Below are 115,343 nucleotides of genomic sequence, written 5' to 3'. Positions count from 1 at the left end.
GATACGTTAATTGTTTCGTATCGTAGCTATCATAGTGAAGAGAAAAATTTAGATTTAGAATCTGATTTCTATTAAAGGAGATAGGGGTGTGCCGAATGTCTAATTGACTTCTAGCACACCCCTTCTTCGTCATATTTTTTAAAGCGCTCTTCTGCGGGGGCGTTAGTAAAGAACAAATGCTAATAACAGAACGTCCTGGGACAACGCATTCATGAACAGCTTCGTGCTAGCCTCCATCCTCGGCGCAAAGGAAAAGTCCGAGACGATACACCTTTTAGGACAATTTGTTCCCCATGTATTATTATCCGCTTAAGGCGGTGCTTCTGCGGTGGTCGCAATATGAACGAATGCTAAAACCGTCACATCGTGTGACAACGCATTCATGACCAGCATCGTGCTGGCCTCCATCCTCGGCGCAAAGGAAAAGTCCGAGAAGTACTTCTCGGACTTTTCCTTGCCTTCTAACTTTTCATTTTTGGATCGAGCGCATCACGTAGTCCGTCACCCATTAAGTTAAAGCCAATTACTGTTAACATAATCGATAAACCTGGGAAAATCATTGCCCACGGCGCATTTAATAAAAACATTCGCGCATCTGCCAGCATTTTACCCCATTCCGGTTGGGGGGGCTCTGCTCCAAGTCCTAAAAATCCAAGTGCAGCCGCTTCGATAATTGCTGTGGCAATCGCTAAAGTTCCTTGTACAATTACTGGTGTCATTGAATTCGGTAAAATATGCTTCCATAAAATACGCGAATTTTTCATGCCTATTGCTCTCGCCGCATGAATATACTCCTCTTCTTTAATACTCAGCACACGTGAACGAATGAGGCGACCAAAGCTCGGAATATTGATAATGGCAATCGCAATAAGGGCATTTTGCAACGAGGGCCCCAAAATAGATACAACTGCAATCGCTAATAATATGCTTGGGAATGCCAACATAATATCAAAAATTCTTGAAATGATTGTATCAATCCAACGCCCATAATAACCTGCAATAATTCCCAAAAAGCTCCCCGCACCAGCCGAAATCAGCACAGCTGCTAAACCAACCGTTAATGAAATTCGAGCACCATGTATAATACGCGAAAAAATATCACGCCCTAACTCATCTGTACCAAACCAAAACTCTGCAGATGGAGGCTGCAAACGAAGACTTAAGTTTTGATCATTAATGCCTTGTGGTGCAAAAAACGGTCCTAAAATTGCAATTAGCACAAAGAACAGTACAATTGCACTTCCTACTAACGCCGATTTACTCTTTTTAAAGCTTAACCATGCTTCACGCCAAGGGCCAATTACTTTTTCTTGTTGCTCAATAGCTTGTAGCTGTTTTGAAACAATTTCAGTCATATGTTGCGCCTCCTTCCTAGTTGTATTTAATTCGCGAATCAATCACGGTATAAAGAATATCCACTATTAAATTAATCATGACGAACAAAAAGGCGACAATTAAAATGCCCGATTGAATAACTGGATAATCACGGAACCCAATCGCCTCATAAATATAACGTCCAATACCTGGCCAACTAAAAATCGTTTCTGTTAATATCGCACCACCTAACAGCAGACCGGTTTGTAAACCAACAACCGTCAGCACTGGGATCAATGCATTTTTCAATGCGTGCTTATAGATAACGATAAACATTTTTTGTCCTTTTGCACGTGCTGTACGTACAAAATCAGAACGCATGACTTCAAGCATCGAAGCACGTGTCATACGCGCAATAATCGCCGTCGGAATCGTCGCAAGTGCAATGCCCGGTAATAATAAATGCTTTAACACAACGATAAATTGATCAAAGCGACCTTGCAACAACGTATCTATTAAGTAAAAATGCGTAATCGCCGTAATTGGATCCCGTACATTTTCCCGTCCGGATGTTGGCAACCACCCTAAATTAATACTAAAAATCCATTGTTCCATTAAACCTAACCAAAAAATCGGCATTGAAACGCCAATTAACGCAATCACCATTGCTAAATAATCGAACCACGAATTCTGAAACCAAGCAGAAATAATTCCTGCATTTACACCTAAAATAACTGCAATTATAATCGCAAAAAATGCTAACTCAAATGTAGCAGCTAAATACGGCCACACTTCCGAAATAATAGGCTGACGTGTACGTAACGATTCGCCTAAATCTCCCGTAAATACCCCTTTTAAATAATCGAAGTACTGCACATACCAAGCATTGTCTAACCCTAGCTTTTGGCGAAGTGCTGCAATTGCTTCAGCAGTTGCTTGCTGCCCTAAAATTACTTGTGCTGGGTCTCCTGGAATTGCACGAATAATTAAGAACACAATAAAGGTCATCCCTAATAATACAGGAATTAAATGTAGTAGACGTTTGCCAGTGTAGTGAAGCATATTCTTCACCCCTTTTGTTGGAATCGTAAGTACTGTTATTAATTGTGTAAAAAGAGAAAAGGAGAGGCAAGTTACCTCCCCTTCACGTTTGACTATTCGATTGACACGTTATCTAATTTATCAGAGCCAGTTGGGTGAGGTAAGAAGCCTTTCACACCTGCTTTTGCTGCTAATAATGGTGTTGAGTGCGCTAGAGGTACCCATGGCGCATCTTCATGAATAATTGTTTGTGCTTGCTTGTATAAATCATTTCGTACATTTTCATCTGTTTCTGATTGTGCCTTGATTAATAAATCATGCACTTCATCATTTGAGTAGTACGCATAGTTGTTTGAACCAATATTATCTTTATCTAATAATGTGTAGATAAAGTTATCCGCATCCCCGTTATCACCTGTCCAACCAAGCATGAACGCATCTGCTTCACCGTTTTTCGCTTTTTCTAAATATGTTGCCCATTCAAAAGTAACGATTTTAGATTTGATGCCTACATCTTCTAAATTCTTTTGAATAACTTCAGCAACTTTCGCTCCGTCTGGCATGTATGGACGTGGAACTGGCATTGCCCATAACTCGATTTCCTTACCATCATAGCCTGCTTCCGCTAATAATGATTTTGCCTTTTCAGGATCGTACGGATACGGCTCGATTGCTTCGTTATACCCGCTAATTGATGATGGCATTGGGTTTGCTGCTACTTGTGCACGTCCTTCGAAGAACGCATCTACAATCGCTTGCTTATTAATTGCATAGTTTACTGCTTGACGCACTAATTTGTTGTCAAATGGCGGGCGTGTATTTGTTAAACCTAAATAACCAATGTTCATTGAAGGACGTTCGATTAATTGTAAATCTGCATTGCCTTCTACTGACTTACCATCAGATGGATTAATACCATCCGCTAAATCGATATCCCCTGCAGTTAATGCGTTTAAGCGAGCTGAGTTATCCGGAATTGAACGGAAAATAACTTTATCTAATTTCGGTAAACCTTCTTGCCAGTAGTCTGCATTTTTTTCGATTGTAATCGAGTCATTACGTTTCCACTCTGTAAATTTAAATGGACCTGTACCTACTGGATTGTCACCGAATTTGTCACCCGATGCTTCAAACGCTGTTGGAGAAGCGATACCAAATGGGCTCATTGCTAAGTTTTTTAGGAACGGTGCCTGTGGGCGAGATAGTGTGAAAACAACTGTATGATCGCCTTCTGCTTTTACGTCTTTGATAATATCTGCACCTTCTGCTTTAAACATTGAGTTGAAGTAGTAAAAGTCTTCTTCCGTTCCAGCTTTCCAACGGTTAATGTTCTTAACTACCGCTTCAGCATTGAAGTCTGTTCCGTCATGGAATTTAACACCCTCCTGTAATTGGAATGTATATGTTAAACCATCGTCCGAAACTTTCCACTCTTTTGCTAAACCAGGGTGGATTGTTGTGTCTTTCTCACCAAAGTTTAGTAATGTTTCAAATAAATTTTGTGTAACTTTAAATGATTCACCGTCTGTTACAATTGCCGGATCTAGTGATACTGAATCGGCACCGCGACCGAATACTAACACTTGAGGTGTTGAAGATGTCGAGTTATCAGTAGTGTTACTATCAGTTGATGGCGTACTAGAATCTGAATTTGAATCCGTTGACGTCGAATCTGAATCACTTGTGTTACAAGCTGCTAAAAACACTGTCATCGTTAAAAGCAAAATGAACGCAAGGATATACTTTTTCCCTTTCATCAATAAAATGACCCCCTATATATGCTTGTTAGTTTATATCATTGCTACGCGTCATATAAATGACAGGCAACAGAATGACCTGGCTTTACTTGCTGCAATTTAGGTACAACTGTTTTACAATGCTCCATCGCTTTTGGGCAGCGAGTATGGAATGTACAACCAGAAGGCGGATTGGATGGGCTTGGTATATCCCCTTTTAAAATCAATTGCTCTCGCTCATATTGTGGATCTGGAATCGGAACAGCCGATAACAGCGCTTGTGAATAGGGATGCAGCGGTTCGTTGTATAAGGATTCACTTTCCGCAAGCTCTACCATTTTCCCTAGATACATCACACCAACGCGGTCACTAATATGGCGCACTACCCCTAAATCATGGGCAATGAATATATACGTTAGCTGTAAATCATCTTGTAATTTTTGCATTAAATTTAATACTTGCGCTTGAATCGATACATCTAATGCTGATACCGGTTCATCAGCAATAATGAGCTTAGGATTAGTCATGAGTGCACGTGCAATGCCAATACGCTGACGCTGCCCACCACTAAATTGATGTGGATAACGTTTTGCATGGTAGGCGCTCAATCCAACAATCTCCAAATACTCATGGACTTTCTTTTTGCGTTCTTGTGCATTACCGATTCCATGCACGATAAGCGGTTCTTCTAATATTTTTTCAATTGTATGCCTCGGATTGAGTGAAGCATATGGATCTTGAAACACCATTTGTATATCTCGACGTGCTTTACGCATCGCCTCCTTGTTTAACGCCGTCAGTTCAACATCGTCAAATGTAATTGAACCAGCAGTTGGCTCATGCAGTCGCATAATGGCACGACCTGTCGTCGATTTACCACATCCAGACTCACCAACAATCCCCAATGTTTCACCTTCAAATAATTCAAATGACACATCATCGACTGCCTTTACATCACCAATATGACGTGCAAACATTCCATGACGAATCGGGAAATATTTTTTTAAGTTTTCAACTTTCAGCAGCACTTTCGCCATGCAATACGCCCCCTTTTTCGTCTAATAAAAAACATCTCGCCTTATGATAATCGGATGTTTCGTAGAGAATCGGATTTTCTTGCTCGCAACGATCAAAAGCGTATTCACAACGTGCCGCAAATCTGCATCCATTTGCAATCGAACCTGGCTTCGGCACATTTCCAGGAATTGAGTAAAGTGAATCTTTTTTATGGCGCATATCTGGTACAGACTGAATTAGGCCTTTTGTATATGGATGCTGCGGATTTTTGAAAATTTCATTAACTGGGGCTTCCTCAACAATTTGCCCTGCATACATAACAATAACGCGCTCACAAGTTTCTGCCACAACACCTAAGTCATGTGTAATTAGAAGTACCGCCGTATTTAAACGTTCATTTAAATCGCGCATTAGCTTTAATATTTGCGCTTGAATCGTCACATCCAGAGCCGTAGTAGGTTCATCGGCAATCAGTACCTTTGGATTACAGACAAGCGCCATCGCAATCATCACGCGCTGACGCATCCCGCCTGATAATTGGTGTGGGTATTCTTTAATTAATTGTTCTGCACGAGGTAATCCCACAAGCTTCATCATTTCAATTGCTCGAGCTGTCGCCTGCTTTTTCGACCATTTTGAATTATGTAATAAAATGGCCTCCACAAGTTGATTGCCAATCGTAAATAAAGGATTCAATGACGTCATTGGCTCTTGGAAAATCATTGCGATATCATTGCCTCGAATTTTACGCATCTGCCTATCTGTGTACTTTGAAATCTCCTGCCCATTCAATAAAATCTCACCATTTGTAATTTTTCCTGGTGGACTTGGAACGAGCCCCATAATCGATAACGACGTAACACTTTTACCGCAACCTGATTCGCCTACAATTGCAAGTACCTCACCCTCATGAATAGAAAAGCTAATAAAATCCACTGCCGCTACATTGCCGCTATCAGTAAAAAAGGTTGTTTCAAGCTCTCTCACTTCCAATATGGCCTTCCGATTCATATGACCACCTCAATTTTCAGAAAATTAAAAGTATTTTAACATATGATATTACAACAATTATTAATATTCAATATTATTCTAGAATATACTCATTTTTCATCAAATAGAACAAAACATCATTGTTTACTATATTTCCGGATACAAAAAAACCACCTTCTACCAAAAGACTATGGTAAAAAGTAGTTTTGTTACTCGTTAATCTAATTTTTGAACTTGGAATAAATTATAGTAAGCACCATTCTTGCCCATCAGTTCATCATGTGTTCCTGCTTCTGAAACCTCACCATGTTCAATAACAAATATTTTATCAGCATGCGTAATCGTTGATAAGCGGTGCGCGATAATAATTGTTGTACGGTCGTGTGCTAAACGGTCCAATGATTCTTGAATTAACGCTTCACTTTCTAAATCAAGCGCAGACGTTGCTTCGTCTAATACTAAAATTGGTGGATTTTTTAGGAATACACGTGCAATGGCAACACGCTGCTTTTGTCCGCCCGATAATTTTACACCGCGTTCGCCGACTTTAGTGTTATACCCTTCTGATAAACTCATTATAAAGTCATGTGCATTTGCTGCTTTTGCTGCGGCAATCACTTGATCATCAGTCGCATAAGGGTTACCCATTAAAATATTTTGCTTTACAGAATCGCTAAACAAAATATTGTCTTGCAATACAATTCCAATTTGCGAACGAAGCGAGTTAAGCGTTACATCTTTTACATTATAATCATCAATTTTTACCGCACCGGCTGTTGCATCATAAAAGCGTGGAATTAAGCTGACGATTGTTGACTTACCGCCACCACTCATTCCAACGAACGCTACGGTTTGTCCTGGTTCAATCATAAAGTCAACTTCATTTAAAATGGTTTTGCCTTCCACATCATATTGGAATGACACATTTTTAAATTGTAGCTTCCCTTTTGCCTGTGGTAGGTCGATTGCATTTTCTTTATTTTGCACATCATATTTTTCGTCCATTAGTTCGAACATACGATCCATCGAAGCAATTGATTGCGTTAATGTTGTCGATGAACTCACTAAACGACGTAACGGTCCATATAAACGTTCAATATACGCATAAAACGCGACCATTACCCCGATTGTTAACGCATCATTTAAATATTGATAGCCTGCATAACCAATTACAATCAGTGGAGCCATTTCAGTAATCGTGTTTACAACGGCAAATGATTTAGCATTCCAACGTGAATGGGCAAGCGCTTTGTTTAAAAACTCGCCATTTGTATCATCGAATATTTGCTGCTCGTGCTTTTCAAGTGTAAAGCTTTTAATAATGCTCATCCCTGCAACACGTTCATGTAAATAGCTTTGTACACCAGCAAGTGCCTGCGAGCGATCTTTTGTCAAACTACGCAGCTTACCAAAGAAATACTTCACACTAAATGCGTAAAATGGTAGCACAATAAGCGATACGAGTGTAAGCTTCACGTTCATTGAGAGCATAATACCGACCACAATAATAATGGTCACTAGGTCTAGCCACAAATTCATCAGTCCGGTCATGACGAAGTTTTTTGTTTGTTCTACGTCATTAATTACTCGCGAAATGACCTCTCCAGCACGGGTATTCGCGTAATATTTTAAGCTTAGTCTTTGTAAATGACCATACAGTTCTTTACGAATATCAAATAAAATATTGTTACTTAAATTTTGCGCAAAATATTGGCGGTAGTACTCGATGGGTGGTCGTACTACAAAAAATAGTACAAGAGCAATACCAATCCATGTAAATAATAGCTTCGTTTTTTCATCTGTAGAAAGCGTCCCATTTAGTAACACATCATCTAATATCACTTGCAATAGCCACGGTAAAAAAAGTGGAATTGCAAACTTTAAAATCCCAATTATAATTGTTAATACTAATAAAAATTTATATGGCTTTACGAAGCGCATATAACGTTTAATGCTGTCCAATGCAAGCACATCTCCCCTCAGAAATTTTGCAACAGCTAACATCATATCATAAATTTCCACCTTTTTATGAATGAGATGCGCTTTGTAATGATGAATTTTAAATTAATGGACATAACGTAATTTACTAAACGTAGAAAAGTGCAACATTTAGTAAATACACTTTTAACGTGAGTTTCTTTAAAAAAATTATACTTTCTAATAAAAAAAGCCTTCGTAAACAAGATTGTTTACTCAGACTCTTCAACACTTTTATTCGCTTGAATTTCGCTTAGTAGCTCATAACGGCTTGTCCATGATTGAATAAAATCCTGAGCAAATGGACCTCGACGTTGTTCGATCCAGCTAATCAACGTCTTTACATTACGCTTTAAAATTTTATCAATCACTTCAGGATAATTCATTTCCAATTTATGCTGCTCGTATTCGTCTTCGTCCAATAACGCATGACTCATATCTGGGAAAACCTTCACATCTAAATCATAATCAATATACTTTAAGCAATTATTGTCGAACACAAAGGGAGAACTGATGTTGCAGTAATAGTACACACCATCTTCCCGCAACATACAAATAATATTAAACCAATGCTCAGCATGGAAATAACAAATCGATGGTTCACGTGTTAGCCAAGTACGACCATCCGACTCGGTAACTAACGTCTTTTCGTTTGCACCAATAATTACATTTTTGGTTGCCTTTAATACCATCGTTTCTTGCCAGACACGGTGGATATTACCATTGTGCTTATAACTATGTATTTGGATTGTTTCTCCTTCAACCGGTAATGCCATTTTCAAGCCCACCTTTTCGTCTTAGCTAAAAATTTTAACAGTCTTTATTGTATTATAACAATGCTTTGACAAAACTTGTAGTTAGAATGCTATAATTTTCAATTATTTGCGAAATATTTGCGTATTGCAAGAAAACACACACAAATACTCGTTTTAAATAGAATTGTTATCTATTCAATTCAGTTATATAAAAAAAGAAGCCACCCATTTTTTGCGGATAGCCTCAATTTACCATTATTTTAATGTTAACTTAAGATCACCATGAGAGAGTAAAACTTCTAGTTGATTATCTCCTTCATATAGCTTAGAAATTTTGCCATTATATTCTTCGCCATCTACTGTAATGTCACCAAAGCTGGTATTCAGTTTAAATCCGAAATTTTCCTTGTTGTTTACTAAAATAAGTTCAACATCTCCAAAACTAGAAGTGACTGTCGTATTCCCGTTCAATTCACCATCGACTTCAATATCACCGTGCTCGCTTTCTACGATTAAACTAGCACTAGTAAATTGTTGTAATGTAATATCCCCAAAGGCGTTTATGATTTCTGTATGTCCTGCCTTAATGTTGTTGAATGAAATATCTCCATGGCGCACATCCAGATTGAGCTGTTCATAATTTAATTGCTGTAAATTTACATCCCCGAAGCTAGATTTTAATGTAATATTTGAAAGCAAGGCATCCTTTGGTACATAGATTTTAATTGAAGGCGTTTTAAATGGGCCAACTCCAAGGGTCATTGCATTATTTTTTTGGTTGTTGGACTCAACTGTTAATGTATCGCCTTTTACACTATACATCACATCTGTCATTTTATAGGTACTTAATTCTAAAGAGAAGCTATCTGACTGTATTATTTCGATATCAGCATGTTCATTTGTAACAATAATATTTTTAAAAGCCTCGAGTTCGTATGATTGGGAGATTAAAGATTGTTCGCTTGGTACGTGAAAGCCCGCACTGTCTACTAAAATGAACCATCTTCCGCCAGAGGCAAAACCAATAATGGTAAATACAATGCCGATTGCAATCATACTACCTGCAATCAGTTTAAGACGATTAATCATTGAAGGTCCCCCTTTCGTTTTCGTGTAATTTTTTGAAATAATTTAGCTAAATTTTCTACACAAACAACACCTATTTTTTTAATAAGACGTGCTGTTGCAGGGGTAAGCAATATGCCAATGCCCGTAGTAACAAGTCCGAAACCGGTAAATAGTAGTGCAGTCGGCCAATGTTCTGTAATAATGAAAAAACCTGAAATAAATGCGACAACGCCACCAAATAAAATACTACCAACAATGGCTATGACTGAAATAACAAAGCTGAAAACAATCGCACCAGCAGAAATGATGAGTGCCACTGCCACCGCGAGTAGCGGTAAAGAAAGTGGAGCCGATAGTATTGCAAGGATAATTAGCCAAATTGCCGACATATTCTTTTTTGTAGAAGGTGGCGTAGTATCTAAATCTTTTATCGCAAAGTTGGCTAAAATTTGCGTAGCCACTTGCGAGGGAGGACCTAACTTTTCAATAACATCTTGTTCATTTTCTTGTCCTGCTTCATCAAAATATTCTTCATAATAAATAAGTGCGGCATCAATTTCATGTGTTGGGAGTCGGTGTAATTTGCTCCTTAGGTTTTTTAAATAACCCGCTTTATCCATCTAATTTCCCTCCTATTAATACACTGTCTACTTTCCCTTCATAAATTTTCCATTCCGTTTGAAGTTCTAGTAAGCGCAAGCGTCCTAGTTCTGTAATCTTGTAGTAGCGTCTGTTCCTTCCTTGAAATGGCTGATCGTACGTAATTAAAAAATCAGCCTTTTGCAAGCGTCGCAATACAGGATAAAGCGTTGATTCCGAAATATCCATGACCGATTGGACCTCCTGTGTCAGAGAATATCCGTAAGCATCTTCCTTTTCTAAAATTGCAAGCACGCACGCATCCAGTAAAGAAGACCCCAGTTGAAACGTCACCGCATTCACCTCACAATCCTATACTTATATAAGGTTTCATATTATACGTTATATAGTATAAAGATATTATATAGCGTATAGTATTGCATTGCAAATATTTCCAGTAAATATTTTTACGAAACAAATTTTTGGTACATGGTATAGGGAATTTACGGCAGATTTCTGTAATGCTAATTAAATTCGTGGAAACGTCCTTCCAATAAACAAATTATTAATGGATGATGTTTTTTAACACAAGCAAATGAGTATGTTTAAATGAATGAACGTTTTACAAAATGTTTGGAGACGATTAAGCAGTATGTAACAGAGGAAGAAGCGTCGCGTATGGTGGAGCATGATGCTTTAGTACCTACATAGGCTTTTCAAAATGCACTAATAATTGCACAACAGATGTTTCAAGAAAAGCAGCTACCAGTGCCGTAATGATTTTGATACTGCTCCTACTGCATGTGCTCCACTAAAATTCTTTTTAAATTGACGAATAGATTCTTATATGCAGCTCATACTTATTTAGGTAACACTTATTAATCTAATTTGATGTGGAGGATGCATCATGAGTAATTCGAATCCAGTGGACCAAGAATCTCAGGACAATCCGCCCCAACTGAATAACAAGTAAGCTTCATATATAATACAAGCATGGTGAAACAGAGATTACTCTGACTAGTTATTGCTTGATATATGAAGCTGAAGCTAATCAGTTATTGTCAATTGTAGGCAATAAGTGTACTCGGACCCAGAATAATTCTGGGTCCATTTTTTTGTAAAGGAAGAGTAATCAATTGGAATTATTAAGAAACGTATAACAATCGCTGAAAAATCCATATTAATAATGATTTCACTTAAGAAATCTATTTTGATGAGGAGGATGCGACATGAGTAGGCCTGAAGAGTTAGACCCAAAATCTCGAAAAATCCGCCGTAACTGGACAAGGATTAAGCACGCGAAATCTCAAGTAAATGGGGAAACAGAGATTACTCTGCATAACCGTATTTTGAGAAGCGAAGCGAAAGCCCGACAGTTTTAGTCAGCTAGAGGCAGTAAGTGTAATCAAGCCCAGAATTTTTTCTGGGCTTTTTTTTTTGCTTACGCTAATTTATAATGCCTACAAATGCAGTTGATTGCATTACTGCACAACTCTACATAATGAAAAGCCATTTCGCGCCAAATGATTTCTTCTCTAATGTAGATTTAATTGGGAAATTACCTTTAACAATCCACGAACAAAAAGTGTACAGAAAGTTATTAGCTTTCCGTACACTCTTCCATTTAGAAGTTATTGTTCCGTTTTGCAAATTGCGTGTTGCGTTGCTCTTGCTTTTGTTTTTGGCGTTGCTGCTCTACTTTTCCGAAGTTTTCTTCACTCCCAAATTCTTCACGTTTTGCAGGCTCATTGTTTTTTGATGGATTGTTTACATTTGATTGACGATTGCGATTATTTTCATTACGCTTCATAGTTTGTCACCTCCACGCCCAATATTGTGGACGGATGGTACATAAATTATGCATAAAGCTATTTTATTTTACCCCAAATTTTTAACATTGGGACTGGCATTGGTATTTGCTCTATTTGGTCTTTTGTAAAAAATTTCATATTAATCGGTAATTGTTCTGGGGCTTGCAAGCAGTCGACTAAATAGCTGTCAATAAGCCACTTTAAATGAGAAAAAACATGCTTAAAGCTGTCAATTGGTACGGCAAGATTATCGTCTAACACAAGATTGTATCGTTGCTGTGCTTGCGCAAATGAGTTTGCATCTTTTACACGTTCAATCATGACAAATTGCCACATATTAGCGAGTAACCCTGTCTCTGCGCGTTTTTCCATTAGAAAACGCCCTTCCGAGTCTCGAATGACCAGTACATCAAAATCGATATTTTTCGTTTTTACTTTTTTAGATTTCACTGGTAGCGTTGTTGGATCTCCCTCTTGAAACGCTGTGCAGAAATCACGAACTGGACATAACAAGCATTTCGGTGAAGTTGGTGTACAAATGAGCGCTCCAAGTTCCATTAATCCTTGGTTGAATGCCGATGTATTTTCAGGGTCTATTAATTCCATCACCGCATCTTCAAAAATCTTTTTGGTTTTCGGAAGTGCGATATCGGCGTCTATGTTTAGCACCCGACTTAACACACGCATCACATTGCCATCGACCGCATGCTCTGGTTTGCCATAAGCAATACTTAAAATCGCCCCCGCTGTATACGGTCCCACTCCTTTTAATTTCGAAATATCATGGCGATTGTCTGGCACTTTACTTCCATATGTTTCAACAACTTCCCTTACACCCGCTTGTAAATTACGTACGCGTGAATAATAGCCAAGACCTTCCCACATTTTTAATAGCTCTTCTTCAGCTGCATATGCTAAACTTTCAGAAGTTGGATATTTGTCCATAAAGCGATTGTAATAGGGTATTACGGTATCCACCCGTGTTTGCTGTAACATCACCTCTGACACCCAAATTTTATAGGGATCCTTAGTATGACGCCATGGCAAATCACGATGTTCTTTTTTAAACCATTCGACTAATGCCTGCCGAAATTCTGACGTATATTGATAGTTCACATTATCCTCCAAAAATTCGATTTTATTTCGCGTAAAAAGGGTATATTATAATGATAAATACTATTGTTAATTTATTCCGTCTATAAACGTTTTTGTCTATGAGAGGATGATTCATTTTGGATTCAGGTACACATTTTGTTATGGGTATTGCTCTTGGTGGTCTTGCGCTTGCTGACCCTGTTGTAGCAAGCCATCCAATGACGTTTGCCGCAGTTATGGCAGGTACAATCATCGGGCAACAGGCACCTGATATTGATACGGTTTTAAAGTTACGTAATAACGCCGTTTATATTCGCCATCATCGTGGCATCACGCATTCTATTCCTGCCGTTCTTTTATGGCCGCTGCTAATTACAGGTGTTTTAGCGCTAGTATTACCTTCCTCTGATATTTTCCATGTTTGGCTTTGGACGCAACTTGCTGTGTTTCTACATGTATTTGTCGATATTTTTAATGCTTATGGTACACAAGCTTTACGCCCGTTCTCTAAAAAATGGGTAGCTCTTGCCGTCATCAATACATTCGATCCGTTTATTTTTGGGATTCACTGCCTGGGCATACTATTTTGGATATTTGGTGCAGACCCTGTCATTACATTTAGTATCATGTACATTATTATCGTACTGTACTATATTTTACGCTTTTCTCTACAAAAAGCGGTCAAATCGGCAGTCCACCGTGAAATTAAAGACGAAGAATTTGTTATCGTCGCTCCTACAATGAAATTTTTCCAATGGAAAGTCGCTGCAAAATCAAAAACACATTTCTATGTAGGACGTTCATATCGTCGTACAGTAAATATTTACGATAAATTTAAAATCGAGCCAATTCCTAAAACGGCACTTGTATCCGCTGCTTTAAAAGATCCCAATATCGATGCTTTTTTATCATTCTCTCCTATTCATCGTTGGGAAATCGCTGAGCTTGAAAATGGATTGTCGGAACTACGATTAATCGATTTACGTTATCGTAGTAATGACCACTATCCATTTGTAGCAGTTGCACACTTAGATCAAGATTTAAATATCGTCAACTCATATACTGGCTGGATTTTCACTGAAGAAAAGTTAATGAAAAAGCTACAAATTGGCGCCGGAAACGAATAGAAATGAGGGTATGTTAAAAGTTATGAGCTTTTAACACACCCTCTTTTTTTCGTGGATAGTTATGCATAAGTTCTTTAATGGTATCCACATAAAAAAAGACATCAACTCGCACTATTTTCATACCAGTTGTGTTTTTCTACTATTATTTAATTTAACGTGTCATCACTGTCATTTAGTAAATCAGCATATTTCGGATTTTTTGCAGCAAATAAATGTAATTTGTCGCCGTAGCTCTCGATTAATTGGCTTACTAATTTCGCTGTATATTCCATTCCACGATAGTCAACACCCGCTTTGGCAGATGTGGATTCGAAATCACTGCATAATAGTTCTACCCACGTACGGGCACGACCTGTTGGTAATTCGGGATTTTTCTCCAATAATTGCTCAGTTAACTTTTGATAGTACGCTTCCATCTTACTTCCCCTCTTTCATCGGACGTAAAAGTGAAACTGGTAATGCTTCTTCAAAGCGTTCTGAACCTAAACGGTGCCCCCATGCAAAGCGCCCTTTTAAACGATCTACTTGGAAAAACTCACCTGGCGCACCCGTAAGACGATACATTTCTCCTGGAACAATCGTAGAAAGATCCACTAAATACGCTTCCGCCATTAATGCTTTACGCTCATAAACCGCGTATTCATTGACGATTCCTAACTGCTCAGCTTTACGCGCTTGCTCACGTAAGTTCGCAACTTCTTGACGTAATTCTGCTTCTGACATTTGATTATATGTTAATTCATTCATTTTCTTGCTCCTTTTGTTCAATAAATGCTGTAATGATTTCTGATGGGAAACCTTTTTGATATAATGCCTGTTTCACCTTTTGATGCAGTTCAAAGCCTTCGAATTTATTCGCATATTTGCGCCAAATTTTTCCACCTTGATTTTCAATTAATGCGCTCCATTCGTCTTCTTTCCGCTCTAATGTTAGTCGCTCTAACACATCGTTTACTATGCCGTAAGAATAGCCTTTACGCAACAGAACATCTTGAATTTTTTGCTTTACTTGAGTGGGTGTTTTATTGTCGTTAGAACGAATCGCCTTTTCTGCTAGTTCCATCGCAAGCTGTAACTGTTCATCGTGACCATAAGAATTCAGTACTTCCTGCTGCAAATCTTTTGCAATCCCTTTTTTCATTAGATCTTGGCGAATCGCAGCTGGTCCTTTTTTGGCCGTACGTTTTCTCGTTTCGAGTAATGCCTTCGAATAGCTTTCATCATTCAAAAAGCCGAGGCGATTTAATTTGTGAATCGCTTCTTGTATTACTGCTTCCCCATGTCCTAATTGCAATAGCTTTTGCTTTACTTCATGCTCGCTACGCATTTGAAAACTTAAAAAACCGAGAGCTTTATTAAATGCTTTCGCAATTTCATCTTCATATTGTATTTCATCGATTTCGAATTGCTCAAGTACTTTGCCTTTTTGCAGACCAAATTTAATGAGTGTACCTTCATCGACTGCAAATACATACTCTTCATTCAAATAAATATTGTAACGGTCTTGATTACGCTTTTGGCGACTAATTTTCGTAATAGCTCGCAAAATGTACACCTCGCTTTACTTACACATACCTTTTCTTTTAGTATACATCTTTTTACTTTGAGTTTCATTGCACAGTATACTGAATATAAGACATTTAGAGGAGGGATACTATGAAAATTGCAATTGCTGGTGGAACGGGAATGGTTGGTCGAAAATTAACAGAGCTACTTCAAGACAAAGGACATGAAATTCTAATTTTAACGCGTGGAAATTCTCGCATGGAAAATAATATTCGCTATGTACAGTGGCTCACGCATAATGCAAAGCCCGAATTACAGCTTGAACATTTAGATGCCTTTATTAATTTGGCTGGTGTGTCATTAAATGAAGGTCGATGGACAGAGCAGCAAAAACAAAAAATTTATAATAGCCGCATGGATTCAACTACTGAAGCATTGCGTATAATGCAAACTGTTGTACATAAACCTTCTGTGTTCATCAATGCAAGTGCAGTCGGCATTTATCCAGTATCAGAAAATGCTGTTTATACAGAACATTCCTCTGAAAAAGCTGGCGATTTTTTAGGTACAGTTGTGAATCATTGGGAACAAAAAGCTACTCAGGCCGAAAATTTAGGAATCCGTACGTGCTTAACGCGTTTTGGGGTTATTTTAGCAAAAGGTGAAGGTGCATTACCGATGATGGTGTTGCCTTATCAGTTAGGTATTGGTGGAACGATTGGTTCTGGTAGGCAGTGGCTTAGCTGGATTCATGTTGATGATGTGGCACGTGCCTTGTTATTCGTTATCGAACATGACAAATTACGTGGGCCGATTAATTTTACGACACCAAATGTTAAACGCATGAAAGCTTTTGGACAAACAATTAGTAAAGCATTGCATCGCCCACATTGGTTTCCTGTTCCAAGCATTGCACTTAAATTAGCGCTTGGCGAAAAAAGTATCCTTGTATTAGAAGGTCAGCATGTTTTACCTGAAAAATTACTAAACGCAAATTTCACATTTAACTACGCTTCTGTAGAAGATGCGATTCGTGATTTGTATCAGTGAATAAAATTACCGTTTCCACGCAACCTACCTGTAACAAATCTGCCAAAGGAGGTTGCTTTTTTTCGTGAAAAAACATGTTATTGGAATGGCGTTCGTACTCGTCGTCACCTTAATTTCCTATATGACCGTTGCAAAGGCCGAGGAATTCCATTGGGGCTTTAAGCCAAGTCGTAATGCAGAGCCAGTTGAAATTGGCGAACCGTTAGAAAGTTTACTCGATAATTACGGGGCCGTTTACAAAGGGGATGCATCCAAAAAGGTTATTTATTTAACGTTTGATAACGGCTATGAAAACGGCTTTACCGAAAGTATTTTAGACACATTAAAAGCCGAGAAAGCACCGGCGACCTTTTTCTTAACGGGTCATTATTTAACGAGTGCGTCCGATTTAGTAAAAAGAATGATTGCGGACGGTCACACAATTGGGAATCACTCAGATCGTCACCCAAATATGGCCAAGTTATCCGCCCAGGAAATGAAAGAAGAATGGTTTCGCTTTGATGAAAAACTTTATGAATTAACCGGTGTGGATCGTACGTATTATGCCCGCCCACCTGAAGGAATATTTAACGAACAAGTATTAAAAGTAGGCAATGAAGTCGGTTATCGTCATATTTTTTGGTCAATTGCCTTTAAAGATTGGCTAAAAGATGAACGACGCGGCTATGAATATGCGTATAATGCCCTAATGAATCAGCTACATCCAGGAGCAATTATTTTAATGCATACGGTTGCTCAAGATAATGCCGAAGCACTGCCTAAATTTATAAAAGAGGCAAAAGCGCAAGGATATACATTTGGCTCGTTAGATGATTTAGTGCTCGAATATGAGCAAGTGATGCCATACTAGAACCAAGTGACGTTCCTTTTCTTTCAAGTCGTTGTCCGTTATAATGTAATGATGAAGAAAAACGATTCAACTCGCGCTATCCTTTAGTGCGAGTTGAAGTATTTAAAGGACGTGTAAACTTGAGTGAAGTAAAAATGGAAGTCGGGCAGAAGTTCCCGTTAACGATAAAACGCCTTGGCATTAATGGTGAAGGTGTTGGATTTTATAAACGTAACGTCGTATTCGTAAAAGGTGCGATTCCTGGAGAAGAAGTAACAGTCAAATTAACAAAAGTATCACCTAAATTCGCGGAAGCTGAAATGTTAAACATTCGTAAAGCTAGTGAATTTCGTCAAGAAGCACCATGCTCAGTGTATGCAGATTGCGGTGGCTGTCAATTACAGCATATGACATATGAAGCGCAGCTTGCCAATAAACGCGATATCGTCGTACAGGCATTTGAAAAGTACGCAAAAGAAATCGCAGAAACAACAGAAATTCGTCCAACACTTGGTATGGAAAATCCTTGGAACTACCGTAACAAATCACAATTCCAAGTACGAAAAGAAGGCAAACGTGTTTATGCTGGTCTGTTTTCAGAGGGCTCACATCAGCTACTAAACATTAACGACTGTCTCGTACAACATCCATTAACATCAAAAATTACGGTGGCAACACGTAAAATTTTACAAAAGTTAAATATTACAATTTATGACGGCAAAAATTTAAATGGATTAGTGCGTACAATTGTTGTTCGTACGGGCTTGAAGTCTGGCGAAACACAAGTTTGTTTAGTCACTACACGTAACGAATTACCGCATAAAGAAGAATTAATCGAGCGCATTAAAAAGATTGATCCATCGATCGTTTCAATTACGCAAAATATCAATCGCGAAAAAACATCATTAATTTTCGGTGAGGAAACAATTGTATTAGATGGGCATGAAGCAATTCTTGAAAAACTAGGTGAGTATGCATTTGAATTATCGACACGTGCGTTCTTCCAGCTTAACCCGGAGCAAACAGTTCACTTGTATGATGAAATCAAAAAAGCTGCCGCGCTTACTGGGAAAGAAAATGTTGTCGATGCCTATTGTGGTGTTGGGACAATTGGTATGTGGCTTGCTGATGGTGCTCGTGAAGTGCGCGGTATGGATAATGTCGACGAAGCCATTGCTGATGCAAAAATGAATGCACGTAATAATGCAAACTTACAACACGTACGCTTTTTCCCGGGTTCAGCGGACAAATGGTTATTCCGCTGGGCACGTGACGGTTACCGACCAGATGTTATTTCAGTCGACCCTCCCCGCACAGGTTTAGAGCCGGGCTTTATTAAAACCGTATTAAAAATTAAACCAAAGCGCGTTGTTTATACATCTTGCAACCCTTCTACATTAGCGCGTGATTTAAAAGAATTATCCAAAGCTTATAACGTAGAATATATCCAGCCAGTGGATATGTTCCCACAAACAGCACAAGTTGAATGTGTTGTGAAATTGACGTTAAAGAAATAAATTTATATTTTCTCATTAAGCATTCCCTTCAATCAGAGCATTTTACTGCTCTTTTGAAGCGAATGCTTTTATTTTTATTTAATTTAGAAAGTCGATAAAACTATTTTTTTAATTATTGATAGGATTTTAATGGTGGAGCCGTATTAATATTTAGGTACCTAAGTAACTCATAAAGGAGGGCTAAATTGAAGATATCAGATGAAAACGTTGTAAGACAAATACAGCTTAAAAACGAAGAAGCAATCGATTATCTCTTGATAACTTATGGTGGCTTACTCAACGGAATTATTCGGAAGTATCTTATTAGTCATAATCAAGACATTGAAGAATGTTTTGCAGATGTGCTAGTTTCTATATGGTTTAACATCAATTCATTTGATCCATCTAAAAATGAATTTAAACAATGGATAGCTGCAATCGCAAAATACCGTGCAATTGATTATTTCCGAAAGCTCAACCATGTAAAGAAACATATTAGTACTACTGAAATAAATGACCGTCTTCTAAATGAACCTATTAGTATTTACAACTCTGATTTAGCCATTTTGCTAAACGAATTGAACGATACTGAAAAAGCAATATTTAACAAATATTATGTAGAAGGAATCCCTACCGAAGAAATCGCAAATGAATTACAAGTAAAACCTTCATGGATTCACAATAAATTATCTAGAGGAAGAAAAAAATTAAAAAACATTTTATTAAAAGGTGAGGTGTAAGGAAGATGTCTTTTTTAAATGATTTGAATGATGTTAAATTAGATATAGAGGAGTACGAACAAATTCCCCTTTCAGCTGTTGAACAAAAGCGAATTATTCAGCGTACACAAAAAAGGCTAAAATCAAAAAAAGCATTATTCTTTAAAAGAAAAAAACATTTTGTTTCAGCTATTGCTAGTATTAGTGCCATTTCATTCATTACTTTAAATATTGCATTTCCAACCTTTGCAGAAAAACTACCAACTTTCACAAATATCTTTGAGTTTTTCACTGATAATGAACGCAATATTTTTGAAGATTACAGCGAACATACAACCTATATCGGACAAACTCAAGAAAGTAACGGCATTAGTATTACAGTTACAGATGCAGTTTATGATAAAGAAAATATTACAATTGCCTATACTATTAAGAGTGAGAAGGATTTAGGCGAACGTCCTGTATTATTAGAAGATATCATTGTTGACGAATTTGTGGATCAATATAAGCATTCTGGTTATTCCAAAAATTATCTTGTAAAAAAAATTGATGAACATGAATATGCCGTATTATACGTTTATGAATTAATTACAGGTTCAAAGCCTGAAACAATTAACATTTCTTGGCAAGGTGATAATGTAACGAATTTAAATAATGGAAACCAATTAGTATCTGGACATTGGAATTTCGAATTTTCCCTACAAGCACTTGAAAATAGCGTTACGAGTTTTAAATCTCCTAAGATAAAGTCGTCCGATACAGGTGTTGAAATAACGCTAGTTAAAATGACACAATCACCAATTTCAACAACGATTAAACTCGCCGAAAAAGTTGATGAACGCATCGTCTCTCAAGAACAAGAGGAGCTAAGAACCGTATCAATAGAATATTTAGTATCAGATGATTTGGGAAATGAATATAACATTATTCATTATCGTGATACAGGGCATAGTACAGATTTCAACATAAATCATATTAGCACTCCACGAATTACAATGAATATACCGAATAACAATGCATCTTATATTACTATTACACCTATAGTAACTGCTTATAAGGTAGTAAATAGTGATGGTCTTCTTGAGCAGGTAATCGAACCATATAAAATTGAACCAATTCACGTACCTCTAAATAAATAATGTCTATTTTAAGCTGTCTATAAGTATTGATACAATATTGCTTAGCAGACAGCTTTTTATATGGGACGTTCAAAGTTGAAGAAATTATAAATCCAGCCGAATTTACCCTATATACTTCATTATTGCAAAATGATTTTAATATGCCTAAAACGCCTTGTATTTCAAGCAATCCATAATCAAATCTATAAATTATTCACACAAAACTTAACAGTATCTCCATAAAATGTACCAGGGAATTTCGTTATACTATAGCTAGTACTACTAGTGTAGTAACTATTTTAAATGGAGTGATTATCATGAAAGCAGCACGTTGGTATAAAGCAAAAGATATTCGCGTTGAACAAATTGAAGAACCTCAAGTAATAGCAGGTCGCGTAAAAATTCAAGTTGCATGGACAGGAATTTGCGGTAGTGACCTTCATGAATATATAGCAGGTCCAATTTTCGTTCCAGTAGACGCACCACATGCCGTAAGTAAAGAAGTTGCACCAGTTGTAATGGGTCATGAATTTTCTGGTACAGTCGTTGAAATTGGCGAAGGTGTAACAAATGTCAGTGTCGGCGATCAAGTTGTCGTAGAACCGATTTTAGCATGTGGTAAATGTCCTGCATGTTTAAAAGGGAAATATAATATTTGTAAACATTTAGGCTTCCATGGATTATCAGGTGGAGGCGGTGGTTTCTCTGAATTCACAGTTGTAGATGAACGTTGGGTACACAAAATGCCTGAAGGATTATCATTAGAGCAAGGTGCTTTAGTTGAACCTGCAGCAGTAGCTCTACACTCCGTTCGTATGAGTAAATTAAAAGCTGGTGACAAAGCCGTTGTTTTCGGTGTAGGTCCAATCGGTTTATTGGTGATCGAAGCACTAAAAGTAGCAGGTGCTGCTGAAATTTATGCCGTGGAATTATCGAAAGAGCGCGGTGCAAAAGCATTAGAACTAGGCGCAACTGCAGTAATTAATCCTGAAGAAGAAGCGGATGTAGTAGCAAAAATTCATGAATTAACAAATGGTGGTGCAGATGTTGCCTATGAAGTAACAGGCGTTCCAGTTGTCTTAAAACAAGCAATCGATTCTACTTCGTTTGAGGGAGAAACAATTATTGTTTCAATATGGGAAAAAGAAGCATCCATTCAACCAAACAATATTGTATTATCCGAACGAAGCGTAAAAGGAATTATTGCATATCGTGATATTTTCCCTTCAGTAATGCACTTAATGACGCAAGGCTACTTCCCTGCGGATAAATTAGTTACAAAACGCATCACACTTGATGAAGTTGTTACAGAAGGCTTCGAAACATTAGTAAACGACAAAGATCAAATTAAAATTTTAGTTGCTTCGAAATAATTTTTCTAGTTTTCATTACTTCATCACTTTTGTTTAAAGTGGAACATTATTGGGAATGTAGATAATTATGAAATATGAAATTGGAGGTTTTCTAATGGGAAGAATGATTCATTTTGAAATTCATGTTGATGATATGGAAAGAGCAAAGAATTTCTATAAAAACGTGTTTGATTGGCAATTCGAAGATTATAGTAAATATGCTGGTATGCCCTATTTTGGTGCTATTACTGGTGATGATCAATATCATGGAATTAACGGTGCACTTATGCAACGTCAATCACCTTCACCAGTTCCCGGTCAAAGTGTAAACTCTGCGGTATGCACTATGGGGATCGCAAATTATGATGAAACAGAATCCAAAATACTGGAAAATGGCGGACAAATCGCCGTAAAAAAATACGCATTACCAGGTATGGCATGGCAAGGCTATTACTTAGATACAGAAGGCAATATTTTTGGTATTCACCAACCTGACCAAGGAGCAAAATAATGATTTTAGCGCAAAATCCTTCATTTGATTTTGCGCTTCTTGTTCGTTAATCCTCTATTTTTAAATGCTGTTCTTGCTCTTCACTTGCTTTTGGGAGCGCCATGCCTTCTTTCCATATCAACTGAGCATTCTCAGGAGAGCCGTAAAAGAGCGCATTAATTTTTCCGTCGCGGTCTATCTGTCGACTAGGCAAATCAAACGTCTGATAACCTTCACTTACGACAAAATGAGGTAATGAGCTTTTACCGATAATTGTTCGTAATGGAATCATATAAAAGTTTCCATCCTCATGAAGCTCATATTTCACACGATAAACATCGATATCATCAAGATAGTCAATATGAAATGCAATGCGGCCATCTGCGAGCTGTGCAATCTCTGTAATGACGATATTATCTTGTTTAACCGGCTTGATATCCCACTCAGTTAACGTGAAATAACTACCAATTAATAGCAGCGACACAAGTGAAGCTATTCCTATTCCTTTAAAGAATGCTTTTTTCCGAAAACCCTTCCATGAATTAGCCAAAGACATCATCATTTTTTTATCCTGTGCATTTTGCTTTGTTTCCGATTGCTGCACCGGAACGATTGCAGAAAGATTTTCCAATTCTTTTTGGCATTCTTTACAACTTTGAAGATGCTCCTCCACTAACTTTTTCGTATCCTGACTGCACACTTCATCATAGTAAAGTGGCAATACATCTTGGACAATATCACATGTAATTTTAGTCATCACTGTTCCTCCTTAGCCATTTGCTGTATTTTCTTTTTTGATCGATAAAATGTAACCCGTGCCCAGCTTTCCGTTTTTTCAAAGAGCTGGCTAATTTGTAAAAACGAAAGCTCTCCAAAAACTCGGAGCGAAAAAACTTCCTTATAAGGTTCATCCAATCGATGGACTAATTGATGAAGGTAGAAGGCTTGCTCTTTTTTTAATAGCTGTTGCTCGATTTTCAGATCGTCTTCTCGGTCTACTTGTTCATCTACAAAACGCTTTTGCTTTTCGGCATGTGTAAAATAAGTATTTTTTGCAATTTGGCAGAGCCAAACCTTCATTTGGCAATTCCCTTTATATTGATCAATATTTTGTAGGGCCTTAAAAAAGGTTTGTTGTGTAATTTCCTCTGCAAGTGTCTCACTGCGACACAATGCGAGCATAAAATGGTAGACGTCTTGAAAATAAAGACGATAGATTTGTTCAAAATTCATCTCCCCCTTCCCTCCTTCCTACATAAGACTAGCGAAAATGAAATTCGTTACAAAATTGATTTATTATTGTTCAACTTTCACTTATTTTTTAATTTTCATGTAAAATAGAACTTGCTAGGAGGTATTAATATGAAAAACTTTCTTTTTGTAGCAATTACTTTTGCTATTTCTTATTTTGGGATTTCATGGCTTGGCGGTGTTATTTTCCAAAGCAATGATGAAAACTCCGCTACATCTGCAAGCTCTTTACAAGCTGCTGTTACATTTGGTGGCGTTAATTACTTAAATGTCTTTATGTACATAATAGTAGCGTGTATTATTACCGCAATCGTATTTTTCACAGTAAAAAGCAGACGTTCGCAATAGGACGCCTGCTTTTTGCTTAAACGATTACTTTATTTGTTTTCCCAAACTTCATGACAACAAAGGCAACAACGAACAAAATTGTAGCTACTAATAATAAAAATCCATTGCTCGGGAACAATTCTAAATACACCCCACCTAAAAATGGGCCACTTAAGCTTCCTAAACTAAAGAAAATACCACATAATAAATTGCCAGTTGGTAACAGCTCTTTTGGCGTTAAATCTGTCATATATGTAATGCCTAATGAAAACATGGAACCTACACACATACCTGCAATTAAAAAGATTGCTGCAACAAATAACTGCGAATCCTCTAATAAATTACCAATCAAGAAAAATCCTCCACCAAATAATAGCCCAGAAATAATCACTTTGCGACGACCAATGCGATCTCCAAGTGCACCAAGTGGAAACTGCATCGTAACCGCACCAATTGAAAAGCAAGCTAATATAATAGATACAAATGACAAATCAAATTCTTTGCGCAGTGCATAAACAGGAAATAAGGCATTTAGTGAAGACTCTAAAAATCCATAGACAAATGGTGGTAAAAATGCCACCCACCCATATTTTATTGCTAGCTTATATCGGGTAAAGCCTGCATGATTGGCATCCCCTATTAATGTTTCTGGCTTTTCATTTTTCACAAAGAAAATAAGCGACCAAGCAAATAAGCATAAAATAGATGAAACGATAAATGGTAGGCTTTGCGAAATTTTAACAAGTGGTACGAATAATGGACCTGCAGCAAAACCGAGCCCAAATGACATCCCATAAATCGACATATACTTCCCTAGCTTATGTGAAGGTGTAGTAGAAGTTGTCCACGTTTGTGTAGCAAAATGAAGTGCATGATCTCCGATGCCAATAATCATGCGTAATACAAACCAAAATAAAGCACTTTTCCAAAAAGGAAATAACATTAACGATGTAAAGACAAGTGCCCCACCAATAATAATAATTGGCTTATATCCATATTTACGAAGCGGTTGCTCAATAAATGGGGATATTAAGAGCGTACCAATATAAAGACCTGTTGCATTCAACCCATTTAATGTAGAAGAAACCCCATCACTTTCAAAAATAACCGAAATCAATGGCAGTAGCATACCTTGTGAGAAGCCTGAAATGGATACGATAATAACTAATATGGCAAATCTACGTTGATTGTAACTCATACTCTATCTCCTTTTACTCATACCTATCATCGTATCATAGCTTTTTAACGCATGGGGAAATTTTTGCAACCATAAAAAACCCTAGCTAACTTTATCTCTAAAAGTTAACTAGGGTTTCAAATTTCACATAATTCCATTTATACTTTGCGTAAACAATCTTTGTCGGCAAATACGCCGAAAAACGTTTAAACTTCCTCCTTTTCATTGAGTTTATTTATACATGTTTTTTCCGACCATCCCCCTCATCTTTAAGTATATATTTACATTATCATAACAATTCAATTATAGCAATATTCTGAATACACATAACTTTAAAATAATTAATAAGTTCTATACAATTGACTATATTTTAAAAGATTCTTAATAAAATCCAATTATCTTTGCTATAAGTTGTCCATTAACTTTTATGAAAAAACGTAGTATACTTAACGTAAGCAAACACAAAGGAGAATCTCTCATATGAATCCAATTACAAACAAAGAGCAGCAAGTAACGTATTTAAAAGAACGTTTAGAAATCTTCCTTGAGGTGTTAGATGCTATCGATCCGGAAACAACAGAATTAGAAGATATCGATCGCTTAATTCAAATGATGGACGATTTAGAACAAAAGATGGAACAATTTCAATCACGCGAAGACTAATTTCGAAAAGCAATGCTCTAAATAGGCATTGCTTTTTTCATTGTTTTATTTCATTTTTCTAGCTAAATAACTGATTTTCATAATTTTCATTTACATCGGATGTAAGCGCTCTTTTTTTTCTAGATTAAAAAGGTTATAATGTAAGATGGATTTTAAAACAATACTATTTTTCTGGGGGGAAAAATAAGATGGCATACTTAGAAACTTTAGAAAAAAGTCTTTATTCTTTAGTAACTGAAACATCTACTAACTTACCAAAAGACGTTCGTCGCGCGATTAAAGCTGCCAAAGAAGCTGAAAACGCTGGTACTCGTGCAGCAATGACATTAGACACGATTACAACAAATATCGCAATGGCTGAAGACAATGTATCTCCAATCTGTCAAGATACTGGTCTACCAACATTTAAAGTATATACTCCGGTTGGCGTAAACCAAATTGAAATTAAAAAAGCAATCCAAACTGCAATCGCTGCAGCAACTGGCGATGCAAAATTACGTCCAAACTCAGTTGACTCTTTAACTGGGAAAAACTCAGGTACAAACATTGGCGCTGGTCTTCCAGTTGTGAAGTTTGAACAATGGGAAAACGACTACATCACAGTGAAGTTAATCTTAAAAGGTGGCGGCTGTGAAAACAAAAATATTCAATACTCTTTACCTACAGAATTAGAAGGTTTAGGCCGCGCTGGTCGTGACTTAGACGGTATCCGTAAATGTATTTTACACTCTGTATGGCAAGCACAAGGTCAAGGCTGTTCAGCTGGTTTCATCGGTGTTGGTATAGGTGGTGACCGCTCTTCTGGTTACGATCTTGCAAAAGAGCAATTATTCCGTCACGTTGAAGACGTAAATCCAATCGAAGACTTAGCTAAATTAGAAGACTATATCGTAGAAACTTCTAACACATTTGGCGTTGGTACAATGGGCTTCGGTGGTGAAGCAACATTACTGGGCTGTAAAATTGGCGTAATGGACCGCTTACCAGCATCATTCTTCGTATCAGTAGCGTACAACTGTTGGGCTTACCGTCGTATGGCAATTGATATCGATCCAGCGACTGGTGAAATTACAAACTGGCACTACCAAGAAGGCGAAAAAATCACGTTCAAAGACGAAGAAAAATCAGAAGCTAATGCTAGCAACAAAGTTGTTGAATTAGTTGCTCCAATTTCTGAAGAGCAAATTCGTTCACTAAACGTTGGTGACGTTGTTAAAATCTCTGGTCGTATGTACACTGGCCGTGACGCAATTCACCACCACTTAATCGGTGAAGGCGTTGAAGCTCCAGTAGACTTAGATGGTCAAATCATCTATCACTGTGGTCCAGTAATGGCAAAAGACGAAGCTGACAACTGGGTTGTGAAAGCAGCTGGTCCTACAACTTCTATTCGTGAGGAGCCATACCAAGGCGACATCATGAAAAAATTCGGTATCCGCGCTGTTATGGGTAAAGGCGGCATGGGCCCAAAAACATTAAAAGCTCTTGGCGAACACGGCGGCGTTTACTTAAACGCAATCGGTGGTGCTGCACAGTACTACGCAGACTGCATCAAATCAGTTGATGGCGTTGACTTAATTGAATTCGGTATTCCTGAAGCAATGTGGCACTTATCAGTTCAAGACTTTACAGCAGTAGTAACGATGGACTCTCATGGGAACTCTTTACACGCTGATGTAGAAAAATCTTCATTAGACAAATTAGCAATGCACGGTGAGCGTGTATTCTAATTTAAATAGACAACAGACTCGCTTGCAATTTGCGGCGAGTCTGTTTTTTTATAATGATTTAACACTCCCCTGTCTGCTATACTGAAAAAAATAGTAGTAGACAGGGGGATGTACGTGTTCATATTAAAATTACTAAACCTATTATTTATTGGTACGCAAATTTACTTTAGTTCAAAATACAAGTGGAAACATAGCCTTGCTATTGCACTGTTATTTACGCTTTATGTAATCTTCATTTTCCCTCACGTAACATTTCAATATATTTACCTCTATTTATGCTTATTTTTATGGTTATTGTTTGTTGCTGCGTTTTATCAGCGCGACAAGCTCTATCAATCACCAAAAAGTCGCACAGAACTTAAATGATTCTGTGCGACTTTTAATTTTCTATTATTGAACTAGTGGCGCTTTATCAGCCGATTCATTATAAATCGTTGTATCTAACTCGTTTGTTGCACGGCTTGATACGATACCAGAAACCATTGAACCACTAACGTTAAGCGCTGTACGCCCCATATCGATTAATGGTTCAACCGAAATTAAAATACCTGCTAATGCGATTGGTAAATCCATTGCTGATAAGACGATAATTGCCGCAAATGTCGCACCACCACCAACACCTGCTACACCAAATGAGCTAATGGCAACGATTAAAATTAATGTCGTGATAAAGCCTGGTGTTAAAGGATTAATTCCAACTGTTGGTGCAATCATCACCGCTAACATTGCTGGATATACTCCAGCACACCCGTTTTGTCCGATTGATAAACCGAACGAACCTGCAAAGTTAGCAATACCATCCGGAACACCAAACCGTTTTGTTTGTGTTTGGATATTAAGCGGTAACGCACCTGCACTTGAACGAGAAGTGAAAGCAAATAATAGTACTTCCGCAGATTTTTTTACATACTGTAATGGGCTTAAACCCGTTAATGCGACAATAATTAAGTGAATAATGAACATTGTAATTAACGCTACATATGAAGCTAATACGAACTTCCCTAAGTCCATAATTGCACCTAAGTCACTTGTTGCAACTGTACGTGCCATAATGGCTGCTACCCCGTAAGGAGTTAAACGTAAAATGATTCGAACAACACCCATAATTAAACCGTATAATGCGTCGATTCCTTTTTTTACGTTATCAGCCGTTTCTTGCTCTTTACGAAGAAGTGTTAAATAACTAAATCCTAGGAACGCTGCGAAAATTACAACACCGATTGTTGATGTCGCACGCGCACCAGTTAAATCAGAAAATGGGTTTGCCGGGAACATTGATAAAATTTGATCTGGTAAAGTTGTTACTTCCGCAGATTTTTCTACCATCGCTTCACCACGTGCTACTTCTGCATCCCCACTCATAATTTGGTTTGCATCTAAATCAAAGATTACTGTTGAAGCGATACCAATACTGGCTGCCAATGCTGTTGTACCGATTAATACAGATAAAATAATTGCTGCTGATTTACCAAAGTTTTTCCCAATTGTTACTTTCGTAAATGCCGCTAAAATCGAAATAAAAACTAAAGGCATTGAAATCATTTGTAGTAATTTCACATAACCAGAACCAACAATATTGTACCAAGGTATTGTTTCTGTTAGTGCCTCCGATTCAATTCCGTAAGCAAATTGTAAGCCTACACCAAGTAAAACCCCTAAACCTAAAGCGATAAATACACGATTTGAAAACTTAACATGCTTTGATTTAAGGAAATATAAAAATGCAATGACAATAAGTAACACTGCAACATTAAGTAAAACGAATAAATTCAATTTTTATCCCTCCAAAAAATTTTTATGTACTCCCTATATTAATCTATAATTCCTATAAGTCAAGTATGATTAATTTTAATCTTTTCTTTTTTTATTTACAAATGATCCCCATTAAATTATAATAATTCTAAATAAAAAATAATTATAAACTAAATGAAATTAATTATCAGTTGTTTTAACAATGATATTCATTATCAAGGAGGTACTTATGGGTAATTTTAATCGAGAAAATTTATCGTTAAATGAGAAAATAAATGAACATAAAGAATTGATTGCTGCGCTTGTTGCTGGGCTTATCATTTTAATTGCGTGGCGGATGGAATCTACTGGGCAAATGACCGCTGCCATTATGGCGTATTTATCTGCATTTGTCATTGGTGGCTATGCCAAAGCAAAAGAAGGTATTGAAGATACAATTGAAAATAAATCATTGAATGTCGAAATGTTGATGATTTTAGCTGCAATTGGTTCGGCCATTATCGGTTATTGGACAGAAGGAGCTATTTTAATTTTTATTTTTGCCCTTAGTGGTGCACTTGAAACCTATGCCATGAACAAAAGCCATAAAGAAATTTCTTCATTAATGGAATTACAACCTGAAGAGGCTTGGTTAGTACGTGGTGGATTTGAACCAATTAAAGTGTCAGTAAAAGAATTAAAAGTAAATGACCATATTTTAGTTAAACCAGGTGAACGTATCCCAGCAGATGGGACGATTTTCAAAGGTGTATCTACAGTCGATGAAGCAGCAATTACAGGTGAATCGATGCCCGTTTCAAAAAATATCGGTGATGATGCATTTGCCGGAACAGTAAATTTAAACGGGGTATTAACAATTACTGTAACAAAACCAAATTCAGAAACACTATTCCAAAAAATTATTACGCTTGTGCAATCAGCGCAAAGTGAAAAATCCCCTTCACAGCAATTTATCGAGCGCTTTGAAGGGCTATATGTTAAAGGCGTATTAATCACTGTAGCTTTAATGATGGTACTACCTCACTATTTACTAGATTGGGACTGGACGACAACATTTTACCGTGCCATGGTGTTATTAGTCGTAGCATCTCCTTGTGCACTCGTTGCCTCAATTATGCCAGCAACATTATCCGCTATATCTAATGGGGCAAAAAACGGGATTTTAGTAAAAGGTGGCGTGCATTTAGAACATTTAAGTTTACTACGTGTTTTAGCAGTTGATAAAACTGGTACGCTTACACAAGGTACTCCCGCTGTAACGGATTTTATCGTACGTGAAGGGTTACATGAATTAGACACATTAGCAGTGTTGGCAGGTATTGAAGCACAATCAAACCATCCACTAGCACGGGCCATTACAAAATATGCAAAAAAACAACAGATCGTTATTCCACACAATATCGAAATTGAGGATATTCCTGGTTTTGGATTAGAGGCTGTTTTTGAAGGTAATGCGTATTCAATTGGTAAACCTGAATTTGTTGGGAAAGAGCTAGCGAATAGCTTTCACAATGGGGCATTGCAACAATTAGCTCAAGATGGGAAAACAGTTGTCTTTTTAAAAGATGAACAAGGTATTGCTGCACTAGTCGCACTAAAAGATGTAGTTCGTGAAGAAGCAAAAAAAGCCGTTGCAGCTTTAAAAGAACTTGGCATCGATGTCTTAATGCTAACAGGTGACAATGAAACAACTGCAAAAGCAATCGCACAAGAAGCTACTGTCACAAGCTATGTAGCCGAATGCCTACCTGAAACAAAAGTAGAGCATATCAAAAAATATAAAGCAGATTTCGAACATGTTGGCATGGTTGGCGACGGAATTAACGACGCTCCTGCTCTAGCAACAGCATCAGTAGGTATTGCAATGGGTGGCGGTACAGACGTTGCCCTTGAAACAGCAGATGTAGTATTAATGAAAAATGACTTATCCAAAATTGCTTATGCGGTAAAGCTTTCACGTAAAATGCAGCGTATCGTTAAGCAAAATATTATTTTCTCACTAGCCGTCATTACCCTACTAATCATCTCAAATTTCTTCCAAGCGATTAGCTTACCATTTGGGGTTATCGGTCATGAAGGAAGTACAATTTTAGTTATTTTAAACGGATTACGCTTATTAAGTAAAAAAGTATAAAGAGCAAAAAGAGTGAATTCGATTGAAAATTTCAACCGAATCCACTCTTTTAAAATACTGGAGACTTTACGTCTTCTTTATTTTTGGCAAGTTGTCGTTTTTGAAACGTTGCATTTAGCAGGCCACCAAAAATTAACATCATCCCTGTAAAGTACAGCCACAACATTAAAATAATGACCCCTCCAATACTGCCATAGGTCGCGCTATAGTTACCAAAATTATTAATGTAAAACGAGAATCCGTAAGTGAGTACGAGCCATCCTAATGTAGCAAAAAAAACACCTGGAAATACACTCACAATTGTCAAACGAGGAACCGTATTTGGAACAATCCAGTACATTGCCATTAATAACAAAAAGATTAACGCAGGTGGTGTAATCCATCGAATAAATGTCCAAATTGTTTCAAATGATTCCGCAACACCAAAATAACTGAAAATAAGTTTACCAATTTGCAGACCGAATACAGGTAAAACAAGCGCCATTAAAATAACTGCTACTAATGAAATCGTAAAAAATAAAGACCAAATTCGATTCATAAAACCGGCTTTACCTTCTACGCCATAAGCACGGTTCAATGCCTTCATGAGCGCATCTACACCTTTAGAAGCAGACCATACTGTACCAATAACCCCGATTGAAAGTAACCCACTATTTTGACTGCTCAGTACCTCTATTAATGTCCCTTCAATAAGGCTATACACCTCATCTGGCATAATATTACTTAAAAAATCAAAAACTTGTCCCCGCTCTAAATTTAAATATGGTAAAAGCGTTACCATAATAATAAACATTGGAAAAAATGATAATAAGAAAAAGAAAGCTAACTGTGCACCCATTCCCGACATATCAGCGTTTTTTGTACGGTGTATTAAATCTTGAAAAAAGCCCTTTGTTGTTAATATATCGATTTGAGTTGGATCAGTTACTACGAATGATTTTATGAGCGCCAACGTTTCATTTTGTTGTCTTTTGTTTGTCATCTAGCCACCACCCTAATGGTTATTAGCTTAGTTGATCGTCCTTTTTTGAGAACGCATTCATCGTCTCAGAAACCATACTTAGAATTGTTGTCGGCATTTGTTGAATATCACTTTGTATTAGTGCTTGTACATTGCTATTCACTGCGCCATAAAGCGATTGCATCTGTTCTGCTTTTGACTCAACTAATACCTTAAGTTCTTCATGATTTTCAGCATAATAAGCAACAGTATCTTTCGCTTTTTTCGCTGTTTCTACAGTATGTTCTCGCGTTTGCCTATCTAACATGCTGATTGCTGCTCCAACAACTGCTCCAATCGCGATGAATGGTAACAATTTACTTTTCATTTAAAACCTCTCCTTTGTACATGCTTGCATAATCCATTTCAAATTTCCTGTAAAACTAATTAATTTCATTTTAACGAATGTTACCCAATTTTTAAAGTATTCATCCCACTTTAACTTGATTCAGCGAGGTTTTCAACCTAGCTGAATAGGGGAACACAGGCTAAGAACGCCGCGTCGTACGGCAACGCCTGAGTGACCAACATCGTGTTGGCCCAAGCCCCCGGCGGATGTCACAGATTTTTTAGATGAAATTTAAAGAGGAAGTCAGCCTAAAGACGTCACATCGTGTGACAACGGCTGACTGACCCACGTCCTGTGGCCCCGAAAAAATCTGGACGCAATTACGCCAAGGCGTAATTGAATAGGTTGACAAGTTGCTCCGTGCATGAAATGATGGTTTCGTATACTTTGAAAGGCAGGGCAACTAATTATGGACTTATCCAATCCAACACAAGAAAATGTCGCTTATATGATCGAACAAATTAAAGACAAACTTCGTATGGCGAATGGCGATGCAATGCAATCAGAAGCATTCGACGAAAACAAATACGAAGATCTACAATATTTATATGAAATGGTGATGAAACGCGATTCCTTTAGCCCAAGCGAAATGAACGCAATTGTCGCTGAATTAGGTTCACTACGTAAATAATCATCGAAAAAGCTCGTCGATAATTCGACGAGCTTTTATATTATTCCCTAGGAAATAGTAGTTATTTATTTAATTCTACAGCAATTTTCGCGCCAATAACTGCATTATTTTTCACTAATGCGATATTTGCGTCTAATGATTTACCTTCTGTTAACTCTTTTACCTTACCTAATAAGAAAGGCGTTACATTTTTACCTGCAATACCGTTAGCCTCAGCTTCTTTTAATGCATTTTCGATAATGTTAGTAATAAAGCTTGCTTCTATTGAATCTTCAACTGGAATTGGGTTAGCAATTAATGCACCCCCACGTAAGCCTAAATCCCATTTCGTACGTAAAATTGACGCTGTTTCTTCTGGTGAATCAGAACGGAAGTTTACATCGAAGTCGCTTTCACGTGTGTAGAATGCTGGTAACTTATCAGTGCCATAACCGATTACTGGTACGCCTTTTGTTTCTAAATATTCTAATGTAAGCCCGATATCTAAAATTGATTTTGCCCCAGCACATACAACAGCTACGTTAGTCATTGCTAATTCTTCTAAGTCAGCAGAAATGTCCATTGTTGTTTCTGCACCGCGGTGAACTCCACCAATACCGCCCGTTACGAACAACTCAATCCCTGCTAATTCAGCGCAAATCATTGTAGCTGCTACTGTTGTTGCGCCCATTTTTTTCGTTGCAAGTAAGTAACCGATATCACGACGAGATGCTTTTGCAACACCTTGAGCGTTACCAAACATTTCTAATTCTTCGTCTGATAAACCAATTTTAATTTGGCCATCGATTAATGCGATTGTAGCTGGCACTGCACCGCCATCACGAATAATTTGCTCTACTTCACGAGCTGTTTTTACGTTTTGTGGGTACGGCATACCATGTGAGATGATTGTTGATTCTAAAGCTACGATTGGTAAGCCTTTCTCTTTTGCTTCTAATACCTCTTGAGAATATGATAAGTATTGTTTCATTATAAATTCCTCCAATTAGTTAAGTTATTTTTAGTTAAATCTGGGCGAACAGTTTTGTCCGATTGTAATGTTTTTGATGCATTAATTAATCCTAGCTGAACTGATTCTTCTAATGTTTCATTGTTTAACATGCCATGTAAATATGCACTTACAAATGCATCACCTGCACCAGTTACATCCACAATATCTTCAGTAACAACTGCTTTGAAATGCGTGATGTTATTTGCATGCCCTGCCATTACACCTTGGCCCCCTAATGTAAGCAGCACATACTCTACTCCTTTTTCGAGTAATCCTTGCACTGCTTGCTCATATTGCTCAAACGTCTCTACTTTTTGTTGCAAGTAGGCTTCAGCTTCATCTCGATTACAAATTAGATAATTCACACCTTGCAAATCTTTTGGCATACGTGACATTTTGGGTGATGATACCGGAACAATCGCTAAAATAATATTGTGCTGAGTAGCAAAATCTTTTACATATTGCACCGTTTCAAGTGGGCAATTCAAATCAATAATGATGCAGCTTGCATTTTGCAAAGTCGCTTCACATTGCTTGAGTACACTTGGAGTTAACTTATCGTAAATAGCCATGTTAGCCATTGCGATAACAAGCTCACCAGTGTGATCTAAAACTGCTGTATATGAACCAGTAGATTCATCTTTTACCTTTTCCACCAAATCAAAATTAATATAAGTATTGCTTGACTGCTCAATTAATAATCCGTCATGGTCTTCACCAAGTGTCGTTAATAGTGACACAAAGTTACCCAGTCGCCCTAAATTTTCTGCAATGTTTCGTGCTACGCCGCCAACACTTTCAGATACAGATGCTGGATTAGAAGTTCCTAACTGTGTGTCGCCCTCAATCGAAAATTTTCGGTCGACATTTGCACCACCAATTGCAATAATTTGATTCTTTTCAGGTAAAACATAAGCACGACCAATTATTTCTCCTCGTTTAATTAACGATGAAATCGTATTTGCTAGAGCTGGCCTTGACATACCTAATTGCTCTGCCATTTCTTGTTGTGATAAATAAGGATTTTTTTTAATTAGCTGAAACACTAATTTTCCTTTTTCATTCAATAGCCTCACCTCACAAATAAACATTTGTTTGTAATTATAAACTTTTGTTTAATAGATGTCAAAAAAAAAATTGCTCAGATATCCGTTTCCGAGCAATTTTTTGCGCCGAGTATTGAAGCTACTGATTATAGATGCATTGGCACACATTATTACAGCTCATTCATCTATCTTCTGACCACTGCCGTAAGCCGATAATTCACACTTAAAACAGAAGGGGCTGCGCGAACAGTATTTACTTTTAGCGCAGTGCTTCGTTCGTGTATTAATTATCCGCTGCAGGCGGTGCTTCTGCGGTGGTCGAAATAAAAGAACGAATGCTAAAACCGTCACTTCCTGTGACAACGCATTCATGACTAGCTTCGTGCTAGCCTCCATCCTCGGCGCAAAGTAGGGGGTGTCCCAGAATCACTTCTCGGACACCCCCTACTTTACTATTCAACGATTACTTCTCCTGCTTCGGTTACACGTGGTTGTACGAGTACTTCAACTCGGCGGTTCTTTGCACGCCCTTCTTCTGTGTCATTTGAAGCAATTGGGCTATATTCCCCAAAGCCTTTTACACTGAAGTATTTTGGGTCTAATTCTTTGTTTCCAGCGACAACTTCCTTCATGAAATTAACCGCACGCATAACAGATAAATCCCAGTTAGAATCAAATTCGTTTGTATTGATTGGTACATTGTCTGTATGCCCTGTAATAACAATATTACGTGGCGGATTGAACATTAATAACTTTGATAATTCATCTGCAATAGAATCGTATTCAGCTTTTACATCTGCTCGACCTGTATCGAACAATACGCTATCACGAATCGTAATCAATAAACCTTCTTCAGTTAATTTTGTTTCGAATTGTTTTTCTAATTCATTAACTGCAATAAACTCATCCACTCGGTTTTGCGATTCTTTTAAACGTTCTTGGTCCTCCATATATTTAGAGGCACCTGATTGAATATTAGAAGATGAGCCATTTGGTGTTTGTATAACTGCTGGATTGTCCATTACACCTGTGCCACTCGTAAAAATGTCATTGAACACGGCAGACAATTGATTTAACTTATTTTGGTCAACCGTACTTGATGCAAACAGTACGATAAAAAGCGCTAATAGCAGCGTTAAAATATCCGCATAAGGCACTAGCCAGGATTCATCCATGTGCTCCTCATGCTTCTTATGTTTTTTATGCTTCTTTGCCAAGGCCACCCGCCCCGCTTTCCGTAATTTGCTTACGTTCTTCCATTGTTAAGTACGAAGCTAATTTTTGTTCAATTACACGAGGTGCTTCACCTTCTAATACTGATAAAATTCCTTCAACCATCATATACTTTTGCTTTACTTCTATAGATGATTTACGCTTTAATTTGTTCGCAAATGGATGCCATAAAACGTACCCTGTGAAAATACCAAGTAATGTTGCCACGAACGCAGCTGAGATGGCATGTCCTAGTTTATCAATATCGGACATATCTTTTAAGGCAGCAATAAGACCAATTACCGCACCTAATACCCCTAGCGTTGGAGCGTATGTACCAGCTTGCGAGAAAATCCCCGCCCCTGAAGCATGGCGGTCTTCCATTGCTTCTACTTCTTCTGTTAACACATCGCGAATGTAGTCAGCGTTTTGACCATCGATCGCTAATGTTAAACCATTTTTTAAGAATGGATCTTCAATTTCAGCCGCTTTACTTTCAAGCGCTAATAATCCTTCACGGCGAGCTAAATCTGCCCATTGTGAAAACATTTTAATTAAATCAATATCACTCGCTAATTTTGTTTCTGTAAATAAAATTTTGAAAAGCTTTGGAACTCTTTTTAATTCCTTCATTGGGAATGCGATTGTTACAGCGGCAATTGTACCAAAAATGATAATTAAAATTGCAGCAGGGTTGATTAATACTTCAGGACCTACGCCTTTTAAAAACATCCCTACTAATAGGGCTACAAAGGCAATAATTATCCCAACAAGTGATGAAATATCCATTATGTAGTACCTCCAAATTACTATGTCTTTTCTTATTTCGGTCTATTTAACTTTTTGTTAACTTCCTATACACTAGTATAAAGGCAAAAAATATTTTTTTCGACGCATTATTGGATTTTTCTGTTCTTTTCAGTAATTTTGATTATAATGTATCAAAAAAAACCAATTTTATTATTCAATTATCGGAGGAATGATTCAAATGAACTCAAATTTTGAAAGAAATTTAGCAAATTATGCTGAATTAGCAGTAAAAATAGGCGTTAATATCCAGCCAAATCAATATTTATACATTGCTGCTTCAATCGAGGCTGCACCATTTGTTCAAAAAGTTACTAAAATTGCCTATGAAAATGGCGCAAAACAAGTATTTGTCGACTATACAGATGATATTATTGCACGCACTCGTTATGAACTAGCTCAAGAAGATAGTTTTGATTTCTTCCCTCCCTGGAAAGTTCAGGAACGTGAATGGTTAGCAGAACAAGGTGCAGCATTTATGAGCATTGTTTCTCAAAGCCCTGATTTACTTTCAGGAATTGATTCTAATAAAATTGCAAGCGCTCAAAAAGCAGCTGGTATGGCTTTAAATAAATACCGACAATATGTACAAGCCGATAAAATTAGCTGGACTGTTATCGCAGCACCTTCAGAACAATGGGCTAGCAAGGTATTCCCAGATTTGCCCAAAGAAAAACAAGTCGATGCACTATGGGATGCGATTTTCAAAGCGACTCGTTCTGACTTAGAAAACCCTGTAAAAGCATGGGCAATTCACAACGATAACTTACACGAAAAAGTAGATTACTTAAACGAAAAAAACTATGCAAAATTACATTACACAGCACCAGGCACAGATTTAACAATTGAGCTTCCTAAAGGTCATTTATGGTGTGGAGCTGGCAGCGTGAATGAAAAAGGCGACGAATTCATGGCAAATATGCCAACAGAAGAAGTGTTCACAGTACCTCATAAAGACGGTGTAAACGGGTATGTATCAAGCACAAAACCACTTAGCTACGGTGGTAACATTATCGACAATTTCAAAATCACATTCGAAAATGGACGCATTGTAAACGTTGAAGCAGAGCAAGGAGAAGAAGTTCTTAAAAACTTAGTGGCTACTGATGAAGGCTCTCACTACTTAGGCGAAGTTGCATTAGTTCCATTCCAATCACCAATTTCGCAATCGAATATTTTATTCTACAACACATTATTCGATGAAAATGCATCAAACCACTTAGCAATCGGTAGTGCTTATGCATTCTGTTTAGAAGGTGGCAAAACGATGTCACGTGAAGATTTATTAGCAAATGGCTTAAATCAAAGTATTACACATGTTGACTTTATGATTGGCTCTGACAAAATGAATATTGATGGTATTACAGCAGCAGGTACGGCTGAACCTGTATTCCGTAACGGGAACTGGGCATTTTAATTGAATCCGAAATTTCAAGATGTCGCCATATTTACAATTTATTCTACATTAAAACCATAAAATCCCCTACAATGTTCCAATTCGTTAGGTTATAATTGGATAATGATTCTTATTATATTGCAGAGAGGAGTTTTATGATGTTTGATCACCGTCATCCATTTTTATCTGATTACTACACGTTAGTATTTGGATTCTCTATCGTTCTTATTGTTTTCCTAGTTATGTTCATTCAATATTTACGTATGGGGTTACAATCTCACGAATCTGTCGTAGTAGATTCAAAAGCTGGTACGTTCGCTTCAAACGAAAAATCAAACGATGGACACCACCATCATTAAAATTTTTCACAACCGCTCATATATAAAAGGGCGGTTGTTTTTTTTTTTGCTTTTTTCGACATAAGTTCGCTTTATTTTTATTAAAATTCTCATTAAATATGTCAATTAATTTGAATTATCTAAATTATATTTTAAAATAAGTAGAAATCGAAAGGGGATTAAAAATTATGTCAGCTTTACAATCAATTTTAGAATATAACCAACAATTTGTTGAAGAGAAACAATATGAAGTGTATGCAACGACAAAATACCCTGATAAGAGAATTGTTATTTTATCGTGTATGGATACGCGTTTAGTAGAATTATTACCAAAAGCAATGAATTTACGTAATGGTGATGTGAAGGTTGTCAAAAGTGCTGGAGCCATCGTCAATCACCCATTCGGTGGGATTATGCGTAGCTTACTTGTTGCGGTATACGAATTAAAAGCAGACGAAGTATATATTATCGGGCACTACGATTGCGGAATGAGTGCCGTTGATCCAGACGTAATGGTTGGCCACATGTTAGAACGAGGGGTAAAGCAAGAAACAATCGATATTTTAAATTATGCTGGTGTTAATTTAGACCAGTGGCTACGTGGTTTTGGCGATGTCAAAACAAGTGTACTAAAAAGTGTGGATTTAGTAAGAAGTCACCCTCTAATGCCAGCTGGTGTACCAGTGCACGGCTTAGTTATTGATCCAGAGACAGGCAAGTTAGACTTAGTAACTGACGGCAATAAAGCATAAAAAACCTTTAACTGCTCTAATCATTAAATAACACAAACGCGGCTGAACTATTTTCAGCCGCGTTTTTTTAATTCATTTTTTTATATTCATCCTGCAAAATAGCATACATATAATGATCAACCCACACCCCGTTAATAAATAGCAATTGTCTAAGTAGACCCTCGCGAGTAAAGCCTGATTTTTCTAATACCTTAATCGATGCTATATTTTGCGGCGCTACATACGCTTCAATCCGATGAATATTTAACCTATTAAAGCCAAATTCCAACAATAAACGAACAGCCTCAGTCGTAATTCCACGACCGATATAACGTTCATCCATCGAGTAGCCTACAAAGCAACTTGAGTATGGTAAACGCTTAATCGAGTACAAAGAAATATGCCCAATGAGTCGCTGGCTACCATGATCAAAAATGCCAAATGAAAATTCCCGATTCGCCTGAAGAAGTTGAAGACTTTCTAAAATCTTTTGATATTGAGCCCCTTCTGTATAAAACTCTTCTCGATGCAATGGTTCATAAGTAGACCAAAAAAATTTATTGTCTGCTAACAGTTGAGCTAATGCTCTTGCATCAGATGGTGTAAACGTACGTAACGAACAGTTTTGACCTGTAAGTTGTACCATTGGACCCTCCTTCTTTTTTAAAAAGTTAAATAGGCTTCCCACATTGATTCACCTTCAATATTACATAAACTTTTTTCCGAGATCATCATTTTGACTTTTTCTTTTTGACCTTGTTCTTTTTCGCTTGAGCTACCACAGCTTCCCCTGTTGTTGCTACTTCTTCATGCTCTGCTGCTTCTATTTCTTCTTGCTGCTTTTCTAATACATTTGTAATGTGTAAACCACGACGTGCCACTTCTTTTTCGATATGTGCCATTACTTCTTTTAATACTTGTACGCGTGCATACAGTTTATTATTCCCAGGAATTAAACACCACGGTGCATTTTCTGTATCCGTTTTTGCAAACATTTCGTCTGCGGCTTCACAATATAAGCCAAATTTTTCACGGTTACGCCAGTCTTCATCTGTTAGTTTCCAAGCTTTGTACGGATCATGTGCACGTTCATTGAAACGTTTTAATTGCTCATCTTCATCAATATGAATCCAGAATTTAATCATGATGTAATCTTCATCTGTTAATTGCTTTTCAAAGTCATTAATTTCACCGTAAGCACGTTTCCAATCTTTCTCTGTAGCAAAACCTTCTATACGTTCTACTAAGACACGCCCATACCAAGAGCGGTCAAAAATTGCGATTTGCCCGTGCTGGGGGAGCTTTCTCCAGAAACGGTGCATATAGTGGTGACGTTTCTCATGAGGCTGTGGTGCAGAAATGGGTGTTACAAGTAATCCTCGTGGGTCAACACGCTCTGTTAAACGCTTAATGGCGCCCCCTTTCCCTGCTGCATCCATTCCTTCAAATACAATGATTAAACCGATTTTGTTATTAAATAAAAACTGCTGTGCATTTAGTATTTCATATTGCAACATTTTAATTTTCTTTTTATACATTTTTTTGTCTAATTCTAATGATAAATCCAATTCTTTTAATTTCTTCATTTATTATACCCTCCTAAATATTGCTACTTCCATTTTACTTGAAAGCGTATAGAATTGGTAATCGATTATGTAATGAATTAAAGTGGCTATAAAGATACCTACTTCGGTTCCTTTCTATTACAAATAAAAAAACGTGAAAAGCTTGTAAAATAAGCCTTCACGTTTTTCTATATATACTAGTCTTCCAAAGAAGTTAAAATAATTGGCTCACCTTGAGTAACGATAATTGAGTGTTCAATTTGAGCTACTAATGATTTATCGGGCGTTACAAATGTCCAGCCATCCCCTGATTCAACGATATGTTCAGCCTTTGCAGAAATGAAAGGTTCTACTGCTAATACCATACCTTCTTTCATTAATTGGCTATCAGATGGGTCATAATAGTTTAATACGTGGTTTGGTGCTTCGTGTAAAGATTTCCCTAAACCATGCCCAGTTAAGTTCATAATCACAGTTAAACCGTTTGCATATGCCTCACGCTCAACCGCTTTACCAATTTGGTTTAACTTTGAACCTGCCTTTACTTTTGTCATTGCACGATCAAAAGCAGATTTGGCTACTGCACAAAGTCTTTCTTTTTCTTCATAACCTTCACCTACTACAAAAGAAATCCCTGTATCTGCAAAATAACCATCTAAAGAGCCTGATACGTCGATGTTTACGATATCACCTTCTTGTATCACTTTGCTACCTGGAATACCGTGTGCAACTTCGTGGTTTACTGAAATACATGTATATCCAGGGAAATCATATTCGCCTTTTGGACCTGAAATAGCCCCTACCTCTGCAAACATACGACCTGCAATTTCATCTAACTCTTTTGTTGTAACACCAGGTACTGTCGCAGCTTTCATCGCTTCACGAATTTCAGCACAAATGCGTCCGATTTTTTTAAACGCTTGAATTTCTTCTTGAGTTGTAACAATCATGTGTAACTTCCTTCCTCTTAAAACTCTACCCCTAACTATAACATACTTAAAAATCATTATACGAATAAACGCTTCAATAAAACAACTGTTTACGCAGGTTAATCTAAAGAATAAAAAAGGAGATAATTCATGATTAAAGTGGATGCCATGCAACCGATTTCTATTTATTTAATAACAGACCTCTGCCCCTTTTTCGTAATCATTTCTTTAGCAATTTATGCCCTCGCACACAACAATAGAGCTATCGAAAACCGATGAATTTTTCTACCGCTTATTGGCAACTTAATAATGTTCATTCATGCCATTCTTGCAACGTTTATCATGACGTTATCAGCATCCGATTTCCATCAAACGGTCATATTGTTCAATCGTCAAAGTTTTCTTTATATTACTAACATTGTGCAATTAACTAACAAAAAATGGAATAAGTGCATTCTACTTATTTTCGGCGGGCTACGACATGACCGCATGTAAGGCCCGCCAAATTAAAATGTTACTATCCTCTATATAGTAAAAAGAGTCCGATGTTACCGCTTGCGTTATCGCGAGGCGGCGGGGATGAATAAAATATGTCGCTGTTTACGATATAGTAGCTTTAATTAAAAGTTAGCTCTGTAAATAAAAATTAGCTATCTTGCTTTGCGACGAAAGCGTAGCGACAGGAGCACATTTCTTAGGGCTGACTCCTTGGGGATAAAACGGACGCGGAAAATCCACTATATGCTTGCCGCCGTAGTGGCAAGCATATAGTTAGTTGAAGCGCCCCCAGGAAAGCATGCCCCGTAGCGTAGCAGAACGAACTATATTATCTGCATGTACTTCACTCTAAATTTTGTATTAGAAAATGCTCATTATGAGTATTATATGAATTTACGGCGTGTTTGATCCTATGGCTTAATTTGCATTTTTTGTCTTCTTGTATAGCTCGTCAAGTCGGATAATGATGCATGGTACGAAATTATTCCTTTATTTAATATTACAGATATGAAAATGTAAGGCGATAGACTCAAAAATAAAGTATTAAATGAAAAAAGGTGTAGTTCGCTATTTGAACTACACCTTTTGTACTTATTTAAATGTTTGTAATAACCTTGGTGCTGTTGTAAATAACAACACAGCAATTAACGCAGTCAAAATTGTTGCCGGTAGCATGTATGAACCATTATAGATAATTGAATAAATCCAAACATTATCATCACCAGCATATTCTTTAAAGAACACCACACCCGCAAGTAAATGCGAAATAAAACGTAATGATCCTCCTAATAGTGCACCAAGTACAATATAAATTGTCATTTTCTTTTTATCTACGCTTTTTGCTGCCTGTAATAATGGTTTACGGATCACTGCAACCAATCCTACTACTGTAAAAGCAAGACCATAATCTAAAATTGCCTGGAACCAGTGTACAATATAACCGCCAAACATTATTTGTAATACGCCAATAATAAGACCTGTCGCAAGCCCAGCAGTTAATCCCCAACGAATCGCCATCAGCATAATTGGTAACATCACAAAGCTAATCGAACCACCTTGTGCCCACAATTTAAATGAAAATTGATCTAACACAATTCCGATACCTGCAAATATGGCAATTTCAACCAGCATTAATAATTTCTTTTTGTCCATAACAAAGCTCCTTTCTTTTTCCGATGTAACAGAAGTTAAAGAAGGAATAGAAAAGCAAAAAAAAAGCAATAATTAGGATAAAATCCTAACCATTGCTTGAACAGTCGGTTTCTATCCACATCCCTACGCAAGTGCTAACTTACAGGTTCAAAGAGTCAGCGCAATATCCGTGCGCAATCTCAGCCGACTTAATCGGCCCCCCTTGTGGTACATCTCGATACTATTGTTTGAACACACTCATTGTAGCCAATAATGTGACAATTTTCAACCTCTTTCTTTGAAACTATTTTTCACCTTTTCCGTATGATGAATTAAAAGGAGTGGATTTTTATGAATCAATCAAAGGGATTAAGTGCACTTGGCTATTTAAGCTTTTATTTTGCGCCGTTTATTTTACCACTTATCGTTTTTTTCGTGACAAAGGATGATTTTGTCAAACATCATAACAAACGGGCCTTTATTTCACAGCTATTTCCGATTGTTTTAGGTATTATTTACTTTATTTCATTTATCGTATTTGTAGTTACAGATAATAATATTTACGGACCGGATAACTTATTTGAAGGTTGGATTTTTATTGGTTTCATCATTTTGGCAGTCATTTCATTTGCGATTGCAATTTGGAATCTTGTGCAAGCCATTAAAGTATTACGCTAATGTTTAACATGGCCCAATTATTGGGTATATTTTTAATACAATTTCCGTTTCATTAAGGAGTGTCATTCATGAAGTTAAATAAAGTTATTAAAACAGCCATCAAATACGGACCGATCGTTTACCCAATTATAAAAAAAGTTCTCGATAATCGTTCAGCACCAAAACAACCAACCATACCACGAACTCCTAAAAAATAAAGAAACTAAGGAACTGTCCTAAAAGTGTTAACTTTTTGGACAGTGCTCCACTCATGTGTTAATTATCCGCTGTAGGCTGCTTTTCGTGGTGTTCGCAAGTAAAGAACGAATGCTAAAAACTTCAGGTCCTGTGACAACGCATTCGTGACTAGCTTCGTGCTAGTCTCAATCCTCGACGCAAAGGGCTTGTCCAGAAATTACTTTCCGGACAAGCCCTTCGTTTCTTTTACTTCACAATAATTTCAGTTGTACTATGACCTTCTTTTAACTTTTTCACTTGTAAAATCGCTGGCATTGCTGCTTTTAATTCGGCGACATGCGAAATAATACCGATAAGTCGTCCTGTTTGCTGAAGGTCGATTAAAATATCAATCGCACGGCGTAACGCCTCCTCATCGAGCGTACCAAAACCTTCATCGATAAACATCGTATCAATATGCACACTTCCTTGTACACTTTGAATAACATCCGCCATCCCAAGTGCCAATGATAATGAAGCATTGAATTTTTCGCCGCCAGATAACGTTTTCACATCACGTGTTTGCCCTGTATTGCTATCATACACATCAATGCTTAAACCACTTTGCGCATTACCCTCTTTACGTCCAGTAGATTTCAGGAAATATTGACCATTGGATAAAATCCGTAAGCGTTCATTTGCGGCATGCGTTACTTTTTCTAAATAGCCAATTTGTGCAAAGCGTTCAAAACTGATTTTCGCATCATTTTGACCACGCACAAGATCGTATACCTGCTCCATTTGCTGTAATTTTACTTTATAGCTTTCAATTTGGTCAGCGGATTGCTCAAGCTTTTGTAATGTTGTTATGCATTGTGTTACATAAGATTCCGTTTGTTTCATCGTTGCATATCGCTCGTCTTGTTCGTTATTTAAAGTTGTAATTTGTTGTTGGAGCTCTGTTAAATCCGCCAGCTGCTTTCCTTCAAGCTGCTCCTGGTCTTCAGTAATTTGCGCCGTTAATGTATGCAGCTGTTGCTTGTACGCTTCAAGCATCTGACGAATTTCATGCTGTGCTTGCTCTGCTAATAATGCTTGTTGATAGCTTTCTAGTGAGAAGTGTTCGTTTTGCAGAGCTGTTGCAAATGCAATATGTGCTAATTCATGCTCATGCTGCTTATCCGATAAATGATTCACCGCATGTAGCTGATTGACCTCACTTGAATTTTGCTGTAATTGAGCCTGTTGTAATGCATCGAAAGCTCGCTTTAACTCATTCTTTAATGATTGATGCTGCTGAAGTTGATTGGATAAAGCAATTTGAACTTCAGCAACTGTAGTAAATTGTGGTAACAATGATAGCTCACTTTGCTCAAGTTTGCCCTTTTCCTGTGCTAGCTGCGTCTGAATTTCTTGAACGTATGCCTGTCCTTTTTCAAGACGCCCTTGGATTACTTCACGCTTTTCGTTGAATTGTTCTAGCTGTGTGCGTTCAGTTGTTAATTGCTGTTGCTTTACTCGCAAATCTGCTAGATGTGTAGCTAATGTTTGTAGCTGTTCCTCATACTGTGCTAATGCCTCTAGCTGTAATTGCTGGCGTTGTATTTGATTATGCTTTTCAGTATTTGTTTGTTGCTCAATTTCAAGTTTTGATTGTACTTGATAATAGCTTTGGCGAGCTGCATCTGAATGTTGTCGCAATTGCTCTATTTGCGTGTCATCCACATGAAGCATTTCACTATTATGAATAGCTGGATGTTCTGTGCTACCACATACCGGGCAAGCATCCCCATTGTGCAATGAGGCAGCTAAAAAGGCGGCCTGATTGCTACGAATTTGTTGCTCTACCTCATGTAAGGCTTGCTCAGCTTTTGTTGCTTGCTGCTCCTTAGACAACGCATCAGCCTTTAATAGCTCTATGTTCATTTGCAGTTTTGCTGTCTCTTTTACAAGCTCAACATTGCGAGCTGCTGTGGCATGGGCTTCAAATGTTTGTTCATACTGTGCTACAGCCTGTTCAAGCTCTGTTACAACATTTTGTTGGTTTTGTTGCTGTAGCTTTAATTCAACCAATTCCCCCTGTAAATTATCATATAAGGTTTGTGCTTTACACTGCTGTGCCTTTAGCTGCTCGACATGATTGCGCTGAATATCAATTGTTTCATAAATAGGAATTATTTGTTCAAGCTGCGAAATATTTTTTGTATACGTTTCTAATAATACTTCATCCTTCTGCACGTTTTCATAGGCTTGTGTTGCCGTAATGAGTTGCTGCTTGGCTTGTTCGGATTCTAGTTTAGCCTTTTCTACTGCCGTCGTCGCTGACTGAAGCTGTGATTTTAGCTTAGATAATTCGCGCTCCAGTGGCTCAATTTGATGCGCTTTTTGTGCAAGCAGTAATCGTTCTTCCTGTATAGCCATTTCATTTTGTTGTTGCTGTAAACATGAAAGTTCGGTTTGACGTTGCATAAAGCGTTCAATACGTTCATTAATGAGCTTTTGCTCACTAAACTGTATATTTAACTTTGTTGCAAGTCCTTTTACTTGTTCATATTGTTGTGAAAGCTCGGTTGATTGTTGCTCATAAAAGCCTTGTTCTTCTATAAGCCCCTGTTTTATTTGATACATATTAATCGCATCATAGTTGATTGCGGCAAATAACGCCGATTCACGTTCTGGTAAACGCGATTTTATTTCTTGAATGGTATGGTCTTGCTGCATTTGTGCATGCTCGTACAATTTTTCTGCCTGTTTCTTTTTATCACGCAGTAGCTCTACCATTTTTGTAAAGCGCTCTGTTTTGAAAATTTTACGGAAAATCTCTTCCTTATGCTTAGACTCTGATGTTAAGAGCTTTTGGAATTCACCTTGTGGTAGCATCACAATTTGGTTAAATTGTGATTGCGTTAGACCAATTAATTCCTCAACCTTTGCTTGTACTAGCTTTACTTGGAATTTTTCAACAGCAGGTATTATCTGTCCGCCTGTTATATCATAAAACTCACGCTTTGCACGGTCTCCGTCATGACCAAACTTACGCCAAATACGGTATATACGGCCGCGCACCTCAAACTCTAGTTCTACCTCTGTATCTACTGTGATATCAGCAAAATCACTTCGTAAAAATAAGGATTTATCGCGGTCTTCACCGCTCCCTGCATCATATAGGGCAAATGTAATCGCATCAAAAATCGTCGTTTTTCCCGCACCTGTTGAACCCGAAACGACGAAAATGCCATGTTCATGCAACTGTGTAAAATCAATTACTTCCTTGTCTTTATAAGGACCAAATGCCGTCATGGATAATTTTAATGGCTTCATTTATTTACACCTCCTGCTTTTCGCGTTCGTTATCAAGTAATTGTTGGAGTACATTTGTATAAATTGATTTGATATCAGCTGTAAGTTCTTTACCTGTCATTTCACTATAAAATAACTCAAATAGCTCTGAATCGTCCATTTGTACACGATTCATCGTTGCTGATTGCTGCTCCATTTGTGCAAAAACGGCTAAGCGCTCGATGTGCAATGCATTTGGGTACACAGTACGAACAAGTTCTGCTGCACCTTTAACATAGCCTTCATCTTCTAGCTTCACAAATACATAATCGTCACTTTTCTTATGTTGTAAAATATCGTCTAAAAAGCCCGTTACAATCCGCATTTCACGTTTCGGTACTAGCAGTTTTTTCTCTACAGAAACCGTACCATCCAACGCTAAATCTAACATTAAAAAACCTTTTTTATGTGTCACTTCTGATTCTGAATATTTAAGTGGGGACCCTGAATATTGAATCGTTTCATTTGCAACAAAATGGGCTTGGTGTAAATGACCAAGTGCTGTATAGCAAAATGGCTCAAATAGCGCTGCATTTATGCATTCGGTACCACCAATCGTTAACTTGCGCTCCGAATCACTCGTGTTTAGTTCAGGCATACCATCCTTTGTAATAAAGGCATGTCCCATAATAATATTGCGCTTCGTCGAATCAAGCTTCCCTTTAATGTGTTCAATAATTTTTGCCATCGCCGCTTCATGTGTTGTAATCGAATCATCGTCAAAAAGAATGCGCACTGTTGATGGCTCTGCAAATGGTACTAAATAAAAATGCACCTCACCAAATTCATCATGCAAAATAACTGGCTCTATGTCATTTTCTAAATGACCAACTAAATGTAAGCCACTTGCCTTCATTAAATCACTACCAAAATTTAAACGTGTTGCGCTATCATGATTTCCTGCAATCGCAACTATAGGCGTTTTTTCGTCGATTAATATTTGCTTAAATATTTTATTTAAGAGTTGAATTGCCTCTGTTGGCGGAACAGAGCGATCATATAAATCACCAGCAATCATCACAACATCGGGCTTTTCAATTTTTATTTCCTCAATAAATTGTTGTAGAATGTACGCCTGATCTTCTGTCATCGCTACACCTTGTACAAGTTTTCCTAAATGCCAATCTGCTGTATGAAAGATTTTCATGAGTGACGCCTCCTAGTCAAAAGATCTTATTTTTAGTGTACATGAGTGCCATCAAAAACACCACAATATACGAATGCTCGTTCGTATATTGTGGTGTTTTGTTTATATAATTGATCAATTACGCCTCGGCGTAATTGCGTCCAGATTTTTTCAAGCTTGCTTGAAAAATTCACCTGAAAAATCTGTGACATCCGCCGGGGCTTGGGCCAACACGCTGTTGGTCACTCAGGTGTTGCCGCACGACGCGGCGTCCTTAGCCTGAGTTCCTCTATTCAGCCCCCACTTAGTAGGGGATTTCTATACCTGTCGCTTCGCTTTTGGTACAAAAAGAATTTGCTGAATCAAGTTAAACGTATATTGCTAATGGTGCTTTGACATTATGAATGGTTACCGTCTTACTTTGAATTTGTTCACGTAACTGTAGTATTTGTTCAAAGCTTTTTGGGTTAGGTGCTGGTAAATCGCTAGCCTGCAATTGTAACGAATCACCTTCGCTATAGCTTCGCAGTATCGCATTCGCCATTATTAAATAACCGAGTTGATTTGGATGTACATCATTATTATTCGTTAAATACTTCCCTCGATTTTCTTCGAAGCTATCATATACATCAACAAAGGTCATGCTTGCTCGCTTTGCCTCTTGCGCCAAAATATCATTCAATAATTTTAGCGCTGTGGCTGCTCCCCCTACTTGCTCTTGATGTACACTGACATACGGGAAATAGTAACCTACTACATATACATCTGCTTTTGGCGCAAGTTCACGTACAAGCAGCAGCAATTGAGCCATTTCTTCACGCACATTATTTAACGCCAAGTTTGCATTGAGTTGTGAAAAATTCAGTGTCCCTTGATTCGGATTATGCGCGATTAACGGTAATAAATCATTAGCACCTGCCGAAATGGTAATGACCGTGGCATCTTGAAGTAACAACTCGGCTTGCTCAGACTTAACAGTATCAATTACATCACTTACACGATATCCAGGGAAAGTAAGCTCTTTTGTAAAATGGGCTAGCTTCCCTTTCTTTTGAAGTTGCAATGCAATAAAATCCGTGTAACCCGCATCGATTTGTGAATACGGTGTTTGCCCTGCTGCTAAAGAATCGCCGAGCGCGATATATACTTCACGTTCATTTGCCATAGCTTGTGCTGGTAACAATAAACAAATTAGTAGCGCGAACAAACACTTGCGCATCACTTCACCTCGCCCATAAAAAATCATTTACATTTCTGCATACATTCCGTCTTAAGCGTTATTATTTTCAATTTGTTTCACATAGAAACCATTAGAAGTTAAAATGCCCAATTTCCTTTATGGAAGATTGGTTCGACTCTGCCATCTGCTAAAATTCCGTCGATATTCATTTCCGCACTACCAATCATGAAATCTTCATGCGTAATTGACGTGTTAATACCTAATGTCTCTAATTGTCCTTTTTCTAGCTCCTTACCACCTTCATAGCAAGTTGGGTAAGCTTCACCAATTGCCAAGTGGTTCGAGGCGTTTTCATCAAATAAGGTATTGTAATATAAAATATTCGACGCTGAAATAGGTGATTCGTGTGGTACTAATGCTACCTCACCTAAATATCGAGAGCCTTCATCTGAATCGATTAATTGTTGCAGTAAATCTTGACCAACCTTAGCTTCTGCACCAATGATTTTCCCTTTTTCAAATGTGAGCTTAAAGTCGTCAATAATATTGCCTTTATAAACAAGTGGTTTTGTATTAGAAACATAGCCATTCACGCCAAATTTCGCCGGTAATGTAAATACCTCTTCAGTCGGCATATTGGCAATAAATGTTGTATTAGCAGGTGTCTTGCTGCTACCGCTTTTCCATAAATGCTTTTCAGGTAATTCAATAGTTAAATCTGTGCCTGGAGCAGTGTAATGTAGTTTTGCATATTTCTTCGCATTTAACTGATCTGCACGCGCATGTAGATTCGTGATATGACCTTCCCAGTTTTCTACGGCATTGCCTTCTCCGATACGAACTGTTTTGAAAATTGCTTCCCATAAAGCTTCTACTTGCTCGTTTTCAGGTAACTCTGGGAATACTTTAGCTGCCCATTTTGGTGATGGCACAGCGATGATTGACCATGCAATATCGTCGTTCATAACTGCTTTACGATAGTTTACTAATGCTGTACCCGCCGCTTTTTGTTGTGCACCGATTTTATTAACATCAATCCCTGCTAATAAATCCGGATTTTCCGCGTCGATCCACAGTAATGCACCTTTACGCTCGATTAATTCTTCACGCTGTGCAACAGTCCATTTCGGGAAATTCGCAGTTTCTTCAACTGTAACATTTTCATAATAGGCACGCTCGAAGCTTGCATCTGTTAAGTTGACATGCACACGCCCAGCGCCTGCCTCATAAGCTTTCTTTACAACGATACGTGTGAAATCTAACGTATCAGTAGAAGTGTTGATTAATAAATATTGACCCTTTTGAACATTGACACCAATTTTAACGGCTAACTCAGCAAATTGCTCTAATTTTTCTTCAAATGTCATCTGCTATTTCCCCTTCTTCTTACTGAATGTCATACCTTTTTTACCTGTTTTTGATTGATACGTTTTTTTATCTGCTTTTGTCGCTGGAGCTGTTGATGCTTTTGAAGCAGTTACCGTTTTTGCATTGCCTTCAATGAATTCACCACGGCTCCATACTTTTTGCACACCTTTTAATGATAATTCGCGCAACCATTTTTTATACGTTTTTTCATCTTTATAAGAAAGTAATGTTAATACTTCACCATCTGCACCTGCACGACCTGTACGACCCGAGCGATGTGTATATTGTTCAATCGTGCGTGGTACATCGACATGAACAACATGTGTTAAACCAGAAATATCTAAGCCACGTGCCGCAATATCCGTTGCGATTAAAATTCGCGCCTCGCCATTACGGAATGCATCCAGTGCTTTTTTACGCTCATCTTTTTTCATATCTGAATGCAATGCTACAATTGGTGCATCCCTATATTCAAGCTTACTTTGCTTCATTAATACTTGGTCGATATTATTGACGAATGCTAACCCGCGCACGCCTTCAATATTCGCTAAGCGGCGTAGCATATCCGTTTTGTCTCGCTCTTCCACTTTAACGAATGAATGTACGACTTTACCGAATTTTACCATGTCTTCTGGATTGATTTTGATTGCGACTGGCTCAAACATTAAGCGTTCTGCTACAAGTTTTATTTCCTCTGTAATCGTTGCTGAAACAACTACCACTTGACGCCCGAAAGCCGCACCCTCGATGAATGATTTAACAACAACGCGGTACTCACGGCTCAATAGTTGATCGCACTCATCTAAAACAATAGTTTCGATTTCTTTTAATTTTAATTTTCCTTGGCGCACTAATTCATTTAAGCGTCCTGGTGTACCAACAACAATTGTTGGCTTTTTCTTTAGTTTTTCAATTTGTCGGGCTGAGTTCGCACCACCGATTAATTGTTGAACTGTAATATCTGTGCCTTCTGTCCACTGACGGATTACCTCAACAATTTGCATCGCTAATTCTTGTGAGGGTGCTACGATTAATGCTTGTGTTTGCTTTTTTGAACCGTCTACTTTATTTAAAATAGGTAGTGTAAAAGCTAATGTTTTCCCCGAGCCTGTTGGAGATTCTGCCACAATGTCTTTTCCGTCAAGCATTGCTGGAATCATTTCTTCTTGAATTTTCATTGTCGTGTCAAACGACCATTTATTTTGAAGTGTTTCATTTAGTAAATTGATAACTGACATATTGTTTTACCACCTTTTATTCATTGTTTTCAGTGTACCATATTCCATGAACGTTGGTGTAATTTGCATATAGCCTAACATACTAAAAACAGAAGAAAAACCTGAACATACAAACGTTCAGGTTCACCAATTTACACATGTTCAATTATTAATGCAATTCCTTGCCCACCGCCAATGCAAAGACTGGCAATGGCATATTGACCATCTCGACGTTGCAGTTCGTAAGCCGCCGCTAAAATAATGCGTGTCCGGGAAAATCAACCCCATGTTTCGTAGTTGAATCATTAAAATAGATTTCATTACATATTCGTTCTATTTTATTTCTAATTGGCTCCATGTGCGTTGAATATTTTGCTTTCGCTCATCATCTAAAAATACATCACTTTCCATTAATGCTAATATATAAGCCCCGACAGCTCCACTAACATTTGGTTTCTTCACTATTAGTTTTGGATAATTATTGGAGATAATTTGAACAAAATCTCGGTAAAACGACTCATCCGAAAACAGCCCTCCATGTAATACTAGCGGTTTCATAATATCCATTCGTTCATAACCCGATTTGACTAATGCAAGCAGTGCCTCAAGAACAGTTGAAATAATAGTCTTTGCGACATCATCTTCCTCATATGCATTGATGACAATTTTACTTACGGAAGAAATGACCGTCACAGGATTTGAACTACTGTAAATGGTTGTGATTAATTCTTCAGTATGCTTCACTTTAATGAAATCTAAAATTGCTTTTTGAAAGGGCCTTAACGTTACATTTTGGTCCTGTGCTTGTAGAATTGAACGAATTGCGAGCTTTCCTAAATGATAGCCACTGCCCTCATCACCTAATAAATAGCCCCAGCCCCCTATGCGAAAACTTTTCTTTTGATACCATCCAAATAAAATAGCACCCGTACCTGCAATCATAAGTGTTCCTTCGCGACCCCAAGTACCAGATGCTAGAGCGGCATGAACATCACTTTGTACCTGTAATTTCTTTTGAATAGGGGAATGTTGAAATGCCTCATAAATTTTTTGTTGCTCACCTTGTCGATCAGCACCTGCTAAAGCGGCAAAAATCACTTTAACTGAACTCAATTCAATATTCGATTTTACTAATAAATGCTCAATAATATGATGGATTCGTTCGACTAGTTGCTCTATTGTAATAGCTGTTAAATTTCCTGACTGTCCGTAATATACTGCCAGTAATTGACCATTGTTATCGCCAATTACAGCCGATGTTTTCGTTCCTCCTCCATCAATCCCTATCCAGTATGCATCCAACATATTATCACCTTATTTATTGACATGATCGAGCGCAATGAGATTATGCACAATTCTACGCAACCGCTGAATTTGACAAACCCGTCCAAAATGAACACGATTCGTTAATAAGACAATCGCTAACTCCTGCCCATCAGAAACCCAAATGGATGTGCCCGTAAATCCTGTATGCCCAAAGCCATCTTGTAAATACTGCCCCGAAAATGAGGGTTGACTATATAATTGCCAGCCCAATCCCCTTTGTTCATCATGCTTCTTTGAAAAACTTTGTTTACTTAACCGCTTTGTTTTCTCAGTAAAAATCGATGTTTTCCCTTTCATAAATGCCTGTGCAAATCGTATTAAATCGGGAGCAGTTGAAAACAAGCCTGCATGACCGCTTACTCCACCAAAGTGAAGGGCATTTTCATCATGCACCTCTCCCCATTGATAGTCTTGTAAATAATCACGATATTCTGTAGCTGCTACGCTTTCTTTTGCAATATTCTTTGGATTAAAAAGGGTCTGGACCATTTTAAGAGGCTTAAAAATGTTAATATTTGCAAATCGATCTAATGATTCATTCGTAATTTTTTCGATAATAATTCCTAACAAAATATAGTTTACATCACTATAAATAACCGCCGAATCAATCGGTTTCCTAGTAGAGATGCTCGCAATTCGTTCAACAACCTCATTATAAGAAACAGGCTCTCTATAAAACTTAATCTCTGATTGAAAGCCACTTGTATGGGTCAATAAATGTCGAACCGTAACACCAGCATGAAAAAAGGCTAATTCAGGAAAATAATACGAAATCGCATCGTCTAAATCTAGTTGACCTGCTTCAAGTAATTTGAAGATGGATGCTGCTGTTGCAACTACCTTCGTTAACGAGGCACAATCAAAAAGGGTGTCTTCCGTCATAGCAATTTGCTTTTCACTATGCGCCGTGCCGAAAGCCTTGCAATAGATCATTTCCTCACGATTCGCGATTGCTAAAACGGCTCCAGGGATGTACCGTTTCTTTACTGCATTCTCTATAAATCCCTCAACTCGTGTATATACCACCTTGTAGACCTCCTACTTGATTGCACCTTCCGTCATTCCTTTTACAATATGACGTTGGAATATCGTATAGAAAATAATGACCGGAATAACAGCAATACATAAACCTGCAAATAATACACCCCATGCACTATCATATTGGGCGTCTACCTTTAATAAGTTCATAGCTACCCCTAACGTATTTTTACTTTCCGTCTGTAATAAAATGAGGGCCATGAAAAATTCATTCCAATAGGATATAGCATTTAATATCGTAACCGTTATAATTCCTGATTTAATAAGTGGAGTCACAATTTTAAATAAAATCCCATACGGACTCATACCATCTACTATTGCTGCTTCTTCTAATTCTTTAGGCACATTTCCTATAAAACCAATCAAAATGAAGATGGTAAATGGTACATGAGAGATTGCATAAACAAGAGATAACGCCCACAAATTATCTAACAAATTAAATTTCATTAACAAAAAGAATAATGGAATCCATCCTAAAACGGCTGGAATCATCATCGAAGCTAGATAAACATTGATAAGTACCTCGCCTAATTTCGAACGAATTCGCTCAAGTGCATATGCTGTAGGAATGGATAAAAGTAATGTTAAAAGCGAGCCAAGCACTGTAACAAAAAAACTATTTAAAAATGCACGCCCGATATTATAATCATTCCACGCACTTTCAAAATTAGAAAAATTAAACGTTTGAGGCAATGCCCATGGCGATGTAAAAATTTCTGCATTGGATTTAAATGCGCCCATAAACATCCAAACTAATGGAAAAACAACGACAAATGCCCATAAAATTAAAGGGATACGCACTAATATTTGTGATATCATTTTCATTGCAATCCCTCCATTAATATTCGACTTTTTCTTTTTTCAAAATAAATTGCGAAATTAATACCGTAATAAGTGATACAACTAGAATAAGTACTCCTATTGCAGCTCCATACCCAAACTGAAAATCTTCAAAAGCACGCTGGTATAAATACGAACCCATTACTTCTGACGAGCTTCCTGGTCCTCCACCTGTCATTACTTGAACAAGCACAAATGAACCATTTAATGAAGTAATGATAATGTAAAGAATTGACGTCTTAATTTGTGGCCAAATAAGGGGGACCGTAATATGCCAAAATTGTTGCCACTCCGATGCCCCGTCAATTTCCGCTGCTTCATATAAGCTTTTAGGAACACTTGAAATACCACCCATCAGTAAAAGCATAAATAAGCCAATCCCTGCCCAAATAGCAGGAATTGCAATACTCGGTAATACCCATGTTTTATCCCCAAGCCAAGGACGTACCCATTCTGTTAGACCAACTTGATTTAAAAAACTGTTTACAATCCCAATATTCGGATCATAAATAAATTGCCAAAGAATACCAATTACAACGACAGACATAATATTCGGAAAGAAAAACACAATTCTGTAAAACGGTGCTTCTTTAATTCGCAATTGTGTTAATGCCACTGCAAAAAATAATGACAGCATCATAATCCCTAGCACTTTTACAAATACAAAGAAAAAATCATTAAAGATTGCTTTTTTAATAATCGAATCATTCCATAAGCGTATATAGTTCTCTAATCCGATAAAGGTTTTATTAGCACTTGTACCTGACCATTCAAAAAACGAATAATATAACCCACCTAGCATCGGATAAACTGTAAAAATCAAAAAGAGAATAAATGTTGGTAATAAACAAAAGGCTAAAAATAAATATTTTTGCTTTGCAGAAAAGGCCACCATGTGTTCCCCCTTCCATTTTTTGAAAAAATAAGGGCTGTCCAGAAAGTAGTACTTTCTAGCAACCCTATTCCATTGTATATAACTGAAATTGTCTACTTATTTAGCACTTTATTTTCTTAGTTCCTCCGCTTTTTTCGTTAATTTTTCTACGAATTGCTCTGCAGTAATTTCGCCAAGTAAAATATCTGTAATTTGTAATTTAATTTCGTTTGTAATTTCTACAGCAATTTTTTGTTCTTCTGCATTTGGTGTTTGACGTTTGAAGATTTGAACAGAACCAGGGTTGTTAATCATATCATTAACACCTTTTAAGAAATCTGGTACATTTGAGCTTGCTGATAGATCAACGTTTTTCATGTTCATAATTGCACCTGTAGCTTCAGCAAATGCTTGTGCATACTGCTCAGTGAATACAAACTCTAAAAATGCTTTTGCCGCTTCTGGATTTTTCGCTTTTTCAGCAATGGCAATCGTACGAATATCTGGTACGAGTGCTAGAGGCTCACCTGGATCATTCATCGGTGTTGGTGTAAAGCCAAATTCAAAATCCGCTGGAGTGTCTTTTTTCATTTCGTTCGGTAACCAGAATCCAACAGGAATATAAGCATTTTTATGCATTAAGAAATTCATTTGTGATTGTGTATGATTGTACGCAGCAAAACCTGAATCAAGCACTTTTGCCTGCACAATTTTTTCAACTTTTTTCAACACTTCAAGTGTTTCCGGTTTTTTCCAAGCCTCTACTACACCATTATTTAAATCATTTAATAATTCTGTTCCGCCTGCTGCTGCAAACGCTGGGTTTAGCACTCCTCGTTGGAAGTATTGTGTATACTGGCCTGTTGTTACAAGAGGCGTAATATTTTCATCTGCTTTAATTTTTTCCATTGAACTTAACCAGCTATCAAAGTCAGTTGGTACTTCCCAGCCCTTATCTTTAAACCAATTATTGTCATACCAAATTCCCCATGTATCAAACACTAATGGTAAGCTATAAATTTTTCCGCCATCTAATTCTTCAGCCGGTACGATAAAGCTATCTAATAGAGGACTATCCTCAAATTTCCAATCTTTCACGATGGAGCTAATGTCCATTAATTGTCCTTCCACAATCATTTGCGTTTCATCTGCACCATTGCCATCAATATAAACAACGTCTGGCGGCGTATTTGAAATCCAACGTGTGTTCATTTCCGTATTAATATTCGGACCTGCATGTTCAATAATTTCAAGGTTAGGATGTTGTTTTTGGAAATCACCAATTACACGTTTCCACCATTCATCTCCATAACCACCTACGAAATATTGAATTTCAAATTTTCCAGTAAGTCCATCTTCTGTATTTTCAGAAGTATCAGTCTCCGTTTCCGTATCTGTTTGTTCGTTGTCTGTAGTTGTGTTATCATCTGTTACACTATCCCCTGAACAAGCGACTAATAGCACCATCAAGCTCATTAAAGCGATTAAAAACCAAATCCGTTTCATCTTTTCTTTAAGAATAATGTGAAACACTCCTTAGCTTTATTTATGTTAACTATATGAATATAGTTACCACCAATATTAATGGGCAAAAACTTATAGTTATTCCTAATATTATTTTTTAACTGCCGTTTATGAATTGCATCTATTGAATAAACTGTATGTTATAGGCTAATTTACCTTTGCACCTAATTTCTAAATTCCAATTTAAATATTCAGCGTGAAACACTCAATTACGCCTCGGCGTAATTGCGTCCAGATTTTTTTCGAGTTAGCTCGAAAAACTCCTCTAAAAAATCTGTGACATCCTCCGGGAGCAATAATTTGATTCAGCTGGGATTTGAACACCTGTTGAATGAAGTACATTCTCGGGCATTCATACTCCACTTCTATAAGTGAGAGATGATTGCTGAAGCAAGTTAAATCTTACGAAGCAAAAGTTCTTCCCGTTTCAGACTATTCGAAATCCAACTCCAAAATACCCTTTGCACCTATTTGCAAATCGTTTATTCATTGAAATGATTTTATCAATTACGCCTCTGCGTAATAGCGTCCAGATTTTTTCAAGCTCGGGGCCACAGGACGTGGGTCAGTCAGCCGTTGTCACACGATGTGACGTCTTTAGGCTGACTTCCTCTTTAAAAATCCCCTAAAAATCTGTGACATCCGCCGGGGCTTGGGCCTACACGATGTTGGTCACTCAGGTGTTGCCGCACGATGCGGCGTCCTTAACCTGAGTTCCTCCATTCAGCTGGGATTTTAACCCCCACTTAATAGAAGTAGGGGACTTTTCGTACCTGTCGCTTCACTTTCGGTACAAAAAGGATTTGCTGAATCAAGTTAAATATTTATTTTCTTGTTTTATGTCTCTTGGTATAATACAAAATGATTCTTTTATTGGTGGTGATCAAAATTTGCAATACGCATTCGTTAGCGACTTACATTCGCATTATAAAAACACAAAAAAAGTGTTAAATCACATTGAGCAAATTGCGCCGCAAGCTGAAATTATTGGTTTAGGTGATTTGTTTGAGTGTACAATCGGTAAGAAAAAAGCAAAAACCATTCGTAATGCTAAACTGAAAGATGCAGCCATTATTGAAGAAAAATTTATGAGTCTATTAACATTTCCCTCTATTATTGGAAATCAAGAAGAACGAATCGCACTCGTAACAGGTGATCATCGTTTTTTACAATACGAAGAAGTCCGTGAAATTGAACACGCTACATTAATTCATGGCCATCAAATCGAGTGGGATGAAACATATAAACCAACATTCCCACAAATTAAAACACCGCTATTATTTTTTGGTCATAGCCATGAAGCAGCTATTTATATTAATGGGCAACGTCAACCGGTGCCTTATAATATTCCACTTGCAATCGGACAAAAGCCGTATCAAATCAATGTTGGCGCAGTAGTGGACAATAAGGAATGGTGTCTATATGACAGTGAATCCATGACTGTAACCTTTTTACAGGCACAATAAAGAAAAGCGAGTAGCTCAGTCAATTCAGACTAAGTTACTCGCTTTTATTGTTGTTATTTTAAAAATTGTGCTTTTGAATCAATTAAAATTTCTTGTAATCGTTGTAGCTTCGTAATTACAACTGTTGATGTATCGGTCAATTCTTCTAAATACTTTTCTGCTAAAGCTTTTTCGCCAGCTGTATGAGCGTTTACTGCCTTTTTTGCAATTTCATACACTTTTAAGAATGGCGTTTCTAACTCGCGATATTCCTTTTCATCACCAAGTAATTCACGACCTTTACCGTAATACCATTGACCTAAGTTTGAGTCACGTGGAGAATCTAAATTTAAACTCGTCATTTCCTCAAAGCCTAGTAATAAGTTGTAGATTCTCCAGCGCCATAATAGGTGATCAGTAATTGCTACCTCGATAATATCTTCTTGAGAAATAATGAAATTTTTCGAGATTGTTTGTGAACGGTATTCATCAATCATTTTACTTAATGTATAAATAGCCGCACCTGTATCAAACGCGATTTCTTGGCTACGAATTGTGCTTTCTGTCATGCTGCGGTTGCGCTCAGCAATTTCAGAAGCAGATTCTGCTTGGTGACGAGTTGTCGAAGCGATTTCTTCAAAGCGTGCACCTTGTGTTTGTAATGTATCATTCAATTCAGATAATGTGTTCGTAATTTGAATTACATCCGATACACCTACGTGTAGCTCTTCTGTTGAACGTCTTGTTAAATCATCGATGTTTTCAGTAATATGTAATAATGCTTTAATATCTGAATCAATCGATTGAACAGAGCGTTTAGTATCATCTGCTAATTTACGCACTTCTTCTGCTACTACTGCGAAACCTTTACCAGCCTCACCTGCACGTGCTGCCTCGATCGAAGCGTTTAATGCAAGTAAGTTTGTTTGGTCTGCGATACCTTGGATTAGCTCCATTACTTTTGATACACTATGTACACGGTCTACTAGGTTCGCTACATTTTGGCGCACTGCTTGTTGACCTTCGTCTGTATTTTGTAAAATCGTCGATACTTGTTGTAATGATGTAAGGTCATTATTCAATTCTGTTAATGACGCTTGCGTATGTGTCGATATATCCCCTACCGATGCAGCAATTTCCTCGATACTTGAATCAAGTTCAAGCATTAAATCGCTCGCTAATTTAACATCATTATGTTGCACTTCTTGGAACTGAATAAGCTCTTTCATTTGATCAAGTTGCGTATTGTATTTAATGATTTCTCCAAGACCATTAACTACCGAGCCACCTTGAATTTCAATGTATGTTTCAACAATAATTTGCAAATCTAAAGTTACTAAACTATCGTATGCAAGTAATGTATCCAGTAATTTTTTATAATCGCGGCCACAATGTTTTGCAATTAAAGGAATAATTAATTGGTTGATTAATGTGTAGGCCGAAATCATCCAGTTTGGTAATACGCCAATCCGAGCATGTGTATATGCAATACGACGACGCTTAAATACATATTCAATGTTTAATTCATCTTGGAAAAGACTAGAAAAATGACGGTCAAACGTTACTTTTAAACGCTCAACACTTGAATTCTCTACTATAATTTGTTTAAATTCCGGAATTGATAATAAACGCGTATAGAAATTATCTAAAATGTCATTACGATTTTCTGTATAAATTTGATTTAATAATGAAACACTTTGACGACGAACCTTACTTAAGGCTAAAAAATCTAATTTTTCTTTAAAACGCTCATTTGTTTGAATATCTGACGCTGAGGCTTCGCCGAAATACTCATAGTTATCAATTTTACTTTTCCCAAACATAGCCTAATCTCCCTACTACCATATAAATTTTCAAGTGACTCTCTATAGAAAAATAACTAGGTTAAAAAAATACGATTAATTATATAATACTACATCCTACTACTCAAAAGTAAAATGTAATTACATTTTTTCTATTTATTACAAATCAGGTAATTCAGAATCCATTCCAAATTTCTGACGGAAGCCACATTTTTTACATAATTCCTCAACCGCCTCACGTCGAGAAAACCCGTCTACTAAATTTTGTGCGCGCTCACTACCAATTATGTCTCCAAATTTTTGTTCATGGACATTCCCTAAATTGATTACCCCTTCTCCATCCAAACAGCAAGGAACTACAGAGCCATCTACTAAAATCGCAGCATGTGTACGAAGCGCATGGCAAAAACCTTTACCTTCATCTGCTTTTTCCAGCAGGCTTGGCCAGCGGAATTCGTGATCTTGGTTTAAGTAAATATTTTTAGTGATTTTGACGCCCTTACCCATTTCAACTCGTTCTTGAATTTCATAATCTAAATCATATTCTTTTTCAAGAATCTCTAACGTTTCGCGGTTGCGACGATTGGCGATTTCCGAAATGTTGTTGCGCTGTAAATTCCATAGACGATACGAGATAATTACATTATGCTCACGTACATCACGTACAAATTCTAAAATATCACCCAAATATTTTTCACGATTTTCTGAACCCTCATGCCCATCAAAGCTATGCAACGAAAAATTGATTTGGCGTAATGCAGGCTTTCCTAACAGCTTGTCACGGTTCTTTTTAATTAAAGTACCATTTGTTGTAATATTTACTTTGAATCCTTTTTCATGAGCGATGTCTAACAATTGCCCAATGCGCGGATGTAATAGCGGCTCTCCCTTTACATGTAAATAAATATATTTCGTATATCCACTAATTTCATCTAATATATTGGCAAATTGTTCGACCTTTATTAAGCCTTTTGCACGCTCTGTTGGCGGACAAAAGCTACATGCTAAATTGCAAACGCTCGTAATTTCAATATAAACTTTTTTAAATGTTTTCAACGTTCGTTCACCATTCCTTTTTAATAAACAATACTTTTCATTGTAACAAATATCAGATCGAAATAGGAAGCAACGACATTGATATTAACAATTTAAATAGCTGTTATTAACTTTAACTTCAATATCCACAAAAAATTACGCTTTCTAATCTAAAAAAAGATGCACGAAAATTTTACTTTTCGTACATCTCATTTTTATCCACGATAACGAATTGATAAGCCTTTTAAAAACTTACGAGTGAAGTTATCGCCACATTCTTTATAGTTACGGTGGCCTGGCTTACGCATAATCGCACCTAACTCACCTTTTGATACCGCGATTCCTCCATCATCTAAAACGTCTAACATTTCTTCAGTCGTTAGCTGACAAGCGACCTTTAATTTTTTTAATACCATATTGTTTACATGATCCGGTTTTTCTTGCACTGGCGCAGTTTGCCCTTCTTTTTTAGGCATAGGCCCACGTTTAAATGTAATCAGTCCGTTAAAGAATGCTTCAAGTTTTTTATCATTTAATTTAATTTGATCGTAATCAGCCGGTACTTCTTCATCTTTCGCTAAAGACTTTGTTAATATTTTTGGCATTTCTTCTGCTGCCACTTTTTCGCCGGCTAGCTTAAAAATTTCTACCATCTCTCTATTCTTTAAATCAAGTGCATATCGCACACGGATTAAAATATCGTTATTTTCCATTGTAGCCTCCATCAATGTTTTGCTAAAGGCTATTATAACAGAGGTTCACGCTTCAATGTTAGTTCGATTGCTCGTATTTGCTTTTCATTATAGGTGATCTGTTTCTTTACTTTCATTAATAGCTTGTTCTACAGCCTCGTCATTTTGTGCATTACCAAGTGGACCTGTACTATCAGTATTTTGTAAATTTTCTCGTAAACGACGCCCATAATCCGCATCTGCCTCTTCTGCGTAACGAATCATCGTTTCTTGAATTACCGACTCACATTTTGCTAAATCAGTCGTTAAATTTAAAATAAGATCATCTTGCTCCCACTTTTCAAATTTACGATACGTTTCGCCTGCTTGCTTCGTGTCATTTGTTCGGTCTATTGGTGCCCGTACTAAATTTCCTTCTATATAAGGAGTATATTCTGTTCCAGATTGTCGAGCTTCCTTTAATCTACCTAATAATGATGGCTCGTAATTAATATGTGGATTTTCATGGTGGTCGACTTTTATTTGCATTTGTCCCCCACGCTGATTTGTTGCGACATGTTTTTTCGGCGCATTGATCGGTAACTGTAAATAATTCGCGCCTACTCGGTAACGTTGTGTATCAGAATAACTAAATGTACGCTCTTGCAGCATTTTATCATCAGAAAAATCAAGTCCATCTACTAACACACCCGTGCCAAATGCGACTTGTTCTACCTCAGTAAAATAATCATCAGGATTTTTGTTCAATGTCATTTTGCCAACTGCCAGCCATGGGAATTTTTCTTCTGGCCAAAGTTTCGTATCATCAAGTGGATCAAAATCAAGCTCTGGATGTTCACCATCCTCCATCATTTGTACAAACAGCTCCCATTCAGGATAATCGCCCTTTTCAATCGCATCAAATAAATCTTGCGTTGCATGGTTAAAGTTTTTTCCTTGAATATCCTGTGCCTGCTGCTGTGTTAAATTGCGAATCCCCTGCTTTGGCTCCCAATGGTATTTGATAAGCATTGCTTTTCCTTGTTCATTGACCCATTTATACGTGTTGACTCCAGAGCCTTGCATCATACGATAGTTTGCTGGAATTCCCCATGGCGAATAAACGAGTGTTACCATATGAAAGCTTTCAGGTGAGGCTGCACAAAAATCAAAAAAACGTTCGGCATCTTGACGATTTGTTACGGGATCTGGCTTAAAAGCATGAATCATATCTGGGAACTTCATTGCATCACGAATAAAGAAGATTTTTAAATTGTTGCCTACTAAATCCCAATTTCCATCCTCAGTATAAAATTTAACCGCAAAGCCACGTGGGTCACGCAATGTTTCAGGTGAATGTCCTCCATGAATTACCGTTGAAAATCGGACGAATACTGGTGTCTTTTTACCTTTTGTTTGAAATAGCTTTGCTCTTGTGTACTTAGCAATCGGCTCATTGCCAACCGTACCATATGCTTCAAAATAACCGTGAGCCCCAGCTCCCCTTGCATGTACAACACGCTCTGGTACTCGTTCGCGATCAAAATGACTAATTTTTTCAATAAAATCATAGTTTTCTAATGTCGCCGGACCACGTTTGCCAACAGAACGGATTTGCTGATTGTTCGTAACAGGATGTCCTTGACGATTTGTCAATATATTTTCTTCCATTTCACCACTCCTTTTTTGATAAGGATGGTAAAAATAGAAAAATTTATACATTCTCAGTCCTTAATTATTGAATAAGTATTCATTTTTTCTGTATCTCGCCTTTTTCTTTGTTATTCTTTATTATTGTATTTTTTTGATATAGGTAATTTCACCTTTCTTCAACTCACATAACGATGTTACATTATACCATTGATATTTATTCATCAATTTTGGCCAAGAATTACTTTTAAAATAAATAAAAATACTATTTAAAACATATATTTCATTTTAAGAACATTAAATAAAAAACGCGCCAATATTACTATATTAAACAATCATAAAAATTTTTTTCTAAAAAATTGAAAAAATGTTTATTATTTTATTTGTTTTTGATATAGTTATATTGCGTTACAAGTTGTCAGAATATTACGCAAAATGGGAGGTTAACAAATGAAATTCAACAAATTTCTAACACTGATGATGGTACTTGTACTGTCGATCGTACTTGCTGCATGTGGTTCAGATGACAGTAAGGAAGAGGTTGACACATCATCCGAAGGCACGACAGACACAGGTACCGAAAGTACTACAGAACCAGCTTCAGAACCAAAAGAACTTAACTTAGTATTTGGATCTGAGCCACCATCAATACACCCTGGTTTGGCAACAGATACGACTTCAAGTACTATGATTCAAAACATTTTCGAAGGGTTAATGACTATGGAAAACGGCGAAGCTAAAGAAGCTGCTGCTGAAAGCTATGAAATTTCTGATGACCTTTTAACATACACGTTCAAATTACGTGATGCTAAATGGACAAATGGTGACCCAGTTACTGCAGAAGATTTTGCTTATTCTTGGAAATGGGTTTTAGATCCAGCGAATGCATCTGAATACGCTTCAATTTTATATCCAATCAAAGGCGCTGAAGCATTTAATACTGGTTCAGGTTCAGGTGATGATTTAGGTATTAAAGTAGTTGATGAAAAAACAATCGAAGTTACTTTAGAAGTGCCAACACCGTACTTCCTAGAGTTAACAGCTTTCAAAACAATGTATCCATTCCATAAAGGTACACAAGAAGCTAATGCAAACTGGTTTGCTGAAGCAGATTCAATTGTTTCAAACGGACCATATACTTTAACTGAGTGGGTTCACAACGGTAACCTAGTATTAACTAAATCAGACTCTTACTGGGATGCTGCAAATGTCAAAATTGACACTGTAAACATTTCTATTGTAGAGTCTGAAAGCTCTCAAATGGCTATGTATGATGCAGATGAAATTGATTTCTTAGGTACAAACTTTGGTTCAATCTCTTTAGAGGCACTGGATCGCTTAAAAGCAGATGGTACTTTAAATGTGGAACCTTACTCTGGTATCTATAATTACAAATTTAACACAACTGACAAAGTTATGAGTAACGCCAACATTCGTAAAGCATTAGCTTTATCGATTGACCGTGCAGGCCTAATCAAAAACATTACTAAAGGTGAGCAAGAGCCAGCTTTAGGTATGGTTCCGAACGCTGTTGGAGGTTTCGGCGATGATTCTGGTTACTTCAAAGACGCTGATTATGAAGGCGCTAAAAAATTCTTAGAAGCTGGTTTAAAAGAGTTAGGTTTAGCTAGCCCAGCAGATTTAGAAATTACGGTTTCTTACAATACTTCTGAGGCACACGCTGCAATTGCTCAATTCATCCAACAAGGTTGGGCTTCACAATTAGGCATTAACGTAAAGCTTGATAACGCTGAATGGCAAGTGTATTTAGATAAATTATCAAACTTAGACTACCAAGTTGGGCGTTTAGGCTGGATTGCTGACTACAACGATGCTTATACATTCTTAGAAATGTATAACACAGCTTCAAATGGTAACAACGATACAGGTTGGGAAAATGCTGATTACACAGCATTATTAAAACAGTCTGTTATTGAAGCAGATCCTGCAAAACGTACTGCAATATTATTAGAAGCAGAAGCTATCATGATGGATGAAATGCCAGTAGCTCCAATCTACTTCTACACAAACCTTTACATTAATAAAGACTTTGTAACAGGCATGGTTCCAGATGCTTTAGGTAACATTTCACTTAAAAACGTTGATATCAATAAATAATTTCAACGATTCATCAGTATTTTTTGTGTAGTTGTACACGAAAGGCTGCTCAAAAATCCTCGTGATTTGGAGCAGCCTTTCATAATATTACAGAATTTTCAAAAATTTAAAGGGGGTCTGTCAAATGCTTAACTACATTTTAAAGAGAATTCTTTACATCTTCGTTGCTCTTTTTGTTATTATTTCAGCTACATTCTTCTTAATGAAGTTGGCTCCAGGTAGTCCATTCGCTAGTGAACGTCAACTTCCGCCAGCAATTGAACAGCAACTAAACGAAAAATATGGCCTCAATAATCCTTGGTACATTCAATATAAGGACTACTTAGTTTCGTCATTTACATTTGATTTCGGTGAATCGATGAAATATAAAGGTCGTTCTGTAAACGATATGATTTCAGAAGGATTCCCTGTGTCTTTAGTTTTAGGAATTGAGGCGATGATATTAGCCATTGGTTTTGGAATATTGTTAGGTGTTATATCCGCGCTCTACCATAATAAGTTTCCTGACTATGTGTCGACTGTAATCGCCGTCTTGGGGATTTCAGTACCATCATTTATTTTAGCGGGTCTTTTACAATTATTTTTTTCTTTGAAACTCGGATGGTTCCCGGTAACTGGATGGAAAGGCTTTATCTACACAGTATTGCCTGCAACTGCAATTGCCCTAACACACGCCGGCTTCATTGCAAAACTAACACGATCAAGTATGTTAGAACAAAATAATAGTGAGTATGTTAAATTAGCACGTGCAAAAGGGATTGGAAAATGGTCAGTCGTCTTCAAGCACTCACTACGCAATGCATTGTTGCCAGTTGTCACATATTTAGGACCCTTAACTGCTGGTGTTGTAACTGGTAGTTTCATTATCGAACAAATATTTGCGGTTCCTGGTATTGGACGCCACTTCGTTCAATCTATTACAAATCGTGATTATACAACAATTATGGGTGTAACCGTTTTCTACTCCATTATTTTATTGCTCGCTGTATTAATTGTAGATATTCTATATCAATTTATCGATCCACGAATTAAGTTAAAAGGAGCGAAAAAATCATGACAACTAATAACAACAACTTCGACCATATCGCTCCTGAACGTTTTAAAATTGTTGGGGCTCGTACAAGTGACGCAGATACATTAAACAAAAAGCAAATATCTTTTTGGCAAGAAGTAATGTATCGATTTTCTCATAATAAATTAGCTATTATCGGACTAATCATTTTAGCATTTGTTACTATTATGGCTATTTTTGCACCCATGCTCTCTACGTGGTCTTACGAAGAAAACACGGGACTTTACAATACCGCGCCATCTGCTGCCCATTGGTTCGGTACAGATGACCTTGCTCGCGATCTATTTGTTCGTGTTTGGCAAGGGGCTCGTATATCTTTATTTATTGGACTTGCGGCTGCTGTAATCGATTTAATTATTGGGGTTCTTTGGGGGAGTATTTCTGGATTAATAGGTGGTCGTATCGATAATATTATGATGCGTATTGTAGACGTTCTAACAGCAATTCCATATATTTTAGTTGTAATTATTTTATTAGTAGTAATGGAAAAAGGCTTAGTTCCAATGATTATTGCACTTTCGATTACTGGTTGGGTTAACATGGCCCGTATTGTTCGTGCGGAAGTGCTTTCGATAAAAAATCGTGAATATGTATTGGCAGCTCAAACATTAGGTGCAAACACATGGCATTTAATTAAACGCCACCTTATACCAAATGCAATGGGTGTGATTTTGGTAACAATGACTTTAACCATTCCAAGTGCGATTTTTACTGAATCATTTTTAAGCTATATCGGCTTAGGCGTTCAACAACCGATGTCAAGTTGGGGAACGATGGCTTCAGAAGGTAATAAGGCCATTCAATCCGCGCCGTGGCGTCTAATATTCCCTGCCGTTTTCATATCGTTAACCATTTTTGCATTTAACGCTGTTGGAGACGGACTTCGCGACGCACTAGATCCTAAATTACGTAAATAGAAAGGGTGTACGATATGAAAAAGAAACTTTTAGATGTTAATGACTTGCATGTTCATTTCAAAACGTACGCCGGCATTGTGCAAGCGGTACGTGGTGTAAATTTCGAATTATATGAAGGTGAAACACTAGCCATCGTTGGCGAATCTGGTTCAGGAAAAAGTGTTACAAGTAACGCACTGATGAAGTTAATTCCACAACCACCTGGAATTTACGCTGGCGGTGAAATTCTTTTTGGTGGCAAAGATTTAATTCAGCTTAGTGAAAAAGAAATGCTTGCTATTCGAGGAAATGAGATGGCGATGATTTTCCAAGATCCTATGACGGCATTAAATCCAACGATGCGAATTGGAAAACAAATAACAGAGGTGCTCTTAAAGCATAAAAAAGTCACTTCAAAAGAAGCTGCAAAAAGTCGCGCGATTGAACTGCTTGACCAGGTAGGAATTCCATTCCCTGAAAAACGGTACAAAGCCTATCCGCATGAACTATCTGGTGGAATGCGCCAACGTGTTGTTATTGCGGTTGCGCTTGCCGCAGATCCAAAGCTCTTAATTGCAGATGAGCCAACAACAGCACTTGATGTAACGATTCAAGCACAAATTTTAGAGTTAATGAAAGAGATTCAGAAATCGTCCAATACATCGATTATTTTCATTACCCATGATCTTGGTGTAGTCGCTAACGTAGCGGACCGAGTAGCTGTTATGTATGCTGGACAAATTGTTGAATATGGAACTGTTGAAGATATTTTCTATGACCCGAAACATCCCTATACTTGGGGATTACTCGGTTCTATGCCGGACTTGAATAATTCATCCGACGAGCTTTTACGTGCGATTCCTGGCTCTCCACCAAACTTAATCAATCCGCCTATTGGCTGTGCATTTGCACCACGAAATGAGCTAGCCCTAGCGATTGATTTTGAAGAAGAGCCACCGATGTTCCAAGTTTCTGGAACGCACTTCGCAAAAACTTGGTTACAGCATCCAGATGCTCCGGAAATTCCACTTCCCGAAGTTGTTGCTCGCCGTATTGCATCATCAAGAGGAGGCGAAGCATAATGAGAAAAAAAATATTGGAAGTCAAAAATTTAAAGCAGCATTTCGGTACTGTAAAAGAGCCGATTAAAGCAGTAGATGGCATTAGCTTTGAAATATTTGAAGGCGAAACATTAGGGCTTGTAGGTGAATCTGGCTGTGGTAAATCCACGACTGGACGATCAATTATACGCCTTTATGATATTACAGATGGCGAGATATTGTTTAATGGTAAAAACGTAAATTCCTATTCTTCTCGTAAGGAATCCATGCAATTCAATCGTGAAATGCAGATGATTTTCCAAGATCCTTATGCGTCATTAAATCCACGTATGACGGCTGGGGAAATTATTGCAGAAGGATTTGATATTCACGGACTATATAAAAGTAAAAAGGAACGACAACAAAAAATTGGCGAGCTCCTTGAATCAGTTGGGCTCAACCGTGAACACGCCAATCGCTATGCACATGAATTTTCAGGTGGTCAGCGTCAACGTATTGGCATTGCACGTGCACTAAGCTTAAATCCTAGCTTCATTATTGCAGATGAACCCATTTCCGCTCTAGATGTATCGATTCAAGCGCAAGTTGTGAACTTATTAAAACAGCTACAAAAAGAGCGTGGTTTGACGTATTTATTCATCGCTCACGACCTTTCGATGGTAAAATACATTTCTGATCGAATTGCTGTAATGTACCGGGGTAAAATTTTAGAGCTTGGCTTAGCTGATGAAATTTATAATAATCCGATTCATCCATATACAAAATCATTGCTATCAGCTGTGCCTCAGCCAAACCCTGAATACGAACGTAAACGTGTCCGTATTCCATACAAGCATGAAGAAGCACCAACAAATGCAGAATTACTAGAAGCTCGTCCAGGTCACTTCGTCTTTGCAACAAAAGAACAACTCAGAAAATGGTTATAATGTGAAACTTTGCTCGGTGGGGCTTTCCTCATCCCCACCGAGCAATAGCTTTCACCAATCGTGCTTTTACATAAAGTGGATAGCCCAATGGCGTACGTAATACCAGTAAAATTATCCCCAGAATCCATAAAGTTTTGCTTTCATTAATATTTTTTAATTTAAAATTAATCGCATTAAAATGAGCACTTTTTGGACACACTAAGTATCAAGAATGATTCGAAGGTGGGGATTTAAATGCCAATCGTTGAAGTAAAATGTACAGTAGAAAACTGTTATTTCCATGAACCCAGGAATATTTGTGGCGCGGAAAAAATTGAAATTCATGCAGATGTTAGAGGAAAACAGCATCAGCAAACTGAGTTTTCGACTGATTTTGATGCACATACAAAAAGTGTAGCCGCGCATTCAAAGGACACATGCTGTAAAACATTCATTTCGAAAAATGACAAAAGAACGAACGCATAATCTGCGTTCGTTTTTTTGTCATTGAGTTAGCGTGGTCCGTCACGGTCTAAGTGAATCATATTCGGAATCTGATTGAGTACAAAATCGTTACTGTCTATTTTTGCATTAGCCTTTAAAAGTTCGAGTGGAATTTCATCAACCGTGTGCACTTCTCGTGCCTTTTCAATTAAAGCCTCTGCATCATTATGAGAAAAGCCTAATGTCTCATGAATAATCTTCACTTTTTTTTGGTGTTCCATCAAGCACACCTCCTCTTCAGTAGCTTGTGCGAGAGCAGAACTTTTATGTAAATAAATCTAAAACCCATCCTTATATTCAAAATTTATAAAAAAACTACACACTTCTAATACAAATATCCATACTTTTTTAATTTCCTTACATATTCTGAACTAATCCTATACAAAGGAGTGATACATTATGGGTTCAGCAGGATATTCATGTGGTGGTAATAGTGGCTATGGTAGTGGGTCAGGTTTCGTTTTAATTGTGGTACTATTCATCCTATTAATTATCGTTGGTGCTTCTTTCTACAGTGGGGGCTATTAATACCACTTGGTAGATAAAGCTTTCTATGTATATTGAAAGTAACTTTTTAATGAAATCTTCCCTTCACTCTTGAGCTTCTCTAGGAGTGAAGGGATATTTCAAGTTTTTTCAAAGCGTTATAAGCTACTTCAATTCTCACATAAATTAGTAATTATTTTTTTCTAGTGCTGTCTTTCACTACATTTACGTCTAGTGGTTCTGCCGCAATTTCTTCTTTTGCCTTTGCCCTTGGTCCTTGGGCAAGTGCTGCCAACATTTCATTATAAGAAGGGCCAGATGAGGCATTTAATCGCTTAACTTCTTCAATATTTGTTCCTGCTTTTGTGTACTTTTTTCCTTCCATTCATACACCTCCCTTTTAACTAGCATGTGCGGGAGTGGATCAATTATGTTAGAAAACACAAATTGCGCAAAAATTATGCGAGTTGCTTTCTATTTTATATGGATCCCATCGGTAGTTACATTTAGGCGACTACCTATTCGTTCTTAGTTTTATGTGACTTTCCTTATAGAAGATAATCCCTATTATACCCATCATAGAAAAAACAACGGGCGTGATGAAGCCATAATAGTAACCGTCCGTTATATTTCCTGTAGTTCCATGAAAATATTCCAATATAAAGCCGAAAAAGATCGGCAGCAGTACAGCACTTAAAAAGCCACCTGTATTTACAAACCCCGAAACAATGCCATTTTCTTTAACTGAAAAAGATTGACGAACCGCTGCAAAAGATAATGCACTTGCCCCATATCCAAAGCCAATAATAAAAAATAGGATACTAAGCAATACCAGTGACGGATGCCCGTTAAATAATAAGAATGTACACCAACTCAATAAAACCGTACTTTGAACAACAATGTATGGTTTTTTAATTGCTTCTAACCAGCTTGAAAGCCAACTTATTAATGGTGCTCCAATAAGTGCACCGATAAGACCAAGCATTATTAACTGGCTTGCCTCTGAACTTGTCATTTCATACAAATCCGTCATATACGGTACTGCCCATGAGCTAATGAACCCCACATACCCGCCGACAACCCCGAAATGACAAAAAAATAATGCCCATGATTGACGATTTGAAAACACATTTCTGACGATAACAAGTGTTTTATCTCGTTGTACCATTTCTTTTTCAATAATCGGTTCTTCCTCAAATCGGTGTTTTGTATTTTTTATAAGTACAAAATAAAGAAAGACACCACAAAAGCATAATAATAACCCTAGTGAAAAAAATGTAGCTCTCCATCCATATAAACTAATCCATGTGGAGTAAGGCACTGTCGCTAATAAAAAGCCAAGACTCCCTGTCATCCCCGCAAAGCCTACTAATCGAACGAATTCTTTTTTGTGAAACCACGTAGCTAAAATTAACATCATATTAACCCATATCGTTGCATCCCCTACCCCTGTGAGGATCCTTGCAAAAAACAGGATCAATTCATGGGTACCCAAACTATAAATAATTGTCCCAAATCCTGTGAGTGTAGCCCCAATAATCAGAAAGAAATTCGGTCCAAAACGATCCGCTAAAATCCCCATTGGAATTTGCAAACTTGTATATACAAAAAATTGTATACTCATCAATAAGCCAATTTCAGAAGTAGTTAAATCAAAATCTTCCATTAAGTTATTCGTTATTATTCCCGGAGCCGTTCGTTGACTTGCCATTAATAAGTATGTGAGCAGCACCGAAACAAATACAATCCATCGGTATCGACTTTTTTGTTTTTCCACTTGTTTCTTACTCCTATTTATTTTTAATTTCCATGTGTTATTTAATATTTTTTTTCCAATCCATTTATACCTGATTACCACTACTTTTTAAATTCATTTCATATTCGGTTTACTATTACATATACATATCTATATCCATGGAAAAAATTATTCACGTTTTTCCAGTATTTAATCCAACAAATTTAAAGAGATGGGGAGCATTATTCAAATAAATCCAGTCCATATCAACACATGTTGTTTAAACAATGGGACGAGACAGATTGTGTATTATCCACAAGTGACTTTCCTTGAGAATTATTTATGGGAACATCGCATGAATCATGCTATTTATGAGCAAGTGAAGGCTCTTATTTCACTACAGACGGGGAATATGCCAACTACAGTTGATGAAATGTTAGGATTTTATGAAATAAAAAATAACCAACGGCAATTGCTTAGTTTATCTCTTACCAATTACACATATCATAAGCAGGCTGCACATGGGATGACATATATCAAATCGCTTACTTTTGATTTTAATAATGAAAAAATTTGTCAATTAAACGATTTATTTACACCTGGTGCTGATTATGTCCAACGAATTTCTGAACTTGTTGAAATTCAAATTATTCAGCGTGATATTCCTTTACTAGGTGAATTTACGGGAATTCGACCAGATCAAGATTTTTATATTGCAGATAAATCGCTCGTAATTTATTTTCAATTATATGAAATCACGCCTTATGTGGTGGGGCTGCCTATGTTCCCTATTTCTGTTTTTGATTTAGTAGATATTATTGATGAACAGAGTCCTCTAAGTAGAATGGCTGTTAACAACTAACACATAAAAGGCCCATGCTTAAAGAAAATTACACTCTTGCATGGGCTTATCTTTTTTTTCTTGTATTAATGTTCATCAATATGCGGTGGTTGAACTAGGTGTTCATCTTTGATAAGCTGCTAAATAATAAATACAGCTACAATAGTCGTTACAATTAAGCCAACGACAACAGGTACAAGATTTCTCCGTGCAAGCTCGAATGGACTTACATTACAAATCGCTGCTGCTGGGATAAGTGCCCAAGGAATTAATGTACCGCCACCCACCCAAATCGCAGCAACTTGGCCAAGTGCCGTTAATGTTGCTGTCCCTTCACCAATTGCTGTACCGAACAAGCTTCCAATAGAACCAACTAATGAAATTCCTGAAAACCCAGACCCATCAAGACCTGTAATTGCTCCAACTCCCGTTAATGTGACAACTGCTACTTCTGTTGTTAGTGGCACAATACCAGCTAGCGCAACACCGAGGTCATTCACAATACCATGCGAGCTTGATGGTAAATAATCGCCGATAATTGTAAGGAAGCCCGAATCACCTAAATAGAAGAATGCCGCAATTGGAATGACTGGCCCAAATACTTTAAAGCCAAACTGAAAACCATTGATAAAGTAACTCGTCGTTTGTTCTAGCCCTTTCTTTTTATAGGCAATGATACAAAGTAAAAGTAAAATGAATACGGAAGTGCCCCCTACTAATGCAGTTGCATCTCCACCTTGCAAATTAAATAACGCCATCGCAACAACATCTAAAATGAAGGCAGCCGGAATTAAAATGGCAAAGAATTTTTTTTGCTTCATTGTTAGTAAATCCTCAGTCGTTTCTTGCTCCGTTCCATTATCATACGTACCTACTAATTCTAGTTTGCCTTTTTTCATATCACGTTTTAATAAATAAAAAGCAACAATTGTCGTTACAACCCCCATTGTAATAACAAGCGGGATACTTGCTGTAACAACATCCCCGACAGGAATTCCAGCTGCATCTGCTGTTAATTTTGGTGCGCCCTGGATAACAAAATCAGAAGACAAAGCTATGCCATGACCAAATAAGTTCATTGCCATTGCGACGCCAAGTGCGGGAAGTCCAGCACGAATCGCAACAGGCAATAACACCGCCCCTAGTAATGCTACGGCAGGTGAGGGCCAGAAAAACCAAGAAATAATCATCATTAATAGTCCGATTGTCCAAAAGCCGAGCGTCGGATTTTTAATGATTTTTGTAAAGGGGGCAACCATCACTTCATTAATACCGGTTTTAGTTAATACACGGCTCATCGCAACTATTATGGAAATGATTAAAATAGTAGATAATAACTCTGTAATGGCATAAATAAAGCTATTAAATATACTACTAATAGAGGAAGTAAAATTTCCTGTCGCCACAATTGCGATAACGAAAATACCTAATATGCTAATCAATGTTGTATCAAGACGCCTTACCATGAAAAAAATGATGAGCAATATAAATAAGACATAGATCCAATGCAAGACTGTTAATTCAATCCCCATACACTGCCTCACTCCCTTTTTGTTTAGCATATGGAGGGCATAGATAGATGGTGAACGCCTATTAGCAATTAATATTTTTTTAGAATTTAATGAATTCGCCTATTTTAATATTAATTTCGTATTGATTGGTTACTAAGGGATATTCATAATATTTTTGTTCTAAACAGGCGAATTTTATCTTACAGTATAAAAAAGCATTTAAGGAGAGAACAGATGATTGTAGATGGCGTGTTCTCTGGTGGTGGTATTAAAGGATTTGCTTATGTAGGAGCATTACAAGTGCTTGAGGAACGTGGAATACAATTTAGCCGTGTGGCCGGTACTAGTGCTGGTGCCATTTTAGCCGCATTCATTGCTGCAGGTTATAATGCTCAAGAACTAGAGGAAGTTTTTGATGAATTAAACTTGAATGTATTGCTCGACCCACCGAAAATCTGTATCGGTATGCCCTTTTTAAAATGGGTTAATTTATACGTACGTTTTGGAATGTATCGCGGAAAGACTCTAGAAAAATGGTTTTATCAAAAATTAGCTTCAAAAGGAATTTATTCATTTGGAGATTTGCCTGAAGGGTCATTAAAACTCCTTGCTTCAGATTTAACAAACGGGAGAATAGTGGTGTTGCCAGATGATTTAAAGAATTATGGCATTAATGCACGAACATTTCCTATTTCTCATGCATTACGTATGAGCTGTGGTCTTCCCTTTTTCTATGAGCCAGTTTATTTAAAAAATGGAACAAGCGAAAGTGTTATTGTGGATGGTGGCGTATTGAGCAATTTTCCTCTTTGGATTTTTGATAATGGAAATCAAAAAAGACCTATTCTCGGATTAAAGCTAAGTAGCGCAAATGAAGAAATGGCGCCACGAGAAATCGATAATGGTATTCAGCTATTTGAAGCTTTGTTTGCTACAATGCAAAATGCACATGATAATCGCTATATTGCCCGGAGACATGAAAAAGATATTATTTTTATCCCGGTAGAAAAATTTAGCGCCACTCAATTTGATATTGATGAGGAGACAAAACACAAATTAATGAGTATTGGTAAAGAACGCACCATTCAATTCTTAAAAACATGGTCACCCATATGGTAGCGTATTTTGCCCTTTATAGAAATACAAGTAGCCTTCATAAAAGTGGAATCCCTTGTATGAAGGCTTTCTTACGCTATTCCTAACTTTACAACTGTTTAGACTTCGCAACGTTTCTCAGTAGTTTGTTATGGAAACTAACCTCCGATTGACCATATACTTGAGATTTTTGGTGCTTATTCTTTGACCAGTTCTTATGCTTTTCCTTTCTTACCTTTTCCAATTTCCTCTTTTATTTCTTCTTTTAGTTCCTCAATTGATTGTTTACGTCGCTCATTTTGCTCATTTATTATTTCTCGCTGGATACCATCTGTAAACTCCTTGCCAATTTCCGCTTCCATAAGATTTCTTTCGGTATTTTGCACAATTTCACGTATTCGATTTACATTACTCGTTTTATCATCTTGTTTCGGGTACTTTGAATTAGCCATATTCTCCTCCTAAGTTATTGTAGATTCAAACTTAGTGTGGTTTTTTTATTTGTTCCTATGTGCTCCACTAATAAATTTTAAAAATTGGCTATTCATTATTCAGTAGCTAAAGCTGTAATAATAGCCCCAATAGCTTGGATCCATGCTCCGACTGCATTCATGACAGCGCCCTCTTCGGTATCAGTATTAGCAAAAACTTGAATGACATTCCCTATTAATTGAATGATATTCCCTGTATTTTCAATTGTCTCTAATAACGTTAACCGTCCCGATGTTTGAATGGTCATACCCATTCCTACTATTTGGAGAAGATCCCCTTGTTTTTGTAGGAGCTCACCTGATTGCTCATTGTTATTTAGTATCCCTGCAATAACCGCGATATTGCCAATTGCTTGAATCTGGTCTCCAACAATATTTAATAATCCTTCCTCACCTTTTGCTGCAATAGCCGTTCCACCAGCTTCTAAAACATTGCCTATTAAATTAAAATCTGTGAGGGTTTGTTCTGAAAAAACTTTTGATGGCGTACTTCCTATTGCACTAACAATAACTCCAACCGCTATAATCCAGTTCCCTGCAATGCTAGCAATATTTGCATTGTTAGCTTCTTTTTGAATATGGGACTGTTTCTGTTTTTCACGTTTCCTTAAAGGAAACATGTTATTTTTATTTACAGTTTCATCTTTTCTTTTTCGATTAATTCGGTTATTTGAATTATAAATGCTCATCTTATTTTCACCCACTACTCTATACATCATGCACCAGTATATGTTGTATAGAATAGTAGCTTTAGACTAATGAAATACTAAATATTAATTTGTCATTTACACAAAAAAACAGACTGCTAAAGGCATCAAACCTTTGGCAATCTGGTTTCATTTTTATTCTATTACTTGTTGTGCTTTAAAGTTGTCTAATAATGCACGTACTTCATTTGTAGATTTCGTATGCATTAATTGGTTACGCAATTCTCCAGCACCGCGGAAGCCTTTTACGTAAATTTTGAAGAAGCGGTGTAAGCCTGACATTGAGCGTGGCAATTGATCTGCATATTTATCTTGCAAGTCTAATTGTAAACGTAACAAATCCAGTAGTTCTTCACTTGTATGCTCTCTTGGCTCTTTTTCGAAAGCGAATGGATTTTTGAAAATACCGCGCCCAATCATGACACCGTCTACACCATATTTTTCTACTAGTTCTAAGCCCATTTGGCGATCTAAAATGTCACCGTTAATTGTTAATAACGTATTCGGTGCAATTTCGTCACGTAGTGCTTTGATTTCAGGAATAAGGTCCCAGTGTGCATCAACTGCACTCATTTCTTTGCGCGTACGTAAGTGAATCGAAAGGTTGGCGATATCCTGCTTTAAAATATGCGTTAGCCATTCCTTCCACTCATCTACCTCTTTGTAGCCTAATCGTGTTTTCACACTTACCGGAATTCCACCTGCTTTTGCCGCTTCAATCAGCTCTGCCGCTACATCTGGTCGTAAAATTAAACCTGAGCCCTTTCCACGTCCTGCAACATTTGGCACAGGACAGCCCATGTTTAAATCAATTCCTTTAAAGCCCATTTCCGCTAAATCGATACTCATCTTGCGGAAGTTATCCGGATTGTCTCCCCAAATATGTGCCACAATAGGTTGCTCATCTTCTGTGAACATTAAACGACCGCGCACACTTTCAATACCATTCGGGTGGCAATAGCTCTCTGAGTTTGTGAACTCTGTAAAATACACATCCGGTGCACCTGCCTCAGCAACAACATGGCGGAACACACAGTCCGTTACATCTTCCATTGGTGCTAATACAAAAAACGGCTTCGGTAGCTCCGTCCAAAAATTTTCTTTCATTTGTATAATCTATCCTCTCATACCAGGACGAATTTCATCCTAAAATTAATCAGTTATATGTGTTGAAATCATTTATTGTAAGCAAAAATACAATCATTATTATAGTATAACCTAGCTTGAAAAATATTTCTTGTATTAGATTTTGATCGAAAAAAGGACAGGTTTACACCTATCCTCCAATAATTAACTTATCGTTAATTCGTTGTAATGTCCCTAAAATACTCATCGCCGCTAAATAGCTCGTTTTCGCATTTTGTGGCAGCGGATTGTTTTTAATAATGAAGGTTGCTTCGCCAAAATTCCCGATAATGTCTACTTGGTGAATATTTTGATCAATATGGGGATCGGCAACTAAGCGTACCTTTGTTTTATCAAAACCAATACTTGCTAAAGCTAGGACAATGGAGACATTCATATTTTTAGGGAATTTGCGAATCGCATCACGTGCGGTTCCTTCAAAAATAACTTGTGCTTCGTTAATTTCTTGGTCAATTAATGAATGCGCTGGCTTGCGCGTAGTCAATGAAACCTCCTTTACCGTGCCGAGTGCGTTGGCGTTTTGCAATAAATCCAAACCTCCGATAGCACCTGATGGTAAATACAGCTCATGATTATACTGGATAGCCAGCTCGTTTAATTGCTGCAATAACGGCTCATCTGCAAGTGCTCCAATGCTAATTAGTACAACTGGTTTTTGTTTGAGAATCGTAGGCACTAATTTTTGCACCGCTTCAATTGTTGCAGCTTCAACGACAAGATCAATATCTGACGCGAGAAATGCATCAAGCTCTGTGAATAATGTAATGCCGAATTGTTGTTCAAGTCCCTCATATTTTTCTTTATTGCGAACATAGACGCTGTTTATGCAAAGGCCGTTTTGCTCGTTTTCACCTAGCTGTTGTAATAAGAAATTGGCGATAGCTCCTGCGCCGATTAGACCGATGTTCATTGTAACTTTCCTCACGATCATTTTTAATTAGTTAAAACTCACTGTAAATTACGAACGAATACTAGCTTTCTTATAACCGTCATACACAGCCATAACAGTACTAAGTATAGAGATCATAATCGCCCCGCCAATTATCCACATGTTAAATCGATCGCTCGTTACACTGAATATATCCGCCATATAGACAATAAAGGTTGGATTCAGTAAATCGGGATTTACTAAAATAATGATGAATCCAATGGTTGAAATGATTTGAACAACCGCATTACTAAATGCAATTCTGATTGTCCATTGTTGCTTAAATAACTTATAAAGAGCTAATGCGATTTCAGCCCCGACTATAATGACAACAAATGGCCAATAGTTTAATAAAACTTCCTGATTTAAAGCTGGCATTACAAATTCTAGTCGATCCCCATTATATTCATAGATTCCTACTAGCTGATTGGCATAAAAATATAGCGTTGCCCAAATCGACGTCCACATTAAGCCCCAAAAAACTTCGAACTTCGATATTGCTTTTTTCTTAGGTATATAAGCCACCTTTTTCAAATCATCTGCCGTCCATTTCTCTAGGCTTGAAGTTAATGGTTGTTGCTCTTTGTCTTGATCAAATCTCTCGATCATTGCAAAGGTTAACGTTATCCAGAAAAAGACTTGGATTCCTACCTCAAGTATCGTCCCAATTCCTTTACCTATAATCGATAGAACAACAGTTAAAATTGCTTCTTCCCCGCTGTAGTCAGTAAAATACTGGGTAATTATCGTGATTAATGCAATTACAGTGGCAATCGGTAAAATCATTTTCAATAACGAAGTATATACATCAAAATAGCGTGGACCTATTAGGTGCATTGGTTGGTCCTTGTAACCATTCGCCAATACTACCGGGTTTCCTAATCGATTGAGTACCGCTTTAACATCTTCCTCACGATAATTATCAGGCAACATATCCTCAATTGTTGAACGTAACTCGAGTGCAATATCCGCACGAAGTTTTTCAGGTAGCCTACGCGTGACCTCTTGAATATAAATTTCAATTAACTTCATCTTCCTCATCCCCTCTTAATAGAGCATAAAGTTCCTTTGAATTGTTCATCCATTCCGTTTTTAATTGTAGGAAAATTTCCAAACCATATTCGCTCAATACATAGTACTTACGTGGCCTACTCTCAGATGTATCCCAGCTGCTTGAAACCAACTCTTGTTTTTCTAGTCGACGGAGCAATGGATATAGCGTACTTTGATCAATGGAAATTCCTGATTCCTCTAACGACTGAACGAGTGAATACCCATACTGTGGCGTTCTTAATTGACTTAAAACCGCCAACGTCAATGTTCCTCTCCTAAGCTCTGTCGTTAACGAATTTAATAAATTGTTCATTTATACACCTCCAGCTTCAATATTGTATGTCGTACAGTATTTACTTTATACTATGCATCATACAGTATTGTTGATACAAAATCAATTTACATTTTTTTAAGCACGAAAAAATCACAGATTAGACAGATCTAAACTGTGATTTTTCATTTAACGTTACTACTTTTAATCAAAACGAAAATTCATATCCTACATAATTAAATGTGTTATGAAATCCTATTTTCTCAGCGACTGCTACGGACGGTTTATTCCCCTCCATACAATCCCAATAAACTGTCATGCCATTTTCAAAGCAATCCTGCACAAAATAATGTGCAAGTATTTGTGCCAACTTCTTCCCTTGATGTTCTGCTAATGTTTCAATCCCTACACAATGAATATTGTTAACGACGAAACCAGAGTAACAAATACTAACGATTTCATTGCCCCAAAAAGCGCCATAAGCGATTCCATTATTGAAAAATTGCTCAGGAGATGACCAAAACTCCTCAATCGTTTCATGTAAAAATGTGATATTTTGAATAGTACTTTCCCCATATAGCTGCTCGTTAATTTTATGTATCGTATAGCCTTGTGGTAGTGAAAGCTCCCCTTTTCGCTGATAGCTTTGTTCATTTAATGTATAAACCTTTTGATTCCAGCTACCTAATGTACGATGCTTAAATAATGTTTCAATCGTTGCATTCCATTTTTCATGATTGCCTACAACTTCAAACCATTTTAAGCCTACCTTTTTCGCATCTGGTGTAATGACCTCATCAATAAATGCATTTAACGCTCCATTAAATTGTTGGTTTGAGTCATCCCCAAATAATATAAATCCATCATTATTGCCGAGCCAAATCATACCCGTTGTCGGTGCGCTCGGCTTATCTACAAAAATACGTCCCGGATTCACACTCATTGCAATTGCTTTTGCCTCAAGCTGTCCTTGCTCATTTAATACATTCAAACATTTATGAAAATCTTGTTTCTGTAATTCTGTAATCATATTAGTCCTCCGTAATTGTTCATTGTCTATACAAATGGCTATGAAACTTCCTTTATACCATTTTTACGGTATTTCAGGAACGTGTGGTATTGGATACTTCACCTCTGAAAAGTTTTTGATTAGCAATTCCTCTTGTATCATTTGTCCCGTTCCTTTATCAATCGTCTTTCTCCAAATTTCATTTTGACGATAGTTTTTCCCACCACTTTTTAAAAATCGATGATTTCTTTCATCGATATGATAAGAGCAAGGGATTTCTTCATTAGCAAAAATAGCACCTTTTAAATGTTTATCTGTTACCCAAACTTTTATTTGAAATGATTTAGATGTTGGATTATAAAATCGGAAATCGACATAATTGTAAAAAACACTGGCCCCACTGCCAAATGGAAGTGTTCGTCCCGAATCAGGAAATGGGTCGAAACTATGGTGATGCCTTTCTGTAACAATTAGCGGTGTGTGTAGTGTCATCCAATATAGTAGATTGGCAAGCTGACAAATTCCCCCACCAATGCCCGTCTTTACTTCCCCCATTGAGAGCTGCATACCTTCAATATAGCCCTTTTTCACATTCGTTTTCCCTACTAGTTGCCAAAATGAAAATGTTTGGCCAGGCTTAATGATTACGCCATCGATTTCACTCGTAGCAATATTTAAATTGGTTATTTTATTTTCTTGTAATTGAGGATCACTGTTTCCAAGCGTTCTTCTAAGGAGTGATTGATGTTTTTTGCAAGTATAAGGAAATGTAGTAGCTAACTCTTTATGAACAGCAAATCGTTTTCTTTCTTTTAAATTTGCTAAAAACCGAAATAGTATTTTCTGTTGAATACGTGCATGATAAAAAATCGGATGAAGTTCAGAAAGTCTCACGATAATTCCCTCCGTAACTTTATTTCGAATTGCATCACACGACAACAACTCACTTTTATCATTATTTTATTAATATATTCAATAAAAAAGAACGAATCCCTTTTCAAGAATTCATCCTTTTCTATGTTTTTAAACTAACTCCAGCCATGTCACCGCTTCAAAATGTGTAACGTGTAAGTGGCAACTTAAGAGGTTCTGATTTGTTTACGTAATTAACTAGGCCCTACCTAAATAGAACCTAGTCCAAGTAAAACCCAATAAAAATCGAGTTTTTGACACAGCTATCTTTAAATATTTTGGCTAACGCCTAAAAGTCTATTTTTAACTTAGTCGCATTCGGTAACTCTTGTACTATTATTTTATTCATTTTACAAAAATGTTTTAAAAATTGTTGTGCCAGCGCACGTTCCTTTGGGTCACTTTTAAGGGAAACGATATCAAGCAAAATTTGAGCCATCCATGAATTATTAAAATAACGGTATTTACCAGTATTCCACGAGGTTTTTTTAGAGGATTTTTCATTTACATAATTATCCCATGAAGGCAGCGCATAGGATTCCTGTTCTGTAAGTTGAAGTTTATACTTTGAATGAGCCGGAATATATCCATCTTCACAAAGCTTACCGATAAAGTCTTCATTCACCATATAGACACCTAAAATACGTCTTTCTTCTCCAGGCACACTTGAATTTTTTTCTGTTAATAGGACAGCGCTATTTTGGTGCAAGCGAATTGGCTTGTTTGGTTTCCCTTTATCATTTCCACTTTTTACTACTCCCGAAAAAACTCTCCCCTCTGAAAAGGAACTATTCTTTTCTACAGTGTCACACCAATAAACCATTTGTGATTCAGGATGAAGTTTATAATGTTTCATTAGTTTTTCATGTTCCAAACGAAGTTCCTGTTTTCTTCGTTGTAGTTGTCTTTCTTCTTCTTTTTGTAATTCTTCTACTTTTCGTTCATTTTCTTTTTTTTGTATAATTCCCTCAAGTATTATAGCCGTACTTTGATCATGTAACTTTAAGTGCTTACCAAATACATCTGGAAAAACAAATAATTTATTTTCAGACGCAAAATTTATTTCAATGCTTGATTCAGTATGTTTAACTATGCTCCCCATACCAAAACGCTTGTGTGTAACTTTCTTATTGATTAAATTCAATATTCTAATCCTCCTTGTGTAATAAAAGCTGGTTTACCACTAAAAAGTCTATAGATAATTTTATTCAACTAACTTACGTAAAAACTCACACAACTGGAACTTTGTACTTCGGTGTTAGAAAAATACATTTCGTTTCACTAGCACTAAATGACGTCTTTTCTCATGTGGATTTCATTAAATAATTTATCCACAAAAAAAAAAGAAAACCGCAAATTTAATTTTCCCCTTTCCATAAATTTGAAACAAAGTCATCGAAATTAAAAACAATTTCGGAAGTTGCTTCATAAATAAATACTTGTTTTTTTCCCAATAAATATATAGTGCCCTCATAACCTATAATCAATACTAAAAATTACTTTCTTAGAAAAGAAACGGATAAAATACTTTGTACGTTAATCATACATTCTGCTTGTGAGATATTATCATTTTTGATTCATTAGACAATGCATTCCGCGCAAAATGATGACTTTTCTCATTTAGATTTCATTGAAAAATCTATTATTTCCTATCCATAAAAAAATACCCTTTTCGCAATGGTTATTTGCGCAAACATTAGGATCGATATTGATAGTATTTACTTTTTCAAGTAATACATTACTGTTTGAAATTTTTTTAATTAATTAACGGATGGAATGTCTTATTAAAGAGGGAAATCATCTTGTAAAAAAAGCAATTAGGCCTCAGCCTAACTGCTTCAAGATTTTCGTTTTTTTCATTCATCTATGCTGATCAATAAGAATGGGATTGCCATCAGGATCTTCAATGGTAAAACTTGCAGGGCCTTCACTTGATTCATCTGCTTCCGTCAGTAATGGAATGCCTTTTGCCTTAAGCTGTTTCTGGAGATCACGAATATCCGTAAACGAACTCAGATTTTCTGCATTTTCATTCCACCCGGGATTAAACGTCAAAATATTTTTGTCGAACATATTTTGGAATAACCCAATAATGGTACTTTCATTTTTCATAATGAGCCAATTTTGCGAAATATCCCCGCCTAAATCTTTAAATCCTAAACTTTCGTAAAAAGCTTTTGATTTGTGAATATCTTTTACATTTAAACTTACCGAGAATGCACCTAGTTTCATATATCCTCCTAAAAAATTGTTAATAAGAATGTATACAGTATTATTATATATAACATAATTCAGTTTGCCCAATTTATGTAAAATCAATCCAATGTTTTTATACGCCTTGTTTTGGAAATTTTAATAGCAATAACATAGAAGCTCAATCCAAAAAGCCTTATTGACCTTAGTGTTCAGTAAGACTTTTTGCTGTATCAAGAAATGGTTTTGTATAGATTCTACATCGGGTGAAAGGGCTATTATTTTCAAAATTACTTTAAGGACAATATTTTATTAGGAATAATAAAATATTATTATCCTTAAATCTCATATGTTAAATAAAAAAGACTTCGAATTTTTGTGTTTCCTCCGATAAAGAGAAAGGGCATCATTTATCGATTGAAAGGGCTGTTGTAAAAAGTTCTTCGAAATAATGCATCGTAAGAAAGAGCTTAAAAAGCTTATACAGAAAAAGGAGAACCGTTACATGAAAAATTTATTTAGAAGCCTTAGAAACAAGCTGTATATTGCGTTTGCACTTGTATTAGTAATCCCAGTTGTTTTAGTAGGGAGCCTCTCCTATCTAGCAGCAAAAGAATCAATTGAAAAAGAAATTCTTTATAGTGCTAACGAGAGTATTAATGTATTAAACTCACTCATTGACAAAACTATGAGTGAAAAAAAGCAGGAAATAAGTGTTTTTAGTGAGGTAATCAATTCTTCAATTTATGGTCAGGGGGAAGCGTCTTTAAGAGCATCTCTTTCACAATATATTAAGCAAAACTCTGAAGCAATAAGTGTATATGTAGGTACGACAGAAGGGGCATTCATTCAAGAACCGAAATTGATTACGGATTCAAATTATAACCCTGTGGACAGAGATTGGTATAAAAAAGCTGTCGAATTTCAAGGAGAGCCAATTATTACAGAGCCTTATGTTGGTAAGGGAACTGGAGAAATGATTGTTACAGTTGCTCAGCAGTTAAAAGACCGTTCGGGGGTTGTAGCAGTAGATCTTAAATTAAATAACTTACAAAAAGTGTCAGAGTCTATTCGTATTGGGAAACATGGATACTCTTCCATTTTTGATGTCAACAAAAAAGTTATTTCACACCCTACATTAGAAGGGGGTGGAGAAGTAAAAGAAAGCTTCATGGATCAGATGTACGAGAAAGAATCTGGTACGTATGATTATGTGTATGAAGGAGATAACCGAATATTATTTTTTACAACAAATAAATTGACGGGTTGGAAAATTTCAGGAACAATTTTCTCGAAAGAAATAGATGAATCTGCTTCCTTTATATTGTATACAACGTTACTTGTATTAATCATTGCCATTGTAGTTAGCACGATTGCCGTTCATTTCGTCGTAAAAGGAATTATTAGACCGATTGACAATTTAAAAGAAAGTGCAGTGACAATCAGTAAAGGGGATTTAACTGAAAAAGTGACGATCACTTCGAATGATGAAATTGGACAATTAGGTCAAGCTTTCAATGATATGCAGGAAAGTCTACGAACACTAATAAAAAAAGTAGAAGTCAATGCAGAAGAAGTCGCATCTTCAGCGGAAGAGTTAACAGCTAATGCCGATCAAACAAGCTCGGCAACCGAGCAAGTGGCAATTGCGATACAAGAAGTTGCTTCTAGTGCAGATACGCAAACAATCAGTGCAAGCAAAAATGCGGATTCTTTAAATGAATTGTCAAAAGCAATTCTTCATATAGCAGAAATTTCTTCTACAGTATCGGATCTTTCACAGGATGCTACGATGCAGGCAGATGAGGGTGGTAAAGCCGTTCAAGATACGAAGGAACAAATGAATTCCATCCATCAATCCGTTTCAGAATCAAATACTAAAATTCAAACGTTGCATGAGCGTTCGCAACAAATTACGTCTATTTTAGATGTGATTACAGACATTGCGGATCAGACAAATCTTCTGGCTCTAAACGCTGCAATCGAAGCTGCAAGAGCAGGAGAGCATGGGAAAGGTTTCGCCGTAGTTGCAGATGAGGTGCGTAAACTAGCCGAGCAATCCCAGCAATCTGCGAAACAAATTTTTGAGTTAGTGCATAGTATTCAATCGGATACGGAACAATCGGTGCGCATTATGGCTCAAGTGACAGAGGATGTACAAAGTGGCTTACATGTATCAGATGAAGCGATTGCTAAGTTCCAAGTCATCTTGACGAGCATGAGAAAAATTACACCACAAATGCAAGAAGTATCTTCCGCATCAGAACAGATGTCGGCAAGTGTGCAAGAAGTTACCGCGATTACAGAAGATTTAGCTTTCTCCGCAAAAGAAAATGCTGCGACATCAGAAGAAGTTGCTGCTTCTACTGAGGAGCAATTAGCATCTATGGAAGAAATCAATGCATCTGCACAATCCCTTTCTCACATGGCGGATGAGTTGAAATTACTTATTAATCAGTTTAAATATTAAATTCGTAATAAAAAAACCTTTGGATAAAGTCTCCAAAGGTTTTTTGTGTTTTGGTAATTAAGAAACTGTTACAGCTTCATTTTGGTTTGCAGGCACCACAACCGGTCCCATTGCATTTGTGATAATTTGTTTAATATCTTCAAGAGTAGCTTTTCGTGGGTTTGTCGCTGCGCAAACATCTAACATCGCATTTTTAGCTAAAATTTCGATGTCTTCGTCTTTCGCACCAAGTTCACGGAAGCCACTTGGAATATTTAAGTCTTTTGCTAACGCTTCAATAACTGAAATTGCTTTTTCAGCAGCATCGCGCTTGCTTAGACCTTCAATGTTTGCACCTAATAATTCAGCAATTTTTGCAAAACGTTCTGTGCGTGCTGTTAAGTTGAAACGGCAAACATGTGGTAATAAAATTGCGTTACATACACCGTGTGGAAGGTTATAGAAGCCACCTAATTGATGGGCAATGGCATGTACATAACCTAATGATGCATTGTTGAACGCCATTCCTGCTAAAAATTGAGCGTAAACCATTTGCTCGCGTGCTTCTAAATCTGCACCGTTTGCATAAGCGCGCGGTAAATACTCAGGAATTAATTGCAGTACTTTTTCGCCACAAGCATCTGTAATTGGCGTTGCATTTGTTGAAACAAATGCTTCGATTGCATGTGTTAATGCATCTAAACCAGTTGCTGCCGTTAGTGCTGGTGGTAAACCAATCATTAACTCAGGGTCATTAATTGATACAAGAGGGGTAACATGTTTGTCGACAATCGCCATTTTTACTTTACGCTCTGTATCTGTAATAATCGTAAAGCGTGTCATTTCACTTGCTGTACCAGCAGTCGTATTGATAGCGATTAATGGCACTAATGGATTTTGTGTTTTATCTACGCCTTCATAATCATGAATGCGTCCACCATTCGAAGCAATAATACCGATACCTTTTGCTGCATCGTGTGCACTACCGCCTCCAAGCGATACAATTGAATCACAGTTATCGGCTACATAAGCCGCGATACCATCTTCAATATTTTTGTCCGTTGGATTTGGTTCTGCTTTCGGGAAAATTGCAACTTCAATACCAGCAGCTGTAATGATGTTAGCAATTTGTTCTGAGAGCCCTAATTTGTGTAAGCCCTCATCTGTTACGATCAATGTCTTCTTCACTTCTAAATCTTTTAGTTTTTTACCAACTTCTTGAATTGCTCCTGGTCCAAATAAGTTTGATGATGGCATGACAAATTGCTTTAGAACGTCTGACATGTTTCCAACCCCTTTTCCAATGTTAAATATTGCTTGAATGGCAAAAATCACCCTTCAAATTATCCTATTCTATCAACTTTGAAAAAATACTCGGGATTTTTCAGTCAAATGTATATTTTTAGTGAACGTTATTATGGAATAATTTATCAATTAATGCTCTTGAAATTCCTTTCCATATCAGATGATCTCAGTAAAATCATGTGCTCTTTTTTCTAACTGCTCGGCGGACGTTGAGATAACATTGAAATCCTCGATTGTATGATTCACTTGTACTTGGCCAGTTTGAATACTTTGATGAACTCTACCAATACTTTCAGTAACTGAATTTATTTCTTTTGTAATTAAATGAATATTATTCTTTACTTCCGAAATGGATTGATGAACTTTATCTGAAAGTTTCCGAACTTCTTTAGCAACTACATCGAATCCTCGACCCGCTTCCCCAGCACGAGCAGCCTCAATAGCAGCATTTAACGCTAAAAGGTTAGTTTGTGCGGCGATATCCTGAATCGTACGAGTAATACTATTTATCGATTCTGCCTGTTTTTGGAGTGTGGATAGGTTTTCAATGTTTTGCTTGGATTCCTTCGCTATATTATCAATTGTTTCTAAAAGATAGTTACTATTGTTAATACCACCTTCAGCTTTTTCGTTTAGATTTTCAGACATCTCGGTTAGTTCTTTAACAACAGAGACTACAGCGTTTTGTCTTTCTGTTATATTCGTTGCTATTTTAGAAACTCCAATAACCTTTCGATGGTAATCATCATAAATAGGCATGTACGTTGCTTCTAGCCATACTTGGTTACCATTTTTGTCTTTTCGTTCAATTTTATCTTGGTAGCTATGACCCGAAAATAGATTCCGCCAAAATTGTTTGTATGAAGTACTATTTACAAACTCATTAAAACAAAATTCCGCATGATGCATTCCATACAGTTCTTCTTTGTTATAACCTAATGTTTTTGCAAATAAATCATTTACATAGGCGACCTTACAATTCGTATCAAATCGAATGATTGCTAAATTTTTTTCAATCGCCTTTACTACGAGTTCATCTCTTACTATTAAATTTTCTAATTTATTCATATTAATTTCCTCAGAATTTAACTTTGTTTTATTTTTCTTCACACAATTTTCACTTGTCTTAGAAACCGTCCTCCATTTCTATAAATGGGGCATAAATGTCCAAGTATGTCCTTCATTCAACGGGGGGCAAACCCTGGTTGAATAGAGGAATAAAGGCTATACGCGTCACGTCATATGATAACGCCTACTTAATCAACTTTGTGTTGACCTAACGCACTGATAGATGTCATAGATTTTTTAAAAGCGTAATACTTTTCTTGAGAAAAACCATTCTAGCTCTGGTATTAATTTTTAAACTTCGTCTAATAAATGAGGTCATCTCCTCATTTTAAAAAGAAAAGATGCTTCATGTCTTCAAAAATAATTTCTAGAGTGATAATGTAAACTGCGATCGAGGTAGTAGTTCATACACCTTCCAAACGAATCGTTTTTATGGATAGAATTAACAAATCATTAGTTACCTCCAATCCAATATACATACATTATACTATAAAAATTAAAAACAAGAGAAATTTTACATTACTCCCCCTCTAAATCACCTAATATATATTTATTTAAACAGGATATTCTTCACAAACATTACTTCGTGTTAATGTCTATTTCATCTGGAAACTTTCCGGGGGAGTCGGATGAAACGCTTCTTCCACTCAACCTCCATTATATTCCAATTTATAATTAATTGTCATCTCCTACTTTTGGATATGAACCATGATCAAATCGAACTTAGTATTATTAAAAAAGCAAACAATTTAAATATGCATTTTGCACATTTAAATTGTTTACTCATCAAGAAAATGATTCAATAAGCTTTGTTCATTTATAACTAAATAGTATATTCTTCATTTTTGTTGAATAATAGACTCTCGCTATTAGCTTTTTCATTTACAGGTTGTGGTTCAATTTCATCATCTAATTCAATCATTCCTTCATATACTGCTTCATCTACCATATCTAATTGAGAAGCTACCATCATCGTACCTGTTAAATCTCCAGTAATATTTGTAGTCGTATGCCCAATATCGATAATTGGCCAAATTGCTGCCAAAATTGGCACGAGTGTTAATGGCAAGCCCAGTGTAGATAATAAAATAGTAGACATGATGATTCCTGCACCTTTAACACCTGCTGCCCCAATCGATAATACTAGTCCTAAAAATACAAACTGTAAAATTAAGGGTAATGTAATTTCAAGTCCATATAAATTCGCTGCAAAAACCGAGATTACACCTAAACCTACAGCCATTCCATCCATATTAACAGTAGCACCTAACGGTAATGTAAATCCGTATACTTTTTCAGGTATACCTAGATTTTTTCTAGCTACATTCATTGAAACTGGTAATGTTGCATTACTAGATGTTGTACTAGCAGCAACTAAAAGCGAAGGTGAGATTTTCTTATAAAATACAAATGGATTCTTTTTCGCTAACAATTTAATAATTATTGGGTAAATTACACCTAAAACGATTAATAGTCCAATATAGTCAGCGAGAATAAATCTGCCTACTTCTTTTAATAAATCTGTACCTAATGTACCCACCATATTCGCTACTAAAGCTAAAATACCAATTGGCGATAAATACATAATGAATTCCGTGATTTTAATCATTAAATCTGAACCTTCATTCGCCAACTTTTTCAACCCGCTTACCTTATTGCCTAATGATAGTAAAGCAATACCTATAATTAAAGAGGCAATAATGATTTGAAGCATGTTCGTTTCAGCCATCGCCTGTACCATATTTCTCGGGAACCAACTCACAATTTGATTCATAAAACTAAATTCAACTGCTTCGACTTCTTTAGTACCTTCTAAAATCCCTGTAGTACCTTTACCTGGATTTAAAAATAACGCAACAATAATCCCCATTGCTGTCGCTAAAATACCTGTTACGATAAAATATACTCCAATTCTAACACCAATTTGTCTTAACGACCGAATGTCTTCCATTTTTAAAATACCAGCAATTAAACAGAAGATTGTTAAAGGAACAACTAAGAATTGTAAAAGTGCTAGGAAAATATCCCCTATTGGTTTAATAACAGTAATGTCCTCTTTAAAAATTAAACCTAGAATTATACCAAGAACAACTCCAATAAAAATTTGAACATAAAGCGGACGTTTCAACCACCATTTCATAAGTGACGCCTCCTTCATAAGTTTACTGACAAACCTATTAATTTATTTAATAAAATCACATGGATATAAAAGCGCTTACATATATTTTTAAAAGGAATTAAGTAAAAACCTACTAACTATTTTCTACCTCAGTCACACTAACTACTAATTGAATTTCAATAGGCGCATTACCAGGCAAGCTAGCTACTCCAACAGCCGCTCTACTGCCAATCCCAGCCTCTCCTAAAACTTCAAAATAATAATCCGATGCAATATCAGCAATTTTTGAATGTAGTTCAAAATTTTCTTCTGTATTAATATAAACTGTCATTGAGATAACACTTTCAATTTTTTCATTTATATCTAAAAGTTTTAAAGAAGCACTTAATGTGTTAGTAGCAGCTAACCTGATTGCCTGCTTGACATTTTCAATTACAAAATCAGATTTAATCTTCCCGGATTGAATTAATACGCCATTTTCACGTGGTGTCATACCTGCTGTAAAAATAAGATTCCCTACTCTTTTTGCAGGAACGTACTTACCTTGAGGAATCGGAGTTCCTGCATGCATCATTTGCGATATTCCTCCACTACTTGAATAATTCGTTCCATCGCGGCTACTGCAGCTTGATGATCTTGTGAGAAGTTAATTCTAAAGTTGTTTACGTATTGTGGGCCAAATTCAGTTCCTGGTGTTACTGTAACCCCCGCTTGTACCCTTAGTGCCTTTACAAATTCATGAATAGAAATTTTTAATTCAGGAATTTCTGGAAACAAGTAGCTACCTGCTTCAGTAGCTCTGACTTTAAAACCATCTGCCGCTTGTAATTTAGCAATTAAATCATCTCGAATTAATTGATGCTTAGAAATTCGGTCTTCCATCCATCCTTCAGGCTCTGAAAACCAAGATTTTAGAACCGATTGGCTATATCCAGCAGCACGCAGAGAAACTATAGCTTGCAATTTCTCCATTCTATCGATTATTTTAGTTGACCCAAAAGCTACACCTAAACGGTAGCCGCTTAGTGATTCGGTTTTCGAAGGTCCCATGATCGTAATCAAATTTTCTGATGACACAATTTTTTGTGCGTATAAATGCGTGTAAGTTCGGTTATCAAAAATTTGTCTTGAATATAATTCATCTACAATTAATGTTGCCTCATATTCTTCCGCTAAATTTGCGATTTTAAAAATTTCCTCTTCAGAATAAACAACACCAGTCGGATTATTAGGGTTTGAAAATAAAAATAATTTAACACCCGCTTTAAACGCTTCTTCTAGCTGAGATAAATTCAGTCCTGCCTTTTCATCTGACTCAAAAAAATCTAATTGAATAGGAACGATTTCACCTTCGAAAAACTCCACTAACTTTCTATTCGCAAAATAATCTGGCTCAACAATTGCTACTTTATCTCCTCTAGAAATTGTAGAACCCATCGCTAAAAACAATGCACCTTGTGTACCAGGAGTGATAATTAAATTATCAACTGCGTTAATTTCAGATCCTATAAAATTAGAAAGCTTTGTTGCTAATTCTTCTCGAATTTCCTTGCTACCGCGATATTCTGTATATGCTTGTTTACCACCAATGTGTACGCCTTTATTAAAAAATTCTAATGAGCCTGGTATTGGCTCAAATGCATCGACATCACCATGTGAGAAATCAACAGGAATTCCAGAATACACTTTAGAACTTACTACAAGTTCGTCTGTATTTTGTCTAGCTTCTTGTCCTGGGGCATATTCTGCTCCTAATTTTGAAAATTTCCTATCAACTAACTGCATGACTATCCGCCTCCCGATTTCAGAAAATTTTGATTGTTATTAAATTTAATATTAGAGGTAATTTCTTCAGAACTCCAATATTATTAATTAAATGAAGATATATATTTTTACTTATAACCTATAAATATTTGAATATTAAGATATTTTTGAATACAATTTAATAAACACTTTTCATAAAGACATATTCTAGCTGAAACGAGGAGATCGTATGCTCAAAAACATGGACTATGTATACGCGGTATATAAGTATAAAAGCTTTTCAAAAGCGGCGGAAGCATTATATATTTCCCAACCAGCCTTAAGTTCTACGATAAAAAAAGTTGAGGAAACAATTGGGTTACCAATTTTTGATCGGAGCAATAATCCAATTAAATTAACACCTGCTGGACAGCATTATATAAGCACGATTGAAAATATAATGCATTTAGAAAAAGAGATGCGTTCGTATTTTGACGAGTTAAAGGAACAATACCAAAATACAATTTATATTGGTGGTACCTCATTTTTTTGTACATATGTTCTTCCAAAATTAGTGCAGCAGTTCAACACGGAATATGCGGATTACACGGTAAATTTAACTGAAGGCAATACAGATCTTCTAATAAAATATTTACGTGAAGGAGACGTGGATTTAATTATTGACGTTGAAAACAAATCTGAATCGAAATTATTTCATTCTAACATTTGGAGTAAAGAGGATCTATTATTGGCGGTCCCTTCTCACCTAAAAATAAATGAAAAACTAAAAAAAAATCGTTTAACATTTCACGATATTACAGACGGTACGTATAAAAATGAAAAGTATCCAAAGATTTCTCTGAAGCTTTTCGAAAATGAAACCTTCATCCTTTTAAAAAAAGGCCATGACATGTATCAAAGAAGTTTTAAAATATGCAAAAACGCTGGTTTTACACCTAAAGTTTCTATGTATTTAGATCAACTATTAACTTCATACGAAATTGCAAATAAGGGAATTGGAATTACTTTCATTCGAGCTAGTATCACTCGATATTTGTCTTCGACGGAAAAATTATATTTTTATAAAATAGACGATCCATTAGCGTTCCAAAATATTATGTTATATTATAAAAAATCAAATAAGCTTTCTAGTTCACAAGAACAATTTATTTCATTTATTAAAAACGCTATCAATTATTACTAATTTTCTTTCAAGTGCTCTCAATAATAAGAAAGGGAGTGTCCAAGAAGTATTTCTGGGACACTCCCTTTGCGCCGAGGATGGAGGCCAGCATGATGCTGGTCATGAATGCGTTGCCACAGGACGTGACGGTTTTAGCATTCGTTCTTATCTTGCGACCACCGCAGAAGCACCGCCTAAAGCGGATTAATACGACACGATGCTTGCACTGTCCAAAAAGTTATGACTTTGAACAGCACGTTATTAATTTTCTTCCACTATTTTTTTTGTTACTTCTAAAAACGCTTCGATTTCTTCAATCGAGTTGCAGTGCAAGGGAGACAATCGAATCGCACCATCTAAATCGAATGACTCTAACATTCGTTTAGAATAGATACTTGTAGCTACACGTTCGTAAACGATTACATTTTCTTTTTCATATAGATTAATAGCCTCTTTATAATCAATTCCTTCAATACTAATAGCTATAATGAAGTCTCTTTTAGTTAAATCTTCATAATCTAAATGAACCGTAACCCTTGGAATTTGTCTTAATCCCTCTACATTCGACGTACCATCTAATAACGTTTCAAGTAAGGCACGCTCTTGCATAGCAATTCTTTCAATACCTTCTTCATATAATCTACGTCGGTCCGTTTCGTTTGAAAATTTACTTCCGATCCAACATACATAATTTACAATCTCACTAATTGCAGCAAAATGTGCTGGAACAGGGCTACCTAATTGGATATCACCATCTTCTTTCCCTAATAATCGATGTAACGGCAATTTTGCAGTTCTATCAGATACATATGTTATGCCACAACCTCGTACACCAAAGAATTTGTAAGGAGCAAAATTTATTGCATCAACTGGTGTTTTTTCTAAATCGATAAGTCCATGTGGTGCGTGCTGAACAGAGTCTACAACAATATATAAATCCGGTTTAATCTTTCTTGCTTCCGTAACAATTTTTTCAATATCTAATATTGCACCTGAAATGTTAGAAGCATAAATCACTGACAACAAACAAGTATTATCATCAATTAAACTAATAATTTCTTCTACATCTACACCACCAGTAGTTTGGTTTGTCTGTGCAACTCGTAACTCTTTTCCTAATCTATCAGCATAGAATTTTGCTGAATCGTACGCGGAAGGATGTTCTAATTGGGTAGTCACAATATTAGTTCCAGCAATATTTTCCGCAATCACTCTCGTAACATCGAAAATTGCTTGTGAAGCAGTTAAATACATTGAAATACTGCCATCTTTAGCATTAAAAATCGTTCGAATATCTTCCAAACCTTTTTTCTCGACATCTGCTAAATATTTCGCTGTTGCATGTTCTCTTTGTGCATGATCTGGGAAGTAATCAAACTCTCTAAACGCTTCAATCGTTCTCTTTAACTTTAAAGAACCACCCGCATTATCAAAAAACAATCGATTTTTTTGCAAATATGGATCATAGTCAATATATGCAAACTGGTCCCGAATTTCTGATAACAATTCTGTTTCAAATAACATACCACTTACTACATTAGCCATTTTAAACCCTCCTTCAATTTACATTAGGAATAGTTATTCCAAATTTCTTCTATTTCTATCGTAATCGCACTTACCTCATAACTCCAATATGAATAAAATTATAATTTTATATATTTTTCTAAATAACGTTGGAATTGGAACATAATTATTTGCTATTAATGTATTTGGATATCTAATAAAAATTATACTTGATTTCGTTTTTATTACACATGGAATCATTTCTAAATTTTTTAACTAAATTGAAAAGCAGACGGCCAACAAGAGGTATTCCCCCCTTCTAAACCATCTGCTTTTTAAGTTACATGGAATAATTAAATTCAAAAAACAATCTCACCTAATAAAACAAACGGTAAAGTTTGGGCAATTGTTATAGATATTTTAGCGAAACCAATCTGTTAGAATGACCATTGTAAGAAAACCAAAAATGAAGGCTATTGTTGCCGCTCTTTCATTGCCATCTCCATGACTCTCCGGAATTAATTCTTTGTACACAACAAAGAGCATTGAACCTGCAGCAAAAGCAAGTCCATAAGGGATAATATAATCAAACGATTCTCCAAATAACATCCCAATTAGTCCAGCACACATTTCTATAATACCTGTAATAGTTGCAAAAAAAACCGCCTTACCATGTCTTACATTTTGTGTTATTAAAAATAGAGCAACCAAAAATCCATCAGGGACATTTTGAAGTCCGATAGCAAGGGAAACAAGTGCTCCCAACTCCTGTTCATTACTTACATTACTTATTCCAACAGACAAACCCTCTGGTAAGTTATGTAGGGACATGGCAATTAAAAACAAAATGATTACACTAGAATTATCCGCTGGTTTGCGGGAGTGCTCTAAATCAACATGTGGAATTAGACTTTCTAATATCGTGAGGACAAATGTACCAATCAGCATCCCTATTACCAACACAATTATGTTAGATAGTTTTAGAGCTGACGGAATTAAACCATAGGCTGAAGCTGCAACCATTATGCCTGCTGTATAAGCTAGCAATATATCCTTTCCTTTATGGGAAACATTTTTAATTAACAATACAGGTATTGCTCCTAAGCCTGTACAAAGAGAAGAAAGAATTATAGGTAGATACTGCATTTAGATCCTCCAGAATCGGGTTAATACATGTTATGTTGAAATTTTAGTAACATGCAGTAACTGTTACTTCATTAAAAATGAAACGTAACCCCATCCTGTCGCAATTCCTAATTGTATTTCTTCAGATTCAATAAAAAAATGAGTGACTTCATAATTATGTGTCACTCAATAGTTGAAGAATCCATTTTTTCACATCAACAAGTCGATTATATTGAGGGAACTCATTTGTTCCTGTAACAATCATTGGCACAATGGAATCTACTTTATGAAGGCTACCATGTGCGCCACCTCCTGCATGGTCATGACTATGTTCCTCAATGAACTCATATGACGGCTCGGCATCCACGATAATGATACGCCCTTCCTGTGAATGAAGCGCTCCATGTAGCCTTGCTAGGGCATCTGGATAATCTTGATACTGAATACGTTCCCCATTAATTACCTTCAAATTTAAGATTGAAGTATTACCAGCAATTTTCCACGATTGTTCATAGTCATCAACATACGTACCCTTTGGTGAAAATGTAAATTCCTCATCACTTTGTGGGCTTACAACATAATTTGTTTGCTCATCTTTCCATGCAATAAAGCCAATACGTTTGTCCTCTTTTAAAATGTTCACGATTTGTGATAATTCAACTTGTTGATCATTTACGTAAATGTACGCCATGCGCTCATTAATGGCGACGGCAAGTTGGGCATCTCTTTTATTGCCTTCCAAAAACGTATAATTCTTCAATGATTTATTTATATCAATTAAAGAAGTTTTTTTATCTTTATTCACGGATGATTGGCCGCTATCTCCTAGTGCAATCCACGTTACCTCTTGAATTGCTTCTTCCCACGATACGAAGCTATTGAATAAGTCTTGTAGTGCCTGATCTGCTTTTTCGATGCCCTTTAAATCGTCCGGTCCATGTTTGTGTATAGAAGCATCTGCATCCGGTAAATAGGCAAGCGTAAAGGATGGTAACTTCTTTTGTTCGATTAAATATTTCAACTCATTTACCGTGAATTGATTATTGACTCCCATACGATTCCATACAAATTTATGCCAATTATTCTCTCCGTTATATTGAGATAACGCTCCAAGTGAAAACAATGTTGGTCCATTCATTTCAATTTCTTTTGGTAAAAAATTTGCCATTGTAATAAGCTTAGGGACATTTAGTTGATGTTCATAACTTCCACGGTACAAAAGACCATTAATCGAAGCGGATTGAAGTTCCCGATTCGCTAGCTCTTCATGAATCGTTTGAACCTCTTTACTTAAATGGTCTTTATTAAGACTAACAACACTATCCAATGCAACATTTTTCAGCCCATTATTCCATATTTCACTGATTCCACTTCCATAACTAATCATTCGATTTTCATTTTCCTTAAACCAAATCAATCCCGGTACTTTATGATGGTTCGGATACGTACCGGTTAATAACGTACTATCAATGGTGACAGACATTGTCGGATAAGAGCTAATTATCTCCTGATTAAAATGTCCATTGTTAATCAAAAATGCAAATGCAGGTGCTTTTCCTTCTTTTACTGCTTTTTGTAATGGTTCACTCATTAATGAATCTACGACCAAAAGTATAACGGGCTTCTTTGTTGAATTTATTGAAAAATCATCCAGCTCTTTTATTGGAGATATAGAAATTGCTAGTACAAGTCCAGTACTTATGACAAGAAATATAATAAACGCCATTACCATTTTTCGTTTCATCGACTCACCTTCAAATTAATTTATTTCTCCTTAGTATGGATATAATTTCATTAATACATGTAGATGAGGGATTGATATAAGCCACAGTATTTCACCTCAATTATTTATTTCAAAATACGAATCATCTTCTACAATTACTCATAGTAATGTTAAAGGAATAACTATACACCATTCGACTACTTCCTTTGCTCCAACATCCATCTATAAAAGGAGAACTTATTTGAAAGGAAAAAAACCATATAAGTTTTATATTTTGGATCTTATCTTTAAAATCCCGTGGATCATCATCGGTGCAATGATGGCTGCTATTAGCCTTGAAGTTATATTGATTCCAAACGGTTTAATTGATGGAGGTATTACAGGTATTTCTATGATGCTATCTGACAAATATGGTTTTTCACTTAGCGTAGTGTTATTCATATTAAATATTCCGTTTGTCCTAATCGGTCTTAAACATCTTGGAAAACGATTCGCTTTTCTAGCTACACTGGGGATCATTTCATTAACGATTTCAACTGCAATTATTGAAAGGTCCTCAACATTTGTTGAAGGAAATTTCATATTACTCATTTTCATCGGTGGTTTACTACTCGGTATGGGAATTGGAATTGTCATTCGAAACGGCGGGGCTTTAGATGGCACAGACGTGTTGGCATTACTTATCTCCAATAGAACGTCATTCTCTGTGGGTGAATCTATTCTTGCATTAAATATTCTCATTTTTTTAGTTGCTTTAATCATTTTTGGATGGAAAGGCGCTATAATATCAATTATTACTTATTTTATTGCAACAATGGTTGTCGATATCGTTCGAGCCTAGATAATCTCATGGAAGAGATTTCTTTGTGAAAGTGAACAGTAACTTGATGTACACAAAATTATTGTTGTTTTTCCGTATTTCAAACCAATACATAATTTCAAATAAAACTTGTTCAAAAAAAATAATCTTTAGCGTATAAAAAATTCAAATTGCCCTATACTATTAAAGATTTCACTTCCAAACTAAGTGACTAGGAGGGTTAACCCGATGAGTGCGAATGATCGTTTACTCTGAATAACCATCAACTGAATGCTCAAGCACGGTTGTCTTAGGTTATTCTTAAGATTCAATGCTTAAAGCATGACAGTGTGTCATGAAGGAAAAATGTAGGTGTAATCAAACCCGGAATTAATTTTCCGGGTTTTTTGCTTTACAAATTCGTCTATCTTTAATGGTTAATACATAAGAAACCCCCAATACACACTATGAAGTGCATATTGGGGTCGGGCTAAAAAAACTTAGCAATTTTTTTGATTTTGATTTTGATTTTGATTTTGATTTTGATTTTGATTACGGTTGAAGTTTACTTCCTGAGCGAACTCTTCTCTGTTTGCGCGCTCTCTGTTAGCATTTTGATTTTGATTTTGCTGTTTTTTATTATCCTGCGTTTTATTGTTTTTATGTTTATTACTTCCCATTCTACAATCACCTCCACTAATAGTGTGAGTGAAAAATCATTTTTTATCCGCTTTACTCGCATTAACTAATGTCAAGAAGTGCAACCACTTCACAATGTTTAGGTTGCATGTTGTACAAGGTTTATTCGGTTTAATTGGAATAATTGGTTCCCATTGTCTAATAATAATTTGACTACAGTTTCATATACTTTTCTATTGATGAATGATAAAGGGAGGAACTATTTGGACGTTTTCATTAGACCGGGTGATTCCATTTGGTATTATAGCCAGGTTTTTAAACTTCCTCTTCAATTAATTATTGATTCTAATCCAAATATAAACGCCCAAGCACTAAAAATTAATCAAAAAGTTAAAATTCCTGGATACGTAACAAATCAATATACAATTCAACGTGGTGACTCTATTTGGGCGATCGCACAAAGAATCAATATGCCCACTGATGCAATTTATTTACTGAACCCTACATTAAATCCCAATCGATTACAAATCGGGCAAGTAATCGTGCTGCCGATTCGTGTAACTTGGAGAGTAGTCAATGGAAAACAAAATTACGACTATAGCACAATGATGAATGACATTAGTACACTGCAAATGATTTATCCATTTCTTATTAATAAGTCAATTGGAAATTCTGTTTTAGGTAATAAAATTCCAGGACTTCACATTGGTAGCGGGCAAAAACGTGTGCATTTTAATGCGTCATTCCATGCAAATGAATGGATAACAACACCAATTGTGATGACATTTTTAAATGATTATTTATTATCGCTAACGAATAATGGTTCGATAAGAGGACTTTATACATTGCCCTTATATCTTCAGACGAATTTGTCTATCGTCCCGATGGTTAATCCGGATGGAGTAGATTTAGTGTTAAATGGGCCTCCTACAAACGAGACGATTCGAACAAATTTAATTGAATGGAATGGTGAGAGTGCCGATTTTTCAGGTTGGAAAGCAAATATTAATGGAGTGGATTTAAATGATCAGTTCCCAGCAGAATGGGAATTAGAAAGAGAAAATAATCCAAAAACGCCAGGTCCTCGCGATTATGGTGGAGAAAGTCCGCTATCACAGCCAGAGTCAATTGCAATGGCAGAGCTCACAAGAGAAATGGATTTTGCTCGAGTATTAGCGTTCCATACACAAGGCGAAGTCATTTATTGGGGATTTCAAGGGTTAGAACCACCAGAATCAGAACAGTTAGTAAACGAGTTTGCGCGAGTGAGCGGATATGAGCCTGTTCAAACAATTGATAGCTATGCCGGCTATAAAGATTGGTTTATACAAGATTGGCGCAGACCAGGTTTTACTATAGAGCTAGGCCTAGGTACAAACCCTTTGCCAATTAGTCAGTTCGATGAAATTTACGAAGAAGCATTAGGAATTTTTTTAGTTGCACTTTATTGGTAATTATTCGAATTATTAGATTATTACTCCCGGTGCATATTCATTAATTCTTAACAAGAAGAATAACCCCGTTCGTTTAGTTGCAACCTTTCAAAGCTAGATTTTTACACTAACTTATCAGTCGCAGCAAATTTACGGGGTTACTCCGATTTAGTTTGGATCTCTTAAATTTTCTTGTACTTCATGTAATTGCTGTTTTATTTCCGATAATTTCCCTTTATTTTGTCCAACAATATCTAAATGCTCCTGACGCTGTTCAGCATTGTGAAGTGCATTTTCGGTACGCTCAATAGAATGAAAGGCATGCTCTACTGCAATTTCTTCTGGGTGAGACATTGCTTGTTTTACCGCTCGATCTGACCTTTCAACAGAATTTGATAATAAAGTACTTGGATGATTTTGTTTCCAGCTTGGTGTACCTGCCCTTTTTTTAGCCACTGTTCCTCGTCCTTTCTTTCGTAGCACATTTTTTTCAATATTAGTATTGTTAGATGCTAGAAATCCATACACTCAATTTATTGGTTAAATAAGTATTAATTACTTTTTCCTAATGTCTCGTTATTAATGTTCAAAGTATCTATTGCAAATAAAAGTGTATGTAGAAATATAAATTTTGCTGTTTTATCAAGATAGTTCCCTAAAACAATACACTTTCTTTATCATAGATTATTAAAGTAAAGTATATGAAAATTTAATACTTACAATATTTTAAATAGAAAGGAGGGCTTTTTTGGGTATTTATAGAGATTTTCTTTATATTGGTGACACAAGTGACGATACAATCAAGCGTTTTGACGCAACAACTGGAAAATTCCTTGATACTTTTGTAACATCTGAAAGTGGTGGATTGCATGGTCCTAGAGGTATTATTTTCAACCAACTAGGTAATCTTTTCGTTTCCAACCAGAACGTGAATCAGCCACAAAACGGTAATGTATTAAAGTACAATGGACACACTGGGTCGTTTCTACGTGAACTTGTTAGTTCTATTCAAAAAGGAGCACCATTTGCCCCACGTGGCATCGTTCTTTCCTATAACAATGTATTATATGTAGCAGACTTACAGGGCCCCGGCGACACACCTCAACCTGGAGAACTACGCGCGTATAATGGTACTACTGGTGAATTTCTCGGTAATTTTAATCACTCTTGCTTCAATAAACCATTTTTTCCACGCAGTGTAGTCTTCGGTCCAGACGGTTTGCTTTATGTTTCAGTCTTCAATCCTTTTGACCCACTCGACGGCTGGGTATTACAGTTCGATCCAGTAAAAAGAACGTTCAAAAAGGTGTTTGTTGAAAGCAATGCTGTCAATAAGCTACACCGCCCTGAAGGATTAGTCTTCGGTCCAGACGGTAACCTTTATGTAACGAGTTTTCGTGCCGACGAAAACGATACAGATAAAATTCTTATTTTCAATGGCAAAACCGGTAAATTCCTAGATAAGATTGAGCTTGATACAGTTGGTAGCCCGCGTGCTTTTGCAATGGCAATCTTGTTTGGTCCATGCGGAAAACTGTTTGTGCCTATTTCGGGAACTGGTCCTGATACAGGTTCTGTACGTCGTTACGATGTTGAAACAAAGACTTTTAACGTTTTCATACCAGCAGGGAAACAGTTAGGATCACCTTGGTATCTGACTTTTGGCAATACAGACTCCGGAACTTTAGCATATTATATGTGATAATTTTTATTAATTTAAAAGACTAAAAAGAGAAGAACAGTGAAACACGGTAGATCAAAAACAATTTGAGATACCGTGTTTCATTATAAAAATATAGTAGTACGCGTGCTTTGCAGGGCATTTCACAGTAGCAAACCGATAGATAAATGGCGAGAAACTTTAAATAGATATTTTTGTAAATCCGCAAGGTACTTACTTATTCTCCATCAACAAATGTCAATTGACAAAAATGCAATATATTGTATATTTTAAAAATATTGATGTTTAAGGGGGAGAGATTTATTGAGGAAAATTACTTTAATGGTATTAGTACTTGTTCTTAGTTTTGTATCAGCTGCTTCTGCAAAAGAAGGAATCATGACACCTTCAGGGATTCCTTACGCTGAACTAAAGAACCGTGTGGATGAATATGCAACTAACTACATTGGGAGGACTACGGCTGGAGCAAATGTGTTAATTGTAAAGGACGGAGAAATTTTCATGAATACGTCCTATGGCTATGCAGATATTGAAAATCAGATAAAAGTCACACCAGATACTGTTTTTGAATGGGGGTCTGTTACGAAGCTCCTTGTATGGACTAGTGTGATGCAGCTTGTAGAGCAGGGAAAGTTAGATTTAGATGAAGATATTCGCGCATATTTGCCGGACGACTTTTTGACGAAACTGCAATATGATACCCCCATCACGATGTTGAATCTTATGCATCATAATGCTGGTTGGGAGGAGAAATTTACAGATTTATTCTATATGTCTGCAGCTGACGTAAAGTCCTTGAAAGAAATGCTTCACATTACTGAGCCTTATCAAATACATGAGCCAGGAGATGTGGTTGCCTATTCGAACTATGGTGTGGCTCTCGCAGGCTTTATTGTTGAACGGATTGCCGCGCAGCCATTTTATGATTATGTGAAAGAACATATTTTTTCTGTTTTGGAGATGAAGGATACAACGATTCATCCTACACAGAAAGATAATCCAGACGTAGCATCGAACAGAGAAGCAGTTTATGGATATAGTGTTAATGGTGACAATGAATTTAGTATTGCAAAAAATGGACGGGTTTTTATTGGTTTGTATCCAGCAGGTAGTGCAATGGGTACGATAGCCGATATGGCGAAATTTATGGTGGCGCTCATGCCAGCAGATGGTGTGAATAGTCCGTTATTTCAAAGTAATAGTACTTTAGATGAAATGCTGACGACGAGTGATTTCTATGGCGATGGCTTTCCTCGAAATGCACATGGTTTTTGGGAAGGACTATATACAGTAAATGTATTGGAACATGCAGGCAATACGGATAGTTTTTCAAGCAATTTCACATTTTCAAAAGATGAGCAATTGGGTGTAATTATCATGACAAATCAAATGGGTGAATTCGGACTGAGTTACGGCTTACCAACACTCGTGTACGGTGCATATTCCATAGCAGACGGAAACCAAAAATTCCCAAATACGCAGGAGCTTGAAGGAAGTTACAGTATGGCGAGGCAGCCCCATAAGGGTTTTACCAAATTGTACGGAGCGCTAATTAGCGGGAATATTGAAGCGACAGATCGAAACAAATTTAATGCTTTTGGGATGACATTTGAACAAATAGCTCCGTATCTTTATAAATCTACAAATGAATTTAATTTATATCTTCACGTTACATTGAATGATGGTAAAGTGGCAAAGATATCTATGCCAACAAGCGATATTCTACCGATCTCTCCAAGTACGAAAACCTTTAAAATGGTCAGTACCTTGGCGGTAGCTTTCAGTGTCTTATACACCCTCGTTGCATTACTAATTGTTTTGATCAAATCAATAAAGAATCGAAAAAAAGAAGTTCAATTCACAGTGATGAAGAAGTGGGAAATACTATTACTTTTATCGGGAATCGTACCTATTATGAATTTAATTATTTTAGCTTACAGAACACTAAATTATGCTTCTTATTCTACGCTGAACATTCATTTTTTAGTGAATTATGCGTATATCTTCGTGGTAATAATTTGTCTAATTGCGCTATTTGTTCAGTGGAAAAAGACGACGATAACTCGCGGTCAAAAAATCGGCTATGTCCTTTCTTGCGTGTCGGCGCTACTACTTGTCGTTTTAATATTTGGCTGGGAGCTTTATTATTAATTGCCTTATTTCTACACATTATTTTTTGCTACGATTCTTGAGCTTTCTTCATAGTAAATTTATTTATCCGATTATGTGATCAATTTTTTTTTGCGTATAAAAAACTGAAGATGACCTATACTATTAAAGATTTCACTTCAAATCCAAGTGACTAGGAGGGTTAACCCGATGAGTGCGATTGATCGTTTACTCTGAAGAACCAGCAAAACTGAATAAGCTAAAGCAGAGTTTTCTTAAGTAAATCTTAAGATTCAATGTGAAAGCGAGGCAGTGTGTCATGGAGGACTTTTAGTAAGTGCTAATCATGCCCGGAATTTAATTGATTAAATTCCGGGTGTTTTTTTGTTACATTGAACGATCGAAAAGATATCTATGCCAACAAGTGATATTCTACCAGTGTCTCAAAGTAAAAAAACCTTTAATATGTTCAGTACCTTGGCGGTGGATTCAGTGTCTTATACACCCTAATAGCTTTACTAAACATCGGAAGACGACAACTCGCGGTCAAAAAATCAGCTATGTACTTTCTTGCGTGCCCGCGTTACTACTTGTCGTTTTAATATTTAGTTGGGAACGTAATTGTAAATTGCCTCTATGCTACATAATTTTTTTTGGGGCGTATAAAAAACAGAATATGACCTATAATATTAAAGATTTCACTTCAAATCCAAATGACTAGGAGGGTTAACCCGATGAGTGCGAATGATCGTTTACTCTGAAGGACCAGTAAAACTGAATAAGCTAAAGCAGAGTTTTCTTAAGTAAATCTTAAGATTCAATGTGAAAGCGAGGCAGTGTGTCATGGAGGACTTTTAGTAAGTGCTAATCAAACCCGGAATTTAATTTCCGGGTCTTTTTTTGCGCAAAATAACGAAGTCCTAACAATTACAAAACGACGAGAAGCTATTATGAAAGTCACTCGTCGTTTTTATTTATGATATGTTTGCAATTTCTAACTTGCAAGCATCAAATTGCTTATACAGGCCAAACCTATCTAAAAGGAATACTTCATAAAGTAACCTATATTGATGATGCTACGGATAGTTGTTAGATTAGCCAAATAATTTTTGCATTTGTTCAATCAGTGTAATTACGCTCAAATAGCCCATAAGGACGATGACGATTATACCCGTCACAGTTAACCAACGAGGGTGCTTATATGTACCCACAATGTCTTTTTTATGTGCTGCAATCAAAATAACACTAAGTGATAATGGTAAAATCAATGCATTTAATGCCCCAACAATAATCAATACATTCACAGGCTGACCGATGAAGGCGAAAGTTGCTGTTGAAACAATGATAAATGCGATAATCACCCAGTTATGATATTTTTCAATTTTTGGATGGAATGAACGAATAAATGAAACAGATGTGTAAGCCGCACCTACGACAGAAGTAATCGCTGCCGCCCACATAATCATACCGAACATGCGATAACCGATATTACCAGCAGCAAGTTGGAATACAGATGCAGGTGGGTTTTTAGGGTCAATAGCTAAACCTTGTGATACAACGCCTAGAACCGCTAAGAATAATGCAATACGCATAACTCCTGTAATCAAAATCCCTGTTACAGAGCTTTTTGTTACTTCTGGCAAAGATTCTTGACCTTTAATGCCAGCGTCTAACAAACGGTGACCACCAGCAAACATAATGTATCCGCCAACTGATCCACCGACCAACGTCACGATTGCAAACCAGCTAATTTCTTGAGGCATAAATGTATTCGCAATCGCTTCCCCTACAGGTGGTGAAGTTTTAAAAGCAACAAATACCATAAGTAAAATCATAATACCGCCAGCTATTTGCGCTACTTTGTCCATTACCTTCCCTGCTTCTTTATAAACAAAGATAAATATAGCAAACAATGCACTTACGACTGCTCCGGTAATTGGATCTAAACCAATCATGGCATTTAATCCTAGACCAGCTCCAGCAACGTTCCCAATATTGAATGCTAAACCACCAATAACGATCATGATGGCAAGAACGACACCTAACCCTGGCAATATTTTATTGGCAATCTCTTGTCCACGTAGACCAGAAACAGCAATGATTCGCCAAACATTAACCTGTGCAACAATATCTAAAATTAAAGAAATTAAAATAACAAATCCAAAACTAGCAGCTAATTGCTGCGTAAATACCGTTGTTTGTGTTAAAAAACCTGGTCCGATAGATGAAGTAGCCATTAAAAATGCTGCGCCTAATAAAACGCTTTTACTAGCCGTTTTTTTCGCAAACTTACTTTTATTTTTTTGCTCAAGTTCTTCTTGATTTACTTTGTTGTTAGCTTCCATTTAGTTCCTCCTTGATTGCACAGACAGATATTTGCTGTTCTGTTAATTTTGCATGAATCTCTTTCGCGAATTCTACAGCATGTTCCCCGTCCCCATGAATACAAACTGTATCTGCTCGTAATCCAACTTCGATTTGCTGCTGTGATAGAACTTTGCCTTCTTTCACCATCTTCACAACTTGTCCGACAGCCTGTCCATTATCCGTAATCAATGCATCCGATTGTTTACGAGACGTTAACGAACCATCCTGCTGATACGTACGATCTGCAAACACTTCATGAGCTGTTTGAAGCCCAATTTTTTCTCCGGCTTTCGTTAATTCACTACCAGACAAACCGAATAACACAATTGAAGGTGAAATATCATACACGGCTTGTGCGATGGCCTCGGCAATTGCTGGATCTTTAGCCGCCATATTATAAAGTGCTCCATGTGGCTTAACATGCTGCATCGTTTCATTGTGAATTGTTAAAAAACCTTGCAATGCTCCAACTTGATATACGATCATATCATAAGCTTCTTGAGGCGTAATATTCATTTCACGTCGCCCAAAGCCAATTAAATCCGGTAATCCAGGGTGTGCCCCAATTTTCACACCATTAGCAATGGCTAGCTTAACCGTTTCACGCATAACCGTTGGATCTCCACCATGAAAACCACAAGCAATATTAGCAGATGTTACATATTTCAAGATTTCTTCTTGCTCTCCAAGTTGATAACGACCAAAGCTTTCGCCTAGATCACAGTTTAAATCAACACGAAACATCTTGTTCCCCCACTTTCTTTCACTAACGGACTATTATGAATGCGTTTCCAAAAATTTGGTACCGATATTCGGAACTTTAGTTTTGAAATTTAAAAAAATTTTAGCATATTATATTATTGTAGGAAAGAAAAAATTTTAAATGTTAAGAAATAATATAATTTTTTCACTTTTAATAACATTCCGCTTGTTTTTACGCATTCTTAAAATATAATATTTATTATCCGTAATTTAAAACTTAAATACCGAATTACGAAACTTAAGGGGGGTGGGTTTCATGCGAAATTTATTAGAAACTATTCAAATAAGACCTTTGAGCGATTCTGCACTTGTTGTTCAAGTCGGCGAAGGAATCAACGAGGTAACGCATACAAAAGTAAAAACAATATTAAATTTATTAGAAAAAAATCCATTTAGCGGATTTATCGAGGCTGTACCTGCCTATAATAGTGTGACCGTTTATTACAATCCGATTAATGTGTATTTTTCAAATTTGGAAAAAGGTGTTCAATCGCCTTACGAAAACGCAAAAACTAAAATTCTTTCTTTAATGAATCAATCTAATATAGCTGAAATGACTAATAATCGTCTTGTAAAAATACCTGTAGCATATGGTGGTGAGATGGGACCAGACTTAGAATTTGTAGCATCTTATAACGGTTTAACACCTAGTGAAGTTATTAAAATCCATTCTTCTGCACAATATCTTGTCTACATGTTAGGCTTTGCTCCAGGTTTCCCCTTTATGGGCGGAATGGACAAACAAATTGCAACACCACGAAAAGAATCGCCACGTTTAGCAATTGCACCTGGATCTGTTGGAATTGCGGGTAGCCAAACAGGGATTTATCCATTAGAAACACCAGGTGGATGGCAAATTATCGGACGAACACCATCTCGTCTATTTCTCCCTGAACAATCTCCTCCGACTTTATTACAACCAGGAGATCGAATTCAATTTGTGCCTATTTCAGTGGAGGACTATGCGAAAGATTTGGAGGTGAAATCATGGGAGTAAAGGTATTGCAGCCTGGTATGCTTGCAACGATTCAAGACTTAGGAAGATTTGGACTGCAAAAGTTTGGGGTTATCGTAGGAGGAGCAATGGATTCAAATTCCTTACGAATTGCAAATTTACTCGTTGGAAATTCTGAAGGAGAAGGCGCATTGGAGGTCACACTTTTTGGCACTAGCCTGTTATTTGAAAGTGATGAACTCATTGCCATTACAGGTGGGAATCTACAACCGACAATAGATGAAAAAGAAGTCCCAATGTGGCAACCGCTTTTTATTCGAAAAGGATCGGTTTTAAAATTTAAGGCTGCGATTAGTGGTAGCCGCGCTTATGTATCATTTAGTGGAGGCATTCAAGTACCCGAAGTAATGGGTAGTAAAAGTACCTACGTACGTGCTGGCATTGGAGGTTTTCAAGGAAGAAAACTGCAAAAGAATGATGTTTTTGAATGCAATACACGAACAGAATCTGGAGAGGATCTTTTTAATCAATTACAAAAGAAAACCTCTTATCTTTCTTGGTCCGTTCATTACACACCTTTTGTTACATTCAAAAAAACACAAACAATCCGTATTATCAGAGGCTCTGAATATGAGCGATTTGATGAAGAATGTTTAAAAAAATTCTTTTCAACGCCTTACACCATCTCAACACACTCCGATCGAATGGGCTATCGATTGGAAGGAGAAGATGTCCAATTAAAAGAGCCGTTTGAATTATTATCTGAAGGGGTTACATTTGGGACAATTCAAGTCCCTTCTAATGGGCAACCGATTATTTTAATGGCGGATCGTCAAACAACGGGGGGCTATCCGAAAATCGGACAGGTTATTTCTGTCGATTTACCATCTTTAGCACAAATGCAAGCAAATTGTGAGGTATTTTTTAAAGAAGTCACGCTTGAAGAGGCGCAGTGGGCATTAATCCATCAAGAGAAAGAAATGAATAACTTGGCATTTGGACTAAGTATAAAAAGGTTGCATCAATTGTGAGTACATTAGGGAGTCTCAATTAAAGTTTGAGACTCCCCGTTTTTTAAAGCTGTTCATAACCCAATTGTCTAGATATTTCGGCTGTGGCCATTTTTAGTTTCTCCACGAAAATTTCAGCCCTGCCTTCTTGGTAATTGGTCTCCAAGCCTGCGATGCTCATGGCCGCAATGACTTCGCCTGTATGATCGAAAATCGGCGCTGCAATAGCAGATGTATAATTCTCTAATTCTGAATGGCTAATTGTATAACCATGTTCTCTTGCATGAACAATCGCTTCATAAAGCCTTTCCTTATCGGTAATTGTTCCCTTTGCAAATGGTTTAAGTTCTATCGATTCAAGATATTCCTTTATTTCACCATCTGGTAAAAAAGATAAGACAGCACGAGAGCATGCCCCCGCATAGAGAGAACTTTTTCTACCGATTGCTGTATAAAGTCGAACTTTTTGCTTCGTATCCACTTTCTCTATATAAATAGCTTCATCACCATCACGCACAATTAAATTAATCGCTTCTTTTGTATCATTATGTAACTCATTCATAATCGGATAGGCAATTTTCCGTACATCCAAACGCATGGAAACAAGGTGTCCAAATTTAAGGAACAAAATACCCAACCTATACTTTGCATCCGCCCCCTTTTCTAGTAACTCCATTTCCTCTAATGATTTTAACATGCGGAAAGCAGTCGTTTTAGGGATTCCTGATAACTCAATTACTTCTTGAAATGACAGTTCTATATGATCGATAAATAGATTTAAGATGTCCATTGAACGAACAACTGTTTTATTTTTATTTGTCAATTCAGGTTTGTCTTCCTTTCGTTTTAGGCTTTAATTTAAGACAATATATATTCTTCTTAATTTCGAATGAATTCCTTCTAATAACCACTGTAAAATAGGTTCATAGATTTTTTATCCGTCTAATTGGCTTATCTTTCTTTTTCAAATTCTAATTATACCTAACAACTTACTGTTTTTGTATACCTTGTATATCGGGTAATACGGACGAGATGACTTGCTCCGTGGGTAAAAGTAATTGTTGAACTTTCGGTTACCCAGGTGAAGAGTCCATTTTCTTCTTTTCTACATATAATGTTTAGGAGCTAACTTACTGGAGCTTTCACACGTTTTTTCAACTTAATGTAAAATTGGTACCGCGAGAAGGACTTTATCTTTTAATTACGGAGGTATAATATGACAAGTTTTCATTCGTTTCACGGAACGATAACGGAGATTACTAATTTTAATGCAGGTGAGGGTGAAAAAAAAGGTTGTAATAAATTTTTTACTGTAAGAAATAATTTGGGAGTCATCGTAAATTTCGTCGTTTCACCTTCAACTTACTTCGTTGACCATGAAATGTTAGTAGTGGGGGATCGCGTGACAGGCTATTATGACGGAAATGCGCCTACTGTCCTTATTTACCCTCCACAATATCGAGCGCTTGTGATGGTAAAGGATAACCCAAATCAGAATGTAAAAGTTGATTTTTTTAATAGTCAATTAGTGAGTAGTGATGGGCAATTACAATTAAATTTATCTTCTAATACCCACATCGTTTTAACAAATGGACAATTCTTTTCAGGATATCCAGGAAACCACGATTTAATTGTAAACTACGGACCTACGACAAGAAGCATCCCAGCTCAAACCACGCCGTATCGTATTGTCGTTTTATGTTGAGGACAATATAATGACGTGTACTGGGTTCAAAAGCAATTCAGAAATTAACTAAAACTCAAAAAGCTGTGCCTGAAATTCCAATGGGTATCGGATTTTTCGGCACTGCCACTACTGTCAAAGTCTAAAATAGACGTTGGAAATTGATTTGTTTTTTTATATCCCGGTAGTTCTTCTTTAAACCTGGCCTAGGGTCTGTACCATTTTCAACAGCTTCCTCATATTCCTTCACCCAATTTAGTGGATGTTGATACCTTTCAATTAGAAATGTATGCGTTAGCCATTCCCCCCACTACTCTAAATCCAAGTAACCAAGTCTTGTTGTTTACACTTACAGGCAGTCCTCCTGCTTTTGCTGCTTGTATAATTTCAGCGGCAACGTCTGGACGTAAAACAAGGCCGTTCTCTTGAGCAAGTACAAAAACAGGTTTCGGTAAATCGTATTCATATATAAATTCAAATTCTCTCATTATTGGTACATAGTCAAACACTCGTACCTAGCTTTATTCATTTATGCCCCTAATGTCCTTGAGACGTTTTCTTAATAATCTGAATTGTTTTTATTGTGAGTGCAGATTATTATAAAGATGTAGATAAATTAATCGAGGAAGCCCGTAGTGAAGGAGTATTAGAAAAACGGGAAAGTTTATAAGAAGAAGCAATGAAAATTGAGCTTGAAGAAGTTGTCTATATTCCTGTTCGTAATTACGAGCACTTAGGTATTTATAGCAATAAAG

112 protein-coding genes, 2 pseudogenes and 1 riboswitch (2 of these 115 running past the window's edge) are annotated in these 115,343 nt (G+C 36.8%); of the genes and pseudogenes, 41 read left to right on the top strand and 73 right to left on the bottom strand.

Features of this window, described 5'->3' with window-relative positions:
- Positions 1–75: the final stretch of an FUSC family protein gene (locus tag LZ480_RS15405; protein ID WP_241370430.1), read on the top strand. Its footprint begins 1,020 nt before the window's first position; only the last 75 of its 1,095 coding nucleotides appear in the window; the start codon falls outside the window, past its left edge; it ends in the stop codon at positions 73–75.
- 386 nt (positions 76–461) lie between these two features.
- On the opposite strand, the gene nikC is transcribed toward LZ480_RS15405, so the two are convergent.
- The 10 genes from nikC to LZ480_RS15355 form a co-directional block, all read right to left on the bottom strand.
- Positions 462–1,355 carry a nickel transporter permease gene (gene nikC / locus LZ480_RS15400; protein ID WP_241370429.1) on the bottom strand — a complete coding sequence of 298 codons (894 nt, stop codon included), beginning with the start codon at positions 1,353–1,355 and terminating at the stop codon, positions 462–464.
- Positions 1,356–1,371: 16 nt separating this feature from the next.
- A complete protein-coding gene (locus LZ480_RS15395; protein WP_241370428.1) occupies positions 1,372–2,376 on the bottom strand; it encodes an ABC transporter permease in 1,005 nt (334 codons plus the stop codon).
- A gap of 92 nt (positions 2,377–2,468) precedes the next feature.
- The gene (locus LZ480_RS15390; protein ID WP_241370444.1) at positions 2,469–4,112 is read right to left on the bottom strand and encodes an ABC transporter substrate-binding protein; all 1,644 of its coding nucleotides are present in this window, start codon (positions 4,110–4,112) and stop codon (positions 2,469–2,471) included.
- A 44-nt stretch (positions 4,113–4,156) separates the two neighbouring features.
- Entirely contained in the window at positions 4,157–5,128 is a 972-nt protein-coding gene (locus LZ480_RS15385) for an ABC transporter ATP-binding protein (protein WP_241370427.1), read from the bottom strand.
- Complete coding sequence (locus tag LZ480_RS15380) at positions 5,103–6,119, bottom strand: ABC transporter ATP-binding protein (RefSeq protein WP_241370426.1); 1,017 nt, start codon at positions 6,117–6,119, stop codon at positions 5,103–5,105. The genes LZ480_RS15385 and LZ480_RS15380 overlap by 26 nt, the downstream gene beginning before the upstream one ends.
- A gap of 195 nt (positions 6,120–6,314) precedes the next feature.
- Positions 6,315–8,039: an ABC transporter ATP-binding protein gene (locus LZ480_RS15375; protein WP_241370443.1), complete on the bottom strand. Its 1,725-nt coding sequence runs from the start codon at positions 8,037–8,039 to the stop codon at positions 6,315–6,317.
- A gap of 248 nt (positions 8,040–8,287) precedes the next feature.
- Entirely contained in the window at positions 8,288–8,851 is a 564-nt protein-coding gene (gene ntdP / locus LZ480_RS15370) for a nucleoside tri-diphosphate phosphatase (protein WP_241370425.1), read from the bottom strand.
- Positions 8,852–9,085: 234 nt separating this feature from the next.
- Positions 9,086–9,919: a DUF4097 family beta strand repeat-containing protein gene (locus tag LZ480_RS15365; protein WP_241370424.1), complete on the bottom strand. Its 834-nt coding sequence runs from the start codon at positions 9,917–9,919 to the stop codon at positions 9,086–9,088.
- The gene (locus LZ480_RS15360) at positions 9,916–10,518 is read right to left on the bottom strand and encodes a DUF1700 domain-containing protein (protein ID WP_241370423.1); all 603 of its coding nucleotides are present in this window, start codon (positions 10,516–10,518) and stop codon (positions 9,916–9,918) included. Before LZ480_RS15360 ends, LZ480_RS15365 begins: the two co-directional genes overlap by 4 nt.
- Positions 10,511–10,831, bottom strand: a complete 321-nt coding sequence (locus LZ480_RS15355) for a PadR family transcriptional regulator (protein WP_241370422.1) — start codon at positions 10,829–10,831, stop codon at positions 10,511–10,513. The genes LZ480_RS15360 and LZ480_RS15355 overlap by 8 nt, the downstream gene beginning before the upstream one ends.
- An 875-nt stretch (positions 10,832–11,706) precedes the next feature.
- Here LZ480_RS15355 and LZ480_RS15350 point away from each other — a divergent pair.
- On the top strand, positions 11,707–11,859 hold the full coding sequence (locus LZ480_RS15350; protein WP_241370421.1) for a YpzG family protein: 153 nt from the start codon (positions 11,707–11,709) through the stop codon (positions 11,857–11,859).
- Positions 11,860–12,101: 242 nt separating this feature from the next.
- On the opposite strand, the gene LZ480_RS15345 is transcribed toward LZ480_RS15350, so the two are convergent.
- Both LZ480_RS15345 and mutY read right to left on the bottom strand, forming a co-directional pair.
- Entirely contained in the window at positions 12,102–12,287 is a 186-nt protein-coding gene (locus tag LZ480_RS15345) for a hypothetical protein (RefSeq protein WP_241370420.1), read from the bottom strand.
- Positions 12,288–12,345: 58 nt separating this feature from the next.
- Positions 12,346–13,404, bottom strand: a complete 1,059-nt coding sequence (gene mutY, locus LZ480_RS15340) for an A/G-specific adenine glycosylase (RefSeq protein WP_241370419.1) — start codon at positions 13,402–13,404, stop codon at positions 12,346–12,348.
- 116 nt (positions 13,405–13,520) lie between these two features.
- Between mutY and LZ480_RS15335 the strand changes: the two genes are divergently transcribed.
- Positions 13,521–14,510 (top strand): metal-dependent hydrolase, encoded by a 990-nt coding sequence (locus LZ480_RS15335; protein WP_241370418.1) that lies wholly within the window; start codon positions 13,521–13,523, stop codon positions 14,508–14,510.
- A 146-nt stretch (positions 14,511–14,656) separates the two neighbouring features.
- Here the strand turns inward: LZ480_RS15335 and LZ480_RS15330 are convergent, their stop codons facing one another.
- The 3 genes from LZ480_RS15330 to recX are packed head-to-tail and all read right to left on the bottom strand — an operon-like array spanning position 14,657 to position 16,056.
- Complete coding sequence (locus LZ480_RS15330) at positions 14,657–14,926, bottom strand: YfhJ family protein (RefSeq protein ID WP_241370417.1); 270 nt, start codon at positions 14,924–14,926, stop codon at positions 14,657–14,659.
- 1 nt (position 14,927) lies between these two features.
- Complete coding sequence (locus tag LZ480_RS15325; RefSeq protein ID WP_241370416.1) at positions 14,928–15,257, bottom strand: YfhH family protein; 330 nt, start codon at positions 15,255–15,257, stop codon at positions 14,928–14,930.
- Positions 15,250–16,056 carry a recombination regulator RecX gene (gene recX / locus LZ480_RS15320; protein ID WP_241370415.1) on the bottom strand — a complete coding sequence of 269 codons (807 nt, stop codon included), beginning with the start codon at positions 16,054–16,056 and terminating at the stop codon, positions 15,250–15,252. Before recX ends, LZ480_RS15325 begins: the two co-directional genes overlap by 8 nt.
- 110 nt (positions 16,057–16,166) lie before the next feature.
- On the opposite strand from recX, the gene LZ480_RS15315 reads away from it, so the two are divergent.
- The 7 genes from LZ480_RS15315 (at position 16,167) to LZ480_RS15285 (ending at position 23,091) form a co-directional block, all read left to right on the top strand.
- A complete protein-coding gene (locus LZ480_RS15315; protein ID WP_241370414.1) occupies positions 16,167–17,066 on the top strand; it encodes a TIGR01777 family oxidoreductase in 900 nt (299 codons plus the stop codon).
- A gap of 85 nt (positions 17,067–17,151) precedes the next feature.
- Positions 17,152–17,916 (top strand): polysaccharide deacetylase family protein, encoded by a 765-nt coding sequence (locus LZ480_RS15310; protein ID WP_255731484.1) that lies wholly within the window; start codon positions 17,152–17,154, stop codon positions 17,914–17,916.
- A 134-nt stretch (positions 17,917–18,050) separates the two neighbouring features.
- Entirely contained in the window at positions 18,051–19,412 is a 1,362-nt protein-coding gene (gene rlmD / locus LZ480_RS15305; protein WP_241370442.1) for a 23S rRNA (uracil(1939)-C(5))-methyltransferase RlmD, read from the top strand.
- Positions 19,413–19,597: 185 nt separating this feature from the next.
- A complete protein-coding gene (locus tag LZ480_RS15300) occupies positions 19,598–20,131 on the top strand; it encodes a sigma-70 family RNA polymerase sigma factor (RefSeq protein WP_241370412.1) in 534 nt (177 codons plus the stop codon).
- Positions 20,132–20,136: 5 nt separating this feature from the next.
- On the top strand, positions 20,137–21,249 hold the full coding sequence (locus LZ480_RS15295) for a DUF4179 domain-containing protein (RefSeq protein ID WP_241370411.1): 1,113 nt from the start codon (positions 20,137–20,139) through the stop codon (positions 21,247–21,249).
- A 296-nt stretch (positions 21,250–21,545) separates the two neighbouring features.
- Positions 21,546–22,601 carry a 2,3-butanediol dehydrogenase gene (locus tag LZ480_RS15290; protein ID WP_241370410.1) on the top strand — a complete coding sequence of 352 codons (1,056 nt, stop codon included), beginning with the start codon at positions 21,546–21,548 and terminating at the stop codon, positions 22,599–22,601.
- A gap of 94 nt (positions 22,602–22,695) precedes the next feature.
- A complete protein-coding gene (locus LZ480_RS15285) occupies positions 22,696–23,091 on the top strand; it encodes a VOC family protein (RefSeq protein WP_241370409.1) in 396 nt (131 codons plus the stop codon).
- A 46-nt stretch (positions 23,092–23,137) separates the two neighbouring features.
- Here LZ480_RS15285 and LZ480_RS15280 read toward each other — a convergent pair whose 3' ends face one another.
- Positions 23,138–23,827 carry a zf-HC2 domain-containing protein gene (locus LZ480_RS15280; RefSeq protein ID WP_241370408.1) on the bottom strand — a complete coding sequence of 230 codons (690 nt, stop codon included), beginning with the start codon at positions 23,825–23,827 and terminating at the stop codon, positions 23,138–23,140.
- Entirely contained in the window at positions 23,827–24,303 is a 477-nt protein-coding gene (locus LZ480_RS15275; protein ID WP_241370407.1) for an RNA polymerase sigma factor, read from the bottom strand. Before LZ480_RS15275 ends, LZ480_RS15280 begins: the two co-directional genes overlap by 1 nt.
- Before the next feature lie 129 nt (positions 24,304–24,432).
- On the opposite strand from LZ480_RS15275, the gene LZ480_RS15270 reads away from it, so the two are divergent.
- Positions 24,433–24,669, top strand: coding sequence for a carboxypeptidase (locus LZ480_RS15270; protein ID WP_241370406.1), 237 nt, complete (start codon positions 24,433–24,435; stop codon positions 24,667–24,669).
- A 16-nt stretch (positions 24,670–24,685) separates the two neighbouring features.
- Here LZ480_RS15270 and LZ480_RS15265 read toward each other — a convergent pair whose 3' ends face one another.
- The gene (locus LZ480_RS15265; RefSeq protein WP_241370405.1) at positions 24,686–25,846 is read right to left on the bottom strand and encodes an MFS transporter; all 1,161 of its coding nucleotides are present in this window, start codon (positions 25,844–25,846) and stop codon (positions 24,686–24,688) included.
- Between the two features lie 459 nt (positions 25,847–26,305).
- On the opposite strand from LZ480_RS15265, the gene LZ480_RS15260 reads away from it, so the two are divergent.
- The 3 genes from LZ480_RS15260 to LZ480_RS15250 all read left to right on the top strand — a co-directional run bounded on the left by LZ480_RS15260 (position 26,306) and on the right by LZ480_RS15250 (position 28,584).
- Complete coding sequence (locus LZ480_RS15260) at positions 26,306–26,488, top strand: SE1561 family protein (protein ID WP_241370404.1); 183 nt, start codon at positions 26,306–26,308, stop codon at positions 26,486–26,488.
- 188 nt (positions 26,489–26,676) lie between these two features.
- Positions 26,677–28,218, top strand: coding sequence for a fumarate hydratase (locus tag LZ480_RS15255; protein ID WP_241370403.1), 1,542 nt, complete (start codon positions 26,677–26,679; stop codon positions 28,216–28,218).
- A 114-nt stretch (positions 28,219–28,332) separates the two neighbouring features.
- Positions 28,333–28,584: a hypothetical protein gene (locus LZ480_RS15250; RefSeq protein WP_241370402.1), complete on the top strand. Its 252-nt coding sequence runs from the start codon at positions 28,333–28,335 to the stop codon at positions 28,582–28,584.
- A 24-nt stretch (positions 28,585–28,608) separates the two neighbouring features.
- Here LZ480_RS15250 and LZ480_RS15245 read toward each other — a convergent pair whose 3' ends face one another.
- On the bottom strand, positions 28,609–29,991 hold the full coding sequence (locus LZ480_RS15245; RefSeq protein WP_241370401.1) for an L-cystine transporter: 1,383 nt from the start codon (positions 29,989–29,991) through the stop codon (positions 28,609–28,611).
- Between the two features lie 208 nt (positions 29,992–30,199).
- Here LZ480_RS15245 and LZ480_RS15240 point away from each other — a divergent pair, with 208 nt between their 5' ends.
- Positions 30,200–32,104 (top strand): heavy metal translocating P-type ATPase, encoded by a 1,905-nt coding sequence (locus LZ480_RS15240; RefSeq protein ID WP_241370400.1) that lies wholly within the window; start codon positions 30,200–30,202, stop codon positions 32,102–32,104.
- Positions 32,105–32,153: 49 nt separating this feature from the next.
- Here the strand turns inward: LZ480_RS15240 and LZ480_RS15235 are convergent, their stop codons facing one another.
- Positions 32,154–33,086: a YihY/virulence factor BrkB family protein gene (locus LZ480_RS15235; protein ID WP_241370399.1), complete on the bottom strand. Its 933-nt coding sequence runs from the start codon at positions 33,084–33,086 to the stop codon at positions 32,154–32,156.
- A 22-nt stretch (positions 33,087–33,108) separates the two neighbouring features.
- Complete coding sequence (locus LZ480_RS15230; RefSeq protein ID WP_241370398.1) at positions 33,109–33,432, bottom strand: YtxH domain-containing protein; 324 nt, start codon at positions 33,430–33,432, stop codon at positions 33,109–33,111.
- A gap of 430 nt (positions 33,433–33,862) precedes the next feature.
- On the opposite strand from LZ480_RS15230, the gene LZ480_RS15225 reads away from it, so the two are divergent.
- On the top strand, positions 33,863–34,084 hold the full coding sequence (locus LZ480_RS15225; RefSeq protein ID WP_241370397.1) for a DUF1128 domain-containing protein: 222 nt from the start codon (positions 33,863–33,865) through the stop codon (positions 34,082–34,084).
- A 61-nt stretch (positions 34,085–34,145) separates the two neighbouring features.
- On the opposite strand, the gene LZ480_RS15220 is transcribed toward LZ480_RS15225, so the two are convergent.
- The 4 genes from LZ480_RS15220 to motA all read right to left on the bottom strand — a co-directional run bounded on the left by LZ480_RS15220 (position 34,146) and on the right by motA (position 38,122).
- Positions 34,146–35,054, bottom strand: coding sequence for a pseudouridine-5'-phosphate glycosidase (locus LZ480_RS15220; protein ID WP_241370396.1), 909 nt, complete (start codon positions 35,052–35,054; stop codon positions 34,146–34,148).
- The gene (locus tag LZ480_RS15215) at positions 35,054–36,142 is read right to left on the bottom strand and encodes a PfkB family carbohydrate kinase (protein ID WP_241370395.1); all 1,089 of its coding nucleotides are present in this window, start codon (positions 36,140–36,142) and stop codon (positions 35,054–35,056) included. The genes LZ480_RS15220 and LZ480_RS15215 overlap by 1 nt, the downstream gene beginning before the upstream one ends.
- 431 nt (positions 36,143–36,573) lie before the next feature.
- The gene (gene motB, locus LZ480_RS15210) at positions 36,574–37,338 is read right to left on the bottom strand and encodes a flagellar motor protein MotB (protein WP_241370394.1); all 765 of its coding nucleotides are present in this window, start codon (positions 37,336–37,338) and stop codon (positions 36,574–36,576) included.
- On the bottom strand, positions 37,322–38,122 hold the full coding sequence (motA, locus tag LZ480_RS15205; RefSeq protein WP_241370393.1) for a flagellar motor stator protein MotA: 801 nt from the start codon (positions 38,120–38,122) through the stop codon (positions 37,322–37,324). The genes motB and motA overlap by 17 nt, the downstream gene beginning before the upstream one ends.
- 199 nt (positions 38,123–38,321) lie before the next feature.
- On the opposite strand from motA, the gene LZ480_RS15200 reads away from it, so the two are divergent.
- The 3 genes from LZ480_RS15200 to LZ480_RS15190 all read left to right on the top strand — a co-directional run bounded on the left by LZ480_RS15200 (position 38,322) and on the right by LZ480_RS15190 (position 40,626).
- A complete protein-coding gene (locus LZ480_RS15200; protein WP_241370392.1) occupies positions 38,322–39,557 on the top strand; it encodes an aminopeptidase in 1,236 nt (411 codons plus the stop codon).
- A gap of 134 nt (positions 39,558–39,691) precedes the next feature.
- Complete coding sequence (locus LZ480_RS15195; RefSeq protein ID WP_241370391.1) at positions 39,692–39,895, top strand: hypothetical protein; 204 nt, start codon at positions 39,692–39,694, stop codon at positions 39,893–39,895.
- Positions 39,896–40,062: 167 nt separating this feature from the next.
- On the top strand, positions 40,063–40,626 hold the full coding sequence (locus tag LZ480_RS15190; protein ID WP_241370390.1) for a beta-class carbonic anhydrase: 564 nt from the start codon (positions 40,063–40,065) through the stop codon (positions 40,624–40,626).
- 67 nt (positions 40,627–40,693) lie between these two features.
- On the opposite strand, the gene LZ480_RS15185 is transcribed toward LZ480_RS15190, so the two are convergent.
- The 4 genes from LZ480_RS15185 to thiT form a co-directional block, all read right to left on the bottom strand.
- A complete protein-coding gene (locus LZ480_RS15185) occupies positions 40,694–41,251 on the bottom strand; it encodes a GNAT family N-acetyltransferase (RefSeq protein WP_241370389.1) in 558 nt (185 codons plus the stop codon).
- An 85-nt stretch (positions 41,252–41,336) separates the two neighbouring features.
- A complete protein-coding gene (locus tag LZ480_RS15180) occupies positions 41,337–42,191 on the bottom strand; it encodes a polyphosphate kinase (RefSeq protein WP_241370388.1) in 855 nt (284 codons plus the stop codon).
- A gap of 176 nt (positions 42,192–42,367) precedes the next feature.
- The gene (gene map / locus LZ480_RS15175) at positions 42,368–43,120 is read right to left on the bottom strand and encodes a type I methionyl aminopeptidase (protein ID WP_241370387.1); all 753 of its coding nucleotides are present in this window, start codon (positions 43,118–43,120) and stop codon (positions 42,368–42,370) included.
- A gap of 1,068 nt (positions 43,121–44,188) precedes the next feature.
- Positions 44,189–44,749, bottom strand: coding sequence for an energy-coupled thiamine transporter ThiT (gene thiT / locus LZ480_RS15170; protein WP_241370386.1), 561 nt, complete (start codon positions 44,747–44,749; stop codon positions 44,189–44,191).
- A 103-nt stretch (positions 44,750–44,852) separates the two neighbouring features.
- Positions 44,853–44,962, bottom strand: a riboswitch (TPP riboswitch).
- A 117-nt stretch (positions 44,963–45,079) separates the two neighbouring features.
- On the opposite strand from thiT, the gene LZ480_RS15165 reads away from it, so the two are divergent.
- Both LZ480_RS15165 and LZ480_RS15160 read left to right on the top strand, forming a co-directional pair.
- Entirely contained in the window at positions 45,080–45,406 is a 327-nt protein-coding gene (locus tag LZ480_RS15165; RefSeq protein WP_241370385.1) for a DUF4870 domain-containing protein, read from the top strand.
- A 68-nt stretch (positions 45,407–45,474) separates the two neighbouring features.
- On the top strand, positions 45,475–45,603 hold the full coding sequence (locus LZ480_RS15160; protein WP_241370384.1) for a hypothetical protein: 129 nt from the start codon (positions 45,475–45,477) through the stop codon (positions 45,601–45,603).
- A 226-nt stretch (positions 45,604–45,829) separates the two neighbouring features.
- On the opposite strand, the gene LZ480_RS15155 is transcribed toward LZ480_RS15160, so the two are convergent.
- From LZ480_RS15155 to LZ480_RS15105, 11 genes and pseudogenes are all read right to left on the bottom strand, one after another.
- Positions 45,830–48,883: an AAA family ATPase gene (locus LZ480_RS15155; protein WP_241370383.1), complete on the bottom strand. Its 3,054-nt coding sequence runs from the start codon at positions 48,881–48,883 to the stop codon at positions 45,830–45,832.
- 4 nt (positions 48,884–48,887) lie between these two features.
- Positions 48,888–50,048, bottom strand: coding sequence for an exonuclease SbcCD subunit D (locus tag LZ480_RS15150; RefSeq protein WP_241370382.1), 1,161 nt, complete (start codon positions 50,046–50,048; stop codon positions 48,888–48,890).
- 346 nt (positions 50,049–50,394) lie between these two features.
- A complete protein-coding gene (locus LZ480_RS15145; RefSeq protein ID WP_241370381.1) occupies positions 50,395–51,246 on the bottom strand; it encodes an SGNH/GDSL hydrolase family protein in 852 nt (283 codons plus the stop codon).
- 98 nt (positions 51,247–51,344) lie between these two features.
- Positions 51,345–52,574 (bottom strand): aminopeptidase, encoded by a 1,230-nt coding sequence (locus tag LZ480_RS15140; protein ID WP_241370380.1) that lies wholly within the window; start codon positions 52,572–52,574, stop codon positions 51,345–51,347.
- Positions 52,575–52,577: 3 nt separating this feature from the next.
- A complete protein-coding gene (locus tag LZ480_RS15135; protein WP_241370379.1) occupies positions 52,578–53,813 on the bottom strand; it encodes a DEAD/DEAH box helicase in 1,236 nt (411 codons plus the stop codon).
- Positions 53,814–53,944: 131 nt separating this feature from the next.
- A pseudogene (locus LZ480_RS15130) lies at positions 53,945–54,067 on the bottom strand (acetyl-CoA C-acyltransferase); the annotation flags it as partial.
- 58 nt (positions 54,068–54,125) lie between these two features.
- Positions 54,126–55,097 carry a BadF/BadG/BcrA/BcrD ATPase family protein gene (locus tag LZ480_RS15125; RefSeq protein ID WP_241370378.1) on the bottom strand — a complete coding sequence of 324 codons (972 nt, stop codon included), beginning with the start codon at positions 55,095–55,097 and terminating at the stop codon, positions 54,126–54,128.
- Between the two features lie 9 nt (positions 55,098–55,106).
- Entirely contained in the window at positions 55,107–56,144 is a 1,038-nt protein-coding gene (locus tag LZ480_RS15120) for a serine hydrolase domain-containing protein (RefSeq protein WP_241370377.1), read from the bottom strand.
- Positions 56,145–56,156: 12 nt separating this feature from the next.
- Positions 56,157–56,981, bottom strand: coding sequence for a carbohydrate ABC transporter permease (locus tag LZ480_RS15115; protein WP_241370376.1), 825 nt, complete (start codon positions 56,979–56,981; stop codon positions 56,157–56,159).
- 13 nt (positions 56,982–56,994) lie between these two features.
- Positions 56,995–57,888: a carbohydrate ABC transporter permease gene (locus LZ480_RS15110; protein WP_241370441.1), complete on the bottom strand. Its 894-nt coding sequence runs from the start codon at positions 57,886–57,888 to the stop codon at positions 56,995–56,997.
- A gap of 111 nt (positions 57,889–57,999) precedes the next feature.
- Positions 58,000–59,376, bottom strand: a complete 1,377-nt coding sequence (locus tag LZ480_RS15105; protein ID WP_241370440.1) for an extracellular solute-binding protein — start codon at positions 59,374–59,376, stop codon at positions 58,000–58,002.
- A gap of 908 nt (positions 59,377–60,284) precedes the next feature.
- On the opposite strand from LZ480_RS15105, the gene LZ480_RS15100 reads away from it, so the two are divergent.
- Positions 60,285–60,860 carry a metallophosphoesterase family protein gene (locus LZ480_RS15100; RefSeq protein ID WP_241370375.1) on the top strand — a complete coding sequence of 192 codons (576 nt, stop codon included), beginning with the start codon at positions 60,285–60,287 and terminating at the stop codon, positions 60,858–60,860.
- A gap of 53 nt (positions 60,861–60,913) precedes the next feature.
- On the opposite strand, the gene LZ480_RS15095 is transcribed toward LZ480_RS15100, so the two are convergent.
- The 4 genes from LZ480_RS15095 to LZ480_RS15080 form a co-directional block, all read right to left on the bottom strand.
- Positions 60,914–62,662 carry a methyl-accepting chemotaxis protein gene (locus LZ480_RS15095; RefSeq protein WP_241370374.1) on the bottom strand — a complete coding sequence of 583 codons (1,749 nt, stop codon included), beginning with the start codon at positions 62,660–62,662 and terminating at the stop codon, positions 60,914–60,916.
- Positions 62,663–62,800: 138 nt separating this feature from the next.
- On the bottom strand, positions 62,801–63,697 hold the full coding sequence (locus LZ480_RS15090; protein ID WP_241370373.1) for a radical SAM/SPASM domain-containing protein: 897 nt from the start codon (positions 63,695–63,697) through the stop codon (positions 62,801–62,803).
- Between the two features lie 194 nt (positions 63,698–63,891).
- On the bottom strand, positions 63,892–64,389 hold the full coding sequence (locus tag LZ480_RS15085; RefSeq protein ID WP_241370372.1) for a YehS family protein: 498 nt from the start codon (positions 64,387–64,389) through the stop codon (positions 63,892–63,894).
- An 87-nt stretch (positions 64,390–64,476) separates the two neighbouring features.
- Positions 64,477–66,018, bottom strand: coding sequence for a catalase (locus LZ480_RS15080; protein WP_241370371.1), 1,542 nt, complete (start codon positions 66,016–66,018; stop codon positions 64,477–64,479).
- 429 nt (positions 66,019–66,447) lie between these two features.
- Here LZ480_RS15080 and LZ480_RS15075 point away from each other — a divergent pair, with 429 nt between their 5' ends.
- From LZ480_RS15075 to LZ480_RS15050, 6 genes are all read left to right on the top strand, one after another.
- Entirely contained in the window at positions 66,448–68,115 is a 1,668-nt protein-coding gene (locus LZ480_RS15075) for a peptide ABC transporter substrate-binding protein (protein WP_241370370.1), read from the top strand.
- 124 nt (positions 68,116–68,239) lie between these two features.
- Positions 68,240–69,172, top strand: coding sequence for an ABC transporter permease (locus tag LZ480_RS15070; protein WP_241370369.1), 933 nt, complete (start codon positions 68,240–68,242; stop codon positions 69,170–69,172).
- A complete protein-coding gene (locus tag LZ480_RS15065; protein WP_241370368.1) occupies positions 69,169–70,104 on the top strand; it encodes an ABC transporter permease in 936 nt (311 codons plus the stop codon). Before LZ480_RS15070 ends, LZ480_RS15065 begins: the two co-directional genes overlap by 4 nt.
- Before the next feature lie 14 nt (positions 70,105–70,118).
- Entirely contained in the window at positions 70,119–71,165 is a 1,047-nt protein-coding gene (locus LZ480_RS15060) for an ABC transporter ATP-binding protein (protein WP_241370367.1), read from the top strand.
- Positions 71,165–72,070, top strand: a complete 906-nt coding sequence (locus LZ480_RS15055; protein WP_241370366.1) for an ABC transporter ATP-binding protein — start codon at positions 71,165–71,167, stop codon at positions 72,068–72,070. Before LZ480_RS15060 ends, LZ480_RS15055 begins: the two co-directional genes overlap by 1 nt.
- Before the next feature lie 234 nt (positions 72,071–72,304).
- Positions 72,305–72,535 carry a DUF1540 domain-containing protein gene (locus LZ480_RS15050; protein ID WP_241370365.1) on the top strand — a complete coding sequence of 77 codons (231 nt, stop codon included), beginning with the start codon at positions 72,305–72,307 and terminating at the stop codon, positions 72,533–72,535.
- 26 nt (positions 72,536–72,561) lie between these two features.
- Here LZ480_RS15050 and LZ480_RS15045 read toward each other — a convergent pair whose 3' ends face one another.
- Positions 72,562–72,774 carry a hypothetical protein gene (locus LZ480_RS15045; protein WP_241370364.1) on the bottom strand — a complete coding sequence of 71 codons (213 nt, stop codon included), beginning with the start codon at positions 72,772–72,774 and terminating at the stop codon, positions 72,562–72,564.
- 178 nt (positions 72,775–72,952) lie between these two features.
- On the opposite strand from LZ480_RS15045, the gene LZ480_RS15040 reads away from it, so the two are divergent.
- The gene (locus LZ480_RS15040; protein ID WP_241370363.1) at positions 72,953–73,081 is read left to right on the top strand and encodes a YjcZ family sporulation protein; all 129 of its coding nucleotides are present in this window, start codon (positions 72,953–72,955) and stop codon (positions 73,079–73,081) included.
- A gap of 151 nt (positions 73,082–73,232) precedes the next feature.
- On the opposite strand, the gene LZ480_RS15035 is transcribed toward LZ480_RS15040, so the two are convergent.
- Together LZ480_RS15035 and LZ480_RS15030 are read right to left on the bottom strand one after the other, a co-directional pair.
- Positions 73,233–73,424, bottom strand: coding sequence for a hypothetical protein (locus tag LZ480_RS15035; protein WP_241370362.1), 192 nt, complete (start codon positions 73,422–73,424; stop codon positions 73,233–73,235).
- 129 nt (positions 73,425–73,553) lie between these two features.
- Complete coding sequence (locus LZ480_RS15030) at positions 73,554–74,816, bottom strand: MFS transporter (RefSeq protein ID WP_241370361.1); 1,263 nt, start codon at positions 74,814–74,816, stop codon at positions 73,554–73,556.
- 313 nt (positions 74,817–75,129) lie between these two features.
- Between LZ480_RS15030 and LZ480_RS15025 the strand changes: the two genes are divergently transcribed.
- Entirely contained in the window at positions 75,130–75,636 is a 507-nt protein-coding gene (locus LZ480_RS15025; RefSeq protein ID WP_241370360.1) for an RsiV family protein, read from the top strand.
- A gap of 119 nt (positions 75,637–75,755) precedes the next feature.
- Here LZ480_RS15025 and LZ480_RS15020 read toward each other — a convergent pair whose 3' ends face one another.
- Positions 75,756–77,147: a hypothetical protein gene (locus LZ480_RS15020; RefSeq protein ID WP_241370359.1), complete on the bottom strand. Its 1,392-nt coding sequence runs from the start codon at positions 77,145–77,147 to the stop codon at positions 75,756–75,758.
- A gap of 213 nt (positions 77,148–77,360) precedes the next feature.
- Here LZ480_RS15020 and LZ480_RS15015 point away from each other — a divergent pair, with 213 nt between their 5' ends.
- Complete coding sequence (locus LZ480_RS15015) at positions 77,361–78,245, top strand: patatin-like phospholipase family protein (protein ID WP_241370358.1); 885 nt, start codon at positions 77,361–77,363, stop codon at positions 78,243–78,245.
- An 85-nt stretch (positions 78,246–78,330) separates the two neighbouring features.
- Here the strand turns inward: LZ480_RS15015 and LZ480_RS15010 are convergent, their stop codons facing one another.
- The 11 genes from LZ480_RS15010 to LZ480_RS14960 form a co-directional block, all read right to left on the bottom strand.
- Positions 78,331–78,465 (bottom strand): YpzG family protein, encoded by a 135-nt coding sequence (locus LZ480_RS15010; protein ID WP_241370357.1) that lies wholly within the window; start codon positions 78,463–78,465, stop codon positions 78,331–78,333.
- Complete coding sequence (locus LZ480_RS15005) at positions 78,437–78,673, bottom strand: small acid-soluble spore protein Tlp (protein WP_241370356.1); 237 nt, start codon at positions 78,671–78,673, stop codon at positions 78,437–78,439. Before LZ480_RS15005 ends, LZ480_RS15010 begins: the two co-directional genes overlap by 29 nt.
- 95 nt (positions 78,674–78,768) lie before the next feature.
- Positions 78,769–79,401: a DUF6944 family repetitive protein gene (locus LZ480_RS15000; protein WP_241370355.1), complete on the bottom strand. Its 633-nt coding sequence runs from the start codon at positions 79,399–79,401 to the stop codon at positions 78,769–78,771.
- 153 nt (positions 79,402–79,554) lie between these two features.
- Positions 79,555–80,526, bottom strand: coding sequence for a tRNA dihydrouridine synthase (locus tag LZ480_RS14995; protein WP_241370354.1), 972 nt, complete (start codon positions 80,524–80,526; stop codon positions 79,555–79,557).
- A 169-nt stretch (positions 80,527–80,695) separates the two neighbouring features.
- Positions 80,696–81,475, bottom strand: a complete 780-nt coding sequence (nadX, locus tag LZ480_RS14990) for an aspartate dehydrogenase (protein WP_241370353.1) — start codon at positions 81,473–81,475, stop codon at positions 80,696–80,698.
- Between the two features lie 48 nt (positions 81,476–81,523).
- A complete protein-coding gene (locus LZ480_RS14985; protein ID WP_241370352.1) occupies positions 81,524–82,525 on the bottom strand; it encodes an HAAS signaling domain-containing protein in 1,002 nt (333 codons plus the stop codon).
- Entirely contained in the window at positions 82,512–82,859 is a 348-nt protein-coding gene (locus tag LZ480_RS14980; RefSeq protein WP_241370351.1) for a PadR family transcriptional regulator, read from the bottom strand. Before LZ480_RS14980 ends, LZ480_RS14985 begins: the two co-directional genes overlap by 14 nt.
- Positions 82,860–83,025: 166 nt before the next feature.
- Complete coding sequence (locus LZ480_RS14975; RefSeq protein WP_241370350.1) at positions 83,026–83,847, bottom strand: GNAT family N-acetyltransferase; 822 nt, start codon at positions 83,845–83,847, stop codon at positions 83,026–83,028.
- A 63-nt stretch (positions 83,848–83,910) separates the two neighbouring features.
- Complete coding sequence (locus tag LZ480_RS14970; protein ID WP_241370349.1) at positions 83,911–84,720, bottom strand: VanW family protein; 810 nt, start codon at positions 84,718–84,720, stop codon at positions 83,911–83,913.
- A gap of 307 nt (positions 84,721–85,027) precedes the next feature.
- Positions 85,028–85,882: a malate synthase gene (locus LZ480_RS14965; protein ID WP_241370348.1), complete on the bottom strand. Its 855-nt coding sequence runs from the start codon at positions 85,880–85,882 to the stop codon at positions 85,028–85,030.
- A 716-nt stretch (positions 85,883–86,598) separates the two neighbouring features.
- On the bottom strand, positions 86,599–86,970 hold the full coding sequence (locus tag LZ480_RS14960) for a VOC family protein (RefSeq protein ID WP_241370347.1): 372 nt from the start codon (positions 86,968–86,970) through the stop codon (positions 86,599–86,601).
- 466 nt (positions 86,971–87,436) lie between these two features.
- On the opposite strand from LZ480_RS14960, the gene LZ480_RS14955 reads away from it, so the two are divergent.
- A complete protein-coding gene (locus LZ480_RS14955) occupies positions 87,437–89,401 on the top strand; it encodes a methyl-accepting chemotaxis protein (protein ID WP_241370346.1) in 1,965 nt (654 codons plus the stop codon).
- Between the two features lie 57 nt (positions 89,402–89,458).
- Here the strand turns inward: LZ480_RS14955 and LZ480_RS14950 are convergent, their stop codons facing one another.
- The 5 genes from LZ480_RS14950 to LZ480_RS14930 form a co-directional block, all read right to left on the bottom strand.
- Positions 89,459–90,664, bottom strand: coding sequence for an iron-containing alcohol dehydrogenase (locus LZ480_RS14950; protein ID WP_241370345.1), 1,206 nt, complete (start codon positions 90,662–90,664; stop codon positions 89,459–89,461).
- A 177-nt stretch (positions 90,665–90,841) separates the two neighbouring features.
- Complete coding sequence (locus LZ480_RS14945) at positions 90,842–91,753, bottom strand: methyl-accepting chemotaxis protein (protein WP_241370344.1); 912 nt, start codon at positions 91,751–91,753, stop codon at positions 90,842–90,844.
- Positions 91,754–92,576: 823 nt separating this feature from the next.
- Positions 92,577–93,893 (bottom strand): dicarboxylate/amino acid:cation symporter, encoded by a 1,317-nt coding sequence (locus tag LZ480_RS14940; RefSeq protein ID WP_241370343.1) that lies wholly within the window; start codon positions 93,891–93,893, stop codon positions 92,577–92,579.
- A 112-nt stretch (positions 93,894–94,005) separates the two neighbouring features.
- Positions 94,006–94,446, bottom strand: coding sequence for a RidA family protein (locus LZ480_RS14935; RefSeq protein ID WP_241370342.1), 441 nt, complete (start codon positions 94,444–94,446; stop codon positions 94,006–94,008).
- Entirely contained in the window at positions 94,443–95,657 is a 1,215-nt protein-coding gene (locus tag LZ480_RS14930) for a pyridoxal phosphate-dependent aminotransferase (RefSeq protein ID WP_241370341.1), read from the bottom strand. Before LZ480_RS14930 ends, LZ480_RS14935 begins: the two co-directional genes overlap by 4 nt.
- A gap of 208 nt (positions 95,658–95,865) precedes the next feature.
- Here LZ480_RS14930 and LZ480_RS14925 point away from each other — a divergent pair, with 208 nt between their 5' ends.
- On the top strand, positions 95,866–96,819 hold the full coding sequence (locus LZ480_RS14925; protein ID WP_241370340.1) for a LysR family transcriptional regulator: 954 nt from the start codon (positions 95,866–95,868) through the stop codon (positions 96,817–96,819).
- A 240-nt stretch (positions 96,820–97,059) separates the two neighbouring features.
- Here the strand turns inward: LZ480_RS14925 and LZ480_RS14920 are convergent, their stop codons facing one another.
- The 3 genes from LZ480_RS14920 to LZ480_RS14910 all read right to left on the bottom strand — a co-directional run bounded on the left by LZ480_RS14920 (position 97,060) and on the right by LZ480_RS14910 (position 101,170).
- Entirely contained in the window at positions 97,060–98,343 is a 1,284-nt protein-coding gene (locus tag LZ480_RS14920) for an aminotransferase class V-fold PLP-dependent enzyme (protein ID WP_241370339.1), read from the bottom strand.
- Positions 98,344–98,721: 378 nt separating this feature from the next.
- The gene (locus tag LZ480_RS14915; RefSeq protein WP_241370338.1) at positions 98,722–99,447 is read right to left on the bottom strand and encodes a ZIP family metal transporter; all 726 of its coding nucleotides are present in this window, start codon (positions 99,445–99,447) and stop codon (positions 98,722–98,724) included.
- 154 nt (positions 99,448–99,601) lie between these two features.
- Positions 99,602–101,170 (bottom strand): alkaline phosphatase family protein, encoded by a 1,569-nt coding sequence (locus LZ480_RS14910; RefSeq protein ID WP_241370337.1) that lies wholly within the window; start codon positions 101,168–101,170, stop codon positions 99,602–99,604.
- Positions 101,171–101,390: 220 nt separating this feature from the next.
- Here LZ480_RS14910 and LZ480_RS14905 point away from each other — a divergent pair, with 220 nt between their 5' ends.
- Positions 101,391–101,990: a YitT family protein gene (locus LZ480_RS14905; RefSeq protein WP_241370336.1), complete on the top strand. Its 600-nt coding sequence runs from the start codon at positions 101,391–101,393 to the stop codon at positions 101,988–101,990.
- Positions 101,991–102,448: 458 nt separating this feature from the next.
- Here LZ480_RS14905 and LZ480_RS14900 read toward each other — a convergent pair whose 3' ends face one another.
- Positions 102,449–102,628, bottom strand: a complete 180-nt coding sequence (locus LZ480_RS14900) for a hypothetical protein (RefSeq protein ID WP_241370335.1) — start codon at positions 102,626–102,628, stop codon at positions 102,449–102,451.
- 222 nt (positions 102,629–102,850) lie between these two features.
- Here LZ480_RS14900 and LZ480_RS14895 point away from each other — a divergent pair, with 222 nt between their 5' ends.
- A complete protein-coding gene (locus LZ480_RS14895; protein WP_241370334.1) occupies positions 102,851–104,041 on the top strand; it encodes a M14 family metallopeptidase in 1,191 nt (396 codons plus the stop codon).
- A gap of 147 nt (positions 104,042–104,188) precedes the next feature.
- On the opposite strand, the gene LZ480_RS14890 is transcribed toward LZ480_RS14895, so the two are convergent.
- Positions 104,189–104,476, bottom strand: coding sequence for a hypothetical protein (locus LZ480_RS14890; protein ID WP_241370333.1), 288 nt, complete (start codon positions 104,474–104,476; stop codon positions 104,189–104,191).
- 292 nt (positions 104,477–104,768) lie between these two features.
- Between LZ480_RS14890 and LZ480_RS14885 the strand changes: the two genes are divergently transcribed.
- Both LZ480_RS14885 and LZ480_RS14880 read left to right on the top strand, forming a co-directional pair.
- On the top strand, positions 104,769–105,722 hold the full coding sequence (locus tag LZ480_RS14885; protein WP_241370332.1) for an NHL repeat-containing protein: 954 nt from the start codon (positions 104,769–104,771) through the stop codon (positions 105,720–105,722).
- A gap of 282 nt (positions 105,723–106,004) precedes the next feature.
- Complete coding sequence (locus LZ480_RS14880; protein ID WP_241370331.1) at positions 106,005–107,852, top strand: serine hydrolase domain-containing protein; 1,848 nt, start codon at positions 106,005–106,007, stop codon at positions 107,850–107,852.
- Between the two features lie 1,052 nt (positions 107,853–108,904).
- On the opposite strand, the gene LZ480_RS14875 is transcribed toward LZ480_RS14880, so the two are convergent.
- A complete protein-coding gene (locus LZ480_RS14875; protein WP_241370330.1) occupies positions 108,905–110,155 on the bottom strand; it encodes an NRAMP family divalent metal transporter in 1,251 nt (416 codons plus the stop codon).
- Complete coding sequence (pxpA, locus tag LZ480_RS14870; protein ID WP_241370329.1) at positions 110,145–110,921, bottom strand: 5-oxoprolinase subunit PxpA; 777 nt, start codon at positions 110,919–110,921, stop codon at positions 110,145–110,147. The genes LZ480_RS14875 and pxpA overlap by 11 nt, the downstream gene beginning before the upstream one ends.
- 274 nt (positions 110,922–111,195) lie before the next feature.
- Between pxpA and pxpB the strand changes: the two genes are divergently transcribed.
- Together pxpB and LZ480_RS14860 are read left to right on the top strand one after the other, a co-directional pair.
- Entirely contained in the window at positions 111,196–111,936 is a 741-nt protein-coding gene (gene pxpB / locus LZ480_RS14865; RefSeq protein ID WP_241370328.1) for a 5-oxoprolinase subunit PxpB, read from the top strand.
- Positions 111,927–112,925 carry a 5-oxoprolinase subunit C family protein gene (locus tag LZ480_RS14860; RefSeq protein WP_241370327.1) on the top strand — a complete coding sequence of 333 codons (999 nt, stop codon included), beginning with the start codon at positions 111,927–111,929 and terminating at the stop codon, positions 112,923–112,925. The genes pxpB and LZ480_RS14860 overlap by 10 nt, the downstream gene beginning before the upstream one ends.
- 43 nt (positions 112,926–112,968) lie before the next feature.
- Here LZ480_RS14860 and LZ480_RS14855 read toward each other — a convergent pair whose 3' ends face one another.
- Complete coding sequence (locus LZ480_RS14855; RefSeq protein WP_241370326.1) at positions 112,969–113,727, bottom strand: IclR family transcriptional regulator; 759 nt, start codon at positions 113,725–113,727, stop codon at positions 112,969–112,971.
- Between the two features lie 393 nt (positions 113,728–114,120).
- Here LZ480_RS14855 and LZ480_RS14850 point away from each other — a divergent pair, with 393 nt between their 5' ends.
- Entirely contained in the window at positions 114,121–114,609 is a 489-nt protein-coding gene (locus LZ480_RS14850) for a hypothetical protein (RefSeq protein ID WP_241370325.1), read from the top strand.
- 292 nt (positions 114,610–114,901) lie between these two features.
- Here the strand turns inward: LZ480_RS14850 and LZ480_RS14845 are convergent.
- Positions 114,902–115,010 (bottom strand): annotated as a pseudogene (locus LZ480_RS14845) (tRNA-dihydrouridine synthase); the annotation flags it as partial.
- 257 nt (positions 115,011–115,267) lie between these two features.
- Here LZ480_RS14845 and LZ480_RS14840 point away from each other — a divergent pair.
- Positions 115,268–115,343: the 5' portion of a hypothetical protein gene (locus tag LZ480_RS14840; RefSeq protein WP_241370324.1), read on the top strand. The gene runs 65 nt beyond the window's last position; the window shows 76 of its 141 coding nt (coding positions 1–76); its start codon is at positions 115,268–115,270; its stop codon lies beyond the right edge, outside the window.

The sequence above is a fragment of the Solibacillus palustris genome, assembly GCF_022549215.1.
GTDB lineage: Bacteria > Bacillota > Bacilli > Bacillales_A > Planococcaceae > Solibacillus > Solibacillus daqui.
This window is presented reverse-complemented; position numbering and strand designations above follow the sequence as displayed.

Bases quoted from the DNA above. Each gene is read 5' to 3' on its own strand.
- nikC (WP_241370429.1), bottom strand. From the start codon at position 1,355: ATGACTGAAATTGTTTCAAAACAGCTACAAGCTATTGAGCAACAAGAA.
- LZ480_RS15395 (WP_241370428.1), bottom strand. From the start codon at position 2,376: ATGCTTCACTACACTGGCAAACGTCTACTACATTTAATTCCTGTATTA.
- LZ480_RS15390 (WP_241370444.1), bottom strand. From the start codon at position 4,112: ATGAAAGGGAAAAAGTATATCCTTGCGTTCATTTTGCTTTTAACGATG.
- LZ480_RS15385 (WP_241370427.1), bottom strand. From the start codon at position 5,128: ATGGCGAAAGTGCTGCTGAAAGTTGAAAACTTAAAAAAATATTTCCCG.
- LZ480_RS15380 (WP_241370426.1), bottom strand. From the start codon at position 6,119: ATGAATCGGAAGGCCATATTGGAAGTGAGAGAGCTTGAAACAACCTTT.
- LZ480_RS15375 (WP_241370443.1), bottom strand. From the start codon at position 8,039: ATGCGCTTCGTAAAGCCATATAAATTTTTATTAGTATTAACAATTATA.
- ntdP (WP_241370425.1), bottom strand. From the start codon at position 8,851: ATGGCATTACCGGTTGAAGGAGAAACAATCCAAATACATAGTTATAAG.
- LZ480_RS15365 (WP_241370424.1), bottom strand. From the start codon at position 9,919: ATGATTAATCGTCTTAAACTGATTGCAGGTAGTATGATTGCAATCGGC.
- LZ480_RS15360 (WP_241370423.1), bottom strand. From the start codon at position 10,518: ATGGATAAAGCGGGTTATTTAAAAAACCTAAGGAGCAAATTACACCGA.
- LZ480_RS15350 (WP_241370421.1), top strand. From the start codon at position 11,707: ATGAGTAGGCCTGAAGAGTTAGACCCAAAATCTCGAAAAATCCGCCGT.
- LZ480_RS15345 (WP_241370420.1), bottom strand. From the start codon at position 12,287: ATGAAGCGTAATGAAAATAATCGCAATCGTCAATCAAATGTAAACAAT.
- LZ480_RS15330 (WP_241370417.1), bottom strand. From the start codon at position 14,926: ATGGAAGCGTACTATCAAAAGTTAACTGAGCAATTATTGGAGAAAAAT.
- LZ480_RS15325 (WP_241370416.1), bottom strand. From the start codon at position 15,257: ATGAATGAATTAACATATAATCAAATGTCAGAAGCAGAATTACGTCAA.
- LZ480_RS15315 (WP_241370414.1), top strand. From the start codon at position 16,167: ATGAAAATTGCAATTGCTGGTGGAACGGGAATGGTTGGTCGAAAATTA.
- LZ480_RS15310 (WP_255731484.1), top strand. From the start codon at position 17,152: ATGGCGTTCGTACTCGTCGTCACCTTAATTTCCTATATGACCGTTGCA.
- rlmD (WP_241370442.1), top strand. From the start codon at position 18,051: ATGGAAGTCGGGCAGAAGTTCCCGTTAACGATAAAACGCCTTGGCATT.
- LZ480_RS15295 (WP_241370411.1), top strand. From the start codon at position 20,137: ATGTCTTTTTTAAATGATTTGAATGATGTTAAATTAGATATAGAGGAG.
- LZ480_RS15290 (WP_241370410.1), top strand. From the start codon at position 21,546: ATGAAAGCAGCACGTTGGTATAAAGCAAAAGATATTCGCGTTGAACAA.
- LZ480_RS15285 (WP_241370409.1), top strand. From the start codon at position 22,696: ATGGGAAGAATGATTCATTTTGAAATTCATGTTGATGATATGGAAAGA.
- LZ480_RS15280 (WP_241370408.1), bottom strand. From the start codon at position 23,827: ATGACTAAAATTACATGTGATATTGTCCAAGATGTATTGCCACTTTAC.
- LZ480_RS15275 (WP_241370407.1), bottom strand. From the start codon at position 24,303: ATGAATTTTGAACAAATCTATCGTCTTTATTTTCAAGACGTCTACCAT.
- LZ480_RS15270 (WP_241370406.1), top strand. From the start codon at position 24,433: ATGAAAAACTTTCTTTTTGTAGCAATTACTTTTGCTATTTCTTATTTT.
- LZ480_RS15265 (WP_241370405.1), bottom strand. From the start codon at position 25,846: ATGAGTTACAATCAACGTAGATTTGCCATATTAGTTATTATCGTATCC.
- LZ480_RS15260 (WP_241370404.1), top strand. From the start codon at position 26,306: ATGAATCCAATTACAAACAAAGAGCAGCAAGTAACGTATTTAAAAGAA.
- LZ480_RS15255 (WP_241370403.1), top strand. From the start codon at position 26,677: ATGGCATACTTAGAAACTTTAGAAAAAAGTCTTTATTCTTTAGTAACT.
- LZ480_RS15240 (WP_241370400.1), top strand. From the start codon at position 30,200: ATGGGTAATTTTAATCGAGAAAATTTATCGTTAAATGAGAAAATAAAT.
- LZ480_RS15235 (WP_241370399.1), bottom strand. From the start codon at position 33,086: ATGACAAACAAAAGACAACAAAATGAAACGTTGGCGCTCATAAAATCA.
- LZ480_RS15230 (WP_241370398.1), bottom strand. From the start codon at position 33,432: ATGAAAAGTAAATTGTTACCATTCATCGCGATTGGAGCAGTTGTTGGA.
- LZ480_RS15225 (WP_241370397.1), top strand. From the start codon at position 33,863: ATGGACTTATCCAATCCAACACAAGAAAATGTCGCTTATATGATCGAA.
- LZ480_RS15220 (WP_241370396.1), bottom strand. From the start codon at position 35,054: ATGAAACAATACTTATCATATTCTCAAGAGGTATTAGAAGCAAAAGAG.
- motA (WP_241370393.1), bottom strand. From the start codon at position 38,122: ATGGATATTTCATCACTTGTTGGGATAATTATTGCCTTTGTAGCCCTA.
- LZ480_RS15200 (WP_241370392.1), top strand. From the start codon at position 38,322: ATGAACTCAAATTTTGAAAGAAATTTAGCAAATTATGCTGAATTAGCA.
- LZ480_RS15195 (WP_241370391.1), top strand. From the start codon at position 39,692: ATGATGTTTGATCACCGTCATCCATTTTTATCTGATTACTACACGTTA.
- LZ480_RS15190 (WP_241370390.1), top strand. From the start codon at position 40,063: ATGTCAGCTTTACAATCAATTTTAGAATATAACCAACAATTTGTTGAA.
- LZ480_RS15185 (WP_241370389.1), bottom strand. From the start codon at position 41,251: ATGGTACAACTTACAGGTCAAAACTGTTCGTTACGTACGTTTACACCA.
- LZ480_RS15180 (WP_241370388.1), bottom strand. From the start codon at position 42,191: ATGAAGAAATTAAAAGAATTGGATTTATCATTAGAATTAGACAAAAAA.
- map (WP_241370387.1), bottom strand. From the start codon at position 43,120: ATGATTGTTACAACTCAAGAAGAAATTCAAGCGTTTAAAAAAATCGGA.
- thiT (WP_241370386.1), bottom strand. From the start codon at position 44,749: ATGGACAAAAAGAAATTATTAATGCTGGTTGAAATTGCCATATTTGCA.
- LZ480_RS15165 (WP_241370385.1), top strand. From the start codon at position 45,080: ATGAATCAATCAAAGGGATTAAGTGCACTTGGCTATTTAAGCTTTTAT.
- LZ480_RS15160 (WP_241370384.1), top strand. From the start codon at position 45,475: ATGAAGTTAAATAAAGTTATTAAAACAGCCATCAAATACGGACCGATC.
- LZ480_RS15155 (WP_241370383.1), bottom strand. From the start codon at position 48,883: ATGAAGCCATTAAAATTATCCATGACGGCATTTGGTCCTTATAAAGAC.
- LZ480_RS15150 (WP_241370382.1), bottom strand. From the start codon at position 50,048: ATGAAAATCTTTCATACAGCAGATTGGCATTTAGGAAAACTTGTACAA.
- LZ480_RS15145 (WP_241370381.1), bottom strand. From the start codon at position 51,246: ATGCGCAAGTGTTTGTTCGCGCTACTAATTTGTTTATTGTTACCAGCA.
- LZ480_RS15140 (WP_241370380.1), bottom strand. From the start codon at position 52,574: ATGACATTTGAAGAAAAATTAGAGCAATTTGCTGAGTTAGCCGTTAAA.
- LZ480_RS15135 (WP_241370379.1), bottom strand. From the start codon at position 53,813: ATGTCAGTTATCAATTTACTAAATGAAACACTTCAAAATAAATGGTCG.
- LZ480_RS15125 (WP_241370378.1), bottom strand. From the start codon at position 55,097: ATGTTGGATGCATACTGGATAGGGATTGATGGAGGAGGAACGAAAACA.
- LZ480_RS15115 (WP_241370376.1), bottom strand. From the start codon at position 56,981: ATGAAAATGATATCACAAATATTAGTGCGTATCCCTTTAATTTTATGG.
- LZ480_RS15105 (WP_241370440.1), bottom strand. From the start codon at position 59,376: ATGAAACGGATTTGGTTTTTAATCGCTTTAATGAGCTTGATGGTGCTA.
- LZ480_RS15095 (WP_241370374.1), bottom strand. From the start codon at position 62,662: ATGTTTGGGAAAAGTAAAATTGATAACTATGAGTATTTCGGCGAAGCC.
- LZ480_RS15085 (WP_241370372.1), bottom strand. From the start codon at position 64,389: ATGGAAAATAACGATATTTTAATCCGTGTGCGATATGCACTTGATTTA.
- LZ480_RS15080 (WP_241370371.1), bottom strand. From the start codon at position 66,018: ATGGAAGAAAATATATTGACAAATCGTCAAGGACATCCTGTTACGAAC.
- LZ480_RS15075 (WP_241370370.1), top strand. From the start codon at position 66,448: ATGAAATTCAACAAATTTCTAACACTGATGATGGTACTTGTACTGTCG.
- LZ480_RS15070 (WP_241370369.1), top strand. From the start codon at position 68,240: ATGCTTAACTACATTTTAAAGAGAATTCTTTACATCTTCGTTGCTCTT.
- LZ480_RS15065 (WP_241370368.1), top strand. From the start codon at position 69,169: ATGACAACTAATAACAACAACTTCGACCATATCGCTCCTGAACGTTTT.
- LZ480_RS15060 (WP_241370367.1), top strand. From the start codon at position 70,119: ATGAAAAAGAAACTTTTAGATGTTAATGACTTGCATGTTCATTTCAAA.
- LZ480_RS15055 (WP_241370366.1), top strand. From the start codon at position 71,165: ATGAGAAAAAAAATATTGGAAGTCAAAAATTTAAAGCAGCATTTCGGT.
- LZ480_RS15050 (WP_241370365.1), top strand. From the start codon at position 72,305: ATGCCAATCGTTGAAGTAAAATGTACAGTAGAAAACTGTTATTTCCAT.
- LZ480_RS15045 (WP_241370364.1), bottom strand. From the start codon at position 72,774: ATGGAACACCAAAAAAAAGTGAAGATTATTCATGAGACATTAGGCTTT.
- LZ480_RS15040 (WP_241370363.1), top strand. From the start codon at position 72,953: ATGGGTTCAGCAGGATATTCATGTGGTGGTAATAGTGGCTATGGTAGT.
- LZ480_RS15035 (WP_241370362.1), bottom strand. From the start codon at position 73,424: ATGGAAGGAAAAAAGTACACAAAAGCAGGAACAAATATTGAAGAAGTT.
- LZ480_RS15025 (WP_241370360.1), top strand. From the start codon at position 75,130: ATGAATCATGCTATTTATGAGCAAGTGAAGGCTCTTATTTCACTACAG.
- LZ480_RS15020 (WP_241370359.1), bottom strand. From the start codon at position 77,147: ATGGGGATTGAATTAACAGTCTTGCATTGGATCTATGTCTTATTTATA.
- LZ480_RS15015 (WP_241370358.1), top strand. From the start codon at position 77,361: ATGATTGTAGATGGCGTGTTCTCTGGTGGTGGTATTAAAGGATTTGCT.
- LZ480_RS15005 (WP_241370356.1), bottom strand. From the start codon at position 78,673: ATGGCTAATTCAAAGTACCCGAAACAAGATGATAAAACGAGTAATGTA.
- LZ480_RS15000 (WP_241370355.1), bottom strand. From the start codon at position 79,401: ATGAGCATTTATAATTCAAATAACCGAATTAATCGAAAAAGAAAAGAT.
- LZ480_RS14995 (WP_241370354.1), bottom strand. From the start codon at position 80,526: ATGAAAGAAAATTTTTGGACGGAGCTACCGAAGCCGTTTTTTGTATTA.
- nadX (WP_241370353.1), bottom strand. From the start codon at position 81,475: ATGAACATCGGTCTAATCGGCGCAGGAGCTATCGCCAATTTCTTATTA.
- LZ480_RS14985 (WP_241370352.1), bottom strand. From the start codon at position 82,525: ATGAAGTTAATTGAAATTTATATTCAAGAGGTCACGCGTAGGCTACCT.
- LZ480_RS14980 (WP_241370351.1), bottom strand. From the start codon at position 82,859: ATGAACAATTTATTAAATTCGTTAACGACAGAGCTTAGGAGAGGAACA.
- LZ480_RS14975 (WP_241370350.1), bottom strand. From the start codon at position 83,847: ATGATTACAGAATTACAGAAACAAGATTTTCATAAATGTTTGAATGTA.
- LZ480_RS14960 (WP_241370347.1), bottom strand. From the start codon at position 86,970: ATGAAACTAGGTGCATTCTCGGTAAGTTTAAATGTAAAAGATATTCAC.
- LZ480_RS14955 (WP_241370346.1), top strand. From the start codon at position 87,437: ATGAAAAATTTATTTAGAAGCCTTAGAAACAAGCTGTATATTGCGTTT.
- LZ480_RS14950 (WP_241370345.1), bottom strand. From the start codon at position 90,664: ATGTCAGACGTTCTAAAGCAATTTGTCATGCCATCATCAAACTTATTT.
- LZ480_RS14945 (WP_241370344.1), bottom strand. From the start codon at position 91,753: ATGAATAAATTAGAAAATTTAATAGTAAGAGATGAACTCGTAGTAAAG.
- LZ480_RS14940 (WP_241370343.1), bottom strand. From the start codon at position 93,893: ATGAAATGGTGGTTGAAACGTCCGCTTTATGTTCAAATTTTTATTGGA.
- LZ480_RS14935 (WP_241370342.1), bottom strand. From the start codon at position 94,446: ATGATGCATGCAGGAACTCCGATTCCTCAAGGTAAGTACGTTCCTGCA.
- LZ480_RS14930 (WP_241370341.1), bottom strand. From the start codon at position 95,657: ATGCAGTTAGTTGATAGGAAATTTTCAAAATTAGGAGCAGAATATGCC.
- LZ480_RS14925 (WP_241370340.1), top strand. From the start codon at position 95,866: ATGCTCAAAAACATGGACTATGTATACGCGGTATATAAGTATAAAAGC.
- LZ480_RS14920 (WP_241370339.1), bottom strand. From the start codon at position 98,343: ATGGCTAATGTAGTAAGTGGTATGTTATTTGAAACAGAATTGTTATCA.
- LZ480_RS14915 (WP_241370338.1), bottom strand. From the start codon at position 99,447: ATGCAGTATCTACCTATAATTCTTTCTTCTCTTTGTACAGGCTTAGGA.
- LZ480_RS14910 (WP_241370337.1), bottom strand. From the start codon at position 101,170: ATGAAACGAAAAATGGTAATGGCGTTTATTATATTTCTTGTCATAAGT.
- LZ480_RS14900 (WP_241370335.1), bottom strand. From the start codon at position 102,628: ATGGGAAGTAATAAACATAAAAACAATAAAACGCAGGATAATAAAAAA.
- LZ480_RS14875 (WP_241370330.1), bottom strand. From the start codon at position 110,155: ATGGAAGCTAACAACAAAGTAAATCAAGAAGAACTTGAGCAAAAAAAT.
- pxpA (WP_241370329.1), bottom strand. From the start codon at position 110,921: ATGTTTCGTGTTGATTTAAACTGTGATCTAGGCGAAAGCTTTGGTCGT.
- pxpB (WP_241370328.1), top strand. From the start codon at position 111,196: ATGCGAAATTTATTAGAAACTATTCAAATAAGACCTTTGAGCGATTCT.
- LZ480_RS14860 (WP_241370327.1), top strand. From the start codon at position 111,927: ATGGGAGTAAAGGTATTGCAGCCTGGTATGCTTGCAACGATTCAAGAC.
- LZ480_RS14850 (WP_241370325.1), top strand. From the start codon at position 114,121: ATGACAAGTTTTCATTCGTTTCACGGAACGATAACGGAGATTACTAAT.